108 protein-coding genes, 1 tRNA gene, 1 riboswitch and 1 other annotated feature (1 of these 111 only partly in view) are annotated in these 115343 nt (G+C 38.6%); of the genes, 93 read left to right on the top strand and 16 right to left on the bottom strand.

What is annotated here, in order from left to right; genetic code table 11:
- From KQI83_RS16410 to KQI83_RS16390, 5 genes are all read left to right on the top strand, one after another.
- Window positions 1-148, top strand: partial view of an extracellular solute-binding protein gene (locus KQI83_RS16410; RefSeq protein WP_216560334.1) — the end only. The gene continues 1121 nt to the left of window position 1, outside the view; the window shows 148 of its 1269 coding nt (coding positions 1122-1269); the start codon falls outside the window, past its left edge; its stop codon occupies window positions 146-148.
- A 16-nt stretch (window positions 149-164) separates the two neighbouring features.
- Complete coding sequence (locus KQI83_RS16405) at window positions 165-1052, top strand: carbohydrate ABC transporter permease (protein WP_216560331.1); 888 nt, start codon at window positions 165-167, stop codon at window positions 1050-1052.
- Window positions 1049-1894: a sugar ABC transporter permease gene (locus KQI83_RS16400; protein ID WP_216560328.1), complete on the top strand. Its 846-nt coding sequence runs from the start codon at window positions 1049-1051 to the stop codon at window positions 1892-1894. Before KQI83_RS16405 ends, KQI83_RS16400 begins: the two co-directional genes overlap by 4 nt.
- Window positions 1895-1906: 12 nt before the next feature.
- Window positions 1907-3634 carry a glycoside hydrolase family 13 protein gene (locus KQI83_RS16395; protein ID WP_216560325.1) on the top strand — a complete coding sequence of 576 codons (1728 nt, stop codon included), beginning with the start codon at window positions 1907-1909 and terminating at the stop codon, window positions 3632-3634.
- A gap of 177 nt (window positions 3635-3811) precedes the next feature.
- Window positions 3812-4771, top strand: coding sequence for an L-lactate dehydrogenase (locus KQI83_RS16390; RefSeq protein WP_216560322.1), 960 nt, complete (start codon window positions 3812-3814; stop codon window positions 4769-4771).
- Here KQI83_RS16390 and KQI83_RS16385 read toward each other — a convergent pair whose 3' ends face one another.
- Complete coding sequence (locus KQI83_RS16385) at window positions 4772-6067, bottom strand: MATE family efflux transporter (protein ID WP_216560319.1); 1296 nt, start codon at window positions 6065-6067, stop codon at window positions 4772-4774.
- A 114-nt stretch (window positions 6068-6181) separates the two neighbouring features.
- On the opposite strand from KQI83_RS16385, the gene KQI83_RS16380 reads away from it, so the two are divergent.
- On the top strand, window positions 6182-6937 hold the full coding sequence (locus tag KQI83_RS16380; RefSeq protein WP_216560316.1) for a MerR family transcriptional regulator: 756 nt from the start codon (window positions 6182-6184) through the stop codon (window positions 6935-6937).
- Here the strand turns inward: KQI83_RS16380 and KQI83_RS16375 are convergent.
- Entirely contained in the window at window positions 6931-7635 is a 705-nt protein-coding gene (locus tag KQI83_RS16375) for a FadR/GntR family transcriptional regulator (RefSeq protein ID WP_216560313.1), read from the bottom strand. The genes KQI83_RS16380 and KQI83_RS16375 overlap by 7 nt on opposite strands.
- Before the next feature lie 238 nt (window positions 7636-7873).
- Between KQI83_RS16375 and KQI83_RS16370 the strand changes: the two genes are divergently transcribed.
- The 4 genes from KQI83_RS16370 to KQI83_RS16355 all read left to right on the top strand — a co-directional run bounded on the left by KQI83_RS16370 (window position 7874) and on the right by KQI83_RS16355 (window position 12763).
- A complete protein-coding gene (locus KQI83_RS16370) occupies window positions 7874-8860 on the top strand; it encodes a DUF5692 family protein (protein WP_216560310.1) in 987 nt (328 codons plus the stop codon).
- Window positions 8861-8972: 112 nt separating this feature from the next.
- Window positions 8973-9644: a hydrogenase nickel incorporation protein HypB gene (hypB, locus tag KQI83_RS16365; RefSeq protein ID WP_216560307.1), complete on the top strand. Its 672-nt coding sequence runs from the start codon at window positions 8973-8975 to the stop codon at window positions 9642-9644.
- 20 nt (window positions 9645-9664) lie between these two features.
- Window positions 9665-12406, top strand: a complete 2742-nt coding sequence (locus tag KQI83_RS16360) for an FAD-dependent oxidoreductase (RefSeq protein ID WP_253295683.1) — start codon at window positions 9665-9667, stop codon at window positions 12404-12406.
- 15 nt (window positions 12407-12421) lie between these two features.
- Window positions 12422-12763 (top strand): hydrogenase maturation nickel metallochaperone HypA/HybF, encoded by a 342-nt coding sequence (locus KQI83_RS16355; protein ID WP_216560304.1) that lies wholly within the window; start codon window positions 12422-12424, stop codon window positions 12761-12763.
- Here KQI83_RS16355 and KQI83_RS16350 read toward each other — a convergent pair.
- The 8 genes from KQI83_RS16350 to ymfI form a co-directional block, all read right to left on the bottom strand.
- Window positions 12760-13674 (bottom strand): glycosyltransferase family 2 protein, encoded by a 915-nt coding sequence (locus KQI83_RS16350; RefSeq protein WP_216560300.1) that lies wholly within the window; start codon window positions 13672-13674, stop codon window positions 12760-12762. The two genes, KQI83_RS16355 and KQI83_RS16350, sit on opposite strands and share 4 nt — an antisense overlap.
- Window positions 13667-14077, bottom strand: coding sequence for a GtrA family protein (locus tag KQI83_RS16345; RefSeq protein WP_216560297.1), 411 nt, complete (start codon window positions 14075-14077; stop codon window positions 13667-13669). Before KQI83_RS16345 ends, KQI83_RS16350 begins: the two co-directional genes overlap by 8 nt.
- On the bottom strand, window positions 14074-16542 hold the full coding sequence (locus KQI83_RS16340) for a YfhO family protein (RefSeq protein ID WP_216560294.1): 2469 nt from the start codon (window positions 16540-16542) through the stop codon (window positions 14074-14076). Before KQI83_RS16340 ends, KQI83_RS16345 begins: the two co-directional genes overlap by 4 nt.
- 334 nt (window positions 16543-16876) lie before the next feature.
- Entirely contained in the window at window positions 16877-17380 is a 504-nt protein-coding gene (greA, locus tag KQI83_RS16335; RefSeq protein ID WP_216560291.1) for a transcription elongation factor GreA, read from the bottom strand.
- A gap of 12 nt (window positions 17381-17392) precedes the next feature.
- Window positions 17393-17719, bottom strand: coding sequence for a metal-sensing transcriptional repressor (locus KQI83_RS16330; protein ID WP_216560285.1), 327 nt, complete (start codon window positions 17717-17719; stop codon window positions 17393-17395).
- A gap of 109 nt (window positions 17720-17828) precedes the next feature.
- Window positions 17829-18179: a helix-turn-helix domain-containing protein gene (locus KQI83_RS16325; protein ID WP_216560282.1), complete on the bottom strand. Its 351-nt coding sequence runs from the start codon at window positions 18177-18179 to the stop codon at window positions 17829-17831.
- 108 nt (window positions 18180-18287) lie between these two features.
- Window positions 18288-18644: a helix-turn-helix domain-containing protein gene (locus KQI83_RS16320; RefSeq protein WP_216560279.1), complete on the bottom strand. Its 357-nt coding sequence runs from the start codon at window positions 18642-18644 to the stop codon at window positions 18288-18290.
- 226 nt (window positions 18645-18870) lie between these two features.
- Window positions 18871-19605: an elongation factor P 5-aminopentanone reductase gene (gene ymfI / locus KQI83_RS16315; protein ID WP_216560276.1), complete on the bottom strand. Its 735-nt coding sequence runs from the start codon at window positions 19603-19605 to the stop codon at window positions 18871-18873.
- Between the two features lie 173 nt (window positions 19606-19778).
- Here ymfI and hpf point away from each other — a divergent pair, with 173 nt between their 5' ends.
- From hpf to KQI83_RS16280, 7 genes are all read left to right on the top strand, one after another.
- Window positions 19779-20306: a ribosome hibernation-promoting factor, HPF/YfiA family gene (gene hpf, locus KQI83_RS16310; protein WP_216560273.1), complete on the top strand. Its 528-nt coding sequence runs from the start codon at window positions 19779-19781 to the stop codon at window positions 20304-20306.
- A gap of 181 nt (window positions 20307-20487) precedes the next feature.
- On the top strand, window positions 20488-21540 hold the full coding sequence (locus KQI83_RS16305) for a D-alanine--D-alanine ligase family protein (RefSeq protein WP_216560270.1): 1053 nt from the start codon (window positions 20488-20490) through the stop codon (window positions 21538-21540).
- Between the two features lie 33 nt (window positions 21541-21573).
- Window positions 21574-22962 (top strand): UDP-N-acetylmuramoyl-tripeptide--D-alanyl-D-alanine ligase, encoded by a 1389-nt coding sequence (locus tag KQI83_RS16300; RefSeq protein WP_216560267.1) that lies wholly within the window; start codon window positions 21574-21576, stop codon window positions 22960-22962.
- A gap of 123 nt (window positions 22963-23085) precedes the next feature.
- Window positions 23086-24111, top strand: coding sequence for a branched-chain amino acid aminotransferase (locus KQI83_RS16295; protein ID WP_216560264.1), 1026 nt, complete (start codon window positions 23086-23088; stop codon window positions 24109-24111).
- Window positions 24112-24254: 143 nt separating this feature from the next.
- Window positions 24255-24584, top strand: a complete 330-nt coding sequence (locus KQI83_RS16290; RefSeq protein WP_216560261.1) for a hypothetical protein — start codon at window positions 24255-24257, stop codon at window positions 24582-24584.
- A 6-nt stretch (window positions 24585-24590) separates the two neighbouring features.
- Window positions 24591-24785, top strand: coding sequence for a helix-turn-helix transcriptional regulator (locus KQI83_RS16285; RefSeq protein ID WP_216560258.1), 195 nt, complete (start codon window positions 24591-24593; stop codon window positions 24783-24785).
- 223 nt (window positions 24786-25008) lie between these two features.
- Complete coding sequence (locus tag KQI83_RS16280; protein ID WP_216560254.1) at window positions 25009-26421, top strand: IS1182 family transposase; 1413 nt, start codon at window positions 25009-25011, stop codon at window positions 26419-26421.
- A 144-nt stretch (window positions 26422-26565) separates the two neighbouring features.
- Here the strand turns inward: KQI83_RS16280 and KQI83_RS16275 are convergent, their stop codons facing one another.
- Window positions 26566-27303, bottom strand: a complete 738-nt coding sequence (locus KQI83_RS16275; RefSeq protein WP_216560251.1) for a lysophospholipid acyltransferase family protein — start codon at window positions 27301-27303, stop codon at window positions 26566-26568.
- 116 nt (window positions 27304-27419) lie between these two features.
- On the opposite strand from KQI83_RS16275, the gene KQI83_RS16270 reads away from it, so the two are divergent.
- From KQI83_RS16270 to KQI83_RS16110, 33 genes are all read left to right on the top strand, one after another.
- Window positions 27420-27845, top strand: a complete 426-nt coding sequence (locus KQI83_RS16270; RefSeq protein WP_216560248.1) for a protease complex subunit PrcB family protein — start codon at window positions 27420-27422, stop codon at window positions 27843-27845.
- Window positions 27846-27897: 52 nt separating this feature from the next.
- Window positions 27898-28274 (top strand) — a binding site (T-box leader).
- Window positions 28275-28561: 287 nt separating this feature from the next.
- Entirely contained in the window at window positions 28562-29974 is a 1413-nt protein-coding gene (gene trpE, locus KQI83_RS16265) for an anthranilate synthase component I (protein WP_216560244.1), read from the top strand.
- Between the two features lie 11 nt (window positions 29975-29985).
- The gene (locus tag KQI83_RS16260; protein WP_216560242.1) at window positions 29986-30555 is read left to right on the top strand and encodes an anthranilate synthase component II; all 570 of its coding nucleotides are present in this window, start codon (window positions 29986-29988) and stop codon (window positions 30553-30555) included.
- A gap of 17 nt (window positions 30556-30572) precedes the next feature.
- The gene (gene trpC / locus KQI83_RS16255; protein ID WP_216560239.1) at window positions 30573-31367 is read left to right on the top strand and encodes an indole-3-glycerol phosphate synthase TrpC; all 795 of its coding nucleotides are present in this window, start codon (window positions 30573-30575) and stop codon (window positions 31365-31367) included.
- The gene (locus KQI83_RS16250; RefSeq protein WP_216560236.1) at window positions 31352-32017 is read left to right on the top strand and encodes a phosphoribosylanthranilate isomerase; all 666 of its coding nucleotides are present in this window, start codon (window positions 31352-31354) and stop codon (window positions 32015-32017) included. Before trpC ends, KQI83_RS16250 begins: the two co-directional genes overlap by 16 nt.
- Before the next feature lie 22 nt (window positions 32018-32039).
- Window positions 32040-33233, top strand: coding sequence for a tryptophan synthase subunit beta (gene trpB, locus KQI83_RS16245; protein ID WP_216560233.1), 1194 nt, complete (start codon window positions 32040-32042; stop codon window positions 33231-33233).
- 27 nt (window positions 33234-33260) lie between these two features.
- The gene (gene trpA / locus KQI83_RS16240) at window positions 33261-34058 is read left to right on the top strand and encodes a tryptophan synthase subunit alpha (protein WP_216560230.1); all 798 of its coding nucleotides are present in this window, start codon (window positions 33261-33263) and stop codon (window positions 34056-34058) included.
- Window positions 34059-34084: 26 nt separating this feature from the next.
- Window positions 34085-35098 (top strand): anthranilate phosphoribosyltransferase, encoded by a 1014-nt coding sequence (trpD, locus tag KQI83_RS16235; protein ID WP_216560227.1) that lies wholly within the window; start codon window positions 34085-34087, stop codon window positions 35096-35098.
- A 163-nt stretch (window positions 35099-35261) separates the two neighbouring features.
- The gene (locus tag KQI83_RS16230) at window positions 35262-35558 is read left to right on the top strand and encodes a TIGR04197 family type VII secretion effector (RefSeq protein WP_216560223.1); all 297 of its coding nucleotides are present in this window, start codon (window positions 35262-35264) and stop codon (window positions 35556-35558) included.
- 17 nt (window positions 35559-35575) lie between these two features.
- Window positions 35576-35806 (top strand): hypothetical protein, encoded by a 231-nt coding sequence (locus tag KQI83_RS16225; protein WP_216560219.1) that lies wholly within the window; start codon window positions 35576-35578, stop codon window positions 35804-35806.
- Window positions 35803-36903 (top strand): leucine-rich repeat domain-containing protein, encoded by a 1101-nt coding sequence (locus KQI83_RS16220; protein WP_216560216.1) that lies wholly within the window; start codon window positions 35803-35805, stop codon window positions 36901-36903. Before KQI83_RS16225 ends, KQI83_RS16220 begins: the two co-directional genes overlap by 4 nt.
- 89 nt (window positions 36904-36992) lie before the next feature.
- The gene (locus KQI83_RS16215; RefSeq protein WP_216560213.1) at window positions 36993-37301 is read left to right on the top strand and encodes a hypothetical protein; all 309 of its coding nucleotides are present in this window, start codon (window positions 36993-36995) and stop codon (window positions 37299-37301) included.
- A gap of 168 nt (window positions 37302-37469) precedes the next feature.
- Window positions 37470-37766: a hypothetical protein gene (locus tag KQI83_RS16210; RefSeq protein WP_216560210.1), complete on the top strand. Its 297-nt coding sequence runs from the start codon at window positions 37470-37472 to the stop codon at window positions 37764-37766.
- 402 nt (window positions 37767-38168) lie between these two features.
- Complete coding sequence (locus KQI83_RS16205; protein WP_216560207.1) at window positions 38169-38972, top strand: hypothetical protein; 804 nt, start codon at window positions 38169-38171, stop codon at window positions 38970-38972.
- Between the two features lie 19 nt (window positions 38973-38991).
- A complete protein-coding gene (locus KQI83_RS16200; RefSeq protein WP_216560204.1) occupies window positions 38992-39147 on the top strand; it encodes a hypothetical protein in 156 nt (51 codons plus the stop codon).
- A gap of 31 nt (window positions 39148-39178) precedes the next feature.
- On the top strand, window positions 39179-40330 hold the full coding sequence (locus KQI83_RS16195; RefSeq protein ID WP_216560201.1) for a hypothetical protein: 1152 nt from the start codon (window positions 39179-39181) through the stop codon (window positions 40328-40330).
- A 52-nt stretch (window positions 40331-40382) separates the two neighbouring features.
- Complete coding sequence (locus KQI83_RS16190) at window positions 40383-41762, top strand: hypothetical protein (RefSeq protein WP_216560198.1); 1380 nt, start codon at window positions 40383-40385, stop codon at window positions 41760-41762.
- A gap of 89 nt (window positions 41763-41851) precedes the next feature.
- Complete coding sequence (locus KQI83_RS16185; protein WP_216560195.1) at window positions 41852-43057, top strand: class I SAM-dependent rRNA methyltransferase; 1206 nt, start codon at window positions 41852-41854, stop codon at window positions 43055-43057.
- A 2-nt stretch (window positions 43058-43059) separates the two neighbouring features.
- Window positions 43060-44886 carry an ABC-F family ATP-binding cassette domain-containing protein gene (locus KQI83_RS16180; RefSeq protein ID WP_216560190.1) on the top strand — a complete coding sequence of 609 codons (1827 nt, stop codon included), beginning with the start codon at window positions 43060-43062 and terminating at the stop codon, window positions 44884-44886.
- Window positions 44887-44913: 27 nt separating this feature from the next.
- Entirely contained in the window at window positions 44914-45591 is a 678-nt protein-coding gene (locus tag KQI83_RS16175) for a hypothetical protein (RefSeq protein ID WP_216560186.1), read from the top strand.
- An 11-nt stretch (window positions 45592-45602) separates the two neighbouring features.
- Window positions 45603-46085 (top strand): Cys-tRNA(Pro) deacylase, encoded by a 483-nt coding sequence (gene ybaK, locus KQI83_RS16170; protein ID WP_216560183.1) that lies wholly within the window; start codon window positions 45603-45605, stop codon window positions 46083-46085.
- A 117-nt stretch (window positions 46086-46202) separates the two neighbouring features.
- The gene (locus KQI83_RS16165) at window positions 46203-47096 is read left to right on the top strand and encodes a DegV family protein (protein ID WP_253295682.1); all 894 of its coding nucleotides are present in this window, start codon (window positions 46203-46205) and stop codon (window positions 47094-47096) included.
- Between the two features lie 13 nt (window positions 47097-47109).
- The gene (trkA, locus tag KQI83_RS16160) at window positions 47110-48465 is read left to right on the top strand and encodes a Trk system potassium transporter TrkA (RefSeq protein ID WP_216560173.1); all 1356 of its coding nucleotides are present in this window, start codon (window positions 47110-47112) and stop codon (window positions 48463-48465) included.
- A 24-nt stretch (window positions 48466-48489) separates the two neighbouring features.
- Window positions 48490-49929: a TrkH family potassium uptake protein gene (locus tag KQI83_RS16155; protein ID WP_216560170.1), complete on the top strand. Its 1440-nt coding sequence runs from the start codon at window positions 48490-48492 to the stop codon at window positions 49927-49929.
- Window positions 49930-49945: 16 nt separating this feature from the next.
- Complete coding sequence (locus tag KQI83_RS16150) at window positions 49946-50176, top strand: hypothetical protein (RefSeq protein ID WP_216560167.1); 231 nt, start codon at window positions 49946-49948, stop codon at window positions 50174-50176.
- A 10-nt stretch (window positions 50177-50186) separates the two neighbouring features.
- Window positions 50187-50456: a TM1266 family iron-only hydrogenase system putative regulator gene (locus KQI83_RS16145; RefSeq protein WP_216560164.1), complete on the top strand. Its 270-nt coding sequence runs from the start codon at window positions 50187-50189 to the stop codon at window positions 50454-50456.
- On the top strand, window positions 50443-51651 hold the full coding sequence (gene hydF, locus KQI83_RS16140; RefSeq protein ID WP_216560160.1) for a [FeFe] hydrogenase H-cluster maturation GTPase HydF: 1209 nt from the start codon (window positions 50443-50445) through the stop codon (window positions 51649-51651). Before KQI83_RS16145 ends, hydF begins: the two co-directional genes overlap by 14 nt.
- Window positions 51652-51658: 7 nt before the next feature.
- A complete protein-coding gene (locus tag KQI83_RS16135; RefSeq protein ID WP_216560158.1) occupies window positions 51659-52960 on the top strand; it encodes a lyase family protein in 1302 nt (433 codons plus the stop codon).
- A gap of 73 nt (window positions 52961-53033) precedes the next feature.
- Window positions 53034-54695, top strand: coding sequence for a SulP family inorganic anion transporter (locus KQI83_RS16130; protein WP_216560156.1), 1662 nt, complete (start codon window positions 53034-53036; stop codon window positions 54693-54695).
- A 64-nt stretch (window positions 54696-54759) separates the two neighbouring features.
- Window positions 54760-55467, top strand: a complete 708-nt coding sequence (gene vanR, locus KQI83_RS16125; RefSeq protein WP_216560154.1) for a VanR-ABDEGLN family response regulator transcription factor — start codon at window positions 54760-54762, stop codon at window positions 55465-55467.
- Window positions 55457-56548 (top strand): sensor histidine kinase, encoded by a 1092-nt coding sequence (locus KQI83_RS17250; RefSeq protein WP_334300149.1) that lies wholly within the window; start codon window positions 55457-55459, stop codon window positions 56546-56548. Before vanR ends, KQI83_RS17250 begins: the two co-directional genes overlap by 11 nt.
- A 113-nt stretch (window positions 56549-56661) precedes the next feature.
- The gene (locus tag KQI83_RS16115; protein WP_216560152.1) at window positions 56662-57513 is read left to right on the top strand and encodes a C39 family peptidase; all 852 of its coding nucleotides are present in this window, start codon (window positions 56662-56664) and stop codon (window positions 57511-57513) included.
- 81 nt (window positions 57514-57594) lie between these two features.
- Window positions 57595-58239 carry an HAD family hydrolase gene (locus tag KQI83_RS16110; RefSeq protein WP_216560150.1) on the top strand — a complete coding sequence of 215 codons (645 nt, stop codon included), beginning with the start codon at window positions 57595-57597 and terminating at the stop codon, window positions 58237-58239.
- An 88-nt stretch (window positions 58240-58327) separates the two neighbouring features.
- Here KQI83_RS16110 and KQI83_RS16105 read toward each other — a convergent pair whose 3' ends face one another.
- On the bottom strand, window positions 58328-59932 hold the full coding sequence (locus KQI83_RS16105) for a CTP synthase (protein ID WP_216560148.1): 1605 nt from the start codon (window positions 59930-59932) through the stop codon (window positions 58328-58330).
- Window positions 59933-60176: 244 nt separating this feature from the next.
- Between KQI83_RS16105 and ftsH the strand changes: the two genes are divergently transcribed.
- From ftsH to KQI83_RS16045, 12 genes are all read left to right on the top strand, one after another.
- Window positions 60177-62438, top strand: coding sequence for an ATP-dependent zinc metalloprotease FtsH (gene ftsH, locus KQI83_RS16100; protein WP_216560146.1), 2262 nt, complete (start codon window positions 60177-60179; stop codon window positions 62436-62438).
- Complete coding sequence (gene uvrC / locus KQI83_RS16095; protein WP_216560144.1) at window positions 62438-64306, top strand: excinuclease ABC subunit UvrC; 1869 nt, start codon at window positions 62438-62440, stop codon at window positions 64304-64306. Before ftsH ends, uvrC begins: the two co-directional genes overlap by 1 nt.
- Window positions 64307-64381: 75 nt before the next feature.
- Entirely contained in the window at window positions 64382-65329 is a 948-nt protein-coding gene (gene hprK, locus KQI83_RS16090) for an HPr(Ser) kinase/phosphatase (RefSeq protein ID WP_216560142.1), read from the top strand.
- 28 nt (window positions 65330-65357) lie between these two features.
- Window positions 65358-66752 carry an aminopeptidase gene (locus KQI83_RS16085; protein ID WP_216560140.1) on the top strand — a complete coding sequence of 465 codons (1395 nt, stop codon included), beginning with the start codon at window positions 65358-65360 and terminating at the stop codon, window positions 66750-66752.
- Between the two features lies 1 nt (window position 66753).
- The gene (gene murB / locus KQI83_RS16080; RefSeq protein ID WP_216560138.1) at window positions 66754-67662 is read left to right on the top strand and encodes a UDP-N-acetylmuramate dehydrogenase; all 909 of its coding nucleotides are present in this window, start codon (window positions 66754-66756) and stop codon (window positions 67660-67662) included.
- Window positions 67663-67675: 13 nt separating this feature from the next.
- Window positions 67676-68551, top strand: a complete 876-nt coding sequence (gene rapZ / locus KQI83_RS16075) for an RNase adapter RapZ (RefSeq protein WP_216560135.1) — start codon at window positions 67676-67678, stop codon at window positions 68549-68551.
- Window positions 68552-68553: 2 nt separating this feature from the next.
- Window positions 68554-69498 carry a DNA-binding protein WhiA gene (whiA, locus tag KQI83_RS16070; protein WP_216560133.1) on the top strand — a complete coding sequence of 315 codons (945 nt, stop codon included), beginning with the start codon at window positions 68554-68556 and terminating at the stop codon, window positions 69496-69498.
- A gap of 19 nt (window positions 69499-69517) precedes the next feature.
- On the top strand, window positions 69518-70468 hold the full coding sequence (locus KQI83_RS16065) for a diacylglycerol/lipid kinase family protein (protein WP_216560130.1): 951 nt from the start codon (window positions 69518-69520) through the stop codon (window positions 70466-70468).
- A 134-nt stretch (window positions 70469-70602) separates the two neighbouring features.
- Window positions 70603-71469 carry a class II fructose-1,6-bisphosphate aldolase gene (fba, locus tag KQI83_RS16060; RefSeq protein WP_216560127.1) on the top strand — a complete coding sequence of 289 codons (867 nt, stop codon included), beginning with the start codon at window positions 70603-70605 and terminating at the stop codon, window positions 71467-71469.
- 300 nt (window positions 71470-71769) lie between these two features.
- Window positions 71770-73884 (top strand): glutamine synthetase III family protein, encoded by a 2115-nt coding sequence (locus KQI83_RS16055; RefSeq protein WP_216560125.1) that lies wholly within the window; start codon window positions 71770-71772, stop codon window positions 73882-73884.
- Window positions 73885-74204: 320 nt separating this feature from the next.
- Complete coding sequence (locus tag KQI83_RS16050; RefSeq protein WP_216560123.1) at window positions 74205-75956, top strand: ammonium transporter; 1752 nt, start codon at window positions 74205-74207, stop codon at window positions 75954-75956.
- 227 nt (window positions 75957-76183) lie between these two features.
- On the top strand, window positions 76184-77227 hold the full coding sequence (locus KQI83_RS16045; protein WP_216560121.1) for a response regulator: 1044 nt from the start codon (window positions 76184-76186) through the stop codon (window positions 77225-77227).
- Between the two features lie 46 nt (window positions 77228-77273).
- Here the strand turns inward: KQI83_RS16045 and KQI83_RS16040 are convergent, their stop codons facing one another.
- Window positions 77274-79958, bottom strand: coding sequence for a transglycosylase domain-containing protein (locus KQI83_RS16040; RefSeq protein WP_216560118.1), 2685 nt, complete (start codon window positions 79956-79958; stop codon window positions 77274-77276).
- A 153-nt stretch (window positions 79959-80111) separates the two neighbouring features.
- On the opposite strand from KQI83_RS16040, the gene KQI83_RS16035 reads away from it, so the two are divergent.
- From KQI83_RS16035 to KQI83_RS16015, 5 genes are all read left to right on the top strand, one after another.
- Window positions 80112-80765, top strand: coding sequence for a YigZ family protein (locus tag KQI83_RS16035; RefSeq protein WP_216560115.1), 654 nt, complete (start codon window positions 80112-80114; stop codon window positions 80763-80765).
- A gap of 66 nt (window positions 80766-80831) precedes the next feature.
- Window positions 80832-80903 (top strand) — tRNA-Gln (locus KQI83_RS16030).
- Between the two features lie 97 nt (window positions 80904-81000).
- Window positions 81001-81711: an acyl-[acyl-carrier-protein] thioesterase gene (locus KQI83_RS16025; RefSeq protein WP_216560111.1), complete on the top strand. Its 711-nt coding sequence runs from the start codon at window positions 81001-81003 to the stop codon at window positions 81709-81711.
- Entirely contained in the window at window positions 81708-82544 is an 837-nt protein-coding gene (locus KQI83_RS16020) for a CvfB family protein (protein ID WP_253295681.1), read from the top strand. Before KQI83_RS16025 ends, KQI83_RS16020 begins: the two co-directional genes overlap by 4 nt.
- An 8-nt stretch (window positions 82545-82552) precedes the next feature.
- A complete protein-coding gene (locus KQI83_RS16015; RefSeq protein ID WP_216560109.1) occupies window positions 82553-83476 on the top strand; it encodes a CPBP family intramembrane glutamic endopeptidase in 924 nt (307 codons plus the stop codon).
- Between the two features lie 57 nt (window positions 83477-83533).
- On the opposite strand, the gene KQI83_RS16010 is transcribed toward KQI83_RS16015, so the two are convergent.
- A complete protein-coding gene (locus tag KQI83_RS16010) occupies window positions 83534-83710 on the bottom strand; it encodes a YjfB family protein (RefSeq protein ID WP_216560107.1) in 177 nt (58 codons plus the stop codon).
- 115 nt (window positions 83711-83825) lie between these two features.
- Between KQI83_RS16010 and trxB the strand changes: the two genes are divergently transcribed.
- The 21 genes from trxB to KQI83_RS15905 all read left to right on the top strand — a co-directional run bounded on the left by trxB (window position 83826) and on the right by KQI83_RS15905 (window position 110633).
- Entirely contained in the window at window positions 83826-84740 is a 915-nt protein-coding gene (gene trxB / locus KQI83_RS16005; RefSeq protein ID WP_216560105.1) for a thioredoxin-disulfide reductase, read from the top strand.
- A gap of 135 nt (window positions 84741-84875) precedes the next feature.
- Window positions 84876-86069 carry a C40 family peptidase gene (locus tag KQI83_RS16000; RefSeq protein ID WP_216560103.1) on the top strand — a complete coding sequence of 398 codons (1194 nt, stop codon included), beginning with the start codon at window positions 84876-84878 and terminating at the stop codon, window positions 86067-86069.
- A gap of 706 nt (window positions 86070-86775) precedes the next feature.
- Window positions 86776-87450, top strand: a complete 675-nt coding sequence (locus KQI83_RS15995) for a WecB/TagA/CpsF family glycosyltransferase (protein ID WP_216560101.1) — start codon at window positions 86776-86778, stop codon at window positions 87448-87450.
- Between the two features lie 10 nt (window positions 87451-87460).
- Window positions 87461-88342, top strand: a complete 882-nt coding sequence (locus KQI83_RS15990) for a YitT family protein (protein ID WP_216560099.1) — start codon at window positions 87461-87463, stop codon at window positions 88340-88342.
- 241 nt (window positions 88343-88583) lie between these two features.
- On the top strand, window positions 88584-89672 hold the full coding sequence (locus tag KQI83_RS15985; RefSeq protein WP_216560097.1) for a PucR family transcriptional regulator: 1089 nt from the start codon (window positions 88584-88586) through the stop codon (window positions 89670-89672).
- A 26-nt stretch (window positions 89673-89698) separates the two neighbouring features.
- On the top strand, window positions 89699-90382 hold the full coding sequence (gene ftsE, locus KQI83_RS15980; RefSeq protein ID WP_216560095.1) for a cell division ATP-binding protein FtsE: 684 nt from the start codon (window positions 89699-89701) through the stop codon (window positions 90380-90382).
- A complete protein-coding gene (ftsX, locus tag KQI83_RS15975; protein ID WP_216560093.1) occupies window positions 90372-91280 on the top strand; it encodes a permease-like cell division protein FtsX in 909 nt (302 codons plus the stop codon). Before ftsE ends, ftsX begins: the two co-directional genes overlap by 11 nt.
- Window positions 91281-91435: 155 nt before the next feature.
- A complete protein-coding gene (locus KQI83_RS15970; RefSeq protein WP_216560087.1) occupies window positions 91436-92728 on the top strand; it encodes a murein hydrolase activator EnvC family protein in 1293 nt (430 codons plus the stop codon).
- Window positions 92729-92754: 26 nt separating this feature from the next.
- Window positions 92755-94023 (top strand): S41 family peptidase, encoded by a 1269-nt coding sequence (locus KQI83_RS15965; RefSeq protein WP_216560083.1) that lies wholly within the window; start codon window positions 92755-92757, stop codon window positions 94021-94023.
- Window positions 94024-94588: 565 nt separating this feature from the next.
- Window positions 94589-96304 carry a carbon starvation CstA family protein gene (locus tag KQI83_RS15960; protein ID WP_216560081.1) on the top strand — a complete coding sequence of 572 codons (1716 nt, stop codon included), beginning with the start codon at window positions 94589-94591 and terminating at the stop codon, window positions 96302-96304.
- A gap of 248 nt (window positions 96305-96552) precedes the next feature.
- The gene (locus KQI83_RS15955; protein ID WP_216560079.1) at window positions 96553-98076 is read left to right on the top strand and encodes a methyl-accepting chemotaxis protein; all 1524 of its coding nucleotides are present in this window, start codon (window positions 96553-96555) and stop codon (window positions 98074-98076) included.
- 42 nt (window positions 98077-98118) lie between these two features.
- A riboswitch (TPP riboswitch) is annotated at window positions 98119-98218 on the top strand.
- Between the two features lie 163 nt (window positions 98219-98381).
- Window positions 98382-99686: a phosphomethylpyrimidine synthase ThiC gene (thiC, locus tag KQI83_RS15950; protein ID WP_216560077.1), complete on the top strand. Its 1305-nt coding sequence runs from the start codon at window positions 98382-98384 to the stop codon at window positions 99684-99686.
- A 91-nt stretch (window positions 99687-99777) separates the two neighbouring features.
- Window positions 99778-100275: an energy coupling factor transporter S component ThiW gene (gene thiW / locus KQI83_RS15945; protein ID WP_216560074.1), complete on the top strand. Its 498-nt coding sequence runs from the start codon at window positions 99778-99780 to the stop codon at window positions 100273-100275.
- 115 nt (window positions 100276-100390) lie between these two features.
- Window positions 100391-101170: a hydroxyethylthiazole kinase gene (locus tag KQI83_RS15940; RefSeq protein ID WP_216560071.1), complete on the top strand. Its 780-nt coding sequence runs from the start codon at window positions 100391-100393 to the stop codon at window positions 101168-101170.
- A complete protein-coding gene (thiE, locus tag KQI83_RS15935) occupies window positions 101167-101766 on the top strand; it encodes a thiamine phosphate synthase (RefSeq protein ID WP_216560069.1) in 600 nt (199 codons plus the stop codon). Before KQI83_RS15940 ends, thiE begins: the two co-directional genes overlap by 4 nt.
- A 15-nt stretch (window positions 101767-101781) precedes the next feature.
- On the top strand, window positions 101782-102585 hold the full coding sequence (gene thiD / locus KQI83_RS15930) for a bifunctional hydroxymethylpyrimidine kinase/phosphomethylpyrimidine kinase (protein WP_216560067.1): 804 nt from the start codon (window positions 101782-101784) through the stop codon (window positions 102583-102585).
- A 63-nt stretch (window positions 102586-102648) separates the two neighbouring features.
- Window positions 102649-103203, top strand: a complete 555-nt coding sequence (locus KQI83_RS15925; RefSeq protein ID WP_216560063.1) for a hypothetical protein — start codon at window positions 102649-102651, stop codon at window positions 103201-103203.
- Between the two features lie 131 nt (window positions 103204-103334).
- On the top strand, window positions 103335-107987 hold the full coding sequence (locus KQI83_RS15920; protein ID WP_216560061.1) for a S8 family serine peptidase: 4653 nt from the start codon (window positions 103335-103337) through the stop codon (window positions 107985-107987).
- A gap of 18 nt (window positions 107988-108005) precedes the next feature.
- Window positions 108006-109160 carry a cohesin domain-containing protein gene (locus KQI83_RS15915; protein ID WP_216560059.1) on the top strand — a complete coding sequence of 385 codons (1155 nt, stop codon included), beginning with the start codon at window positions 108006-108008 and terminating at the stop codon, window positions 109158-109160.
- Between the two features lie 187 nt (window positions 109161-109347).
- Window positions 109348-110172 carry an RsiV family protein gene (locus KQI83_RS15910; RefSeq protein WP_216560057.1) on the top strand — a complete coding sequence of 275 codons (825 nt, stop codon included), beginning with the start codon at window positions 109348-109350 and terminating at the stop codon, window positions 110170-110172.
- Window positions 110154-110633, top strand: a complete 480-nt coding sequence (locus tag KQI83_RS15905) for an NUDIX hydrolase (protein ID WP_216560055.1) — start codon at window positions 110154-110156, stop codon at window positions 110631-110633. Before KQI83_RS15910 ends, KQI83_RS15905 begins: the two co-directional genes overlap by 19 nt.
- Here the strand turns inward: KQI83_RS15905 and KQI83_RS15900 are convergent.
- Window positions 110630-111130, bottom strand: coding sequence for a DNA-deoxyinosine glycosylase (locus KQI83_RS15900; protein ID WP_216560053.1), 501 nt, complete (start codon window positions 111128-111130; stop codon window positions 110630-110632). The genes KQI83_RS15905 and KQI83_RS15900 overlap by 4 nt on opposite strands.
- Before the next feature lie 119 nt (window positions 111131-111249).
- Between KQI83_RS15900 and KQI83_RS15895 the strand changes: the two genes are divergently transcribed.
- From KQI83_RS15895 to KQI83_RS15875, 5 genes are all read left to right on the top strand, one after another.
- The gene (locus KQI83_RS15895) at window positions 111250-111489 is read left to right on the top strand and encodes a purine biosynthesis protein PurH (protein WP_216560051.1); all 240 of its coding nucleotides are present in this window, start codon (window positions 111250-111252) and stop codon (window positions 111487-111489) included.
- 111 nt (window positions 111490-111600) lie between these two features.
- Window positions 111601-112194 (top strand): hypothetical protein, encoded by a 594-nt coding sequence (locus KQI83_RS15890; RefSeq protein ID WP_216560049.1) that lies wholly within the window; start codon window positions 111601-111603, stop codon window positions 112192-112194.
- Window positions 112157-112960: an exonuclease domain-containing protein gene (locus tag KQI83_RS15885; protein ID WP_216560047.1), complete on the top strand. Its 804-nt coding sequence runs from the start codon at window positions 112157-112159 to the stop codon at window positions 112958-112960. The genes KQI83_RS15890 and KQI83_RS15885 overlap by 38 nt, the downstream gene beginning before the upstream one ends.
- A 59-nt stretch (window positions 112961-113019) precedes the next feature.
- Entirely contained in the window at window positions 113020-113379 is a 360-nt protein-coding gene (locus tag KQI83_RS15880; RefSeq protein ID WP_216560045.1) for a YccF domain-containing protein, read from the top strand.
- A 43-nt stretch (window positions 113380-113422) separates the two neighbouring features.
- Window positions 113423-113947, top strand: coding sequence for a nitroreductase (locus KQI83_RS15875; protein ID WP_216560043.1), 525 nt, complete (start codon window positions 113423-113425; stop codon window positions 113945-113947).
- Between the two features lie 107 nt (window positions 113948-114054).
- Here the strand turns inward: KQI83_RS15875 and KQI83_RS15870 are convergent, their stop codons facing one another.
- On the bottom strand, window positions 114055-115245 hold the full coding sequence (locus KQI83_RS15870) for a M23 family metallopeptidase (protein WP_216560041.1): 1191 nt from the start codon (window positions 115243-115245) through the stop codon (window positions 114055-114057).
- Window positions 115246-115343 lie beyond the last annotated feature (98 nt).

Genomic DNA, 115343 nt, shown 5'->3' with positions numbered 1-115343 from the left:
GCCAATGCCGAATATTCCACAGATGAGTGTAATGTGGGGACCGGCAGAATCATTACTTGCAGCAGTAAATAAGTCAGGTGATGATGTAGAAAAGGCAGCGGAGCAGTACCAGAAGGAGGCAGAATCTGCGATTGCAGATATGCAGTAAAGGAATGATGTAACAGATGAAAAGAAAGAAGAAAGCAGCATGGCTGTATTTGACACCAGCACTAATTTTAATTGGGCTTATCATTGTATTTCCGATTTTGTATACCGGATATATTTCTCTCACCAATATGAACTTGTTTCATTGGAATAATTACAGCTTTGTGGGATTGGAAAATTATAAAAGAGCATTTGCAAAGGCTGATTCCGGCTTTTTGGCGGCCATAGGAGTAACCCTCCTGTGGACGCTGGTAAACATGGTGTTGCAGGTGGTAATTGCCTACTTTATAGCACTTGGTCTGAATGTAAAAGGATTGAAAGCAAATCGCGTATACAAGACTTTGTTGATGTTTCCATGGGCAATGCCAGCCTATGTATCCATTTTGCTATGGCGAGTTTGCATGTATAATACAGAGTTTGGACTTTTGAATCAGATTTTGGAAAAACTGGGATTGGAAAAGTTGAACTATTTATCTTCTAATGTTCCGGCATTCGTTTCTTGTACCATATTAAATTTGTGGATGGCACTGCCTTTTATGATTATGATGATTGATGGTGCATTACAGAGTGTGGATAGAAGTTTTTATGAGAGTGCAAGATTAGATGGAGCAGGATTTTGGAAGCGAAATATATACATTACCATTCCATGTATTAAACCGATTTTAGCCCCGGCAGTAGTGATGACAACATTTACGACATTTAAGCAGTTTGATATTGTATATTTGCTCACGATGCAAAAGGGAGCACTGTCAGGAGCATCCTTACAGACGATTATTACATATGCACATCAAAATGCATTTGTATCTAACAATTACGGATTGTCTTCAGCAGTATCTATGTTGATATTTGTGCTGATTATTATTTTTTCCTTGTATACAAATAGAGGACTGAAGGAGGAGAACCAATGAAGCAGAAAAAAGTAAAAAATACCTTGAAGCTTACCGTACTGAATGTCATTTTTATTCTTATCTGCCTGATTTGTCTGGTGCCGATTCTTTATGCCCTTTCTTTGTCCTTTAGTGGAAGTAGTAGTGCATTGTCTTCGGACTTTCATTTAATACCGCAGGATTTTACATGGAAAAATTATCAGGCAGTTTTTACAGAAAAACCATTTTTAATATGGTTAAAAAATTCTGTGATTTTAAGTATCGGAACCATGGTAATTGCTATGGGATTTGCAGTGACAGCAGCATATGCAGTTTCACGTTATCGATTTAAGGGAAGACATGGGTTAATGATGACATTGTTAATGTTAAATGCATTTCCACAGATATTGTCCATGTTTGCAATCTTTCGACTATTTAAGACTATGAATTTGTTAAACTCCAGAACCGGGTTGATATTGGTATATGCAGGCTCTATGTGTATTTTTGCCATATGGAATATGAAAGGATACTTTGATACTATTCCGGAAGAAATTGAAGAGGCAGCGAAAATAGATGGTGCCGGAGATGCTCGCATTATGGCAAAAATCGTACTTCCTCTGGCAAGACCTGCAATTATCGTAACAGCCGTTATGGTATTGATTTTCGTATGGAATGAATATTTATTTGCGACAACTTTTATGTTGAAGGAAGAAAGTTATACGTTGGCAGGAGGCTTGTATCAGCTTCAGGCAAGCGATTATAGCAGGAGCTGGCCATTATTTACGGCAGCAGCCGTTATGGTATCGGTGCCAATTTTGATTATTTTCTTCTGTATACAAAAATATATGGTATCAGGGCTTACCGCAGGTGGTGTAAAAGGCTAACAAGGAGGAATTATGCAGTTACAGGCAGTTTTACATGTCCCATTGTCAAACTATGCCTTTGCAGCGAATGAGAAGTGTTTAGTAATACGACTTAGAACCGCAAAGGATGATATAGAAACATGTTGGTTGTACTATGGAGATCGGGTATGCGAAAAAGACCCGATTGATGTGACAAAAATAAAAATGAAAAAAATTGCTTCCGATGAGTTGTTTGATTACTATGAAGCAGTGATAGAAGATAACTATACCAGAGTGTGTTACTACTTTGGATTAGAAGATGGAAAAAACCACATTTTTTACAGTGGATATGGGTTTAGTGAAGAAATGAAATGCTCCAGGACCCAGTATTTTCAGTTTCCCTATATCCGAAGAGAGGATATTCCTAAGATCCCGGATTGGGCGAAAGAAATGGTGATGTATCATATTTTTCCAGACAGCTTTGCAACAGAAAAAAATGCCATATCAGGAAAGGAACGTTGCATTGAAAAAGAGGGAAAGGTTTATAAAAGCCATCAAGGTGGAACGTTGAAAGGAATATTGGATTCTGTGGATTATATAGCAGAACTTGGAGTAAATTGTGTATATCTCAATCCGATTTTTGCAGCAGAGTCTTATCATAAATATGATACAATTGATTATTTTCGGATAGACCCATGTTTTGGAACATTGGAAGAGTTTAAGGAATTAGTGAAAACATTTCATGAAAAGGGAATTCGCATTATATTAGATGGTGTATTTAACCACTGTGGAGCTGGATTTTTTGCCTTTCAGGATGTGTTAGAAAATGGAATAAATTCACCCTACAAAGACTGGTTTTATCAAATGGAATTTCCGGTACATTTTGAAAGACCACTGAATTATGAAGCATTTGCCTATGTAAAGGAAATGCCAAAGCTTAATACAGGAAATCCACAAGTGGTAGAGTATTTCAAAAAAGTTGGTACCTGGTGGATAAAGGAGACAGGAATTGACGGTTGGAGACTGGACGTGGCAAATGAAATTAACCATGATTTTTGGCGAGAATTTCGGAAGGCAGTTCGTGAAGTGAAGCCGGATGCCATATTGATTGGAGAAATTTGGGAAGATTCTGAGGTGTGGTTACTGGGAGATCAATTTGATTCTACTATGAACTATACATTTTCCTATATTTGTCGTGAATTTTTTGCAGAACACAGTATTTCCCTAAGAGAGTTTGATGAAAAAATCAATCGAATGATTTTGCGTTATTCCATGCCGGTTAGTTTGGCGCAGATGAATTTTTTAGATACGCATGATGTACCAAGATTTTTATCGTATTGCAAAAATGGAGAGAGGGATTTGAGACAGGCAGTGTTTTTTATGATGATGTGTGTGGGAATTCCTTCTGTATTTTATGGTGATGAACAGTTGATTACCGGAGTAACAGAACCGGAGTATCGAAAGCCTATGCCATGGGAAAATAGGAATCTGTCTATGGAAGCATTTTTTAAAAAATGGATTAAGATACGAAGAAAATTCCCGGCGTTACAAGAAGGTAGTTATGAGACAGCAGTGGTAGAAGAAAAAAGTGGAATTTATGGATTTTACCGTAGTACAAAGGGGCAACGGCTATTGGTTATTATAAATACCGGTATCAGACCTCAGACCATAACATTACCGGAAAAGTTTCAAACATATTTAGATATTGAGACAGGAATAAAATGTGAAAAAAAAGAAATAATAATACCAGAAGGTACGGGAAAAGTATTTGAGGCTATTTAGAAAGCCCTTGACAGAAAAAAGAAACGTGCCTATAATGAGTATGTTTTAGCGAAGGTGCTTTATTTGTGCCTTCGCTTTTTTTCAATAGGAAATTGCGTCCTATTGTATAAAAAGCGCTCCACTAAGGAAACGCAGTATAAGTGTAATACAGTAAAAAAGCAGAAAGGGATTGGTATTATGAAAATCACAAAAAGAAAAGTTGCAATTGTTGGATGTGGGTTGGTAGGAAGCAGCACGGCATTTAGTCTCGTTACTCAGGGTGTATGCGATGAAGTAATGATGATTGATATAAATAAAGAACGAGCATACGGTGAGATGTTGGATTTAAAGGATAGCATTGAATATCTGAATCGTAATGTAATGGTTTGCACAGGAGATTATAAGGACTGTGGAGATATGGATATTGTAGTGATTACAGCGGGGGCACCACCAAAACAGGGACAGACCAGACTGGATACACTGGAATTATCAGCAAAGATTTGCAAGTCCATTGTAGAGCCCATTATGGAAAGCGGATTTGATGGTATCTTTATTGTAATTTCTAATCCGGTAGATATGATTGCACATTATGTTTATAAGTTATCAGGACTTCCGAAAAATCAGGTAATTGGAACAGGAACTGCTATTGACTCCGCAAGACTGCAAAATTACATTGCGCAGTTGGTAAATGTAGATCCAAGAAGTGTACATGCTTATTCTATGGGAGAACATGGAGATTCTCAGATGGTGCCATGGTCGACGGTAACCGTAGGAGGCAAGCCTTTCTATGATGTAATTGCGGATAATAAAGAAACGATTGGTGAGGTAGATTTAGACGATTTGGTCTATAAGACATCCCAAAAAGGTTGGGAGATTCTAAATCGAAAGGGAACTACTTACTATGGAATTGCAACTGCCTGTGTAGGTGTGATTAAGGCAATCTTAAATGATGAAAACTGCATTATTCCGGTATCGACACTGTTGGAAGGAGAATATGGAGAAACAGACGTATATGCCGGAGTACCGGTGGTTTTAAATCGAAGTGGCGCATATGATGTATTAGAGATTCATATGACTCCGGGAGAACTGGCAAGATTCAAAGAATCTACCAGTGTCATCCGAGAGTATACAAAGAAAATTATGGAGTATGATATCTAATCAGGCATTTGCAGATAATTCTTTTTGGGTATGCAGGCGGAATACAATTCCTACAATTACCAGTATCAGCTGAACGGTAGGCATGGTATACCATACCCCATTTAAGCCAAGGAAAAGTGGCAACACAAAAATAAAGGTTATGGTAAGAACAACTTCACCGTACACCATAATGGAAGATAAGGTAGTGCGGTTGGTTGCATAAAGGTAAGAAACGGTACTTTTCGTAAAACCATACATGAGCATAACGATACCAAAGGCAGGTGCTGCCTGTGCGATGACCATTGCCGTTGCTTTAGAGGTTCCGTAAATTACAGGAATAACATCTCGAAACAGGTAAATAAAGGTACCGCCTACAATACCGAAAGAAAATGCCAATAGGAATGTCCAACGGGCATAAGTACGCAGGGAACGATAATCTTTCTTTCCACAGTCATAACTTAATAGTGGCTGGCTTCCGTCACTGATGCCCTGAATTACCAGTTCCAAAAAGGAAAGGACATAAGCAAGTACGGCATAGGCACTGACAGCTTCTGTTCCGCCATATTTTAAAGTTTGCAGATTCATAAACAGAATGGTCACTGCCGGCAGATAAGTAAGCCCAAATGGGGAAATTCCGATTTTTATAATAGATTTCCAATAATGGTCCGGCTTCAAATAGGAAAGAGGAATTCGGTGTTCCTTTTTCAAGTGGAAATATAGGCAAAATAAAAGTGTTACCAATTGTCCGCATACAGTTGCAACAGCAGCACCTTTAAGTCCAAGTCTCAGTTGGAAAATAAAGAGCCAGTCCAGAAAAATATTTGTGCAACATCCGGCAGTCATGGCAAACATGGCAAAAAAGGAAGCACCCAGATTACGCATAATCGGAAGTGTTCCGGTAGCAAATACCTGAATGAAGCAGCCTGCAAGACAATAGTGAAGGTAATCCATACCAAAGGTAAGGACTTCGCCATCCGCACCAAGTAATTTCAAAAGCGGTTCTCCGAAAAAGAACAAAATTCCAAACAGCATAAGTCCTGCAAGAAGAAGCATGGTAATTCCGGTACCTTCTGCTTTTTTTGCATTCTCATCTTTTCCGGCACCAAGATTTAAGGACATCAGCACAGAGGTTCCCATACCGATTCCGGTTCCAAGAGCAGCCATCGGGGCAATAAGCGGCCATACGATATTAATGGCAGCAAGTCCATTATCTCCGATTGCATTTCCAACGAAAATCCCATCTATTACAGAGTAAATTCCGGTTAACAGAAAAGAACACATAGAGGGAAAAATATATTGTAAAAATTTTTTCTTCATAAAACTACCTCCTAACATGCAAGGACTATTGTAAAGGTTAAAGTTGCTTGAATGTCAAGAAAAGAGTATGATAAATAATAGAAAATAAAAAAGAGCAGATAAAAAGGAGAAGAGATGAAGGAATATTATAATATAAAAGAGGTGGCACGATTGTTGCAAATACCAACATCCACCTTACGCTATTGGGATGATGAAGGAGTTATCCATGCAGAACGAGATGGAGAAAATAATTATCGGAAATTCTCATTATCCAATATTATAGAGTTAAGTATGGTTTCCTTTTATCGTAATATTGGGATTCCTATTCGAGATTTGAAACAGATTCTTAAATCGGAAAGAGAATTGCAAAGAAATCTGTTAGACCAGGAAGAAAAGAGAATTGAGCTTCAGATACAAAATATGTATCGACAGCAGGAACGAATCAGGAAACAAAAGAGATTGTTACAGGAAGTAGAAAAGCTAAATCAGAAAACGATAGGAAAAGGGAAGCCTGCATTTCAAAAGGTAGTTGCCTTTGAACGGGAAAATCCCAGACACTGGCAATACATGGTAGAAGAACCGGAGCGATTTATGTTGTTTTTAGATGGAAAGTGCTTAGAAAATGTAGAATATGCAGTTGGCATGAACAAAGAGGAGAACAGCGAAAATCAGCAAGTTTTGTGGACAAGAGCAGAGGAAGAACCATATATGGAAAGTTTGTTAATCGTTGAAAATCAGGATGAAAAAAATAACAATGTGGCACAACTATTAGAAGTGCTACAAGGAAAGGGCAATCATCCGAAAGTGGCAATTGCCCAATATTTAAGTTCCGAATGGGAGAAAAAGGGAATAGATTACTATAAAGTATGGTTTGAAGCAAAAAATCAATAATAAATATTCAGCCGTCCCGAAATACTTTCTTCCATGGAGTGCGCAATCCAGTCAGAAACACCTTCCACATCCCGATTTCTCAGATAGTTCCAATGCCGATAGGTATTTTCATATAGGAGGCGAATACCGTGTAGAGAGCAAAAACGTCTCCATAATTCCAGAACAGGAACCTTAAAAGAATGAAAAATCAAAGGAATCAAACTGTTTCCGGAAAGGATAGCCAGTGTATGTTGAAAAGAAAAGGCAGCATTGGCAGCCTCATCATAGGTTTCTGCACTGAGAATCAGCTTTACTTTTTCATGCAGTAAATCCAGATCTTCCGCAGAAGCACGTTCAATACAAAGGCGGGAAGCCAGCGTGTCAAGGGCGACCCGCACCTCTAAAATAGAACGGATTTCATCGTCCTTTAATCTTCCACCATTATAATTCATAATAGAAATCAGTGTTTCAATATTTCCGTTTTTTCGATAATCCGCAACAAAGGTACCGACACGGGGACGAATGATTAAAAATCCTTTTCGTTCCAAGTCGGCAATCCCACTGTTTACAACAGCACGGCTCACCTGCATAGCCTGAGCCAGTTCTCTTTCCGGTGGCAGTTTTTCTCCAATTTTCAAATTACCGGATAAAATCATGTGCTCTAATTGCTGAACAAAAAGTTCACGCAAGGAGGGCGCACTTATTTTTGTAAATTCCATAATTTAATAAGACCTCCATGACTGTGGTATGACCACATACCAGACTTGTAATTATGTATATTATATTGTAAAAACAACCTAAAATCAAGAGTAAAATACGGCAAATATATAGAATATATACAAAAAATGTTGACTTTTAGTACTAAGATGTTAAAATGATGATAAAAGTAACTCTGTTAATAATTTATTGGTATTACCAATAAAAACGAAGGAAAAAGGAAAAGGAGAGAGTAGAGTTATGTTTAGTTTTAATTATGACGCAGGTGCATCCGCAGTCACAGTTTGGCTTGTTTGGATTGCCGTATTTGTATCACTATTTGTTTTAAATGAAATATCAAGACGTAATAAGTATTGTGGTTTTGCATGTTTCATCGTGTTACCTGTTGTATTGTCTATTTTATGGTTCACCGCATTAGGCGATACCGCATATCATGACTGGTTCCATTTAGCAAAGGTATATTCCGCAACCGCAGGATGTATTGGTTTCTGGTGTATTCGTTTTGTGGGCGGAAAACGTTCTGACGGTACCCGGTGGAGACTGGCTGATAACAAAATAGCCCTTTGTTTCCCACCATTGATTCTTGCAATTAATATTTGTGAAGCAGTTGCAAGAGACTTCCAGGTTGGAAATCTTTACAATGGTGTATTGACCAGAGTAGAAGAGAACAATCAGGTTCAGAACTTAATCGGTGGTTCCTGGAACTATATGAATGGAATTGCCGGAATCTTAAATATCCTTACCATTACAGGATGGCTTGGCATCTGCATCCGTAAGAAAACAGATAAGGATAAGAGTCAGGATATGTTATGGCCGGATATGTTATGGTTTTGGATTGTAGCATATGATATTTGGAATTTTGCATATACCTACAACTGTTTGCCGGATCATGCATGGTACTGTGGATTCGCATTATTATTAGCACCAACTGTATGTGCATTTACAGTAGGAAAAGGTGCATGGTTACAGCACAGAGCACACACCCTTGCATTATGGTGTATGTTCGCGCAGACATTCCCATCTTTTATTGATGAAGGAAAATTTGCAGTACAGTCTACACACAATGAAACAGCATTGTTTGTAGTAAGTCTTTTAGCATTAATTGCAAACGTACTTGTATTCGTATACATGGTTTATAAGGTAGTAAAAGCAAAGAGATTACCATATGGTAAAGATTTGTATACAGACTTAGCAAAGTATAAAGAAGTAAAAGAACTTGCAGAATAAGTAATACATAACAAGTAAACAAATAAGATGAAAAGAGGGAGTGCATCATGGAAAGGCGTAAGCTAGTGTTGCACTCCCTTTCTTCTACCATGATATATAAAGGAGAATGCGTATGAGCGAATTTAGAATTTTGGAAATTAAACAAAGTGTTTTTGCAGATAACGATAAGCAGGCAGAGGAATTAAGAAAGGAATTGAAAAAAGAAAAAACCTTCTTACTGAACTTAATGTCCTCTCCCGGTTCCGGTAAGACTACCACATTAACAAAAACCATAGCAGCATTAAAGGATGAAATGAAAATCGGTGTTATGGAGGCAGATATTGATTCTGATGTAGATGCGCATACCATTTCAGAAACCGGTGCAAAAGTAATTCAGCTTCATACCGGTGGAATGTGCCATTTGGATGCAGACATGACAAAGCAGGGAATTTTAGGACTTGGAACGGAAGAAATTGATCTTGCAATTTTAGAAAATGTAGGAAATCTGGTCTGTCCCGCTGAATTTGATACGGGTTCCTCAAAAAACGCGATGATATTAAGTGTACCGGAAGGTGATGACAAACCTTTGAAATATCCATTGATGTTTACCATTTGTGATGTTTTGCTGGTAAATAAAATTGATGTAATGGAATATTTTGATTTCGACTTAAAAGCCTGTGAAGAACGTGCGAAAAAATTAAATCCAAACATCAAGGTAATTCCGATTTCTGCAAAAACAGGAGAAGGAATCGAAGAGTGGGCACAATGGCTCCGGGAACAAGTAAAAGAATGGAAGGAAGATTAAGAGCGTAAAGGAGGAATAGAATGAAAGACTTAACCAAAATGTATTTTCCGGATTGGTATAAATGCGAATATAAACAAAAAGTATTAGATCTGGCAAATCATATCGGAAGAAAAAAGCCGGGTTCTAAGGGAGCATATCAATGGGATGATCCGGAATATGTTATCTTAGAAGCAGGTGTAGATGATGAAATGGCAGAAGTAGGTATGGGACTTGGAATCAGCAAGAAGCGTACCGTAAAAGAAATTGCAGCCATTGTAAATAAACCGGAAGATTATTGTTTCGAGCAGTTGAAAAAGTTAGCAGTCTATGGAGTCTGTTTCTGGAACACCATTGACGGTGAAGAGGTATTCTGGGCAGAGACATGGATTCCGGGTACTATGGAGATGATTGTAAATAATTCCGAAAACTGTAAGAAATATCCAATCATCGGCTATGCAATGGAAGCATACGGACGTGTGCGTGGACCAAAGAGTTCCGGTGCATTTCCACCGGGAGTAGGTTTGATGCGTGTTATTCCAATCGAAACTGCTATTGAAGGAAATACACGCAGAGCTTCTTATGAAGAAGTTTCTAAGTATTTAAATGAAAATGACATTTTTACCGTAACCGATTGTTCCTGTCGTACTGACCGTGAATTAATGGGAGAAGGCTGTGGACATTTGAAGGAAGATATGTGTATTCAGATGGGACATGCAGCAGAATACTACATAAAAACCGGAAGAGGTCGTCAGATTACCAGAGAAGAAGCGTTTGAAATCATTAAAAGAGCAGAAGAAAACGGTTTGATGCACCAGATTCCAAATATTGATGGTTCCGGAAAAACACATGCAATCTGTAACTGCTGTGGTTGTGGATGTCTGTCTCTTCGTACCGCAGAAATGTTTAAAAACAATGATATGGTACGTTCCAACTATGTAGCAAGAGTTGATAAAGAAAAATGTGTAGCATGTGGACAGTGTGTAGAAAACTGCCCGGTAAATGCATTGAAATTAGGACAGAAGTTATGTTCTTCTAAACCGGTAACAGAAAATATTACTACCAAAGTAACCCCAAGAGATACTGTATGGACAGAAGAACATTGGAATCCGGATTATCGTATCAATCGTGAAGATGTAGTAGAAACCGGTACAGCACCATGTAAAACAAACTGTCCGGCACATATCGGTGTTCAGGGATACATTAAGTTAGCATCTCAGGGAAAATACAAAGAAGCATTGGAATTAATCAAGTATGAAAATCCATTGCCGGCAGTCTGCGGACGTATTTGTAATCGTCGTTGTGAAGACGCATGTACCAGAGGGGATGTAGATGAACCAATCGCAATTGATGAAATTAAGAAGTTTATTGCACAGCAGGAGTTAGACCCACAGAACCGCATTATTCCGAAAAAACGTCATAATTACAGCGACAAAAAAGTTGCCATTATCGGAGCAGGTCCGGCAGGTCTTTCCTGTGCTTACTATTTGGCATTAGACGGTTACAGTATCACTGTTTTTGAAAAAGAGCAAAAACTTGGCGGTATGCTTACCATGGGAATTCCGGCTTTCCGTTTGGAAAAAGATGTAGTTCAGGCTGAAATTGATATTATCAAGGCAATGGGCGTAGAGTTTAAGACAGGCGTAGAAGTTGGGAAAGACGTTACTTTAGAAGAACTTCGTGCACAGGGATATAAGGCATTTTATATGGCAATCGGTGCACAGGGCGGCAGAAAAGTTGGGATTGAAGGAGAAGATTCCCAAGGCGTTATGAGCGGAATTGAATTCCTTCGCATGATAAATCAGGATGAAAACAAGAAGGTTCAGGGCAAAGTAGTTGTAGTAGGTGGAGGAAACGTTGCAATTGACGTATCCCGTACTGCGGTGCGTGCCGGAGCAGAGACTGTAATGCAGTGTTGTCTGGAAAGTCGTCAGCAGATGCCGGCTGCTTTAGAAGAAATTGAAGAAGCAGAAGAAGAAAACATTGTAATTAATAACGGATGGGGACCAAAACGTATTCTTTCCGAAAACGGTAAGGTAACCGGAATTGAATTTAAAAAATGTGTTTCTGTATTTGATGAAAACGGAAGATTCAATCCACAGTATGATGAAAATGATGTGATGGTTGTAGCGGCAGATTGTGTACTTCTCTCCATTGGACAGTCTATCCAGTGGGGTGGATTATTAGAAGGAACCAAGGCAGTTACCAGACCAAACGGAACCATTGAAGCAGATGGATTCACTTATCAGACCGCAGAACCGGATATTTTTGCAGGCGGAGATGCTTATAGTGGACCAAGATTTGCCATTGATGCCATTGCAGCAGGAAAACAGGCAGCAATTTCCATTCACCGTTTTGTACAGCCGGGACAGAGTCTTGTATATGGCCGTGACCGTCGTCAGTACAAAGAACTGGACAAAGAGGCAGCGGTATTAGAAGGATTTGATAATACGCCACGTCAGCGTCCGGAGCAGGTAAAGAGCAATCAGAAGGCAGCAGAATCCTTCCGCGACCTGAGAGGTACTTTTACAGAAGAGCAGATGAAAAAAGAAACAGAACGTTGTCTGGGCTGCGGAGCAACGGTTGTAGACGATTACATGTGTGTAGGTTGCGGACAGTGTACTACAAAGTGTAAATTCGATGCAATTCATCTGGAACGTGTTTACGATGGACAGGGAGTACAGTTCTTAGATATGAAACCGGTAATCGTAAAACAGATGGTAAAACGTCAGGGTAAAATAGCAATCAAGAAAGTAAAGAAGGTATTTTCCAAAGAAGAAGCATAAAGGCAGGTGAACCCAATGCATGAACTTGGAGTAGTTATAGAAGTAGTAAATGTAGTAGAAAAGTTTGCCAGGGAAAATGAGGTAGAAGAAATTGATACCGTGGTACTTCAGATTGGCGAACTGTCCTCCATGATTCCAAAATATATTCGGGAGGTCTATCCGGCAGCAGTTGACGGAACCCTCCTAGAGGGTTCCAAGCTGGAAATTGAAATACTAACAGCGAATGGCAGATGCCAGGCATGTGGAACAGTTTTTCCTCTGGTAAAAAACGAAGGAGTTTGTCCCACATGTGGTAGTAGCGATTGCGAAATGTTGTGCGGAAGAGAGTTTTATATCAAAGAGATTCGGTGTTTCTAGTTAGAAGAGCTTTCTTCCCGTACAATATAAATAGGTCGCTTTTTATTTTCCAGATAATCTTTGGAAAGGTATTCCCCAAGGATAAATACCATAAGCATCTGAAGGCTGCTTAGAAATACCACAATAGCAGTTACAATCAGCCAGGTTCTCGGATGAAAAATAGCAGTCACTCCAAGACAGGCAGAAATCAATAAAAACAACAATCCAAGAATTCCGGATAGTTTTAACGGAGCGGTGGAAAAGGAAAGGATTCCGTCAAAGGCGTAAGAAAACAGGCTTTTGATGTTCCATTTTGTTTTTCCGGCCGCTCTTTCTACGTTATGAAATTCCAACCATTTTGTTTCAAAACCAACAAAGGAAAAGATTCCCTTGGTATAGCGGTTATATTCTTTCATTTCCAAAATGGCATTTGTCATTTTTCGGTTCATCATACGGAAGTCGCCCGCACCATCGCTCATATTCATATGAGTAAGTTTTTGAATAACACGATAAAAACTTTTCGATAAAAAGCTGCGTAAAACACCGTCTCCTTCTCTTCCTACACGTTTTCCGGCACAACAGTCATAGCCCTCTTGAGAAACAGCATGGTACATATCCGGCAACAGTTTCGGAGGATGTTGTAAGTCTGCATCCATGAGAACACAGTAATCACCGGTTGCTTCAGTAAGACCTGCATACATAGCAGCTTCTTTTCCAAAGTTTCTGGAAAAAGAAATATATTTGCAGTGTGCATCCTGATAGGATAAAAGGCGGAGAATGTCTAAGGTATGGTCACGACTTCCGTCATCAATAAAAACAAACTCATAAGAAGCATCAGAAATGGTGTTTACCACTTTACGGGTTTCCTGATAGAAGTCGGGAAGTACCTCTTCCTCATTAAAACAAGGGACAATAATACTGATTTTATTCATGGTGTAGGGCTCCTTTCACGAAAATATGACATTTACAAATCACATAATTTCCAATAACAGTTACAACGCTTACAGTTAATTTTGAAAACATTGGTGCAAAGTGTAACTGCTGAATCAGGCAAAACAGCAGAAAATTTTCTAATAATAACGTAAGAAAACGCATGGAGACAAAAGAGAGTGCCTCCTGCAATATGCCATTCTCAGAATGAAATACCATGTTACGATTAACGACATAAGCAAAAGCAACTGCAAAAATCCATGCAATCGTGTTAGCCACCAGATAGTTCCAATGAAAATACAATAGTGCTATGTAGACAATGTAGTTGACAGCAGTGGTAGCAGCTCCGGTAATTCCATAGCGGAGAAGCTCTAAAAAAGAATCTTTTTTCAAAAAATATTTCATAATGTATTCCTCTTTTCTTTTGCAAAAGTGATAAAAAATAGTAAGATACTTAAAATGCTTATAAAAATGCCAATTCGTTTCCAGGGTGGGGCGAAAAGGAGTGTGATGTGATGACTTCCCTTTGCCAATGGGAATCCCACAAACCCTTCGTTGACATTATGGACAGCAACCTGCTTTCCGTCCACATATGCCTGATAGCCGGTGCGATAAGGAAGAGAGGTTACAAAGTATCCATCTTTTTCTAAAGTTGCAGTTCCTTTTAAAATGGCATTCCCTATTCGGGAGTCAGCAGAAAAAGGAGTAATACTGCCATTTCCAATAGCATCTGGGTCAGCCACAAATACATGGATATTGGAAATAGAAAAACTTCCTTTAGAATAAGTGACTTTTAGTTTTTTTAATCCATCTGCTTTGGACAAAATATAAGTAAAACGATGGTTGTCATTGGGATAAGGAGCAGAATTTCCCGATAACTTATTTCGAGTGCCATTAATATCCATGGTGATTTCATTTCCTTTTGGAGATTCCACATCAAAGGAAAGAATTAATATCTTGTTTTGGTAGGCAGAATCCACAGGGATTGTCACCGAAGACTCTTTTTTAAAAGAAAAGGAATAAGTATCTTCCCAGGTCTGTCCTAAGGCAGTAATACCGCCAGAGATGTCAGGTTCGCCGAGGGAGTCAGAGCCTTTCGGAACAGAGTCTTTCGGGACAATGGTATCATTTGTCAAAGCCATTAAGTTATAAGGAAAAGTTAGTTGCTGGTAACTGTCATTGCTCATCAAAGCAGTACTGGTATAAGCAATGGGAAGTACGTTTTTATTTTCCCCAATCACTGCATCTGCATTGGAAAAAATCTTTTCATAACCAATAGGCAGATAATCGGACTTGGTCTGGACATAGCGAATCCCCATGAGATAAGAAAAAAAAGGATTCGCATCCGTCATTAATGCTACACGATTTCGAATACGGATGGGGTTGTTGACCGCGTTGTAAAAATAATCGGCATAGGTGCGGTTTGTTACCGAAGAGTACAGATTAGTACTTCCCATATCATCGGTAGCCGTCAGGTTCACGGTTGCAAAAGGGGTAGTCAGATAATTAAAACGATAATTCACGTCCAAATGTAAGTCTGCCAGCGTTTCCTTAGAAACAAGTTCCTGACGGTTGTCCTTTGCTGCGATGTAAGTCTCACTTTTATTAACGGTAAGAAATACCAAAATAGGAAAAACAGCAAACAGCAAATAGCAGAAAATGGATGCCTTTGGTGCGTGTCGTTGAAATAGATAACAGACCAAAAATCCCACAGACATAATAAAAAAGTCTAAAACCACAACCTTTGGATAGGAATGGAAGAAAACAGGAATCAGACAGCAACTAAGTAACAACAGATTGTGTTTGATTTTCTTCTCATATAATTCCTCAAGAGTATGTACACAAAGGAAAAGAAGTAGCGGAACCAGAGGAATCAACACTTTATAGCGAATATACAAAAATCCACTTAAGGTATATGGAATGATATTGAGAATCAGACATAAAAGTAATACAATCCCAAGGACGCGTGTGGACTTGCGGCGAATACTTAAAAATAGTGTGTACAAACAAATCAGTGTAAGACCACAGCTATATCCACTATAAAGCAGAGAGTTCATGGAAAGGTTACCGGAGAAAAGCTCCATCAATGTAACACCATTGCCGGAACCGCTGCGATTGGATAAAAGGTCAATTCCGGTAGGCAGGAGCAAAACAGCAGCCATACCAATGGATAAAAGAACAGAGCCGCAAAATTCCATAAACTGTTTCAAAAAAGTTTTGCTTTTCCATGGCTTTCCGCAGCGAGAATAGCAGTACAAAAAGTACAACAGGCATACAAACAAGGCAGAAACGGAAAAGTAAAAGCTATGTAGATATAATAAAAATAACGAAAAAATCAATAAGATATGTTTTCCTTTTTCAATCATACGGTCAATTCCAAGCAAAGCCAGAAACAAAAAGGGAAGATAATTAACAAACATAATCTGGTGATGTGCCTGATAGGTAAATCCGCCACAGCTAAAGAGCAGTGCACCGAGAAAAGCAAAAAAAGGTGCAAATACATGGCGTTTGAGCCAAATATAGCAAAGGTTGATGGCAACAATCATTTCCAAAACAGCATAAGAAGAAATGATGTATTTCATGGAAATGTCAGGGAATAAAAAGGACAGTAAAACATCCGGGCGCAAAAGCCCATAATAAGAAATGTCATAAATACTACTGCCGCTGCCCAGGAGCGTATAATCCGGCAGAATACGTCCTGTTTTATAGAAAATCTGGCGAAATTGTTCAGCCAGAGCTACATGTTGACTAAACCAGTCACCTTCGGAACCGTAAATGCAACCAAAGGGAACGGTAAGAAGTAACAGAATTGTAAAAATAATTGTTAGTACCAAGGGATAAAAGCCTTTGGTATGAACGAACTTTTTCATAAGTATCTCCTCCAAGGATAGATTTATCAGCAGTTAGGAGTATAGCAGTTATTTCTTAAAAACTTGTATAAGGAAATCTAAAGAATTCTTAAGAAAGAGAAAAAAATTTTTTAAATATGTTATATTTAGAATATTAGAATTGGAATTAGAAAATAGAATTTAATCATATGCGGCATGACTTGCACGCAAAAGAGCCTACTCAGCGGGCACTTTGTTTTATGCAATAGGAAATTGTGTCCTACTGCATAAAAAAATGCTCCGCGAAGGATGGACACCTCGCGGAGATAAAATTAGTTGTTGTTCTATTTAGTCATTGTTCTACCGACAGTAAAGATTAATACCCACGAATCGCGTCGTGGCTATCGTCTGTAGTATTTTCAATTTTGCGAATAACAATGTAGTAGCTGTAACTGTCATTTACCGCAACCTCTACACGATCCCCTACTTTTTTTCCTAAAATCGCTTTCCCGATAGGAGATTCCGTACTGATAAGGTGTTTCATGGAGTTGCCGCGAATGGAAGTAACCAGACGAAATACCTGTTCCTCGTCATCCTCTTCAAAATAGACAGTTACGGTATTATTAATGCCAACTTCATCTTCCTTAGAAACATCAGAGACAATTTCCGCCGTTTTTAACATTCGTTCCAAATAGCGAATACGACTTTCGTTTTTATTTTTGTCCTTTTTGGCAGCGTGGTATTCAAAGTTTTCACTTAAATCACCGTGGGCGCGTGCCTCCTTGACTGCTTCAATGGCTTCCTTACGAACCACCAGTTTACGATGTTCAATTTCTTCCTGAATTTTTTTGACGTCACTTTCGGTTAATTGTTCCCTCATAATAGACTCCTTTTATTTTACAAATTTTTCAATAGCATCTTTTAAATCTTCTAAAGCTTTTTTATCATCGTGTTCTACTGCATCTACAATACAGTGTGAGATGTGGTCTTCTAAAATAATTTTTCCGATATTATTGATAGCAGAGCGAACTGCGGCAATTTGAATCAAAACCTCACTACAGTCCCTGCCGTCTTCAACCATGCGTTTTACTGCCTCCATGTGCCCGATAGCACGAGACATGCGGTTTAGAACCATCTGGGTATTTTCGTGTGGGTGTGAATGGGTATGAGTGTGAGTATGCTCATGCTGCGAAGCCTGTTCTGTTTTTTTATCTGCCATAAGAAACCTCCGTATCAAAATATAAATTTTGGGAAATTTACAATTCGTTTATAAAATATGCATTTTATTATACACAAAAAAAGCCAAAAAGGCAAACAATCAAACAATATCATTTGGAAGGTTTGAGAGATTTATCATCTACTTTCTGGTAAAACATTGCCTGTTCAATTAAAAGTTCCTGACGTTCCGGAAGAAGTGCACGATACAGACGAATCAGAGTTCCTTCTGCGCTGTTTAGAGATGACGGAATAGGCTTTTTCTCGTCCGTAAGACCTAAAAGATAATCCGTGGTGACATCAAAATAATGAGCAAGACGAATCAAGGTATGAAAGTCCGGCTCACGGTGATTATTTACATAACCATTTAAAGTGGTGGCAGCAATATGAAGTTCTGTGGAAAGTTGTTTTTGCGTAATATTGTTTTCCTCTATGAGATTTTCAAGGCGGACACTGAAATTCATAAAACGACCTCTCTTTTGCAATATTTAGATAGCTGTATTTTACTAAAAGTATTGCCTAAAAAAAGAGAAAATACGCATAACGAGTACGAAAATACGCAATATGAAAGATTATTTTTTCTTTGAAGAGGAATCTAAATCCTGATTGTAGTAAATATGAGCCTGTTTTAACAGGTAACCTTGCTCTTTAGGGTTCAGTGCACGATAAATGCTGACTAAGTCGCCTTCGTTCTCATCATAGTCATCCGGAGTAGAAGAAAGGGAACGCAGGTTGGTAATGCCTAAAAGATAATCCGTAGAAACCTCAAAATAGTCTGCCAGCTCAATTAATGTGCTAAAATCAGGTTCACGATTTCTGCGCAGATAACCATTCAAGGTAGAAGCTGCAATATGTAAATCGCTGGCTAATTGTTTTTGACTAATATTTCGTTCTTCCAATAAATTTTCTAAGCGGGTGCCAAAATTCATATAATACCCCTTTCGCATCCTTTGTTTAGTATCGTAGGCTTAGAGATATTTTACTTGGAAAATTATGACATTCCATGAAAATGCGCAAAATGCATATGGGATTCACGAACGCGAACTATAAGAAACCTGTTTTGCGCATTTCACTCCTTATGGCAGTGCCTCATAAATGCTCATGGAAGCATGGCATTTTCATCGTTACCTGTGGAAATAAAACGGCAGGCAAAAATTATTGCCAGCCGCCGTCTAAAGTAAGAATCTGCCCGGTGAGATAAGAGGTAGAAGTAAGTAAAGAAAAGGCGAGATTAGCCACTTCTTCCGGGGTACCAAAACGTCCTGCGGGGATTTCGTCACAAAGTGCAGCACGTTCTTCCTGGGAAAAACATTGGTTCATTCTGGTATCAATAGCTCCGCAGGCAATGGCATTGACTGCAATACCACTGGGGGCTAATTCCTTGGCAAGTGCTTTGGTTAGAGAATTTACACCGCCTTTAGAAGCAGAGTAGGCAACCTCACAGGAAGCACCGACTGTTCCCCAGACAGAAGAAATATTTAAGATATGACCGGATTTTGCATGTACCATATCCGGAATAGTGTGTTTGCAACAGCAAAAAACAGAAGTGAGATTGGTCTGGATGACCCGATTCCACTCCTCCAGTGTCATATCCGAAAGGAGTCCGATGTGAGAAATTCCTGCATTATTAATAAGAGCAGTAATCGGTCCCAGTTCCTGATGAATCTGTTGGATGGCAGATGCAATAAAGGCTTCTTTGCCCACATCCCCGATAAGTGTTAAACAGGGAATATGAAATTGTTCTCGTAATTCCCAAGCCAGTGATTCTAATTCCTCCTTGGAAGAGTTACAATTTATGGCAAGTGACCAGCCTTCGGAGGCCAGTTTTTTTGCAATGGCACGTCCGATTCCATGGGAAGCACCGGTAATAAAAGCAATTTGTTGTTTCATAAAACACCTCGTAATATATGATAATCAATGGTTATAGTATTTGTGAAAAAACCTCAGATAAAAAAAGAATATCATAAAAAGAAAAAAAAGGAAATGTTGTATTCATTTTAGAAATATGCTATAATAAATTCAGACAATAACATGTCGAATAAACGGTAAAGGGGTTGGGCATCATGCGTATAACCATCAGCGGAAGAAACATTGAAATTACACCAGGCTTAAGAGAAGCGGTGGAGGAGAAGTTATCAAAACTGGAGCGTTATTTTACTCCTGAAACAGACGTCATTGTAACCTTGAGTGTAGAAAAAGAACGCCAGAAGATTGAAGTTACCATTCCGGTAAAAGGAAATATTATTCGTTCCGAGCAGGTAAGCAATGATATGTATGTTTCCATTGACCTTGTAGAAGAGGTAATTGAGAGACAGCTGAAAAAATATAAGAATAAGATTGTAGATCAGAAGCAGGCAGCAGCGAACTTCCAGAAAGAGTACATCGAGAAGGAAGTTGAAGATGATGACGAGATTAAGATTATCCGTAGCAAACGTTTTGGTATGAAACCGATGTATCCGGAAGATGCTTGTGTACAGATGGAATTATTAGGACATAACTTCTTTGTATTCCAGAATGCAGAAACAGATGAAGTAAACGTAGTATACAAGAGAAAAGGAAATACCTACGGACTGATTGAACCGGAATTTTAAAGTGAATATGGAATCATTAAGGGATATCGCAACAGCGGTATCCCTTTTGCAGTTCTAAGAAGAAAGTAAATAAAAAGTGTTGTACTGTTGTAAAAAGTGCTGAAATCTTTTCTAAGTTCTTGTCACACTACATAAAATGGTATAATATGAACACGATTATATAAACCTAGGAGGTTCTAAAATGGATATAGTAGTATTAGCTGGAGGCTTAAGTACAGAAAGAGATGTCTCTTTTGTGACAGGAAATATGGTAAGTAAAGCATTGAGAAAAAATGGACATAGAGTCATTTTACTGGATGTTTTTATGGGATATAGTGACAAGGCAGAAGATTTGAATGGAATTTTTGGACGTTCCGAAGAGGTAAGCGTAGAAGTAACAGGAATTCCAACCACAGCACCGGATTTAGAGATGGTAAAGAAGAGTAGAAAAGACCAGTCCGACTGCTTTTTCGGTCCAAATGTAATTGATCTTTGCCGTATGGCAGATATTGTATTCATGGCATTACATGGAGAAAACGGAGAAAACGGTAAGATTCAGGCAGCATTTGATTTATTTGGAATTAAATATACAGGAACAGGATATTTAAGCAGTGCGCTTGCCATGGATAAGGGACTTTCCAAGCGTCTGTTTCAGGCAAATGGAATTCCGACACCGGCAGGTATTTCTATGAAAAAAGAAAATTGCGAGCGTGATTTCAAAAAGACCGGATTGACTCTGCCTTGCGTTGTAAAACCATGTTGCGGCGGTTCCAGTATCGGAGTGTCGATTGTACGAACAGAAGAAGAGTACAATCAGGCATTGGAAGAAGCTTTCCATTGGGAAGAGGAAGTAGTCATTGAAGATTATGTAGAAGGAAGAGAGTTTTCCGTTGGCGTTATTGATTTTAAAGCACTTCCGATTATTGAGATAGCACCAATTCAGGGATTTTATGATTATAAGAATAAATACGCAGCAGGTAGTGCAGTAGAGACTTGTCCGGCAGAACTTCCGGAAGAAGTTACCAAGGAAATGCAGCATTATGCAGAAGAAGTGGCAAAAGTATTGGGATTAAATACTTATTCCCGTATGGACTTTTTATTAAATAAGGAAAATAAAATGTTCTGTTTAGAGGCAAACACCCTTCCGGGAATGACACCAACCAGTTTGCTGCCACAGGAGGCACAGGCTGTAGGGGTAGGATTTGAAGAACTTTGTGAGAAGTTAATTGAGATTTCCCTTAAGAAATATAAATAATTGACACAGTCAATAAGAGTAAGAGGTAGCGTTATGAAAAACATGACATTGGAAAATATCGCAAAGGCGTGTGGCGGAACCTATATGGGAAGTGAAGAAGAACGCAAGACAGAGATAAAGGGAGCCGTAACCGATAGCCGTCAGGTGGAAGAGGGATATCTGTTCATTCCCATAAAAGGTGCAAGGGTAGATGGACATGACTTTATTCCAAAGGTAATGGAACAAGGTGCAGCAGCCACTTTATCCGAAAAAGAATTAACAGATTGCAAGAAACCGTATATTTTGGTGAAGTCCAGCGAACAGGCGTTAAAAGATATTGCAGAGTTTTATCGGGAACAGCTTACTATCCCAATCGTTGGAATTACCGGAAGTGTGGGAAAAACCAGCACCAAGGAAATGATTGCCTCTGTGTTATCACAGAAGTTTAAGGTATTAAAGACTGCCGGAAACTTTAATAATGAAATCGGATTACCATTGACCTTGCTTCGGATTCGTGAAGAACACGAAGTAGCAGTTGTGGAAATGGGAATTTCTGATTTCGGTGAAATGCATCGTCTGGCAAAGATGGCAAAACCGGACGTTTGTGTTATGACGAATATCGGAATCTGCCATTTAGAGAACTTGAAAACCCGAGATGGCATTTTAAAAGCCAAAAGTGAAATTTTTGATTTCTTAAAACCAGGCGGACATATTATATTGAATGGCTGCGATGATAAATTATCTACTATTGAACAGGTAAAGGGCGTAGCTCCGGTGTTTTATGCAATCGATGGAGAAGCGCAGAAAGACAAAGTAGACATTGTTGCTTCTCAGATAGAAAATTTAGGATTAAAGGGAATGAATACCAAGATTCATACTCCACAGGGAGACATTGCAGTGCATATTCCAATCCCGGGAAGGCATAATATCTATAATGTCATGGCTGCAACCGGTGTAGGAATGGCATTGGGACTTACCTTAGCAGAAATCAAAGCCGGAATTGAGAGTGTGGAAACCATTGGCGGAAGAACCAATCTCTTAGATATCAATGGCATGGTGGTAATTGATGACTGTTATAATGCCAATCCGGTATCTATGCGGGCATCCATTGATGTGTTGAAAAACGGACTTGCAAGAAAGATTGCGGTACTTGGTGATATGGGAGAACTTGGAGAAAATGAAAAACAGCTTCACTATGAAGTAGGACAGTATGTGGCAGAAAATGAGATTGATGTACTGTTTTGCGCAGGAATACTTTCCGAAGAAATGGCAAAGGGCGCACAGGAAAAGGGCGGCTGCAAGGTATTTTATTTTAAAACCAGAGAGGAAATGTTGCCGGAATTATTGACTTACTTGGCACCGGAAGATACGGTTTTAGTGAAAGCGTCTCATTTTATGGAATATCCAAAGATTGTAGAAGCAATTAAAAATTGTAAAAAATAAGAAATTAATACTAGACAAATGCGCTTTAGAGGAATAAAATAAGATAAACGAATGGTACGATAGAAAACTATAACTCTAGGTTATAGCATCTATTATATGAGGAAATGAATGGAGGATGCTATTATGGAAAAAAAGGATTTGGACTGGTCTAATCTTGGATTTGGTTACATGAAGACTGACAAGAGATATGTATCATATTATAAAGATGGTGCATGGGATGACGGAGCGTTGATTGAAGACGCAAACATTGTATTGAATGAATGTGCAGGAGTATTCCAGTATGCACAGACTGTATTCGAAGGATTAAAGGCATATACCACAGAGGATGGTCATATTGTTACTTTCCGTCCGGACTTAAATGCAAGCCGTCTTGCTGATTCTGCAAGAAGACTGGAAATGCCGGTATTTCCGGAGGAACGTTTTGTGGAAGCTGTTCAGAAGGTGGTTGAAGCCAATGCAGCATATGTTCCACCATATGGTTCTGGAGCAACTTTGTATATTCGTCCTTATATGATGGGAACAAACTCTGTAATCGGAGTAAAACCAGCAACAGAATATCAGTTTAGAATTTTTGTTACTCCGGTTGGACCATACTTCAAGGGTGGCGCAAAGCCAATTACAATTCGTGTAAGTGATTTTGACCGTGCAGCACCACACGGAACAGGTAACATCAAGGCCGGATTGAACTATGCAATGAGCCTTCATGCAATTGTTACAGCACATGAAGATGGATTTGATGAGAACATGTACTTAGATCCGGGAACCAGAACTAAGGTAGAAGAAACAGGTGGAGCAAACTTCATTTTCATTACCAAAGATGGAAAGTTAGTTACACCAAAGTCTGATTCTATTTTACCATCTATTACACGTCGTTCTATTATGTATGTTGCAGAACATTACTTGGGAATGGAAGTAGAACACAGAGAAGTATACTTTGATGAAGTAAAAGATTTTGCAGAAGCAGGACTTTGCGGAACCGCAGCAGTTATTTCTCCTATCGGTAAAATTGTAGACCATGGTAAGGAAATCCTTATCCCAAGTGGAATGGATGACATGGGACCAATCACCAAGAAGTTATATGATACTTTAACAGGAATCCAGATGGGACATATTGAAGCTCCAGAAGGATGGATTAAGAAAATTCTGTAATAGGGATTATATAAAATTATATATGTCTTTTTGACTATCTTTTTAAATGTCCGTAAAGCCTTATTTTATAGGCTCTACGGACATTTTGCTTTTGTGGTAAACCTCATAGAACGAATTTTGTATTAAAGATGGAGGTGTAAAACATGAAAAAAATGGACGAAATGGATAGAAATATTCAGTTACACTCAATAGAACCAGCTTATAAGGTGGCTATATTATGCTTGTGTGCATGGACATTATTCAATAGTTATCAAACCCTTATCAATGGCGCAAAGTATGAACCATTTTCTAGCTTTATTTTATGCTTAACAGTATGCGTACAATCATTCTCACAAATTGCAATGAAACAGAAAATGGTTGCTGGCGATGAAGAATATAAAGAGCCAAACAGACTAGTGCAAACAATCATTGTCAGCCTTGCTATTGTCGCTGTTATTTTATCTATCGGTACTTATTTTATTTTGAAGGTGTAGTATTATATGAAAAATATTATAAAACAGTTAAGAAAAGAAGCTGGATTACGTCAAGAAGATATGGCAAAACAATTAGCAGTAAGCCGACAAACAATTATTGCTATTGAGAATGACAAATACAATCCTACACTAGAACTGGCTATGAAAATGGCTAAACTGCTAAATCTTCATGTTGATGAAATTTTCTTTTTAGATGAATGAAAAGAACAAAATTAGATATAAAATTTCTTATTGAAAAGCAGCGTTTTATAAAGATATAAAAAACTCCGTAGATGAAGTTCTACGGAGTTTCAGACTGTAGACAAAGTCCTCGGCTTTTCGCCGAGGATTTTTCTGTATTAAAGAGGTTAAAAGTCAGTATTTTCAAGACTTTTCAGCCTCTTTTTGGTATAATAAAAGTATCAAAAAAAGGTGGTATTCTTCTATGATGACACAAGAAACAGAAAAAGTAAGAAAGCAAATACAGATTGTATGTATTGATGATCTTGTTCCGAAGGATCATCTTCTACGGCTTATTGATAGAGCGATTGATTGGACATTCATCTATGATCTCGTCCGTGATACTTATTCTGACGGAATGGGTAGACCAAGTATTGATCCCGTTACACTTATTAAGATACCTCTTATTCAATATCTGTATGGAATCAAAAGCATGCGGCAGACAATCAAGGAGATTGAAGTAAACATGGCTTACCGTTGGTTCCTTGGACTTGAACTTTATGATCCAGTCCCTCATTTTTCTACTTTCGGGAAAAACTATACTCGTCGTTTTAAAAATACCGACTTATTCGAGCAGATTTTCCAGCGTATCCTTGAAGAGTGTTATCGTTTTAAACTGGTTGATCCGACAGAGATTTTTGTTGATGCAACGCATGTGAAAGCACGGGCAAACAACAGAAAGATGCAGAAACGAATCGCAAAACAGGAAGCTTTATTTTATGCCGACATGCTGCGTCAGGACATTAACGCAGACAGAGAAGCTCACGGAAAGAAACCGTTGAAAGATAAAGATGATCACAACAAACCTGGTTCCGGTGGCAACGACAAGTTTGAAGATTATACGGATGATGTTCCAGCAGATGAAAAAACAATTAAATGCAGCACTACAGATCCTGAAAGCGGCTGGTTTCGAAAAGGCGAGCACAAGCATGTGTTTGCTTATGGGATTGAAACAGCATGCGATAAAAATGGATGGATTATTGATTTTACAGTAAACCCTGGTAAAGAGCATGACAGTCGAACATTTAAAGGTCTTTACGATAAGCTTGCAGATGTCGGCATGAAATACTGTATCGTTGATGCTGGATATAAAACTCCTGCAATAGCAAAACTGCTTTTGGATGATGGAGTAAAGCCAGTCTTTCCTTACAAGCATCCCATGACAAAGGATGGCTTTTTCAGAAAATCTGAGTATGTATACGATGAGTATAATGATGCTTATATTTGTCCGGGAAATCACTTTCTGTATTACAGTACAACGAACAGGGACGGATACCGTGAATACAAAAGCTGTGGGCACATTTGTGAAAAGTGCGAGTATCTTTCGCAGTGTACAGAAAGTAGGAACCATGTAAAAGTTGTTACGAGACATGTATGGGAAGAATACATGGAAACATGCGAAGATATCCGGCATACAGAAGGGATGAAGGAACTATACTCACACAGAAAAGAAACGATTGAAAGAATCTTTGGAACGGCAAAGGAAAACCACGGATTTCGATATACGCAGATGTATGGCAACGTGCGGATGGTAATGAAAGTCGCGCTTACGTTTGCGTGCATGAATTTAAAAAAGCTTGCAAAATGTAAGAAGGAATGGGGATTACGGATGGCATAATCCAAGGGGAAAATTCCTCTTTTCAACACAAATTTCATAGATACTAAGAAAAAGACTCCGAGAAACGTAAGTTTCTCGGAGCACTTTGTCTACAGTCTGAAACTCCGTAGATGAAGTTCTACGGAGTTTTTGTATATCATCATATTATAACAAAGCACTGTGTGTTTCTAACATTGCCTCAATCTTCTTCTGGGTATAAGCACCAAGGAATTTCTTTTCTTCCTTGCTTAAATCCTTTATGTAGATAGGTTCACCATACTGAACGATAACATGACATTTTTTTACTCGTGGCAAGTGATTTTCCAGAATTTCACCGGTATTAGAAATTGCAATCGGAACAATGGGGCATCCTGATTTTTCTGCCATTTTCATGCTTCCCTCTTTAAAAGGAGCCATGCCTTGTTCTGGGTGTTTATTTCTAGTACCTTCCGGAAAGATGCACATGGAAATACCATGTTTAATCTGGTCGATTCCCGTTAGAACCATTTTTAATCCAGCTTTAATATCTGTTCGGTCTAAGAACAGGCAATACAATCGTTTCATCCAAATGTTAAGCCCAGGAACTTTTTGGAGCATATCCTTGGAAACATAACCGGTTAGTCCGGGACACATGGAATAAGTAATAATAATATCAAAGTAACTTTGGTGATTTGGAATATAAAGAACAGCTGTGTCCTTTGGAATATTTTCCTTTCCGATAACAGTGATTTTTGTTCCGGCAATAAAAAGAATCACCTTAAATGCCCATTGCACAATGCGAAGACTGCTGATGTCTGCTGCATATGGATTGAACCTTTTGATAATCCATTCCACAATCTGAATTGGAATAGAAACGATTAGGAATAAAATAACAAAAAGTAAGATTAAAATTAAACGTATCATAATAGAATCCTTTTCGTATGTTTTTTCTTTTATTATACAAAGGTATGGAAGGAAATACAATCATAAAAATATGGTTCAGTCATATAATAGTAGAAAAATGACGAAGAGGGAACCAAATGAGAGAAAATAGCATCATAAGAAACGTGCTATTGTTTGTGGGACTTGTGTTCATTTTAGGGGCATTTTGTGGATGTGGAATGGGAAAGACCAAGGTAAAAAAGGTACGCGATGTGGAATTTACCGTAATTGAGCAGTCTGAAATTCCAAAAGAGCTGTTAAATACCATGGAAGAGAAGAAAAAGGAAGGATTTAAATTGACCTATACGGATGAGAAAAACTTATATTTGGCAGTAGGGTACGGAGAACAGAAGACCGGTGGTTACAGTATCTCTGTAGATGAGTGTTTTTTAGCAAAAAATGCAATCTATTTTGGAACTACGTTGACAGGACCACAAAAGGGAGAGCGAATTAACGAGGTATCTTCTTACCCTTATATCGTGGTAAAAATGGAAAACATCGAAGAACCGGTAGTATTTGAATAAAAGTAGTTGACATTGCCACGTTACTATGGTAAACTAAAAAACAATTAAAGAAACAAAATCAATGAGCAAGAAGAGTACCATAGAAATGGTCTTTACAGAGAGTCGGCATTTGGTGGAAGTCGATAAGAAAGTTTTATGGGAATGGGTTTGTGAGATGCAAAGCGAACTAACAGTAGCGGATGCCGTGTCCTCACGTTACAGAGGTAAGATATCATAGTGTATCGGATTGAGATTATAGAATTGGTGGCGGATATTTCTAATTTGAAATATCCCTTTTTTTATGCAAGGAAATGATTTTCCTGTGATATAAAGACGTACACGATTACAACGATAACTTGAGAAACTTCCAAAGTGTGTTTCTTATAGTTACAGAAAATCACCGATTATATAATGAAGCAGGGTGGCACCACGACGAATATCGTCCCTGGTAGGAGCAGAAATGTTCTTACCGGGGATTTTTTTTACGCGAGTAGCGATGAAAATGCTGTGCTTGCACAGGCATTTGAGGAGCACCGCGATAACTTGAGAAACTCGCAAAGAGTGTTTCTCATAGTTTATAATAGGAAATTACGTCTTATTGCATAAAAAACGCTCCGCTAAGGAAGCATATCCATACCTGGCGGAGATGAAATGAGTCATAAAAGACATCGCCGGGGCACGAAAGAGTCCGACGAGCAGAATCTTTATTAAGAAAATAGATGAAGGAGAAAGTGAATATGAAACGTATATTGAGAGTGTATAAAAAAACGGTAAGTATTGTAAATGAAACAGCAATCGGAATGTATGAAAAGATGGCAGGCGAGGGAAAAGGATTTCTGCTGGAAAGTTATGATAAAAATTATGACCGTTATACCATATTTGGAGCGAATCCAAAAGAAATATTGACTTCCAGAGGAAATGCTCTGGTAATTCAAAGAGCAGGACAGGAAGAAGTCAGAACAGGAAATCCATTGGAGTTATTAAAAGAGTATTATAACGAGTTTGATATCCGAAAGGATGTAGACGGACTTTCCTTTAACGGTGGATTGGTTGGAAATCTGGGTTATGATTTTGTGCGGTATTCAGAAGAACTTCCGGATAACAATCCGGATGAGATAGGGATTGAAACCGTACAGATGATGTTGATGACCAAGTTTATTGTAGTAGATCATGTGGCAGAAACATTGACAGCGGTGGTATTAGAAGAAGACAACGAGAAAGGAAAAGAACGTGCTAAAAGGCTAACCGAAGAAATGATTGCAGAAGTACAGGCTGCAAAAAATGAGCCAGAGGCAGAGCGGAAATTTGTTCACGACGGAAAAATCATTAAAAAGTCCGATACTCTAGAGCAATATAGCAAAAAGGTAGAAAAGATAAAAGAATATATTCGTGAAGGACATATTTTCCAGACAGTTCTGTCTCAGCGTTGGACCATTGAGACCGGACAGAAAGGATTTGAACTTTATAAAGAATTAAGAGAGTTAAATCCTTCCCCGTACCTTTATTACTTTAATTATGGAGACTTTGAAGTGATCGGAAGTTCCCCGGAAATGATTGTAAAGCAGCAAGGTGGCAGAGTATTTACCTGTCCGATTGCAGGAACCAGAAAGCGTGGAAAGACTCCGGAGGAAGATGCATTATTAAAGGCAGACCTTTTAGGAGATGAAAAAGAACGTGCAGAACATGTAATGTTGGTAGATCTTGCAAGAAACGATATGGGAAGAATCGCAGAATTCGGAACCGTAAAGGTAACGCAGTTTATGGAGGTGCAGAATTATTCCCATGTAATGCACATCGTATCTATGGTAGAAGGACGAAAAAAAGGAGAATATCATCCATTTGACTTAGCGGCATCCTTTTTACCGGCAGGAACCTTAAGCGGAGCACCTAAGATTCGAGCCATGGAAATCATTGATGAATTAGAAGAAAGCCGCAGAGGACTTTATGGTGGAGCTACCGGATATGTAGACTTTGGCGGAGATATGGATTTTTGCATTACCATACGAACCATGGTGAAAAAAGGAAACAAAGTGTATTTGCAGGCAGGAGCCGGAATCGTAGCAGATTCAAAACCGGAAATGGAATATCAGGAGTGTTGCAACAAGGTAATGGCATTGGCGAAGACATTGGTGGAAGAAGAACATCTGTAAGGAGGAAAAACATGATACTTTTAATTGATAATTACGATTCCTTTACCTACAACTTATATCAGTATATGGGGATTTTTACAGAGGATATCAAAGTAGTGCGTAACGATAAAATTACAATTCAAGAGATAAAAGAAATACAGCCGGAGAAAATCGTATTGTCTCCCGGACCGAAAAGTCCAAAAGAAGCAGGTATTTGCATGGGAGTGGTAAAAGAGTTTTATGACAAGATTCCAATACTTGGTATCTGCCTGGGACATCAGTGTATCGGAGAAGCATTAGGCGGAACTGTTTCCTATGCGAAAAAGTTATATCACGGAAAACAGTCCCTGATACAGCACACAGGAGAAAGCATTTTTACAGGAATTGATTCTCCGGTAAAAATAGCAAGATATCATTCTCTGGCAGTACAAAAAGAGGGATTACCAAGTTGCTTAAAAGTTTTGGCAGAAACGGAAGATGGAGAGATTATGGCAATGCGCCACAAAGACTATCCGGTAGTGGGATTACAGTTTCATCCGGAATCCATCTATACGGAACACGGAAAGCGTATGATTGATAATTTTGTAAACGGCGTGATATAGAAAAGAGGTGTAAAAACTTGATATTGGATGAAATTGTAGCAGATAAGAAAAAACGACTACCCCAGCATAAGGCAAACATCAGTGAGCAAAAGATGCGGGAAATGGCAGAAGAAATGATAAAGAAGCGGCCGGTGGAAAAGAAAGGGAAAAATGCATTTTATGAGGCACTTGCCAAGACTGGGATTTCCATTATCGGAGAATTTAAAAAGGCATCTCCAAGTCTTGGAACAATAGAAAGCAAGATTAACCTGATAGATAGAATCGAGGAGTATAACGCTTCTGTAGATGCGATTTCCTGTTTGACAGAGGAAGATCATTTTCATGGAAGTGTGGATTATTTAAAAGAGATTCGCAAAATGTCTCCGCTGCCGATTATCCGAAAAGATTTTATGATAGAAGAATATCAGTTTTATGAAGCTAAGGTAATTGGTGCAGATGCTATTCTTCTCATTGCAGCTATTTTAGATGACGCACAGTTAAAGGACTTTTATAATCTGGCAACAGAACTTGGGCTGGATGCTTTGGTAGAAACTCACGATGAACGGGAAATGGAACGTGCGTTAAAATTGGATGCAGAAATCATCGGAGTAAATAACAGGGATTTGCGAGATTTTACCATTCGTTTAGATACCACCAGACGATTATCTAAGATGGTACCGCAAGATAAGATTTTTGTAGCAGAAAGCGGTATTGTAACAGACGATGATGTGCGATTTTTAAAGGAAAGCAGGGTAGATGCATTCCTGATTGGAAGAGCATTTATGGAAGCGGAAAATCCAAGAGAGCTGGCACTGCGATGGAAGAAAGGGTGATAGTAGTGAAAAAGCCCCAGATAAAGATATGCGGACTGACCAGAGTGGAAGATGCAAAGGCTTTAAATGAAGCAAAGGCAGATTATGCAGGATTTGTTTTTTATGAAAAAAGTAAACGAAATGTCAGTATAAAAGAGGCAGAAGAAATTGGAAGTTATTTAAATGATAAGATAAAAAAAGTAGCAGTTACCGTAAGTCCTGATGTAAAACTGCTAGAACAGATAGAACAGACGGGATTTCATATTTTACAGGTGCATGGGGAATTAAAAAAAGAAGTGTTAGAAAAGAGTCATATACCCATCTGGCGAGCCTGTAACCTTAAAAAATCTCAAGACATGGAAGAGTTAGAATACCATGAGAAAATCACAGGTTATGTGATAGATGCAGGGACAGCGGGCAGTGGTGAAACCTTTGCATGGGAGGAACATCAAGAAGAACTGTCAAAAATGCGAGAAACTGTATTTGCCGGAAAGCAATTCATCCTAGCAGGTGGATTACATGCCGGGAATGTAAAAAAAGGAATAGAACTATTTTCCCCGAATGTGGTAGATGTAAGCTCCGGCGTGGAAGGAAAACAAGAACAGTCCGGTAAGGACAAAACATTGATTTTAGAATTTGTAAAAAAGGTAAGGGAAGAATCCCTGGTGTAGATAACACAGAATGGAGGACAACATGGAAAGAAAACAGGAAAGATATTATGGAGAATTTGGTGGACAGTATGTATCAGAATCATTGATGAATACATTGGATGAATTAGATAAGGCATACGAAGAAGCCATACATGACGAGGAATTTTTAAAGCAGTATCATTACTATTTAAAACAGTATGTGGGAAGAGAAAATCCGCTGTATTATGCAGAAAAACTGAGTAAAGTATACGGCACAAAGATTTACTTAAAACGTGAGGACTTAAATCACACCGGAGCACACAAAATCAACAATGTAATCGGTCAGATTCTTTTGGCAAAACGTATGGGAAAGACAAAAGTAATTGCAGAAACCGGAGCAGGACAACATGGTGTGGCAACTGCAACCGGAGCAGCATTGTTTGGTATGGAGTGTACGGTATACATGGGAGCAGAAGACATCAAACGTCAGGAATTAAACGTATTTCGTATGGAAATGTTAGGAGCTAAGGTGGTTTCCGTTACTTCCGGAAGCAATACCTTAAAAGATGCCACTAATGAGGCAATTCGTACCTGGGCAAAAACAGCAGAAGATACATTTTATATCATCGGTTCTGCAGTAGGTCCATATCCTTATCCGAAAATGGTAAAAGAGTTCCAAAGCGTTATCAGTCGAGAAAGTAAAAAGCAGATATTAGAAGCAGAAGGAAGACTGCCGGATGTGGTAATGGCATGTGTCGGTGGTGGTTCTAATTCCATCGGAATGTTTGCAGACTTTATCGAAGAACCATCCGTAAAACTCATTGGAGTAGAAGCTGCCGGACTTGGTGTAGAAACAGGAAAACATGCAAGTGCCATGGCTCTTGGAAAACCGGGAACACTTCATGGAATGCGTTCTTACTTATTGCAGGATGAGGATGGAAACATTGAGCTGGCACATTCTATTTCCGCAGGATTGGATTATCCGGGAGTAGGACCGGAACATGCATACTTAAGAGATACCGGAAGAGCAGAATATGTTGCCATCACAGACAAGGAAGCCATGGATGCGTTACAGGAATTGTGTAGATTAGAGGGAATTATTCCTGCCATTGAAAGTGCTCATGCCATTGCCTATGCGAAAAAGCAGGCAAAGAAAATGAAACCGGATGACATTATGATTGTTTGCCTGTCAGGACGAGGAGACAAAGACGTGCATACCGTAGCAGATTATATGGCTGGTAAGGGATATTTGAATTAGAGAGTGAAATAGGAGAGGAAAAGAACGATGGAAAGTAGAATTGAACAGAGAATGCAGCAACTTCAGGAAAAAGGAGAAAAAGCATTTATTACCTATATGACCGCAGGACTTCCAAGTATGGAAGGATGCAAGGAGTTGATAAAAGCACAGGAACAGGCAGGTACCGATGTATTGGAATTGGGAATCCCATTTTCTGACCCGGTGGCAGATGGTCCGGTTATTCAGGACGCTTCTTACAAGTCCATTCAGCTTGGTACCAATCTGAAAAAAGTGTTTGCCCTAATGAAAGAGGTGCGCGCAGAAGGCGTAGAACTTCCGATTATTTTTATGATGTATTATAATACCGCGCTCTATTTTGGACTGGAAGACTTTGTAGAAGAGTGTATCAAAAGTGGGGTAGATGGATTGATTATTCCTGACTTACCATTAGAAGAACAAGGAGAGTTGCAGCAGTTTTTGCAAAAAGAAGGTGCACCGATTTTAATTGAACTGGTGTCTCCGGTATCCGCAGACCGAATACCAACGATTTTGGAAGGAGCAAGAGGATTTGTATATTGTGTTTCCGGTATGGGAGTTACCGGTCAAAGTGGAAACTTTCACAAGCAGATTTTAAATTACCTTGCCAGTGTGAAAAAAGTGTCTAAGATTCCGGTAATGATGGGATTTGGTATTGAAGAGGCAAAAGATGTAGCTCCGATGAAAGAGGTTATAGATGGAGCAATCGTAGGTTCTCATTTTATTAAGTTATTAGAAGCAAACGACTATGCACCAAAAGCAGCGGCAGAATATTGTAGTAGATTTAAGAAGGAATTAAATCAGTTATAGAGGATAAATACGGAGGATAATTAAAAATGAAAGAAGCAATTCAAAAGGTTGTAGACAGACAGGATTTAACAGAAGAAGAAGCAAAAAGAGTCATGAATATTATGTTGAGCGGCGAAGCAACACAGGCACAGATTGGTTCTTTTTTAACCGCAATGCGTATGAAAGGGGAAACCTTAGAAGAACTTACCGGATTTGCAGCAGTTTTAAAAGAAAAGGCAGAACATATTGCACCCAAAACCGCAAAATATGTGGATTTAGTCGGAACAGGTGGAGACAGAACCTTTACCTTTAATGTATCCACAACTTCTGCTTTTGTGGCAGCAGGTGCAGGACTTCCCATTGCAAAACATGGAAACCGTTCCATCTCCAGTAAAAGCGGCGCAGGAGATGTGTTAGAAGCATTAGGTGTCAACATTATGGCAGAACCGGAAGTGGTAACCAAGTGCGTGGAAGAAGCAGGAATCGGATTCATGTTTGCCCAGAGCTTTAACAAATCCATGAAGTATGTAGGTCAGGCAAGAAAAGAAATGGGAATTCGTACCGTATTTAATATTTTAGGACCACTTGCCAATCCTTCCGATGCAAAGTGCATGGTAGTGGGGGTATATGATTCTGCCATGACAGATATGGTGGCAAAAGCCATGAGCCGATTAGGAGTAGAAAATGGATTCGTAGTAAGCGGCGAAGACCATATGGATGAGTTTACCATTACCGGAAAAACAACCGTTTCCGAAATCAAGAACGGAGAGGTAAGCACCTACGAAGTAACACCGGAACAGTTCGGCTTAAAGAGAGCAACTTTAGAAGAATTGCAGGGGGGAGACGGCGAACAGAATGCTAAGATTACCACTGCTATTTTAAAGGGAGAAGAACAGGGAGCGAAGCGAGAAATCGTATTGTTAAATGCCGGAGCAACCTTGTATGCCGGAGGTATAGCAGATAGTATTGAAGATGGTATCAAAAAGGCAGCAGAATCCATTGATTCCGGAAAAGCGTATGAAGTATTAGAAAAATTAGTAAAGATGTCAAATCAGAAATAAATAAAAGAAGAAGTCTCTCTCATAAACGAGCATAAATGTTTTATGAGAGAGATTATCATAATATTAGTTGTAAAGTTTTTGAGTAAAATTGACATGATATCAGAGTTTTGTTAAACTGGTTAGAGAAAAGCTTGGGAGCATGATAAAGAGAGGGGATATAAGTATGTCTAATGAAGAAATCAAAATAAATCATGCGGCAGTAGAAGCCGGTATTGCAACCATTTCAGGTGCAGTTCACTACTTTCAATCAGTAACATTGAATCCATCAGATACACAAACTACAATTACAGCTAATGCAAAAGCACAACAGGTTTACGCAAAATCGCAACAAGTCTTACAACGTATGCAAAGTGCGATGGTACAGGAGACTCATAATATAGAGAGCCTGGGTGTAACTTTTCAGCAATACGATGAGCAGTTAAAAGAGATATGGAATAATAAAGTTGCAACTTCAAAATAGAAAACAGGGAGTAGAGAGTGGAAAAGATTAATATATTAAATAACATTAGCAACAATGAGGAAAATATGTTAGTGCAATTAGCAAAAGCGATAAAAGAAGAATTTCCACCAGATGGATTGACACTGGAAATAGTGTTGACAAGACCGGAGGAGGTTTATCAATTTGGAGAAAAGTTACCTAAAGACGTGAGAAAACTATATAGGAATATTGTTGAAAATAAAATTAATGAAATGAGTGAGATGGAATGAAAAAGAAATTAATTATAGGTGGTTGGGTAATCGTTATTTTCTTATTTGGAGTTACGGTGATTCGTCCCATGATATTGGATCATATGAGAAAAGTAAAATTTGAAGACGAAAAAATGGGATTTGTGATAAGAAGTTCATCGGAAGAAAAATCAGAGGAAAAATTTCGAGAGAATAATTTAGAAGAGGTAACTTATTTAAATATTATGTATCCCGGCTGGTATGATACTTTGGTAGATATAGAAAAATGTAAAAAGTTAAAAACGCTAGAAATTGGTCATTGGGAGTATGCAGGCGGAAAAGATATGAGCGATGAAGGTTGGATTCGGCAGATGGAAGAAGAATTGGATGGTATCACAAAAAGCTGTTCCGAAATAAATTCTTTGATGCTTGTAGGTTCTGAAGGACATTTTGAACTGAATGATTTAAAATTCTTGAAGAATGCAAAAAAATTAGAGGATTTAACACTGTTTTATCAGCCGGCAAAGGATTATTCGGCTATTTTAGAAATACCACATTTAAAGAGTTTGTTTTTTAAAGGGTGTAATATAGCAGAAATGGATATGTTACAGGATCTTACTGAATTGAAAAGTTTATGGATAAAGGAATGTGATGTTTCAAAGGCAGGGCAGATTGTAAATCTGAAATCTCTGGAAGATTTAGACCTTGAGAACACACCACTTGCTGGAAATGCAGAAGAGCTAGGCATTATATTTGCAAACTGTCCTAATATAGAAACGCTGAATTTGTCTGTAAAAGAGGGAAAATTAAGTGATTTGAATTTCTTAGAGAATGCAGAAAATTTAAAGGAACTTATATTAACCAATCAATCACTTACGGATTATTCGTTAATAGCAAAATGCTGCAAATTAAAGAATTTATCATTAGGAGGATGTGAGATTTCAGACTTAAGTATACTGAACGGTCTGGATAATCTGGAGAGACTGGGACTGAGAGGAACAAATGTATCGGAAGCAAAGGATATTTTAAAGTTAAAGAATCTAAAGTATTTATATATTACAGATACCCCGCTAGCAGAGAATGAAGAACAGATAGAGCTTATTGAAAAGCAATTTCCGGGAATTGAAATTTATAAGTAAAAGAGAGAAAACTAAAAAGCAAGATATAAGACATATAAAAAGAGGGAAGTAAATAGTTTTCCAATTGTAATAGCAGTAGGAGTAAAATTATGAAAAAGAGAATTGGTATCGGAGGCGTTATTCTTCTTTTAGTAGTGGGAGTAGTTATTGCGGGTGTCATATTAAGGAATAATTCACAAAAGATTATATTTCAGGATGATGTGATGGCGACATTAATAGCGGAATCTGTGGGAGTAGAATCTGTGGATAAACTTCAAGTAGAGGATTTAGAAAAAGTTGAAATGCTTAATATAGGGTATACAGGGTATTATGATACTTTGTTGGATATAGTAAAGTGCGTTAAATTAGAGAGATTAGTTATAGGAGAACCAGAATATGCATTTTGCCACTATTATTGAAGAGGAAAAGAGATTCCAGAATTAGAGAGCAAGGAAAGAATTGAGCAGATAGAGTCGGAATTGGGAATGATTTTAAAAAAATGTCCCAATCTAAAGATTTTATATATTTCTAATAAAAGTAGAAATTTTGAACTGAATAACTTAGATTTTCTGAAAGAAGGACAAGAAATGATATCACTTAATATTGAGTATCAATCAGTAATGGATTATTCGATTATATCAAAGTGTGTGAGGGTGAAAACGTTATCATTATATGGAAGTGATATAACAAAATTAGATATGATAACAGAGCTTTCTGAATTAAATTATTTGAATATAGGAAAGACTAATGTTTCGCAAGCAGAGGATATATTAAAACTTAAAAATTTGAAATATTTAAATATTACAGACACACCGCTTGCAGAGAATGCGGAGCAGTTAGAACTTATTCAAAAGCAATTTCCGGAAATCGAGATTCAGAAGTAAAAGAGAGGTAATCAAAATGCAGGATATAAGACATATAAAAAGAGGGAAGTAAATAGTTTTCCAATTGTAATAGCAGTAATAAGCAGCAATATAAATCTTCTCATGCAGCGGAGGTTTATAGTGAATTTGATTGCTGTGTAAATTTTGTGGATTTTAATTTGCAAGAAAATGACAGCCATGTATTTTATCCGTATGTAGGGAACACAACAGAACAAAAAATAGTTTTAATAAATAAGTATCTGGGCGCAGTTGAATCGACGTATTTAACGCAAGAGATAATATTAAAAAATCCACAGAGTGTATGGAAATTTAAACGTGAAATGGAAGAAGAGGCGGAATTGATTTACCAATATAATCGGATAATTTCAAATGATATAAGAGAATAAGAGAAAGAAGGTAAAAATGAAAAGGAAAATAAGTATAGGTTTTGGAGTGAGTCTTGTTTTGCTAATTGGTATACTGATTGGCAAAGAAACTTTGTTAGGAGATTTGAAAGAAAATTTGCTTGATAATAATTCAAAGGTTACATTTGAGGATGATGAGATGGCAAAAGTAATAGCTGAATTTGCGGGAGTGAACGTGAGTAAGATTAGGGAGGAAGATTTAGAAAAGGTAGAGGTATTGAATATTGGTTATACTGGTTATTATGATACCTTAGTTGATATTGAAAAATGTCCTAATTTAAAAAGGTTAATGGTGGGTTATTCAGAAGAGGCTTTTGATAAATATCCGTTTAAAAGCAAACCAATACCAAAACCGGAAACAGAAGAGAAAATTTATCAGATAGAAAATGAACTGGAAGGTATTTTAGAAAAATGTCCTAATTTAACAACGATATATCTATCAAATGAAAAAGGAAATTGTGAATTAAAGGATTTAGAGTTTTTAAAAAAAGGAAAAAATCTTGAAGTGATTAATCTTTTTTATCAATCAGAAATTGATTATTCGGCTATTTCGGAGTGTACCAAATTACAGTGCCTGACATTGTTTTATTGTGATGTTTCAGATTTAGAAATGATAGGTAAGTTAGAAAAATTGGAATGTATGGATTTGCGTGGAACTAATGTTTCGGAAGCAACAGATATATTGAAGTTGAAAAAGCTTAGTTTTTTTATGATTACAGATACCCCTCTCGCAGAAAACGAGGAACAATTGGAGCTTATTCAAAATAAGTTTCCTGAATTAGAGATAGAGAAAGATTATTAGTGACTCAGGAAGTTTTGTAATGGATGAAGGAAAAGGGCAACTTATCGGCAGTGTATGTGAAAGACTGTCTAAGAAAGTTGATGAAAAGAGAGAAAAGGAGGTTTTAGGTATGGTTGTTGGTTATGTCTCAGTTGTAGGAGATGCAGAATATGATTGGTTGTATAATTACTTATAAAAAAATGCGATAAAGGAATAGGCGGGAAGTGATGAGAAAGAAAATTATAGTTGGGTTGATAGTAACGATAACATTGGTTGCAGCGGCCATAATTGCCCTGCCAATCATTCGAGACAACGCACGAAAGGTTACATTTGCGGATGAACGAATGGGTAATAGAATAGTTTCATATGCAGGAATGAGTGAAGAGGATTTTCGTGAAGAGGATTTGGATAAGGTGGAGTGGTTTAAAACCGGATATACAGGACAATACAGCACGTTAGTGGATATAGAAAAGTGTCAGCAATTAAAAATTCTAGAAATTGGTAGAACTTTCAGTTTGTATCCAGAGGAGCATGGATATAAGGAACATGATTTAGAACCAGAAAGTGAAGAGAGAATCCAGCAGATAAAGAAAGAATTGGGAAGTATATTAAAAAATTGTCCCAAATTAGAGAGGTTGAGTTTGGATGGTCAGAAAAAGTATTTTGAATTAGGTGATGTGTCTTTCCTCAAGAATGGGAAAAGATTGAAGAGTCTTGCGTTTCGGTGTCAGCCAGAGTTGGATTATTCCACACTTTCGGAATGCTCCAATTTGCGTACCTTGATTTTCCAAGGGTGTGAGATGTCGGAGTTAGATATGTTGAGTCATTTTAATAAATTGGAGCATCTGGAGGTAATACAGAGTGAAGTTTCAGAAGCAGGAGACATATTAAAATTGCAATCATTGATAGAATTAGTTTTTGCAGATACTGCCCTTGCGGGAAATGAAGAACAATTAGAAAAAATTTTTGAAAATTGTCCCAATATAAAAAAGTTAACGTTGGTATATGGAAAAAGAAGTGAGGGATTAAATAATTTGGAGTTTTTGAAAAAGGCAGATAAACTGGAAGAACTTACTCTTGTAGGACAGCCGGAAATGGATTATTCTGCAATTTCAGAATGTTATCAATTAAAGAGATTAGGATTGTTGGAATGTAATATTTCTGATTTTAGTATACTAAATGGGTTGGAAAATTTAGAGAGTTTAAATTTGACAGCAACGGATATTTCGGAGGCTAAGGATTTATTAAATCTGAAGAATCTGAAAGAACTAGATATTATTGGTACTCCACTTGCAGAGAATGAGGAACAGCTAGAACTGATTTATCAGAAATTTTCAGATATTGACATTTGTCAGGAAATGAGTGATTTGGGTGATTAAAAATTGAAAAGCAATTTCCGTGAATAGAGATTCAAGAATAGAGAGAAAAGTAATGAAAGAGAAAAAAAGAAAAAACACTTGGGTAGTAATTATATTATTAATAGCGTTAGTATTTATGACCCCAACATTATTGGAACATGCCAGAAGAATGAAAGTGGAAAATGAATGGGGTGGCAGAAAACTACTTATGTATGATGGGGTAGGAGTAGAAAAAATTCGTATCAATGATTTGGAACAAGATGAATGTTTAGAAAACTTATATACGGAAGAGCAGATGATAGAACTTTCAAGGGCATTCATGAGTGGAGCCTCGAAACAAGACATGGATGCAGTTTGGGAGGCTGAAAATCATGATATTTGTTTTGAACGAATATTCCCTGTTTCCCCTCAGGGAGAACAAACTGTTAATATAGAAGAAGTAGAAAAAATTCTGAGTAAGGATTCTAAGAAAATTACCAGTGAAGAATATGATGTACTTACCTTAGCATATTTGTTGGCAAAAGAGGATGATTTGGATGCTTTTTTTCTGAATATGTTGAAAGGGAGAACAGATTATAATCAGTCCTGGTATGCATCATCAATGTATTATAAGGTCTATTCCCAGTGGGAGATAGACCATGAAAAAGTGAGACAAATAGGAGAAAGAGTTGCATGCTATGAAAAAGGATTGTTGCGACTAATTTGGGAATACCAAACAGAAGGAGAGGAAGATAACTTAAAAGATATTAGAATAAAATGTAAAGCACAGAGGAAAAATGTTTTACAACGTATGACGCTTTTAGATGTTGTAAATCAAATGGGAGTATTTGCTGGAGAATATAAAGCAAATACACCAATATTAACCGTTAAGAAGACTGAAAATAGAGAATTATTACTAGAACTTAGTGAGGGAGAAGCTGTTAGTGGCATAAAACCTGCAGATTCTACATTAAGACAATCAACAGTTATAGTCAGTCCTACGCAAATAGGGGTGTTTGTTGATGATTGGCAGATTGATTATTCTGAAGATGTGCTCGATGGTTATCTTGGCAGTAATACGGCAAAAAAGTATGAAAAATCAAAGAATTTGGAGTTGATTGAAAAACAATGTAATGATATGGAAATTGCAATGTTGTACAGTAATTATGATTGTTGCGTGAACTATGTGGATTATAATTTGGCAGAAAATAGTACGCATATGTTCTATCCGTATGAGGGCGAGCAAACGGAATCTAAAATAAGGCGGATGAATAATAGTAATAAAAATAATCAAACAGAAGATTATGGACGAGAAGAATTGGCTGAGCTCTTAAGAAAGGAATTTCCAATGGAGGGTTTGAGTGTAGAGATTGTTTTGTCAAGACCAGATGATGTTATTAAATTTGTAAAAGGGTTATCTGGAAGGTCAGAGGATATTTATTTTGATATAATTGGGAATAAAATAAAAGAATAACTGGAAATACATAACGAAAAACTATAAAAATTCAATTGCCTGTGTTATACTTATACTCAAATAGCAGAATGCAAAGAAAGAGGTTAAGTATGGCACAGGCAGTTGTTACATTGAAAAAAGGCGAAGGGCGCACCCTAAAGTCTGGCGGTGCATGGATATATGACAATGAAATAGATTCTATTATGGGAAGTTTTGAAAACGGAGACATTGTAATCGTACATGATTTTGACGGTTATCCTATGGGAAAAGGGTTCATTAATATCAATTCCAAAATCCGTATTCGTATGATGACACGAAAAAAAGAACAGGAGATTGACGCAGCATTTATCAAAATGCGTGTAAAAAATGCCTGGGAATATCGGAAAAAGACCGTGGATATCAGTTCCTGTCGTGTGATTTTCGGAGAGGCAGATTGGCTTCCGGGACTTGTGGTAGACAAGTTTGAGGATGTATTGGTTATGCAGTCTTTAGCACTTGGCATTGACAGATTCAAAGAAGAAATTGCAAAAGATTTAATAGAATGTATGGCTGAGGACGGAATTACCATCCGAGGTGTATATGAGCGAAGCGATGCAAAAGTGCGAAAACAGGAAGGAATGGAACTGGTAAAGGGATTCATCGGAGAACCTTTCGATACCAAAGTACAGATTGTTGAAAACGGTGTAAAGTATTATGTAGATGTAAAAGACGGACAAAAGACCGGATTCTTTTTGGACCAAAAATATAACAGACAGGCAATCCAGCGATTGTGTAAAGGTGCGAAAGTATTAGACTGCTTTACCCATACCGGTTCTTTTGCACTGAATGCAGGAATTGCAGGGGCAGCAAGTGTACTTGGTGTAGATGCATCTCAGCTTGCAGTAGATCAGGCAACAGAAAATGCTGCATTAAATGGCTTGGAGAAAACAGTACGCTTTGAGTGCCATGATGTGTTTGAACTACTTCCGGAACTGGAACAAAAGGGAGAGAAGTTTGATGTGGTAATCTTAGACCCGCCGGCATTTACCAAGTCCAGAAATTCCATCAAAAATGCAGTAAAAGGATATCGTGAGATTAACTTGCGTGGAATGAAATTGGTGCGTGACGGAGGATATCTTGCTACTTGTTCCTGTTCTCATTTCATGGATTATGAATTGTTTACCAAGACGCTTCATCAGGCAGCAGCCAATGTACATAAACGTTTACGTCAGGTAGAATTCCGCACCCAGGCACCGGATCATCCAATTCTTTGGGCCGGTGAGGAAGCGTCTTATTATTTGAAGTTTTACATCTTTCAGGTGTGTGAGGAGAAATAAGCATGAATATATTAACAGCAGAACATCTGACAAAAGCATATACAGCGGAAAGAACCTTGCTGTCAGACGCGGCTTTTAGTCTTCAGGAAGGAGAAAAAGTTGGCGTTATTGGCGTGAATGGGATGGGCAAATCCACACTGTTAAAGATATTGGCAGGAGTAGAAGAACCGGATGAAGGAACCGTCATCATGGGAAATCATGTGAAAATGGCATATTTGGAACAGACCCCGGTATTTGAAGATACCCTGACCATTTTAAAGGCAGCATTGCGAGGATTAGACCAGCAGGACATGGTACTAGAAAGTGAAGCAAAGTCCATGTTGTATCAGCTTGGTTTTACGGATGTGGAGCAGACAGTAAAACACTTATCCGGTGGGCAGAAGAAGCGAATTGCCTTGGTAAACACAGTATTGCAACCGGTAGAAATCCTGATTTTGGACGAGCCGACGAACCACTTGGATAACGAAATGTCTCAGTGGTTAGAAGACTTTCTGGTAAAATTCAAAGGTGCAGTTGTCATGGTAACTCATGATCGTTATTTTTTAGACAGAGTGGTAGACAGAATTGTAGAAGTAGAATACGGAAATATTTACAGTTATCCGGGAAGCTACGCAGATTATGTGGGGCTGAAAATGCAGCGTCAGAATATGGAATTGGCAAGTGAGCGGAAACGGAAAAGTATTCTGAAGAAAGAGCTGGCATGGCTGGCAAGAGGAGCAAGAGCCCGTTCCACCAAGCAAAAAGCTCACATTCAGCGGATAGAGGATATGTTGGCGGCAGATGGACCGATAGAAGAAACCAGTATAGAAATGACTTCTTTAGCCTCCCGCATGGGGAAGAAAACCATAGAAATCAATGGACTTTGCAAGTCATATGGAGAACGAAAACTCATTGATGATTTTACCTATATCTTTTTGAAAAACGATAGAATCGGAATTGTGGGACCAAATGGTTGCGGAAAATCCACCTTGTTAAAAATGATATTAGGACAGGTGATGCCGGATGCAGGAACCATTGAAATCGGAGAAACCATAAAGATAGGATATTTTTCACAGGATAATTCCCACATGGATGAATCTGTGAAAGCTATTGAATATGTAAAAGAAGTGGCGGAATTTATTCAGACACCGGATGGGAAAATCAGTGCATCTGCATTAATGGAGCGGTTCTTGTTTGATGGCACTATGCAATGGACACCCATCGGAAAACTTTCCGGTGGAGAACGCAGAAGGTTGTATCTGATGCGAATTTTGATGGGTGCACCCAATGTATTGATTTTGGACGAGCCTACCAATGATTTGGATATTAAAACCCTGACTATATTAGAGGATTACTTAGATTCCTTTGACGGAATTGTAATTACCGTATCCCATGACCGTTATTTCCTGGAACGCTTGGTAAAGCGTATCTTTGCTTTTGAAGAAAATGGTCATTTGCAGCAGTACGAAGGCGGGTATCTGGATTACATCCGTGCAAGAAAAGAGAGACAGGAAAAGAGCGGTATCGGAAACGGAACGGTTGCAACAACCAAGAAGACAGAAGGAAAAACCTCTCAGGAGGACAAGGCAAAACCGAATTATTCACCGAAAAAGTTAAAGTTTTCCTATAAAGAACAGCGGGAATATGAGACAATAGACGAAGACATTGCAAAATTGGAAGAAAAGGTAGAAAAATTAGAAGAAGAAATACAAAAAAATGCCACCAATAGCGTGAAATTAAGAGAATTGCTGGAAGACAAAGGAAAAGCAGAAATGCAATTAGAAGAAAAAATGGAACGCTGGGTATATTTAAATGATTTGGCAGAACAGATACAGGCACAGGGAAAATAAAAAATACCAATAGAAGTGAGGAAAACAATGGATACGAAATTTCAAAAAAAGCATGAATCTGACATGACAGCAAAAGAAAAAAGGGAGTTAGAACGAGAAAAATTAGCATCCATGCATGGCAAGGAGAAAATAGAGTATATATTATCCTATTACAAGTTTCATATCGGAGTAGTGATTTTACTGATTCTTCTTGCGGTAGGTGTCACCCAGTGGATAGATGATTTTAAAGATGAAAATTATATCTATGCAACTGTGATTAATGCACCCAAAGAGAGCAAAGACATTATGAAGGATTTCCGAAAAAGTATCGGAGATGAAGAAGAGCATCATAAGTATGTGTTAGATACCGATGTATTTCTTACACGGCAAAAACCAGATCAGGAACCGAGTTTGGATTATACCGCACAAATGAAACTGTCTACACAGGTGGGTTCAGCAAGTCTTGATTTAATGATTTGTCCGAAAACGGTCTATGATATGTATACAGGAGAGGATATGTTATACAACATATCCGACCTTATGGGAGAAGATTTTGTGGAAGAACATAAGGATATTTGTACGTCAGATGCCATTATGGTACAGGACAATGAAGTGCTGAACCAATATAACCTTTTATTGGGAAATGAAGACATGTATTTGATTGTATTTCAATATAGCGAACATCCGGAAATTGACAAAGAATTTGTGGAATTTCTGATGAAATAGGAAGTGAGACAATGGCAAAGAAGAAAGAAATTAAAACCAATGCGATGCGCATTTTGGATAAGAACAAGATAAAATATGAAGTGTTGCAGTACGAATGTGATGAATTTATCGATGGGATTCACACAGCGGAAAAGACAGGAGCACCCATTGAACAGTCCTTTAAAACCTTAGTGCTTCAGGGAAAAAGTAAGCAGTATTATGTATTTGTTTTGCCTATTGCAGAAGAAATAGATTTAAAACATGCAGCACGATTGGTAGAAGAAAAATCCGTAGAAATGATCCATGTAAAGGACATTACGGATATTACCGGATATGTCCGAGGTGGATGCAGTCCATTGGGAATGAAAAAGAATTATCCGGTAATACTGCAAGAAGATGCCTGCAAGTATGATAAAATGTATATTAGCGGTGGAAGAATCGGAACTACCTTGTGTCTGAACCCACAGGATTTAATTCAGGTAACCGGAGCGAAAACAGGCAACTTTTTAGTATAATAGTAAAAACAAGGCATAAAAGCCTTTTCTTTTTCAGAAAATGGTATTATAATAGCGGGCAGGGAGCATAGGCTCCCTTACTTGCGTTTGTTAAGTAAAACAGAAATGAGGAAATATATGGCATATCAGATTATTACGGATGGTTCTTGTGATTTAGGAGCCGATATCCCAAAAGAAAAAGGAATCAGAGTAGTACCTTTTTATGTAACATTTGATGGAGTGAATTATAAAAAGGAAATAGAAGAAGTGGGCGTAAGAACCTTCTATCAGGAAATGGTGGACCACCCGAAAGTATTTCCCAAGTCATCGTTACCGTCAGTTCAGGATTATGCAGAAGTTTTTGAAGAGTATGCAAAAAAGGGACTGGATATGATTTGTCTTTGTATTACCACGAAGTTTAGTGGTTCTTACAATTCTGCCAAAACAGCGGCAGATATGATAAAAGACAATTATCAGGATATTCGTATTGAAGTAGTAGATACCACAGTAAACACCGTATTACAGGGATTGCTTGTGCTGGAAGTGGCGAGAATGCAGGAAAATGGTTTGACTTTTGAAGAAACCATAGCACAAATTGAACGCATTAAGTCTACCGGAAGAATTATATTTACTGTAGGAAATTATGAATATCTGATTCATGGTGGAAGAATCGGAAAAGTTATGGGAACAGCCGCTTCCACATTAGGAATTAAGCCGTTAATTATGTTACGGGAGGGAGAGATTTTTCCTACCGGAATTACCAGAAATCGGAACAAAGGAAAAAAGCGTCTGATTGAGCAGGCAAAAGACCATTTTGAGAAAATAGGAAAATCCCCGGATGATTATCAGATTGTGGTGGGATATGGATATGAACGTGAAGAAGCAGTAGAGTTTCGTGATGCATTACTTGCATCCATGAAGACGTATTCTAATATAAAAGATATAGATATTTTCCAAATCGGAGCAACCATTGGTGTGCATACCGGACCATATCCCATTGGTCTTGGTTTGATTCAAAAATACGATAGATAATAGTGGAGGAGTTATGCAGATTATTATAGTGGGTTGTGGAAATGTAGGAACAACATTGACAGAACAATTAAGCAAAGAAGGTCATAACATTACCGTGGTAGATACCAACGCTGCCAAGGTGGAGAATGTGGCAAATCGTTATGATGTAATGGGAATTGTAGGAAATGGAGCAAGTTTCCTGATACAAAAAGAGGCAGGTATTGATGCAGCAGATTTGATGATAGCAGTAACAACTTCTGACGAATTAAATCTTCTGTGTTGTCTGATTGCAAAAAAAGCAGGTGGATGCCATACCATTGCCAGAGTGCGTAATCCAATTTACAATAAAGAAATTGCATTCATTAAGGAAGAATTGGGACTGTCCATGGTTATTAATCCGGAACAGGCAGCGGCCAACGAAATTGCAAGACTGTTAAAGTTCCCATCTGCCATTAAAGTAGATACCTTTGCCAAGGGAAAAGTAGAATTGTTAAAATGCAAATTATGCGAAAATTCTATTTTAGCAGGACGCCCATTAACAGATATATCAGCAAAACTTCACTGTGATGTACTGATATGTACCGTAGAACGTGGAGAAAAAGTATTTATTCCGTCCGGAAATTTTGAATTACAGGCAAAGGATGTTATTTCGGTAGTTGCTTCGCCAAAGAAGGCAAACGAATTTTTTAAGAAAATCGGAATGACCACCAACCGTATTAAAAACTGTATGGTTATCGGTGGAGGTGAGACCACATATTACCTTGCACAGCAGCTTCTTCCTATGGGAATTGAAGTAAAAATTGTGGAACAAAACAAAGCAAGATGTAATGAATTAAGTGAGCTTTTGCCACAGGCGATGATTATTTGCGGAGACGGAACGGAGCGTAGTCTGCTTCACGAAGAAGGAATCGAAAAGACACAGGCATTTGTTTCCTGGACAAACTTTGACGAAGAAAATATTATGTTGACTCTTTTTGCAAAAAGTATTTCTAAAGCAAAGAATGTAACAAAGGTTCATCGAATCGAGTATGACGAGATTATTGAAAACCTTGACTTGGGAAGTGTGCTATATCCGAAAAATATTACTGCTGAGTATATTATTCAGTATGTGCGAGCAATGCAAAATTCCATCGGAAGTAACATTGAAACATTATATCAGTTGATTGAAAACAAAGTAGAAGCATTAGAGTTTCGTGTACATGACCAGTCAGAGCTGATAGGAATTCCATTGAAAGAGTTACGATTGAAAGATGATTTATTGTTGGCATGTATCAATCGTCGTGGAAGAATTATTACTCCGGGTGGACAAGATACCATTGAAATAGGGGATACCGTTATCGTAGTAACAACAAATCGTGGATTCCATGATTTGAAGGATATTCTAAAATAGGCAAGGAAGGAATGGAGTAGAGGAATGCATTATTCAATTATTAGGTATATTCTTTGCTGGGTGTTAGAATTTCAGGCATTGTTTTTGGCATTGCCTTGTATTGTTGCAGCCTGTTATGGTGAGAAACAGGGATGGATGTTTCTTTTTGTGGCAGTGGGATGTTTTGCGATAGGTGCGTTAGGCAGGTTGAAAAAAGCCAAAAGTGACGTTTTTTATGCACGAGAGGGATTCGTAACAGTTTCTTTAAGCTGGATTATTATGAGTCTTACCGGTGCATTACCGTTTTTTCTTACCGGTGAGTTTGATACCTATACCGATGCATTGTTTGAAACAATTTCCGGTTTCACTACCACCGGAGCCAGTATATTAAGTGATGTAGAAGCATTGTCCCGTTGTACCATGTTCTGGAGATGTTTTACACACTGGATTGGCGGTATGGGTGTATTGGTACTGATATTAGCAGTACTGCCTTTGGCAGGTGGCTATAACATGTACCTGATGCGGGCAGAAAGTCCGGGACCTACCGTTGGAAAATTAGTACCGAGAGTGCGTCACACGGCAAGAATCCTGTATGAAATGTATGTATTAATGACAATCGTGGAAATCATCACATTGTTATTGGCAGGGATGCCGCTGTATGACTCTATCACATTGTCATTTGGTACTGCCGGTACCGGAGGCTTTGGACTGTTAAATACCGGAGCCGCGGAATACACTGCAACCGTGCAGATTATACTTACTGTATTTATGATATTATTCGGAATTAACTTTAACGTCTACTTCCTGATTCGGGAGCGAAAAGGGCTGGCAGCGTTAAAATACGAAGAAATGCGGTACTACTTAGGTGTTATTGCAGTAGCAATACTTCTAATTACCGTGAATGTAAGAGAGTTTTTCACAACCATTGGAGAGACCGTGCGTCATGTGGCGTTTCAGGTTGCATCCATTATTACCACTACGGGATTTTCTACTACGGATTTTAATAAGTGGCCGGAGTTTTCTAAGTTTATATTGGTAATATTGATGTTTGTAGGAGCGTGTGCAGGAAGTACCGGAGGCGGAATTAAAATATCCCGTGTGATGATTATGGCAAAGCTTGCGAAAAATGAGTTTTCTCATTTAATTCATCCGAAGCGGGTGCGCCAGATTTCCTTGGAAAAACATGTGGTAAATAAGGAAACACTACGTTCTATTTCTGTATTTTTTATTGCATATACATTCATTTATGCAACATCGGTGTTGCTGATTTCGTTGGATAATTTGGACTTTACCACGAATTTTACAGCAGTAGCGGCAACCTTAAATAATATTGGTCCGGGACTTAGAATGGTAGGACCAACGTCTAACTTTTCCGTATATTCAGATCCGGCAAAGTATGTTTTGATGTTTGATATGCTTGCAGGACGTTTGGAATTGTTCCCAATGTTATTATTATTTGCACCATCAACCTGGAAACGCAATTAAAAAGGAAGTGTTACATATGCGTCAGATGGAATTTAAAATGGAACGAACAGGATTGCTAAAAGAAGGGGATGTTTTACCTATTACAGAGGGAAAACTCCCTACTTCTTATTATTATACTTTAGGTAAGGCGTATGCCATGTCGGCAAACTATACCTTTAGTGAGCGTTTGAAATCAAGAGAAGGAAAAGTAGTAAAAGTACATGAGACACCGAAAGGGTTCTTTGTGACGGTGGAATTTGATGAATAGGAAGGCATATATGGAGTCAAGAGTTGCAATTATCGGAATTATTGTAGAAGAAGCAACTTCCGTAGATGAATTGAACCGTATTTTACATGAATATGGGGAGTACATTATTGGAAGAATGGGAATTCCGTATCAAAAAAAGGGAATCAATATTATTAGTATTGCAGTGGATGCACCGCAGGATGTAATCAGTGCGCTGGCAGGAAAACTTGGAAAGTTGCCGGGAGTTAGCAGTAAAGCGGTATATTCCCCGCGAAAGGAGAAAAGCAATGGGATTAAATAGTACACCTTCTGCGGAAAGGGTACATATTGGCTTTTTCGGAAGAAGAAATGCAGGAAAATCCAGCGTGGTGAATGCAGTCACCGGACAAGAACTGGCAGTAGTTTCGGAAGTAAAAGGAACAACTACAGACCCGGTACAAAAGGCAATGGAATTACTTCCTATGGGACCGGTGGTAATTATTGATACACCGGGAATTGATGATGAAGGAACGCTGGGAGAACAGCGAGTACGAAAGACCAAACAGATTTTAAATAAAACAGATGTAGCAGTTTTGGTGGTAGATAAAACCGTAGGGATTACAGGGGTAGAAGAGGAACTACTTCACATTTTCCAAGAAAAAAAGATTCCCTATGTAGTTGCCTTTAATAAGCAGGATTTGCCACAAGGTAGTGTTCCTAATGAGAAATACGCAATTGCAGTTAGTGCCAAAACAGGGTTTCAGGTAGCAGAATTAAAGGAAAAAATTGCAGGACTTACTATCACAGAAGAACCCAAATTAAAGATTGTGGGAGATATTATCAAACCTTCCGATTTTGTAGTGCTGGTCGTACCAATTGACAAGGCGGCACCAAAAGGAAGACTGATATTACCACAACAGCAGACGATTCGGGATATTTTAGAGTCCGATGCTACCGCTATTGTGGTGAAGGAATACGAACTGCGTGAGACGTTAGAGCAGTTGGGGAAAAAGCCGTCATTGGTAATTACAGACAGTCAGGTTTTTGCAAAGGTTAGCGCAGATACGCCAAGAGATATTCCACTTACCTCTTTTTCTATTTTATTTGCAAGATATAAAGGAAATCTTCAGACAGCAGTACAGGGAGCGGCAACAATAGAGAGCTTAAGAGACGGCGATAAAGTACTGATATCAGAGGGGTGTACCCATCATCGCCAATGTGATGACATTGGTTCGGTAAAGATTCCAAGATGGTTAAAAAATTATACAGGAAAAGAACTTCAAATTGAATTGAGCTCGGGAACAGAATTTCCGGAAGATTTATCCCAATATAAGTTGATTATTCATTGTGGTGGTTGCATGTTAAACGAGCGAGAAATGAAATATCGTCAGAAATGTGCAGGAGACCAGAATGTGCCCATTACCAATTATGGAATTGCCATTGCTTATATGCAGGGGATTTTAAGGCGCAGCGTTGAAATGTTTCCGCATATTTTAGCAGAGCTGCCAGAGGAGTAGAAGTCAGATGGAAAAATTATATGGAGAACAGACCAAACTGGCAGAGGAGAACTTTCGACTGGAATGGAAAAAAGTAAATACGGGCTTGATTTATGCCATGATACAGGTGAAGAAAGCAGTGGCAGTCACATATCAGAAGCTGCTTTCAGAGAAAAAAGAATTATATGAAGCAATGGAAAAATCCTGCGACTTATTGCTGCGTGGAATAGAAAAGAACAATATAGAAGGAATGCCAGTGGAAAAAGTCTTTGTGACAGATGCGTTGCAAGGTGGTGCAGGAACTTCTACTCATATGAATGTGAATGAGGTTTTGGCGAGTTTCACCCAAAAGGAACTGAAAAATAAGCAACAAGTACATCCGTTAGATGATATGAATCGCGGACAGTCAACGAATGATGTATATCCCACTGCCCTTCGTATTGCAGCAATTCAGCGATTACGGGAATTAAGCGAAGAATGTGCAAAGCTTCAGACTGCCTTACAGGAAAAGGAAAATCAATACGATGGTATTAAGAAGCTTGGACGCACAGAGTTGATGGATGCAGTTCCCATCACACTGGGAAATGAATTTGGAGCCTATGCGCAGGCAGTTGCCAGAGACCGTTGGCGGCTTTATAAAGTAGAAGAACGTCTGCGCCAGACCAATTTAGGCGGAACAGCGGTAGGAACCGGAATAGGAAACAGTCATAAATATCAGGCATTGGTAATCGAAAACTTGCGGGATATTACCGGGATTGGATTGGCGAGGGCAGAATATCCTATGGATATGACACAGAATCAGGATGTATTTGTGGAAGTATCCGGACTTTTAAAGGCACTGGCAGTGAATCTTACCAAGATAGCCAATGATTTTCGACTTATGAACAGTGGACCGGATGGTGGATTTGGAGAAATCCGTCTGGCAAAAATGCAGGCAGGAAGTACCATTATGCCGGGAAAAGTAAATCCGGTTATGGCGGAAATGACCATGCAGGTTTCCATGAAGGTAATGGCAAATGATACGGCAATTACCATGGCAGCCGCCCATGGAGAATTTGAATTAAATGCCTTTTTGCCATTAATAGCAGATTGCCTGTTAGAAAGTCTGGAATTATTAACAGGAACTGTAAGACTGTTTCGGGAAAAATGTGTAAAAACATTAGAAGCAAGAGAAGAACAGTGTAAAAAACAATTAGAAAATTCCCATGCATTTGCAATGGAATATATAGAAAAACTGGGCTACGATAAAGTGGCAGAGCTGGTAGAGACTTCTGGCAGTGATGTGGAAGTCTTGCGGAAAAAACTGGAAGAGAAGGATAAGGAAAAATAAAAAGTTGTAATCGGGAGGAAAAAAGGAAGCGGAAGGGGTTCCGCATAAAACACAGAGGAGAAAAAGAAAAGTTATGGAAAAATTAGTACCAAAGCTGTTTACAACCATGAAAAATTACAGCAAAGAACAATTTGTCAAAGATGTGATTGCAGGAATTATTGTGGCAATTATCGCATTGCCACTGTCAATCGCATTAGCATTAGCATCCGGTGTGACACCGGAAAAGGGAATTTACACTGCAATTACAGCAGGCTTTGTGATTTCCTTTCTGGGAGGTTCCCGCGTACAGATTGCAGGACCAACAGCAGCATTTGCAACCATTGTAGCAGGAATCGTAGCCAGAAATGGTATGGAAGGACTGATTGTTGCAACCATTATGGCAGGAATTATTTTGATTCTTATGGGATTATTACGTCTTGGAAATCTGATTAAGTTTATTCCTTATACGATTACAACAGGATTTACCAGCGGAATTGCTATTACCATTTTAGTAGGACAGATTAAGGACTTTCTAGGGCTTACCGTAGTGACAAAGCAACCATTAATTGCTACTACCGATAAATTAAAAGCAGTATTTCGTTTTATTGATACATTTAACTGGCAGGCATTTTTAGTAGGAATGGTATGTTTGGTAATTTTAATCTTTTGGCCATATTTACCGGGAATTTGCAAGAAGATTCCACCGTCACTTATTGCAGTTTTAGTAGGAATCGGAATGGTAAGCGGATTAGGAATGAAAGTAAATACCATCGGAGATTTGTATGAGATTTCCAGTGACCTTCCAAAGTTTGCTTTTCCAAGTTTCTCTTTTGGCATGGTGCAGGATTTATTACCGGATGCATTTACCATTGCAATTCTTGCAGCCATTGAATCTTTGTTATCTTGTGTAGTGGCAGATAGTATGGTAAATGGGCGACATCGTTCTAATATGGAATTGATTGCACAGGGAGCCGGAAATATTACTTCTGCATTATTTGGTGGAATTCCGGCAACAGGAGCAATCGCAAGAACCGCAGCCAATGTAAAAAATGGCGGACGTACTCCGGTTGCGGGAATGGTACATGCAGTTACGTTACTGTTAATCTTAGTTGTATTAATGCCTTATGCAGCATTGATTCCAATGCCTGCCATTGCGGCAATCTTATTTATGGTAGCTTATAATATGAGTGAATGGAGAAAATTCCTTCATTTGTTAAAAACTTCACCAAAGAGTGACATTATCGTATTAGTTTCCACATTTGTATTAACCGTTGTATTTGACTTAGTAGTAGCAATCGAAGTAGGAATTGTATTGGCAGCCATGTTGTTTATGAAGCGCATGAGCGAAGAAACAGAAGTAGAAGGATGGAAATATGTAGATGAAGAGGATGATAATGACCCGGATAGTATTTCCTTAAGAGTTGTGCCAAAGGGAACCATTGTATATGAAATCAGCGGGCCATTATTCTTCGGCGCAGCAGATAAAATCCTGAAAATTTCCTTAGAAGAGGCAGATAAGTGTCTGGTACTTCGTATGAGAAGCGTAAATGCCATTGATGCAACTGCAATGCATTCTTTAGAGGAATTGTATAAGCAATGTGTAAGAAAAAATATTACCTTGGTATTTTCACATGTGAATGAGCAACCAATGAAAGTAATGGAAAAAGACCAGTTTGTAGAACAGGTAGGAAGAGAAAACTTCTGTGTACATATCGATGATGCCTTAGAGCGTGCAAAACAGGTATGCGAAAACTAAAAAATAAGTAAGGTGAACAAAAGCAAAGAAAGCAAATAGAAGGAAGCAAAAGGGGAAGGTTATCATGCAAAGACACATTTTGGTGGTGGATGATGAAAAAGAAGTGGCAGATTTGTTAGAACTGTATCTTTCTAACGAAGGGTATGCAGTACACAAATTTTACAATGGAACAGAAGCACTGGAATGTGTCAAACATCAGGAATTAGAACTGGCATTGCTAGATATCATGCTACCGGATGTGGATGGATTTAAACTGTGCAGAGAAATCCGAAAAGAACATTTTTTCCCGATTATCATGTTGACTGCCAAGGTAGAAGATGTAGATAAAATCAATGGATTGATGCAGGGGGCAGACGATTATATTACCAAGCCATTTAATCCCTTAGAGGTAGTGGCAAGGGTGAAAACCCAGTTGCGTAGGTATTGCAATTATAATCCATTGGGTGAAAAAATGTCAGCATCCAGACCACAGGAAGAATTGGATATTCGAGGACTGATTATCAATAAAAATACACATGAATGTAGCTTATATGGAAAGAAAATTGAATTGACTCCAAGAGAATTTTCCATTCTCTGGTACTTAGGAAAAAGACAGGGAGAAGTAGTTCCTTCAGAAGAATTATTTGAAGCAGTGTGGAAGGAAAAATATCTGGATAATAACAATACCGTGATGGCACATGTAGGGCGGTTGCGGGAAAAGTTACAGGATTCCTATCAAAATCATAAATTTATAAAAACAGTCTGGGGGGTAGGATATACCATTGAAAAGTAAAGCAGATATCAAAGGGGCAATTCTTAGTCGTTTCTTTGGAAAAATGCTCCGAGCCGGAATAATTTATATGATTCTTCTGGTGGTAGGACTATTTTGGGCAAAATCCGTATTAGAAAGTCGTACATGGCACACAGGGGATATGTTTTACTGGCAATTTCATTGGATACAGGACAACCAGATTCTTTTTGTGATATTGCTCTTTCTAGCCGGAATTTTACTTTTGGGCGGGTTTTATTGGATTCGTTTACTGAATTGTTTTCAGGAAGTAATGGATGCAATGGAGCAGATTCCGGAAGGAAAAGAACCCATACGTCTGCGGAGAGATTTGTTAGAAGCAGAGTATTATATGAATGAGATTATGGCAGATATTAAGCGAAATGAGCAGTTGGCAAAGGAAGCGGAACAGCGAAAAAATGACCTGGTAGTCTATCTTGCCCATGATTTAAAGACACCACTGACTTCTGTAATCGGTTATTTAACATTACTGAAGGAAGAACGGCAAATTTCACCGGAGTTGCAGGAAAAGTATTTAGCAATATCCTTAGATAAGGCAGAGCGATTAGAAGAGTTAATTAATGAATTCTTTGAAATTACACGATTTAATCTGACCCATATCGAGTTGGAAAAGTCCAGTATTTCTCTGAAAATGATGTTAGAACAGATTGTATATGAATTTGAGCCCATGTTTTCGGAAAAACAGTTGACGTGTGAGCTGCAAGTAGAACCGGAAGACTTAAAACTACTGTGTGATGGTGATAAGATGCAGCGTGTCTTTGACAACTTGTTGCGGAATGCAGTGTTTTACTGTTACGAGAAAAGCACAATTTATATAATTGCAAGAAAACAAAAAGATACCATACGAGTACAAATAGAAAATCAGGGAACAGAGATTCCAAAGGAAAAATTAGAACGCATCTTTGAACAGTTTTTTCGACTGGATAGTGCCAGAAGCAGTCGAGGTGGCGGAGCAGGACTGGGACTTGCCATTGCAAAAGAGATTGTAGAACTGCATCAGGGAAAGATTTGGGCAGAAAGTGCAGGAGAAAAAACAAGATTTGTGATAGAATTTCCAATAGAATAAATCTTCATAAAATTTTAAGAAATATGCGAGAAAAAGCGCAAAAACCAAAATACTTCTTTTCTTATAATAGAATCCAGAAAAAGAGATTTTAGAAAAAGAAAGGAAGTATTTTTATGTCAACAGGAAATCGTGCCTATCCCACTTCCAGAGGTTCAGCCATAATTAGAAAAAGAAGAAGGCGCAGACAACGGATTCGGAGATTAAAAAAATTTTTGGCAGTGCTGGTGGGAATATTTTTAATTTATAAAGGAGTTAGCATTTTCGGAGCAGATATCATAGAAAAAGTGATGGGGAAGATAAAAGGAGAGGACTTACGGGTAGAGAGATTTATAGAAAAACAAGAAAACAGTAATAGTCAGGAGTATCCGCAAGAATTGTTAGAACTTTTAGAAAAAAATCCGGAGACCTATGATTTTGTAACAAGCTATCCTGATAGGAGTAAGTATCAAGGGAAGGTGATTGATGTCAGCGACGAAGTGAAAGAGGGACAGGTTCCTCTATTTTTGCAGTGGGACAGACGATGGGGATATGATGGCTATGGAAGTGAAATGATTGCGCTGGCAGGATGTGGACCTACCTGTATGTCAATGGCTTATACCTATCTTACGGGCGAAACGGATATGAACCCAAGAGAGATGGCAGAATTTGCAGAGGAAAATAATTATAATACAGAGGCTGGGACAAGCTGGAACTTTTTTACGGATGGCGCGGAGCAGTTAGGATTAAAAGGGGCAGAAATTGGGCTTGATGAAGCAAAAATGAAAGAAGTGTTGGATGAAGGAAAAGTGATTATTTGTAGTATGCGGCCGGGAGATTTTACTACCACAGGACATTTCATCTTGATTCGAGGATATGACGCAAAAGGATTTTTGGTAAATGATCCAAATAGTGAAGAAAACAGTGGAAAACATTGGAGCTATGACAGATTACAGCCACAAATAAAATGTCTGTGGTCAATAGAATAGGATTTCCGGTCTAGACCTGAGTGGACTGTCGTGCTAAAATAGTCCTAAAAAGAAACGAATGAAGATAAAAAGGAGACAGCAATGCAGTATCAGGCAGTAATTTTTGATTTTGACTATACATTGGGAGATTCTACCGAAGGGATTGTAGTAAGCGCAAATGATGCATTAGAAAAAATGGGATATCCAATGGCAAATCGGGAGGCAATCCGAAAAACCATTGGTTTGTCATTGCCGGAAACCTATCAGGCATTAACCGGTGACAAAGAGCCGGAAAAGGGAGAAACATTTCGGCGGTATTTTGTAGAAAAAGCAGACGAGGTTATGACAGAAAACTCAGAGTTATATCCAGATGCAAGAAATATTTTAGCGTATTTGAGGGAAAATGGAGTGCGTGTTGCAGTAGTCACAACCAAGTTTGATTATCGAATTGAGGGAATATTGAAAAAATGTCAGGCAACAGAGTATGTGTCTAAGATTGTGGGTGGCAATAATGTGTCCAATCCAAAGCCTGACCCGGAGGGAACCTTAAAAGTATTAGCGGATTGGGGACTTGCAAAAAAGGAAGTCCTTTATGTGGGAGACAGTTTGGTAGATGCAAAAACAGCACAAAGTGCAGGAGTTCCCTTTGCGGCAGTTACAACCGGAACTACCACAAAAGAAGATTTTTTGCCATATGAAAAAGTAGGAGTGTTTGCGAATTTAACAGAACTTATGACTGTATTATAGAAGAAGTAAAAGCATCAAAGGAGTATAGAAAAAGCACATGATGATTTGTGGTAATTACAATCATCATGTGCTTTTTAAAATATATGAATTATCTCTTAGTCTTAACAGAGGCCTCTACAAATCCTTTGAATAATGGATGAGGACGGTTTGGTCTGGACTTTAATTCCGGATGAGCCTGAGTTGCAATGAACCAAGGATGATCTGGAATTTCAATCATTTCTACGATTCTTCCATCAGGAGAAAGGCCACATAATTTTAATCCGTTTTCGGTAAGGGCTGCACGGTAATCATTGTTAAATTCATAACGATGGCGATGACGCTCTTCAATGTTTTCAGAACCGTATACCTGATATGCCTTGGAGGTCTTGTCCAGTACACAAGGATAAGAACCAAGACGTAAGGTACCACCGATATCTTCTACGCCGTTCTGGTCCGGCATAAGAGCGATAACAGGATGAGTGGTCTGTGGGTCTAACTCAATACTGTGTGCATCGTTAAATTTGCATACATGTCTGGCATATTCAATAATGGCAACCTGCATACCAAGGCAAAGACCAAGGTATGGAACTTTATGTTCACGGGCATATTTTGCAGCGGTAATCATACCTTCTACACCACGGTCACCAAAACCGCCGGGAACAATAATACCCTGTGCAGTACCTAATACTTCATCTACATTGTATTCGTTTAATAATTCAGAATCTACCCATTTAATATTTACAGTAGCGCGTTCTGCAATACCACCGTGTTTCAAAGCTTCTACAACGGAAATATAAGCATCGTGAAGCTGTGTATATTTTCCGACTAAAGCAATTTCTACTTCCTGAGTTGGGTGACGTAATGCATCTACCATTTCGGTCCAGTCGCTTAAGTCCGGTTCCGGACAATCTAAATGGAGACAGTCACAGGCAACCTGAGCCAAATGTTCTTTTTCCATAGCAAGTGGTGCTTCATATAAATATTCCACATCCAGATTCTGAAGTACGTTCTGATTTGGTACATTACAAAACAGTGCAATCTTATCTTTTAATCCCTGATCTAATGGCTGTTCAGAACGGCAGACAATAATATCCGGCTGAATTCCCATTCCCTGTAATTCCTTAACACTTGCCTGAGTAGGCTTTGTTTTCATTTCTCCGGAAGCATGAAGGTACGGAATCAAAGTAACGTGAATTAAAATTGCATTTTCATGTCCTACTTCATGCTGGAACTGACGAATGGATTCTAAGAAAGGCTGGCTTTCGATATCTCCAACAGTTCCACCCACTTCAATAATGGCAATCTGGGTTTCTTTTGTTGTAAAGTCACGATAAAAACGACTCTTGATTTCATTGGTGATATGAGGAATTACCTGAACAGTTCCTCCGCCATAATCGCCACGGCGTTCCTTCTGAAGTACAGACCAGTATACTTTACCGGTAGTTACGTTAGAATTTTTATTCAGGCTTTCATCAATAAAACGTTCATAATGTCCTAAGTCCAAGTCAGTTTCTGCGCCGTCATCGGTAACGAAAACTTCTCCATGTTGAATCGGGTTCATAGTTCCGGGGTCAATATTGATGTATGGGTCAAATTTTTGCATAGTGACCTTGAATCCACGGGCTTTTAACAGACGACCTAAGGAAGCAGCGGTAATTCCCTTACCGAGTCCAGATACAACACCACCGGTGACAAAGACGTATTTTACGGGCATAGGTAGTTCCTCCTTTATATATATGTGTATAATTTTGTACTCAATAACCCATATATTATACTACCATGTTTTCAAGAATGCTAGAACTTTTTAAAAAAACTTTTTATAAGAAAAAAAGAAGTTTAGAAAAACTTAATAAATATGAAGAAAAGTTTAGGAAGAATATATTGATTTTCCTAGAGAATAAACATATAATAATAAGCGTATCGCCGATAGAAGATGCGGTATGTTTAGGAGGAAATAAATGGAGAACAAAGGAAATAATAACAATAATGGCGGTGGGAATAATAATGGCAAAGGCGGTAATAACAAGAATGGAATGACAATTTTAATCTTTTGTCTGACCGCATTGCTGGTATTGTTCTTTGTAAGCATGTTGAATAGCTGCGTGAATAAGGCATTGAATCAGGAAATTTCATATTCCAAGTTTTTGGAAAAAGTAGAAAATGATGAAGTGAAGAGCGTTGTTTTTGATAATGGAAAGATTCAGATAGAAACAACCGATAATGGAAATAAAAGTGCTCTTCCGAAAATTACTTATTACACAGCGCAGTTAAATGATGATAGTTTGATACCATTGTTAAAAAAACACAATGTAGATATGTCAGGAACCATAGAAGATGTATCTTCTGCAATCCTTTGGAACATATTAAGTTATATTATTCCATTGGCATTGGTTTGGGTACTGCTGTACTTCTTAATTTTCCGCAAGATGGGAAGCGGCGGAATGATGGGTGTAGGAAAGACTACAGCCAAAGTTTATGTAGAAAAGTCCACGGGAGTTACCTTCAAAGATGTAGCCGGACAGGACGAAGCAAAGGAATCCCTGCAAGAAGTTGTTGACTTTTTGCATAATCCGAAGAAATATACCGATATTGGAGCAAAGCTTCCGAAGGGTGCATTGCTTGTAGGACCTCCGGGAACAGGTAAGACTTTGTTGGCAAAGGCAGTAGCCGGAGAGGCAAAGGTACCGTTTTTCTCATTGGCAGGTTCAGACTTTGTAGAAATGTTTGTAGGTGTGGGTGCATCCCGTGTAAGAGATTTGTTCAAGGAAGCACAAAAGCAGGCACCATGTATCATATTTATTGATGAAATTGATGCAATCGGTAAGAGTCGAGACAGCCGATACGGTGGAAACGATGAACGTGAGCAGACTTTGAATCAGTTGTTGGCAGAAATGGATGGATTTGATACCTCTAAGGGACTTTTGATTTTGGCAGCAACGAACAGACCGGAAGTTTTGGATAAGGCTTTATTAAGACCGGGACGTTTTGACCGTAGAATTATTGTAGATAAGCCGGATTTGAAGGGAAGAGTAGAGACGCTGAAAGTACATGCCAAGAATGTACTGATGGATGACAGCGTGGACTTAGAGGCAATCGCATTGGCAACCTCCGGTGCAGTTGGTTCCGATTTGGCAAATATGATTAATGAAGCTGCAATTAATGCAGTAAAAAATGGAAGAAAATATGTAACTCAGGCAGATTTATTTGAATCTGTAGAAGTGGTTATTGCAGGTAAAGAGAAGAAAGACCGTATCATGGGACCAAAAGAAAAGAAAATGGTTGCATACCATGAAGTGGGTCATGCCTTGGTAACTGCATTACAAAAGGATGCAGAGCCGGTACAGAAGATTACCATTGTACCAAGAACCATGGGCGCATTGGGATACACAATGCAGGTACCGGAAGAAGAAAAATACCTGATGACTAAGAATGAGTTGATTGCCCATCTGGTTACTTATATGGGTGGTCGTGCCGCAGAAGAGATTGTATTTGATTCGGTAACAACCGGTGCATCTAATGATATTGAACAGGCAACTAAAATGGCACGAGCTATGGTGACTCAGTATGGTATGTCAGAGAAGTTCGGATTGATGGGATTAGTAACGGTTGAAAATCAATACTTAGACGGACGTGCAAGTCTCAATTGTGGAGAAGAAACAGCCGCTCAGATTGATCAGGAAGTCATGAAGATTTTGAAAGAAAGCTATGACGAAGCAAAGAGACTTTTGACAGAGAATAGGGATATTTTAGATGAGGTTTCAGATTATCTGTATCAGCACGAGACGATTACAGGTAAGGAATTTATGCAGATTTTCCGCAGAATGAAGGGAATTCCGGAGCCGGAAGAAAAGACTGAAGCAGAAAAAGCAGCAGAGCAATTCCAGGCAGAGGAAAAACAGGCAGAAGAAAAGCAGGCAGAACAAAAACAAACAGAGAAAAAGCCGGAAGAAAACAAAGAGGAAGTTTCGGTAGAAAAAGAGGAATCTGCAAAACCGGAAGAGAAGCCGGAAGAAAAACCAGAAGTGGTAGAAGTAGCAGAACCGGAAGAGAAAGCTGAGACAACAGAAGAAAAGCCGGAAAAACAGCAGGTAGAAGCAAAAACAGAAGAAAAACCGGTTCAGACAATAGAAAAACAGCCGGAACAAAAAGCTGCATTTGTTTCACCAAAACCAAAGGAAGATGAAGATTATCTGGATAAATTATTAAAAGGAATGAAATAATGTTTGATATTCAAGAAGAATTGAAGAAACTCCCACAGAAACCGGGAGTGTATATCATGCATGATGCAGACGATACGATTATCTATGTGGGGAAGGCAATCAGCCTTCGCAATCGTGTCCGTCAGTATTTTCGCCCAAGTCATGACGAAGGAATTCGAAAAGACCAGATGGTGAAGCAGATTGCAAGATTTGAATACATTATTACCGATTCAGAACTGGAAGCCTTGATATTAGAATGTAATCTAATCAAGGAACATCGACCAAAATATAATACGATGTTACGGGATGATAAGTCGTATCCTTATATTAGAGTGACTCTGGGAGAAGCTTTTCCCAGAGTCCTCTTTTCACGTCAGATGAAAAAAGACAAATCTCGTTATTTTGGTCCCTATACCAGTGCCGGAGCAGTAAAAGATACCATAGAGTTATTAAGAAAAATCTACCAGTTGCGTACTTGTAATCGTACACTTCCAAGAGATACCGGCAAGGACAGACCATGCCTGAATTATCATATTCATCAGTGTATGGCACCTTGTCAAGGCTATATCAGTCAGGAAGAGTATCGCAAGCGAATCGATAAGGCAATCGAATTTTTAAACGGAAACTATCAGCCGGTATTAAAAGAATTAGAAGAAAAGATGCAACAGGCATCGGAAAATCTGGAATTTGAAAAAGCAATCGAATACCGAGAACTTTTGAATAGTGTAAAACAGGTAGCACAAAAGCAGAAAATCACCAACTCAGACGGAGAAGATAAGGATGTTATTGCCATAGCATCAGATAGAGAAGATGCAGTGGTGCAGGTATTTTTTGTGCGGGATGGAAAACTAATCGGAAGAGATCATTTTCATGTACGAGTAGGAAGTGATGATACAAAAAGTCAGGTATTAGCAGAGTTTATCAAACAGTTTTATGCAGGAACACCTTTTATTCCAAAAGAAATTATGCTACCGGAAGAAATAGAAGAAGCAGATGTTATCAGTCAATGGCTTACAGAAAAGCGAGGACAAAAGGTTTATATCCGTGTACCGAAAAAAGGCAACAAGGAAAAACTGGTAGAACTGGCAGCGAAAAATGCGGCAATGGTATTGAGTCAGGATAAGGAAAAAATCAAGCGTGAAGAAGGCAGAACCATTGGAGCATTGAAGGAGATCGCGGGACTTTTGGAGATGGAACATTTAAGCCGTATTGAAGCATTTGATATTTCCAATATTAATGGATTTGAGACAGTAGGTTCCATGATTGTCTATGAAAAAGGAAAGCCCAAGCGAAGTGATTATCGTAAGTTTAAGTTGAAAACCATTACAGGACCGGATGATTATGGTTCCATGTATGAAGTGCTTACCCGAAGATTTACACATGGTATGCGGGAACGAGCAGAACGCAAAGAGCAAAACTTAGAGCAAGAATATGGAAGTTTTACCAAATTCCCGGATTTGATTATGATGGATGGTGGAAAAGGTCAGGTAAATGTGGCGTTAAAAGTACTGGATGAATTAAAACTGAACGTTCCGGTATGTGGTATGGTAAAGGATGATAATCATAGAACACGCGGGTTATACTATAATAATCAGGAAATTCCTATCGAAAAAAGCAGCGAAGGATTCAAACTGATAACCAGAGTGCAGGACGAAGCCCATCGATTTGCCATTGAATACCACAGATCATTGCGTAGTAAAGAGCAGGTACACTCCGTATTGGATGATATTCCGGGAATTGGACCGGCCAGAAGAAAGGCATTAATGCGCCGCTTCTTATCACTGAATGCCATTCGTGAGGCAGATATAGAAACACTGGCACAAGTAGATGCCATGAATGAACAGTCAGCACGGGCAGTTTATGAATTTTTCCATCCCTCAGATAGTTGAAGAAGTGGGGCTTCTATGCTAAAATAAGGAAAGTATATAACAAAAACTGGAAACGTTCCAGGAAGGAGAAAAAGTATGACAGGTGTAAGTATAAAAAAAATCATTGATAAAATGAAATTAAAGGTTTTAAATCCAGAGGTAGATGTAAAGTCAAGATATGTTACAGTTGCAGATGTAAACCGTCCGGCATTACAGCTTACCGGATATTTTGAACATTTTGAAAAAGATAGAGTAGAAATTATCGGTATGGTAGAATACACTTACCTGCAAAAATTAGAAGAAAATGAAAAACTCGATATATATAAAAAGTTTTTCTCCTATGACATTCCTTGTGTTATATTTTCCCGAAACTTACAGCCGGATGAGGACTTATTGCGAATTGCCACAGAGAATAACACACCGGTGTTGTCTACGGATTACGCAACTTCTTCCTTTGTAGCAGAGCTGATTTATTACTTAAAGGAAGAACTTGCACCTTGTATTTCCATCCACGGTGTATTGGTAGACGTATACGGCGAAGGTCTTTTGATTACAGGAGAAAGCGGAATCGGAAAGAGTGAAGCTGCACTGGAATTAATAAAAAGAGGACATCGTCTGGTAAGTGATGATGTAGTAGAAATTCGTAAAATTAATGAGCATACCTTAGTGGGAACTGCACCGGATATTACCCGTTACTTTATTGAGTTACGAGGAATCGGAATTATTGATGTAAAGACCTTGTTTGGTGTAGAGTGTGTAAAGGAAAAACAAAACATTGACTTGGTAATCAAGCTGGAAGACTGGAAAAAAGAAAATGAATATGACCGTCTGGGATTAGAGGAAGAATATACAGAATTTTTAGGTAATAAAGTTGTATGTCATTCTCTGCCGATTCGTCCGGGAAGAAATCTTGCGGTTATTTGTGAATCTGCCGCAGTTAATCACAGACAAAAGAAGATGGGATATAATGCCGCACAGGAATTATATCGCCGTGTTCAGGCAAATCTGCAAAAAAACAGTGACGATGACGAGAATGAAGAATAAGATATAGACAGAAGAGAGGAACTAAAAAATGGAAAGAAAAAATGCATGGGAAAAGTATCCGGAAGGAAAAAGAGAAGAAGTATTTACTTTTGCGGAAGGATACAGAAAATTTATATCTGATTGCAAAACAGAAAGAGAATGCGTAAGAGAATTAATTGCGCAGGCACAGCAGGCGGGATTTGAAAATCTGGATGATGTAATTGCAGCAGGAAAGACATTAAAAACCGGAGATAAAGTATATGCACAAAATATGGGAAAGACCCTGGCATTGTTTGTGATTGGAAAACAGCCATTAGAAAAGGGAATGAACATTTTAGGAGCACATATTGACTCCCCAAGACTAGATTTAAAACAAAATCCATTATATGAAGATACTGATATGGCATTATTAGATACCCACTATTATGGTGGAGTAAAGAAATATCAGTGGGTAACACTTCCATTAGCATTACACGGTGTAGTAGTAAAAAAAGATGGAACAGTTATCAATGTAAGCATCGGTGAAAAGGAAGATGATCCGGTATTTGGTATCAGCGATTTGTTGATTCATCTTGCAGGAGAGCAGATGGAGAAAAAGGCTGCCAAAGTAATAGAAGGGGAACAGCTTGACGTATTAGTGGGAAGCATTCCGTTCTTAAATGAAAAAGACAAAGAAAAGAGCAAAGATGCAGTAAAGGCAAATGTATTAAATATCTTAAAAGAGCAATATAATATAGAAGAAGATGATTTCCTGTCAGCAGAAATCGAAGTAGTACCGGCAGGAAAAGCAAGAGATTACGGATTTGACCGTAGTATGATTATGGGATACGGACACGACGACAGAGTTTGTGCATACCCATCCTTTGTAGCAACTGTAGAGGCAGGAACCTGTGAAAAAACAAGCGTGTGCCTTTTAGTAGACAAGGAAGAAATCGGAAGCGTAGGAGCTACCGGTATGCAGTCTAAGTTCTTTACTTACGCTGTGGCAGAAATTATGGAAGCAATGGGCGGATACAGCCAAATCGCATTTAATCGTGCCATGACAAACTCAAAGGTACTTTCTTCTGACGTAAGTGCAGCATATGACCCATTATATGCATCTGTAATGGAGAAAAAGAATGCAGCTTATTTCGGAAAAGGATTGGTATTCAACAAATATACCGGTTCCAGAGGAAAAGGCGGTTCTAACGATGCAAATCCGGAATACATGGCAGAATTACGAAAAATCATGGATGAAAATAATGTGGCATTCCAGACATCAGAACTTGGAAAAGTAGATCAGGGTGGCGGCGGAACAATCGCATACATTCTGGCAAACTATAACATGTCCGTCATTGACAGTGGAGTAGCAGTATTGAACATGCATGCACCGTGGGAAATTATTAGTAAAGTAGATATTTATGAAGCAAAACGTGGTTATACAGCATTTTTGAAAGAGGCATAAAGTGAATCCAACATTTTTAGAAGCGTTACAAAAGATATTGGAAAAAGAACAATATAAAATAGCAGAACCAATGAGCAGTCACATTACCTTCCGTGTGGGAGGTAATGCTGACTGTTATATCAAGCCATCCATTCACCAGTTACCGGAAGTATTAAAATTGTGTAAGCAATATCAGCAGCCTTTTATGGTAATTGGAAACGGAAGCAATTTACTGGTGGGCGACAAGGGAATTCGCGGAGTAGTGATTGAACTTGGTAAGCCGGCAAGTGCGGTTCGCATAGAAGAAAATAAGGTCATAGCAGAGGCAGGAGCAATGCTGTCTGCGGTGGCAAGACAGGCTGCCAGAGAGGGACTTTCCGGAATGGAATTTGCTTCCGGAATTCCCGGAACAATCGGTGGTGCAGTTGTGATGAATGCAGGTGCTTATGGCGGAGAAATGAAAGATATCATTACTTCCGTTACTGTACTTACCCAAGAGGGAGAGCAAAAAAAGCTGTCCTTAGAGGAACTTGAGTTAGGCTACCGACACAGTTGTATTCCGGAAAAGGAATACATTGTACTGAACGCAGAATTACAGTTGTTTTTTGAAGAAAAAGAAAAAATAGAAGCCAGAATGGAAGAGTTAAAGCAGCAACGTGTTTCAAAACAGCCGTTAGAATATCCCAGTGCCGGAAGTACCTTCAAACGTCCGGAAGGATATTTTGCAGGAAAACTAATTCAGGATGCAGGACTTCGCGGCTTTCAGGTAGGCGGAGCACAGGTATCAGAAAAGCACTGTGGTTTTGTAATCAACAAAGACCATGCCACAGCCGCAGATATTGATTGTTTAATAAAAGAGGTACAGCAGAAGGTAGAACAGCAATTTGGCGTAAAACTGGAAACAGAGGTAAAGTACGTCGGTGAGTTTTAGAGGAGGAAATGCAATGAAGTTTGTAATTTTAACAGGAATGTCCGGAGCTGGAAAAAGTACTGCTTTAAAGATGCTGGAAGATATGGGATATTTTTGCGTTGACAATCTTCCGATTGCATTAATTGAAAAATTTGCAGAGCTGGCAGATATGCCGGGGTCAGAAACACAAAAAGTTGCGGTTGGAATTGATATCCGAAGCGGACAACATTTAGAGGGACTTCAAGGTGTGCTGGAAAATCTGCGTAACAATGGAAAACAATTTCAGATTCTTTATCTGGATTCCACAGACGAGGTGCTGGTAAAACGTTATAAAGAGACGCGAAGAACACATCCTTTGTCAGGCGGAGAACGTGTAGACCGTGGTATTGCAGAAGAACGTGTGCGTATGGAATTTTTGAAAAAGCAGGCAGATTATATATTAGATACCAGCAATATGCTCACAAGGGAATTGAAGACAGAACTGGAAAAGATTTTTGTGCAGAATCAAAGTTATCGCAACTTATTTATTACAATCGTTTCCTTTGGCTTTAAGTATGGAATACCAACGGATTCCGATTTAGTGTTTGATGTGCGTTTTTTGCCAAATCCTTATTATGTAGAGGGGCTTCGGGCAAAAACAGGAAATGATAAAGAGATTCAGGAATTTGTGATGAAATACAAAGAAGCCAACGAATTCCTGGACAAATTAGAGGATATGTTGCGTTTTTTGATTCCAAATTACATTGCAGAAGGAAAAACACAGTTAGTCATCAGTATCGGCTGTACCGGAGGAAAACATCGTTCCGTTACACTGGCAAATGCGTTGTATCATAGATTAGAAAATGAAAAAGAATTTGGAATTAAAATAGAACACAGAGATATTCAAAAGGATGCTTTGAGGAGGAGTTGATTATGTCTTTTTCGGGAGAAGTAAAAGAAGAATTGTCCCGTCAGTTTCAAAAAAGCAGACATTGTCAAATCGCAGAGATAGCTGCAATTTTAGCCTTTGAGGGTAGAGTAGAAGAAGATTCTGTACTGCGTGTGTATACAGAAAACATATCTTTGGCAAGAAAATATTTTATGCTGATAAAGAAAACATTTCATGCAGAAGTAAAAATTGCAGTCCGTCAAGGCGGATACCTTCACAAAAGCCGGATTTATGTGATTTCCCTGCTAAATCCAAAAGAGTCTGGCAGGGTACTTCAGGCAGTCAAGTGGCAGGATGAACAAGGGCAGGATATCCGAAGTGATGAATTGGTACATGGACTGCTGGTGCAGAATAGTTGTTGCCGGAGGGCATTTATTCGTGGGGCATTTTTAAGTGCCGGTTCCATGAGTGATCCGGAGAAGTCTTATCATTTTGAAATTGTATGTGCTACAGAAAAGAAAGCAACACAGTTAATGGAAATCATTAACAGTTTTGATATAGATGCAAAGATTGTACCGCGAAAGAAAAATTATGTGGTATATGTAAAAGAAGGTGCCCAGATAGTTGATATGCTCAATATCATGGAAGCACATGTGGCATTGATGAACTTGGAGAATGTGCGCATTTTAAAAGAGATGCGCAATTCCGTAAATCGGCAGGTAAATTGTGAAACTGCCAATATTAATAAGACCGTAAATGCTGCGGTAAAGCAGATTGAAGATATTAATTATATTCAAGAAACGGTGGGACTGGAAAGTCTACCGGCAAATCTGCAAGAAATTGCAGAAGTAAGATTAAAGTATCCGGAGGCAGCACTAAAAGAGCTTGGGACATTTCTAGAGCCGACAGTAGGAAAATCCGGAGTAAATCATCGCTTACGCAAGATATGTGAAATTGCAGAAGAGATGAGAGGAAAAGCAAAGGGATAAAAGGAGCTTGAGGGTTGGGATGAAAAAGAGAAAAAAGCTTTTATTTGTACTGAATCCATATTCAGGAAAAGGACAGATTAAAAACAAATTATTAGAAATCGTGGATATTTTTGTGAAAAACGGGTATCGTGTTACTGTTCATACCACACAATGTCCACAGGATGCAATGCATCTGGTAGAAAAGACAGCAGGAAAATATGATTTGGTAGTGTGCAGCGGCGGAGACGGTACTCTAGATGAAACCGTAACCGGAATGATGCGAAGAGAAGAAAGAGTGCCTATCGGATACATACCGGCAGGAAGCACCAATGATTTTGCAGGTTCACTGAAAATACCAAAAAGAATGGAAAAAGCAGCAGAAGTGGCAGTAGAAGGTGTGCCATTTTCCTGCGATATAGGAAGGTTTAACGGTGATTATTTTGTATACATAGCTGCCTTTGGTATTTTTACAGATGTTTCTTATGGAACCAGTCAGGAACTGAAAAATCGTATCGGTCATGCAGCATACATTATCGAAGGATTAAAACGCTTACATACCATAAAGTCCTATCATATGCGTGTAGAATATGAAGATAAAGTAATTGAGGACGATTTTATTTATGGAATGGTAAGCAATTCTACTTCTGCCGGAGGATTTAAGAATATTACAGGAAAAGATGTAAAGTTGGATGATGGTGTATTTGAAGTGACATTGATACGTATGCCGAAAAATCCGCTGGAATTAAATGAGATTATCACCTGTCTTACCAATATGAGACAAAGTACAGAATACATATACTCTTTCAAAACAGATAAAATTAAGTTTATTTCCCAAGAGGAAACCCCATGGACACTGGATGGAGAATATGGTGGAAGTCATACGGAGCTTGTGATTGAAAACGAGGAGAAAGCAGTGGAAATTATGGTAAAATCCGATGCAAAGTTTCTCCCAAAACAGCAAAAAGAGCAAGGTATTGGACAAATTGTCTAAATTTTAACAAACTTATGGATGAGATTTTGTAGTGTCACCTCTTTCTTTTTTTACAAAAATAGAGTACACTATAAACATAAAGCGGAGAATCCGCAGAGTGGTTTCAAATAATAAAATTAATGGAGGAACAGAAAATGTTAGTATCAGCAACAGAAATGTTAAAGAAAGCAAAAGCCGGCCATTATGCAGTAGGTCAGTTCAATATCAACAACTTGGAGTGGACAAAGTCTATCTTACTTACAGCACAGGAATTAAACTCCCCAGTTATTTTAGGTGTATCTGAAGGTGCTGGAAAATACATGACAGGATTTAAGACTGTTGCAGCAATGGTAAAAGCAATGGATGAAGAACTTGGAATTACAGTTCCGGTTGCATTACATTTAGATCATGGTACTTATGAAGGATGCTATAAGTGTATCAAAGCAGGATTTACTTCTATTATGTTTGATGGTTCTCATTACCCAATCGAAGAAAACATCGAAAAAACACGCGAATTAGTAGCAGTTGCTCATGGTATGGGAATGTCTATCGAAGCAGAAGTTGGTTCTATCGGTGGAGAAGAAGACGGTGTTATCGGTGCAGGTGAGTGTGCAGATCCAAACGAGTGTAAAGCAATTGCAGACCTTGGTGTGGATATGTTAGCAGCAGGTATCGGAAATATCCATGGTAAATATCCAGCAAACTGGGCAGGATTAAGCTTTGAAACATTAGATGCAGTTCAGCAGAAAACAGGTATTATGCCATTAGTTCTTCACGGTGGTACAGGAATCCCTGCTGATATGATTAAGAAAGCAATTTCTCTTGGTGTATCTAAGATTAACGTTAATACAGAATGCCAGTTAGCATTCCAGGAAGCAACTCGTAAGTACATCGAAGCTGGAAAAGACTTAGAAGGAAAAGGATTTGACCCTCGTAAGTTATTAGCTCCAGGTGCAGAAGCTATCAAAGCAACTGTAAAAGAAAAGATGGAATTATTCGGTTCTGTAGGAAAAGCAGAATAATTGCTACTTTTTAGGTAGAGAAAATACTACTTTGGTAATTTAAACAAAAAAAGAAGCAAAAATTAAGTATTTTTGTCTGAATTGAGAAAAATAAAATTTTTCTAAAGATACTATTGATTTTTTCTAAAAAGTAGAGTATCTTAATAGCAGACATAAAACAAACGTGTAGAACAAGGGTGTTCCAATAGGATTGGAATGCCCTTTTTTAATAAGTTTACATAACACGAAATAATTACTTATTATGACTTAGGGGATTGCGTTTGTGTGTTTAAGAATGAGAGAGAGAAAGGATGTAGAGAAATGAGTGAATTGATTAACGTTGCAGAGATTTTCGGTGAAAATGTATTTAACGATTCCGTAATGCAGGAGCGTTTACCGAAAAAGACTTACAAAAAATTAAAGGAAGTAATTGAAGAAGGAAAAGAATTAGATCTTGAAACAGCAGATGTAGTTGCACATGAAATGAAAGAATGGGCAATTGAAAAGGGTGCTACTCATTATACTCACTGGTTCCAGCCATTAACTGGTGTAACAGCAGAGAAACATGATTCCTTTATTACAGCTCCAATGCCAAATGGAAAGGTATTGATGAGCTTCTCCGGAAAAGAGTTAATCAAAGGAGAGCCAGATGCATCTTCTTTCCCATCCGGAGGATTAAGAGCAACTTTTGAAGCTAGAGGATATACAGCATGGGATTGTACTTCTCCAGCATTCGTAAGACAGGATGCAGCAGGTGCAACACTTTGTATTCCAACCGCTTTCTGTTCCTATACAGGAGAAGCTCTTGACCAGAAAACACCATTACTTCGTTCTATGGAAGCAATCAACGAGCAGTCCTTACGTTTATTAAGATTATTTGGAAATACAACATCTAAGAAAGTAACTCCATCTGTTGGACCAGAACAGGAATACTTTATTGTAGACAGAGAAAAATACTTACAAAGAAAAGATTTAATCTTTACAGGTCGTACCTTATTCGGAGCAATGCCACCAAAAGGACAGGAAATGGACGATCATTACTTTGGAGCAATTCGTGAACGTATTGCAGCATACATGAAGGATGTAAACGAAGAGTTATGGAAACTTGGCGTAAGTGCTAAGACACAGCATAACGAAGTTGCACCGGCACAGCACGAATTAGCACCTATTTATGCAGAAGCAAACGTAGCAGTAGACCACAACCAGTTAGTAATGGAAACTTTAAAGAAGGTAGCTGGACGTCACGGACTTCAGTGCTTGCTTCATGAAAAACCATTTGCAGGTGTAAACGGTTCCGGTAAACATAACAACTGGTCAATTACAACAGATGACGGAATCAACTTATTAGAGCCAGGTAAAACACCACATGAGAATATTCAGTTCTTATTAGTATTAACCTGTATCTTAAAAGCAGTAGATAAACATGCTTCCTTACTTCGTGCATCCGCAGCAGACGTAGGAAATGACCACAGATTAGGAGCTAACGAGGCACCACCGGCAATCCTTTCTGTATACTTAGGAGAACAGTTGGAGGATGTATTATCTCAGTTAATCAGTACTGGAGAAGCTACACACAGCTTAACAGGTAAGAAGTTAGAAACTGGTGTTAAGACTTTACCAGACTTTATGAAAGATGCTACCGATAGAAACAGAACATCACCATTTGCGTTTACCGGAAACAAATTTGAATTCCGTATGGTAGGTTCTAAAGATTCTATTGCACAGCCAAACATCGTATTAAATACAATCGTTGCAGAAGCATTTTCAGAAGCTTGCGACGTACTTGAAAAAGCAGATGATTTCGATTTAGCTGTACATGATTTGATTAAAGAATATGCTACAGAACATCAGAGAATCGTATTCAACGGTAACGGATACTCTGATGAATGGGTTGCAGAAGCCGAAAGACGTGGATTACCAAACATCAAATCCATGGTTGATGCAATTCCGGCATATATTGCAGAAGAAAATGTTGCTGCATTTGAAAAATTCCATGTATTTACAAAGACAGAGTTAGAGTCTCGTGTTGAAATCGAATATGAAACATATGCAAAGACAATCAATATCGAAGCTAAATCTATGATTGATATTGTAGGAAAACAGATTATTCCGGCAGTTATCAAATACACAACTGCACTTGCAACATCCGTAAATGCAGTAAAGGCAGCTTGCGATGCTGACGTAAGTACTCAGGTTGAATTATTAAATGAAACATCTGATTTATTAACAGATGTAAAGACTGCTCTTGCAAAATTAGTAGATGTTACTGAAAAGGGCGGAGCTATGGAAGAAGGAAAAAATCAGGCAGTATTCTACAGAGATGAGGTAAAGACAGCAATGGATGCATTAAGAGAGCCTGTTGACAAACTTGAAATGATTGTTGATAAGGAAATGTGGCCAATGCCATCTTATGGAGATTTAATCTTCGAAGTATAAGAATAAGACTGGTAACCTCCCTGAAAAGGGAGGATGCCAGGTAACCGAAGTCACCTGGCATTATTATGAAAAAGTTTATTCAAATAGTAATTTTTAATTACTGGGAATTATCATTTACTATGATTTTATTATATGGAGAAGAAATGAAGTTTCCGTGTTCGCAAGGTGAAAGATTTTTGAATGTATCATGAATAAATTGTGAACAAAAGAAAATAAAAATACGATGCTTTTTTCGAGCCACAAAGCTGTGGATAACGGGAAAAGTATCGTTTTTTTTATAAAAAAATCTATTGAAAAATAGAAAAAGAGGAGGAATTATTATGACAGAAGATGCAATTGTAAGCTTGGTAAGTGAACATACCTTTGGTATATGGTTTTTGATAGGTGCTGCACTGGTATTCTGGATGCAGGCAGGATTTGCAATGGTAGAGGCAGGATTTACCAGAGCAAAAAATACAGGAAATATTTTAATGAAAAACTTAATGGACTTTTGTATTGGTACCGTAGTGTTCATTTTAATTGGTTTTTCACTTTTGCTGGGTGAGGATTTAGTAGGATTTATTGGAAAACCGGGATTTGATATTTTTACAGCATATGCAGATTTTGATTTTTCAAATTTTGTATTTAACTTAGTATTCTGTGCAACTACAGCAACCATCGTATCCGGTGCTATGGCAGAAAGAACCAAATTTTTGTCTTACTGTATTTATTCCGGTGTTATTTCCGCACTGATTTATCCAATTGAAGCACATTGGATTTGGGGCGGAGGCTGGTTATCTCAGTTAGGCTTCCATGATTTTGCAGGTTCTTGTGCAATTCACATGGTAGGTGGTATTTCTGCACTGATTGGTGCTAAGATTCTCGGACCTCGTATTGGTAAATTTAACAGAGATAAATCCGGAAAAGTTACAAAAGTAAATGCATTTCCGGGACACAATTTACCTCTTGGATGTTTAGGATGTTTCATTCTTTGGTTTGGATGGTATGGATTCAATGGTGCTGCTTGTACCAGTATCCCACAGTTAGGATCTGTATTCCTTACAACAACAGTAGCTCCGGCAACTGCAACAGTAGTATGTATGGTATTTACATGGATTAAATATGGAAAACCGGATGTTTCTATGTGCTTGAATGCTTCTTTGGCAGGTTTGGTAGCAATTACAGCACCTTGTGATGTGACAGATTGTGTAGGAGCACTTATCATTGGTGCCGTAGCAGGTTTATTGGTAGTATTTGGTGTATGGCTGTTAGATTATAAATTACATGTAGATGACCCGGTAGGTGCCGTAGCTGTTCATATGATGAATGGTATCTGGGGAACAATTGCAGTTGGTTTGTTTGCAACTACTTCTGCTCCGGGAAATGATAGTGTAAAAGGATTATTTTATGGTGGAGGATTTCATCAGTTAGGAATTCAGTTGTTAGGATTTGTAACCGTAGCATCTTGGACAGCAATAACTATCACAATCGCATTCTTAATTATTAAGGCAACAATTGGTTTGCGTGTCAGTGAAGAAGAAGAAATCGTTGGTTTGGATGCAATGGAACATGGTATTGCATCAGCATACTCCGGATTTAGTATCATGGATGTTTCCAACACTATGACCATGGATGTAAATGAAAATACAAATCTTGGAACAGAAAGCTACGAAGATGCATCTAATGCTCAGAAGGATGCAGCTGTAAAAGTAGTTTCCGCAGTTCCAAAGGATGTAACAGGTATGTATAAGGTTGTTATTATTGCGAAATTATCACGCTATGATAAGCTGAGAAAGGCAATGAATGACTTAGGTGTAACAGGTATGACAGTAACGCAGGTTATGGGTTGTGGAATCCAGAGAGGTGCTGGTGAGAAATATCGTGGTGTTGAAATGGATGCAACCTTGTTGCCAAAGGTTAAAGTTGAAGTTATCGTAGGTAATATACCAGTAGATAAAGTAATTGAAACAGCGAAAAAGACACTCTATACCGGTCATATCGGTGATGGAAAAATATTCGTATACGATGTTGCGAAAGTTGTTAAAGTTCGTACCGGCGAAGAAGATATGCAGGCTTTGCTGGATGTGGAATAGGTATTATCTAATCCCCTTAGTTAGTATATACATCAACAGAGGGAGGGCCCGGAAGGATTTCCGGGCTTTCTTTCTATTTATAGGATGTATTATTGTAGGAAATACCGTAGTACATTAAAGTATGAAGGTATATATGATTTCCTATGGTATAAAAAAGGGGAATTACTTGCAATTTTAAAGGAAACATTATAAGATAAAAGAAAGATATGCATTATGGGGGTAAGTCTATGAAAGATAATGTATTATTTATTAATCGTAATCACATGGAAATACAAGAATTCTTAAATGCAATGCAGGATTATGATTTTGAGATTGATACAGCAGATAGCGGTTTAGAAGCTGCGATACTGTTACGAAAAAAGAATTATAAAGTTGTAATCACGGGAATGAACCTGTCTACTTATGACGGAATGAAATTACTTGCATACTTGAATGGGTACTCCCCTTATACAGCATGTATTGTTTATACTACAACGATAAAATTGGCACAGTTGCGTGTACTGGTAAATGAGAGAGATGTATTTCGTATTTTTTTGAAGCCGGTAAACTATCGTGGAGACTTTTATCATGCGATTCAAGATGGATTTGCCTATTATGATCTGCGGCAGGCAGAGCAGGAAGAACAGAAGGTTCTTGAACTGAAACAGAAGTCCATAGAAGATATAGAGACACAAGAAGCGACGGCAACAGGGGAATATGAATGGAAACAGATGGGGCAGTTTATGAGAAGGTTATTGCCTTGGAGTGTAGAGAATTTTCAGATTCCCCTTAATGAGGAACAAAAGAAATTATTTAATGTCTTTGAACAGAAAATCTTGGATTACTATTTAGAGCTGGATTATGCAGCTTGTGACAATATGGAAAAGGTATGTGGATGTATTCAAGAGGAATTTGAGACAGACGATATGGGACAGCAGGTTATTGTTAATATAAACCAAAGACCGGTAAATCCCAAAACCGGATTTTATGAACAACTTCACTTCATATTATGGATATTATTAACACAGATTGCAATGATATCCCCGAACTACACTGTTACCGTTGATATGGACTTTGAATTACCATTTCGCCCGATTATACGGATAAAGGCAAAGGTACCGGAAGAAAAAATAAAAGAATATCAAGAAAACCGTGTAGTGCAAGACGGAGTAAAGGTAGTTTCCTGTATTGTGGAAGCATTCACAGAACAATGCAATATTGAGATAACACCAGACAGGATTGTATGCCAATTACAATTAAGAACCGAAGAACGAAAAAAGACAAAACTATGAGAAAACCGCAGGAAAGAATCTATATCAGTTCTTTCCTGCGGTTTTTTTAGTTTTGACCGGTATTAATCGGTGAATTATCTAAAGAACCATCAGAACCATTACCGGTGTTATCATTGCCGGTATTATCGGTAGGCGTTTTTGTTGTATCCGTATTATTTTTGTTATCGTTGTTTCCTGTGTCATCCGTCTTTGTACTTGGTGCCTCTATAGACGGAAGCTGTGGAATTACAGAAGCAGCAGTGTGCACAGTACATTGGTTTTGTGTATCGGACAGTAAATATGGACCGTCTTCTGTATTTGGGGAACCTCCAATAATATATACACTGGTTTGGCGAGTTTCCGCCGGGCAGAACTCACTTGCCAACATACCGGAAGCAGTACAGATGGTTGCGCTGATATGGTGATCACATACCTCTGTAGGTTCGGTGCCGGCGGCAAAGTATTCGGTTTCTACCATACTTCCTCTTGGATCGCAATCACAAAGACCTTCTACTGCCAGTTTACCGGATTTTTTACAAACGGTAGCAGTTACGATACCATCAGGCTGTGTAAAGTCTTTGTATTCCAATCCTTCGTGAATACGGCTCATGACGCTTCGCCAAAGGTTTTTCGGAGAATTTGTCTGACCGGATTTACTTTGCGGGCTGTTGTCGTCGTAACCACACCATACAACACAAGTATAATAAGGTGTGAAACCGGCAAACAAAGCATCTCTGTTTTTTGTTGTAGTACCTGTTTTACCGGCAATTGCCTGTCCGGAAAAAGCAGCTCTTGAACCGGTTCCTACGGTAACAACATCCTTCATAGCATCTGTTAATAAGAAGGCAGTTGTGTCTTTTAATACGGTATGAGTTTCCGCAGTGTTATCAATTAATACATTGCCTTCGTGATCTAAGATTCGTGTATAGAATCTAGGGCGTGTATAAGTACCGCCATCTGCAATGGTAGCATATGCTGCGGTTAATTCTAAGTTTGTTACACCGTTGGTAATACCACCAAGTGCCAGAGATTGTACAATATCTTTTTGATCCAAAGTAGTAAATCCAAAGTTTTCCAGATAATCATATCCTACCTGTGGAGAAATATCCGTAAGTGTCTTTACGGTTACTACGTTGATAGACTTGGTAATGGCATAACGCAAAGTGGTAAAACCACGATAACTATTGTCATAATTTCGTAAAGATGTGCCATTAGAATAAGTAAATGGTGCATCATCCTGTACAGTGGCAAGGGTCATGCCGGCAGTATCCAGTGCAGGTGCATAGGCTGCCAATACTTTGAAAGTAGAACCGGGCTGTCTGGTGGTATCTGTAGCTCGATTCAAGGTACGGCTTCCGGTCTTATCACCACGACCACCAACAATTGCCTTTACTTCGCCGGTAGACTGATCCATAACGGTCATAGCGGTCTGTGGCTGAAGGGTAAAGATAACAGATTCGCCACCTTCCGGAATGGTATCGCCGTCCTCCATAATCTCTGCCTTGTAGGCATCAATAGCGGCTTGTGCTTCTTCCTGAGAAGAAAAGTTAATATTATAGTTAGAATCGGAACTCTGATAATAAGAGAGCATTGTCTGCTCGCTGTAATTTTTCGTTGTTCCATCGGCTTTATTTACAGTTAAACGATAAGAAAAGGAATATTCAATATCGCCGGAGTAATTATCCGGGTTATTTGCCTCTTCATCGCATATTTGCTGCATAGCCATGTTTTGTGTGGATTCAATGGTAAGTCCACTGTTATAAATTGCTTTGTATGCCTGAGTATCGGTATATCCCTTTTTCTCTACCAAATCCTGAACCACCTGATCAATTAGGGCATCTACAAAGTAGGAGTTCGGATTCGTATCTACATATTCTACATTTACCTGCTGAATACGGGAATAAACATCGTCAGCAAGTGCTTCTTCGTATTCTTTGTCGGAAATATATCCCTGTTCTTTCATATTTTTAAGAACAAGTTTACGACGTTCCGCATTTTTTTCCGGATGACTTACCGGATTATAAGCAGATGGGCTTTTGGTAATTCCGGCAATTACAGCGGATTCAGAAAGAGTAAGTTCAGAAACGTCCTTGTCAAAGTAACGGCGAGCGGCAGCTTGTACACCTAAAGTATTTTGTCCGAGGTTGATGGAATTTAAATAGTTTTCCAGTACCCATTTTTTGGATTTTACTTTTGAAAGCTGTACAGCCAGGTACTGTTCCTGAATTTTACGCTCAACTTTTTCAGACCAGGATTCGTTTGTCCAGCCATCAAATACATTGTTTTTCAAAAGCTGTTGCGTAATTGTACTTGCACCTTGGGAAAAATGTCCAGTGGTCAATCCGGTAAAACCGGCACGGATAATTCCCTTAATATCAATACCATTGTGTTCATAGAAACGTTCATCTTCGATAGCAACGAAAGCGTGTTGAAGATCTATAGGGATTTCATCCAGTGTAACGTATACACGGTTAGAACCAGAAGCAACAAGGGTTGCGGTTTGATTTCCCTGATCATCCAATACAACAGAGAGGTATCCGGTTGGCGTTGGGTCGATATCATTAATGTCGGGAGCATCATCAATAATGCCCTTTAGAATGCCCACACCTGCACAACCACCGATTACAATCGCTGCTAAAAAGCAAACAAGTAATGCTTTACAGAATATTACGGTGAATTTCTTGCGTATCAAGGTTCCGGTGGACGTAATACGCTTGTCCTTCCGGGAAGCACCTTTTTTTCCATAATTCATAGTAAGCCTCCTTTATATATCTTCACTATTATAGCAAAAAAGACTTACGAAATAAAGCAAAAAATCCTTAAGATTCCCAGAAGAGAATTGCGTCAAAATAGATAATATGGTACACTAAAAAGCAAATAAAAGAAGAAATACGGAGAAACAAAGATGAAAAACAAGCCTTACAAGACCTTATATGAAGGCGGCGTAGGAGAAATTGTCGAAAAGAAATCACGATTTATTGCAACAGTTGCAAAAATAGAGAACGAAGAAGAAGCATTAGCGTTTATCGCTAAGATGAAAAAGCAGTATTGGGATGCCAGACACAATTGTTATGCATTTGTTGCCGGAAAAAATCAGGAACTGCAAAGGTGCAGTGATGACGGTGAACCAAACGGAACAGCAGGCAGACCTATGCTGGAAGTTTTATTGCGCGAGGATATTCACAATATTGCGGTAGTGGTGACACGTTATTTTGGCGGAACGCTTCTTGGAACCGGCGGATTGGTACGGGCTTATCAAAAGTCAGTACAGGAGGGATTAAAAAACAGCATTATTATAGAAAGAATGCAGGGACAGAGTTTGGAAATCCATACAGATTATAATGGCATTGGAAAAGTACAATACATTCTTGCTCAAGAGGAAGTTCCTGTAATAGATACCGAATATACGGATAAAGTAGTGGTAAAGTTAATTGTACCAGGTGGGAAAAAGGAAAAATTACAAGAAGCAGTAACAGAAGGAACCAATGGAAATGCTGTGTATCAGTGGGGCGAACAAGTTGAATTTGCATCAATTGAAGGAAAAATAAAAATTTTTTAAAAAATTTGAAAAAAAGGCTTGCATTTTAAAAATATCTCATGTATAATACAACATGTTGAAAAACATTGGCCCATCGCCAAACGGTAAGGCAACGGACTCTGACTCCGTCATTTCAAGGTTCGAATCCTTGTGGGCCAGCTAGAAACCATCACAGCATGTGATGGTTTTTTTATGTAATAGGAAAGTGCGGTCTATTGAATAAAAATGCTCTCATTAGGAAAGGAATGAAAAGAACGTGTATAGTTTTGAAAGCAGAATACGATATAGTGAAGTGGACAAGGAAGGCAGAATTACCTTGAATTCAATTTTGGATTATTTTCAGGATTGCAGTTGTTTTCATTCTGATGATATTGGGGTGGGAATAAATTATTTAATGGAACAAGGATTGGCATGGGTATTATCTTCCTGGCAGATTGAAATAAAAAGGTATCCTATGTATGGCGAAAATGTTAAAATAAGTACATGGCCATATGATTTTAAGGGATTTTTCGGATTCCGTAATTTTACCATGGAAACGCCGGAGGGAGAAATGCTGGCATATGCAAATTCTATCTGGACATTATTAGACCTTAAGAAAGGTCGTCCGACCAGATTAACGCCGGAGCTTATTGAAGCATATAAGTTAGAACCACAACTGCCTATGAAGTGTGAATCCAGAAAGATTCAGCTGCCGGAAGGAATGCAGGCAAAGGAAGCTTTTCCGGTGCACAAGTATCATATTGATACCAATCAGCATGTAAATAACGGACGTTATGTTGGAATGGCACAAGAATATTTGCAGGAAGAAAAGCAGGTATGGAAAATGCGCGCAGAATATAGAAAAGCAGCAATTTATGGAGATACCATATATCCTTATGTGAAAGAACAGGAAAAAGTAACAGTTGTAAATTTGGCAGATGGAGAAGGCAATCCATATGCAATCATAGAATTGGAGGTCAGTGAATGATCCGATTAGGAGAAAAACAGAAATTAACAGTAGTAAAAAGAGTAGAATTTGGTGTGTATTTGGCAGAAGATGCCGGTGCAGAGGAAAGAGTTCTGCTTCCGGGAAAACGTGTGCCGGAACAGACAAAAGAAGGAGACGAGATAGAGGTATTTATCTATAAAGACTCAAAGGACCGTATCATTGCTACTACAGCAGAACCGAAGTTGAAAATGGGAGAATACACGCCCCTTAGAGTGGTGTCTGTGCAAAAGATAGGAGCATTTTTGGATTGGGGTTTGGAAAAAGATCTGTTTCTTCCATATAAAGAGCAGACTGCAAAAGTACATGAGGGAGACGAAGTATTAGTTCGCCTCTATATTGATAAGAGCAAACGTCTTTGCGCAAGCATGCGTGGATTGTATGAACTGCTTTCCACAGATTCTCCTTATGAAGCAGGAGAAACAATTCATGGAAGAGTCTATGAGTTTAGTAATAATTTTGGAGCATTCGTGGCAGTGGATGATAAATATTCTGCATTGATTCCAAGACATGAAGATCACAGCAACCTTAGAATTGGCGAAGTGATAGAAGCCAAAATTGTAGAGGTAAAACCAGATGGTAAATTAACACTTACCATGCGTGACAAAGCATATATTCAAATGGAAGAAGATGCACAACAGGTCTTAAAGCTGTTAGAACAGTATGCAGGAGTGCTGCCATTTACGGATAAGGCATCTCCGGAAGTGATTATGCGTGAAACCAAAATGAGTAAAAATGCATTTAAACGTGCAGTCGGTCACTTATATAAGGAACGTAAGATAGAAATTAAAGAACATTGCATCAGAAAGAAATAGGAGGGAATATGACAGATAATAAGGGAGCGAATCGCTTGTATTTAGTGATTGTAGCATTATATGTTATAGCAAGTTTGCTATTTGCAAAAGTTATACCATTTGAATTGCCAACATATGCGGGAATTATTGTAAGTCAGTTGATTGTTGTAGTCCCTGCTGTGTTGTATTGTATCATTAGAAAAATATCGATAAAAGAGTTGTTTCCATATAGGAAAATTAGTCTTTCTACAGCAGTATTAGTAGTTGTTTCTACTTATTTAATGTATCCATTAATGATTGTGTTAAATATGATAACATTATTATTTACAAAATCAGGAACAGCATCTATGCAGTCGGAAATGTCACAGTTCCCGTTGATAGTTTCTACAGTATTAGTAGCATTAGTGCCGGCATGTGTAGAAGAATTTGTGTTTCGCGGGGTGCTGTTTCAGACTTATCGAAGAAAAAGAGTATTTTCGGCAATTTTATTAAGTGCCCTGCTATTTGGATGCATGCATATGAATGTAAATCAATTTGCCTATACATTTGTCATGGGAATTTATATGGCATTTTTAGTTGAAGGAACAGGAAGCATGTTTAGTTCTATGCTGGCACACTTTACGTTAAATTTTACCGGAGTGTTTTTGAGTTGGTTAATAGGAAAAAGAACCGGTGCCTTTGATAAGACAGGAGACATGTCACAGGTAGGTAATTTTTTAGATTATGGAAATGATACAGTAATCATGTTACTGTTTGGAATACTCATTTGGTTTATTATTGCCATCGGAACAACAGCAGGTGCCATTGCAATTTATCTTCAGATTTGTAAAATGAATGGACGTAGAGAGCATATAAAAACGATTTTCCGAAAACAATCTACAGAAAAATTGATTACGATTCCATTAATATTGGCGATAGCAATTACCATAGCAATTATGGTGTTAGTTTTTTAACAGAAAAAGGTACATTTGTAAAAACACAAATGTACCTTTCCTTCCATTTAATTATGCTTAAATGGAAATGTCAATATTTGCACCGAGATGTGGGTTTACAGACTGTTCCATCATTTTTATCATGGAGTCTCCCATAACCTCTACAGTGTCTAACTGTTTGCCAAGCATGAGAACACCAACATCATTTTGAAGTTGAGTTGTGCTTAAGGCAGTTGATAAAGAAGCAATATCCATAGGAACCGCCACCTTTCTGTTAGATTTCTGTATTTACAGTATGGCACGAAAACGGCGTAAAAGCAATATAAAAGAAATAAAAAAAAGAATGGAAATAAATGACAGGAGGAAACATATGATTTACGATGTTATTATTTTAGGAAGTGGTCCGGCAGGACTGAGCGCAGCTATTTATGCACAAAGAGCACGTTTGAATACGCTGGTAATCGAGGAAAAGCCATTAAGTGGCGGACAGATATTAGATACCTATGAAGTGGATAATTATCCTGGATTGCAGGGAATCGGTGGATTTGAACTTGGCATGAAGTTTCGGGAACATGCAGACACCCTGGGCGTAACATTCCATACTGCACAGGTGCAAAAAGTTCAGGCAGCGGGAAATTTAAAAGAAGTCGTAACAGAAAAGGAAACATTTCAAACGAAAAGTGTAATTGTTGCAACAGGAGCAACTCACAGAAAACTGGGAGTGCAGGGAGAAGAAGAACTGGTAGGTGCGGGAGTTTCTTATTGCGCCACCTGTGATGGAGCGTTTTTCAAAGGAAAAACTGTGGCAGTAGTTGGCGGAGGCGATGTGGCGTTAGAAGATGCATTGTTCTTGGCAAGAGGTTGTGAGAAGATTTATCTTATTCACAGAAGGGATGAATTCAGAGGTGCCAAGGTTTTACAAGAACAGGTGCAAAAAACAGAAAATATTACAGTTCTCTGGAATAGTGAGGTAAAAGAGATTCAAGGAGAGAATAAAGTAGAAAAAATTCTGTTACACAATAATATAGAAGAAACAGATACAACATTAGAAGTGCAGGGTATCTTTATTGCAGTGGGAATCCAGCCAAACAATGATGCGGTAAAGGAAGTTGTTGCAGTAGATGAACAAGGTTATGTAAAGGCATTAGAAGATACGGTAACCAGTGAACCGGGAATCTTTGCAGCAGGGGATGTTCGTACAAAGCAGCTTCGACAGGTAATTACAGCAGCGGCAGACGGAGCCAATGCAGTTACATCCGTAGAAAGATATTTGTTGACGATGTAGTAACAATTTGTAACAACTTTGTAAAAAATAAGTTGACATAAACATGCCACTTTGCTATAATGGTCTTTGTAATAAATTTGTAATAAATGTACGAAAAAGGTACATAGCATAAAATGAATTATTTTGGAGGGTAACATGAATAGAAACAGAATCAGAACAGCAGCATGTTGTTTAACAGCTACCGTAGTATTATCTAGTAGTTCTTTTGCTGTTAATGCAGCACCGGCAGCAGGTGCAGGAAACTTAGTTTCTACTGCATTAGCTTCAGAAACATCAAATGATAGTACAAGTGCTTCAGCCAATGCAGGTATTTCACAGGAACTTGCACAGTCTTTGACACAGAAGACAACAGTTGATACAGCGATTCAGGTAGTTCAGAATGAAACTCCTGTTGTAAAATCTGAATATGATGATATTGCAGTTGCACAAGTTGATAATTATGTAAATGTTCGTTCTACTCCAAGTGAAGATGGCGAGGTAGTAGGTAAATTATATAATAATTCTGCAGCAACCGTTTTGGCAACAGAGGGTGATTGGTATCAGATTCACTCCGGTAATGTAGAAGGATACATCAAAGCAGAGTTCCTTGTTGTAGGTAATGCAGATTTAGCTAAAGCAGTTGGAACAAGAGTTGCCAAGGTAAATACTCAGACATTGAATGTTAGAGTGGATGCCAGCACGGATTCCGGAATTTTAGGACAGGTACCAGATGGAGAAGAACTTACCGTTGTTGATGAAATTGATGGATGGACTAAGGTTTCTATCGAAGAAGGAGACGGTTGGGTAGCAAATGAATTTGTAGAGACAAGCACTCATTATACGACAGCAGAATCTAAGGAAGAAGAAGAAGCAAGACTGAAGAAAGAAGAAGAAGAGAGAAAGGCAGCAGAAGAAGCTGCAAGAAAAGCTTCTGAGAAGTCTTCACAGAAGTCAAACAGCAGTTCTTCTAACTCCGGAAGCAGCCGTAGCTACAATCCACCAAGTGGCGGAAATGGACAGGCAGTAGCAGATTATGCATGTCAGTTTATTGGTAATCCATATGTATATGGTGGTACAAGTTTAACAAACGGAGCTGACTGTTCTGGATTTGTAATGAGCGTATATGCACAGTTTGGTATTGGTTTACCACATTCCTCTAGCGGAATGAGAAGTGTTGGATATGAAGTAAGTCAGGATGCTATGCAGCCGGGAGATATCGTATGTTATAGTGGACATGTTGGTATCTATGTTGGCGGTGGTACAATTGTAAATGCAAGTACAGAAGCAACTGGTATCAAGTATACAAACGCTTATTACAGAAGCATTATTACTGTTAGAAGAATTTTCTAGGAATTAAATAAACGTAAATATAGACAACAAAGATGTTCTTTTTTATGGAGTACCATAGAAGAGAGCATCTTTTTTCATGTAATAGGAAATCGCGTCCTATTACATGAAAAACGCTCCACTAAGGAAGCACACCTGGCAGGAAAAAAAGTGCTGTAATAGGAAATTTATTTCATAGGAAAATAGTTCTAGGAGCAAGCAGAAAAATGCCAATATATTGTCAGAATTGTTACACAGTTTATATATTTGCAAGAAAAAAGTCTTTTATGCACTTTGTAAGAAAAAGGAAAAAATTACTTGACGGATGAAAACTGCACAAAGCGTTTTTGAGTTGTCAAGAAATGTGGAAAAAAGTATAAAAAAGTGGAAAAAGTTATCCACATGAAAAGAGGCGAAAAAATCGAAAAAAGTGAGTTATACACGAAGTTATACACATTATCCACATTAAAAACGGAAAAAAAAGTGGTTTACATAGTAAAAAAAGGAACATTCGTTTTGTGAAGTTATGATAAAGTTGATAAAAAAATAAAAAAAGCAGAAAAACAGTTGACATTTGAAAAGACAAAAAAAACAAGTATATGTCCGAAAATGTCAGTCTATTGTGAGAAATTATCTGCAAAAGCCATGGTTGAAAAATTTTCGGCTATTTGGTATACTTCTAAAGTGAATTTGTGTACGGATAATAAAATCGAGAAAAGATAGGTGTTATATGATAAAGAAAATCGAGATTCTTGGTATGAATCTGGACAACTATACCGTACGAGAAGCCATGCTTCAAGTAGAGGTGTATCTGACCAATGATACAATGAATACAATTGAAAATATTTCCATGGAGATGCTGGTGAAGGCTCAAAACGATGAAGTGCTGAAAGAATGCATTGAACAATTGGATTTAGCAATTATCAGTGAAAAGGAAATATTGAAGGCGGCAGGTGTTATGTCTGCACAACGAATGCGTGAAACAGCAGACAATGAATTTGCCAGAGAATTTATGAAACGTATTGTACGAAACAATAAAACCGTGTACCTGTTAGGTAATACCAGTGAACAAATTGAAAAATTACAGGAATTTTTAGCAGAAAAATATCCAAAACTAAAAGTAAGTGGCTCGTATGCGCTTGAAGAATGTACCGGTGATTTTGACAATATTATCAATGAAATTAATATTGCAGAAACAGATGTAATTTTTTCTGTATTACCAACGCCACAGCAAGAATATTTTCTAAAAGATAATGTGGGAAAATTCAATGCGAAGATTTGGTATGGACTTGGGGTGAATTATGCACGCAAGCGAGGGGTATCAGAAGTGGCAGAATTTGCAAAGAAACTAGTACACAAGGGAATGCTTCATAGTATGCTGTCACGATATAATAAGGATGAATGAGGAATTTGAAATGGACAGTATTGTAAGTAACAAAAAAGGCTTGATAGAAGCATATCTTAAGATTATTATTGGAACAGGAATCATGGGAGTTGCCATTAAGTGTATCTACGATCCCATTAGTCTGGTTACCGGAGGATTTACGGGAGCAGCGATTGTTCTGAAGAATTTGACAGCCGGAGTTATCCATGGTGGTATTCCGTTGTGGTTTAGTAACCTGGTATTAAACATTCCGATTTTCCTAATCGGTTGGTGGATGAAAGGGAAAAAATATGTAGGCAGAACAGCCATTGCCACTGGTTTATTATCAGCATGGCTTTACATTATACCGGAAGTGGATTTGGTAAATGGTGATTACATTTTAGCATCTATTTTCGGTGGAGTAATTACCGGTATCGGTCTGGGAATTATTTTTATGGCAAATGCAACTACCGGTGGAACGGATATGGTGGCGGCATTGATACAGGTGAAATTAAAGCATTATTCCATAGCCCAGATATTGCAGATTTTGGATGGTGTGATTGTGTTAGTGGGATTTTATGTATTTGGATTGCAACCTACCTTGTATGCAATCGTTGCAATTTTTATCGTGTCCAAAGTAACAGACACCATGTTAGAAGGTATGAAGTTTTCCAAGGCAGCCTATATTATTACGGATAAGTACGAAGAGATTGCACAGACGATTATGACGGAATTAGACCGTGGGGTTACCGGACTGCGAGCCAAAGGCATGTATTCCGGTGAGGATAAGTGTATGTTATATTGTGTAGTATCTAAGAAGCAAATTGTATCTTTAAAGGAATTAGTTACAAAAATAGACCGTAATGCCTTTGTAATTGTAGGCGATGTGCGAGAGGTTTTAGGCGAAGGATTTATTGAATACAAGGGAAATTAGTCCCTTTTGTGAACTATGCATAGGATAAAAACACCTATTTTTCAAAAAAAAGTTGAGGAAATGCATAAAAAATGTGTATTTCCTCTTTATTTTTTTGTGCTTTTGCATTAAAATACAGATTAGAGTATTTTGTTCTCCTCACGGATAAAAAAGAAAATTTGTGAAAGTTGCATATGAAAATGTGCACAATAATAGAGGAACAGACAAAAGAAGTGTAAGGAAAAGAAAAGGAGTGAAGCAAATGATTTCAAGTCAGATACTTCAGAATACCATTGACGGATTAAAAGGAATCACTCGAATGGATTTATGTATTATTGATACGGAAGGAAAGGTGTTAGCGACCACATTCCCGGATGGGGAAAATTATGTGACAGCGGCAATGGCATTTGTGGAATCACCAGCGGACAGTCAGGTGGTACAGGGATGTCAGTTTTTCAAAGTGTTTGATGAGCACCAGTTAGAGTATGTATTGCTTGCCAATGGAGATAGTGAAGATGTATATATGGTAGGAAAAATTGCAAGCTTTCAGATACAGAATCTTTTAGTTGCTTATAAAGAACGTTTTGATAAGGACAATTTTGTAAAGAACTTGCTGTTGGACAATCTGCTGTTGGTAGATATTTACAATCGTGCCAAAAAGCTTCATATTGACACTGAGGCAAGAAGAGTGGTATTTATAGTAGAGACAAACCGTGAAAAAGACGGAAATGAATTAGAAAAAGTAAGAAGTCTTTTTGGCGGTAAATCTAAGGATTTCATTACTGCTGTGGATGAAAAGAATATTATTGTAGTAAAAGAAGTGTTAGAAAACGAAGGCTACAATGAGTTAAATAAAACTGCCGAGGTGATTTTGAATCTGTTCCGTACCAATGAGGAACATGAAGTTCATATCGCATATGGTACCATTGTAAATGAGATTAAGGAAGTGTCTCGTTCTTATAAAGAAGCGCGCATGGCATTGGATGTAGGAAAGATTTTCTTTGAAGATCGTTATGTGATTGCATATTCTACACTGGGGATTGGACGTTTGATTTATCAGTTACCAATTCCGCTTTGTAAGATGTTCATCAAGGAAATTTTTGATGGAAAATCTCCGGATGAGTTTGATGAAGAGACCTTGACTACAATTAATAAATTCTTTGAAAACAGTTTAAATGTTTCAGAAACATCCAGACAGTTGTATATTCATAGAAATACTTTGGTATATCGATTGGATAAACTGCAAAAAAGTACCGGATTGGATCTGAGAGTATTTGAAGATGCCATTACATTTAAGATTGCATTAATGGTAGTAAAATACATGAAGTATATGGAGTCGTTGGATTATTAATTGTAAAGTATTTTTAGGAGGCTTACATGATAACACTGGAAAATGTCAGTAAGGCATATTCAGCGGGAATTCCTGCATTGAATGATGTCAGTCTGCATATAGAACAGGGCGAATTTGTTTTCGTGGTGGGAGACAGTGGCTCTGGAAAATCGACTTTAATAAAATTATTGTTAAAGGAATTAGAACCTACAGAAGGTAGTATCTATATTAATAATCAGAAACTTGGCAAAATCCGTCATCGGGATGTTCCAAAGTTTCGGAGAAATGTAGGCGTAGTGTTTCAGGATTTCCGTCTGTTAAAGGATCGAAATGTTTATGAAAATGTAGCGTTTGCACAACGAGTAATCGGTACTCCTACTAAGGTGATGAAGCGAAAGGTACCGGCTATGCTTTCTATGGTTGGACTGGCAGCCAAGTATAAGTCATTCCCAAAACAGATTTCAGGTGGAGAGCAGCAGCGTGTAGCGATTGCAAGAGCGTTGGTAAACGAGCCGAAGATTTTATTGGCAGATGAACCAACCGGTAATCTGGATGCCGGAAATGCATGGGAAATCATGAAACTGTTAGAGGAAATCAACCAACGTGGTACAACTGTTTTAGTGGTTACACATAATCTGGAAATTGTAAAAGCAATGAAAAAGAGAGTAATTACAATGAAGAAAGGCGTCGTCGTCAGCGATGAACGAATGGGTGACGGGGATGAGAGTTAGTACATTTGCATATACGTTAAAACAGGGTATCAAAAATATTTGGAGAAACAAAATGTTTTCTCTGGCATCTATTGCCACCATGTCCGCATGTATCTTTTTATTTGGATTATTCTACTCTATTGTTGTGAATTTTCAAAGTGTTGTAAAAGAAGTAGAGTCTGGTGTGGCAGTTACGGTATTTTTTAACGAAGGAATTGATCAGACACAGATAGATACCATCGGAAATGAAATTGATAAACGTGTAGAAGTATCAAAGAAGAAATTTGTCAGTGCAGATGAAGCATGGGCAGAATATCAGAAACAGTATTTTGAAGGAAATGAAGAGATGGCACAGGGATTTGTCAATGACAATCCTTTGGCAAATTCAGCCCATTATGAGATTTATATGAACGACATTTCCATGCAGCAGTCATTAGTTACCTACTTAGAATCTTTGGATGGAGTGCGAGATGTAAAGAGCTCTGATGTGGCAGCCAATACATTATCCGATTTTAATCGTTTGCTGGGATATATTTCAGCGGGAATCATATTGATTTTGTTATGTGTAGCCGTATTCCTGATTAGTAACACGGTTACCGTAGGTATTGCTGTGCGTCGAGAAGAAATTGCGATTATGAAGCTGATAGGTGCAACAGATTACTTTGTAAGAGCACCGTTTATTGTAGAAGGAATTTTAATAGGACTTATCGGTTCTGCATTACCCCTTGGAGTCTTGTACCTGATGTATCGAAATATTATTGTATACATTGGAGAAAAATTCCACTGGCTTAGCAACATTATGAACTTCCTTCCGGTAGATACGGTATTTTCTACATTGTTGCCGGTTGGATTGCTTTTAGGTGTAGGTATTGGATTTTTAGGAAGCCGTTTTACAATAAGAAAACATCTGAAGGTGTAAGAAGGAAAGAGACTCGGCGGTGGATAACTGCCGAGTTGTTTTTGTTTACGCGAGTAGCAATGAAAATGCTGTGCTTGCACAGGTATTTGAAGAGCACCGCAATAACTTGAGAAACTCACAAGCATGTTTTTCATAGTTTGAACAAGGAGTGCTGTATGAAAAGAAGAAGGAAAAAATGGACGCATGTAACATTGCTGGCAATGGGCATGGCAGCTTTAATGGCATTTTCCGGGATTGGGAATGTAACGGCAAAGGGATTGTCGGAGGCACAAAAGGAAAAAGAGCAGTTAGAGCAGGAATTAAAAGAAGCACAAGAGATGATTGATAATCTAAATGATTCTAAGGAAGATATGGAATCGGCAGTAAAAGAATTGGATACAAAGCTTCAAAATATTTCCAAACAGATATCTGATTTAGAAAATCAATTGACAGAAAAACAGGCATCCGTAGATGAGACACAGGCAGAACTTGCAGCAGCAGAAGAAGACCGACAGAAGCAGTATGAAGATATGAAATTGCGCATACAGTTTATGTACGAGAATCAAAGTACATCTGCGTTGGAAAAACTTTTGACAGCGGGAAGTATTGCAGAATTTTTAAATAGTGCAGAATATATTGCTCAGATTTCACAATATGATCGCAATATGCTGGTAAAATATGAAGAGACAGTGGAGAACATTGCCAAAATGGAAGAAACACTGAAAACGGAAATCAGCGAATTAGAAGCGATGAAGGAAAAGGTGGAACAAGAGCAGAAAGCAGTGGCAGCCTTAGTGCAGGAAAAGGAAGAAAAGCTTGCAGAGACAGAAGGTCAGATTGTAGATGCACAAAAGGTAGCAGAAGCCTATGAGGCAGAAATTGATGCACAGAATGAAATCATAGCCCAGATTCAGCAGGCAGAAGAAGAAAGACGAAAAAAGGAAGAAGAACAGAACAGGGATAACGGAAACAACACGAATAATGATAACAACGTCGGGAACAATACGGGAGATAATACCGGTGATACTGGCGGAAATAATAACAATGACAACGGTGGCGGAAATTCAGACCAGCCAAGCGTATCAGCGTTTACCTGGCCTTGTCCGTCATCCAGAAGAGTTACCAGTGATTATGGACCAAGGCAATCGCCGACAGCAGGTGCCTCCAGTTATCATAAAGGAATTGATATAGGAGCGTCCTATGGGGCGGATATTGTTGCAGCAGCAGATGGAACGGTAGTATTTGCCGGATATTCAAACTCTGCCGGTAATTATGTAACAGTCAGTCATGGGGGTGGCTTGTACACCGTTTATATGCATTGTTCTTCTTTGAACGTGTCCAAGGGACAGTCTGTTTCAAGAGGGCAGGTAATTGCAAAAGTAGGAAGTACAGGAATTTCTACCGGAAATCATTTGCATTTTGGCGTAAGCTTGAATGGAAGCTATGTGAATCCGTGGAATTATTTATAAAAAGTTAAAAAGGAAAGAGGAGACGTATGGACACACAAAATTTTCAACCAGAGTCAGACAAGTCACAGTTTCGTAAAGGAATTGCAGTAGGTATTTTAATAACACTTGTGCTGGTAGTTATTGCAGCAGGCGTGTTGCGCGTAGCAGGAAAAAAACATGTATTACCGGAAAAAGGAACTGCAACAAATACGACAGAAAGTATGGATGAAAGTACACAGGATGTTATATCCAGTGATGCTGTGCAGGAAAAAGCAGGAGAACTTGCAGACATTTTAGATCAATATTATTACGAAGATATTGATGAAAATGCATTAGTAGAAGGCATGTATGCAGGTATGGTAGGCGGGATTGGAGATCCATATACCTGTTATTATACAGCAGAAGAATACAAATCATTAAATGAGACTACAAGCGGTTCTTATTACGGAATCGGTGCGGTTTTAACACAGAATGCCGAGACAAAGACAGTAACGATTCTTCATGTATATCCGGGAACCCCGGCAGAAGAAGCAGGAGTAAAGGATGGAGATGTTATTGTAAAAGTAGATGATGTAGATGGAAATAGCATGGAATTATCTGAGTTGGTAAAACATATCAAAGGTGAGGAAGGAACCACCGTACATCTGCAATTAATGCGAGAAGATAGTGAGGATTATGTGGAAGTAGATGTAGAACGCCGACAGATTGATATTCCAACCGTACAGTATCAGATGTTACAGGGAAATATCGGGCTGATACAGATATCTGAATTTTCCGATAACACACCGGAACAGTTTGATGCGGCAATTAAAGATTTACAGAGTCAGGGCATGGTGTCTATGATTGTAGACTTGCGTGATAATCCGGGAGGCGTATTGCAGTCAGTATGCACGATGTTAGATGAGATTTTGCCAAAGGGAACATTAGTATATACAGAAGATAAGTACGGAAATCGAACAGATTATGATTCTGACGAGTCTTGTCTGGATATTCCGATGGCAGTTTTGATTAATGGAAACAGTGCCAGTGCATCAGAGATTTTTGCAGGTGCAATCAAAGATTACGAGTATGGAACACTTATAGGAACAACATCATTTGGAAAAGGAATTGTACAGAGTATTATTCCGTTGGATGATGGAAGTGCAATTAAGGTTACCATGGCAAAATACTTTACTCCAAAGGGAAATTATATCCATGGAAAGGGAATTGATCCGGATATTGAATTAGAATATGAATATCAGGGAGATGCCTCTGCAACCTATGATCCAATGCAGGATAATCAGGTATTAAAGGCAATTGAGGTATTAACAAAATAATAGAAAAGCATAAAGATGTTAAAAAACATCAATACACGGTTAAAAAATATCAATTGACTTTTCTGGGATACAGTGTTATATTTTTTGTCAAACAGAAAGTCAAATGCAATGAACAGGCATACGAACCTTAAAATTTTTCTTACAGAGAGCTGTCGGATGGTGCAAGACAGTAGAGAACTTTTGGCGACATCCCCTGCAAGCAGTACGCTGAAACGGTAAATGACAGATAAAAAACATCAATTAAGTACCGGATTAAGCTTCACCGGATTCCCACCGTTATACGGGAGCCTATTGAAACGCACATAGTGTTGGAGATGGGGCAGAGAGGTCAGAAAACTGGCAAGCAAAGTGGTAACGCGGAAGAGATAATAGAGCTTTCGTCTTTGGTAATGATACTGAAGGCGAGAGCTTTTTTTGCGCACCTCGCGGAAAAGAAATTAGTCGTAAACGACACCGCTCGGGCGCGAAAGAGTCCGGCGGGCGGACTCTTTGTTCTAGTTTCATATCGTCCACGATGTCTGAGGAATGCAAAAGATTTTCTGAAAAACAAAAGGAGTGAACTATTATGAATGGTTTAGTAATTATTTTAATCGGAGTAATTGCGTTAGGCGCAGGCTACATATTGTACGGACGTTGGCTGGCTAACAAATGGGGAATCGACCCAAAGGCAGAGACTCCGGCTGTAAAGTATGAAGACGGAGAGGATTATGTACCATCCTCTAAGTTTACAGTATTTTCACATCAGTTTTCATCCATCGCCGGTGCAGGCCCTGTTACCGGTCCAATCCTTGCATCTGTATTCGGATGGGTACCGGTTTTGTTATGGTTGATTATCGGTGGTTTGTTCTTCGGAGCTGTACAGGATTTCGGAGCTTTATATGCATCTGTAAAGAACGAAGGAAAATCCATGGGTATGTTAATTGAAAAATATATCGGAAAAACAGGAAGAAAATTATTCATGTTATTCTGCTGGCTCTTTACTTTATTAGTAATCGCAGCATTTACCGATATGGTAGCAGGAACATTTAATGCATTCCCGGTAGATGCAACAACAGGAAAAGCTGTTTCTAAGGCAGTATTTGCAAATGGAGCAGCAGCATCTGTTTCTATGTTATTTATTTTAGTTGCAGTTATCATGGGATTGATTTTGAAAAAAGTTACGAACATGAATGAAGTTGTAAAAGGCGTACTTGCAGTAGTTCTTATTGTTGCAATGTTCGCAGTTGGTATGAAACTTCCTCTTTATGCAGACAAAACAGTATGGATTTATGTTATCATGGCATATTTGTTCTTAGCATCTGTACTTCCAATGTGGTTACTGATGCAGCCAAGAGATTACATGACAACTTATATGTTACTTGGTATGATTATTGGAGCAGTTGTTGGTGTATTAGTTGCACATCCGGCTATGAACTTAAATGCATTTAACGGATTTACCTTAGTAGCAGCAGACGGAACAAAATCTTATTTGTTCCCAACCTTATTTGTAACCATTGCTTGTGGTGCTGTTTCCGGTTTCCACAGCTTAGTATCTTCCGGAACATCTTCTAAGACAATCCGAAACGAAAAGGATATGCCAATGGTTGGATACGGAGCAATGATCGTAGAATCCTTACTTGGAATCGTTGCATTAGTTGTTGTGGGAGCAGTAGCAGTAAATGGAACAAAACCGGACGGAACACCATTTGCAATCTTCTCCGCAGGTGTTGCAGGATTCTTAGAAAAACTGGGATTGCCGGTAGAAGTTGCAACTGTATTTATGACAATGTGTGTATCTGCATTAGCATTAACTTCTTTGGACTCCGTTGCAAGAATCGGTAGAATGTCCTTCCAGGAATTATTCTATGAAGATACCACAGACCCGGCACAGATGGGGGCTGTTCGTAGAGTATTGACAAATAAATATTTTGCAACAGTAATTACCTTATTCTTCGGATGGTTATTGTGCCTTGGTGGATACAACAATGTATGGCCGTTATTCGGTTCTGCAAACCAGTTACTTGCAGCATTAGTATTGATTGCATTAGCTGTATTCTTAAAAACAACAGGACGTACCGGTTGGACATTATATATCCCAATGTTTGCAATGCTTGCTGTTACATTTACAGCATTGGTTCAGAAAACTATCGCATTGGTTCAGAACGTAGTAAATGGTAATGCAACTTTCTTAGTAGATGGTTTACAGTTGATTATAGCAATATTACTGATGGTACTTGGTGTATTAGTTGCTGCAAGCTGTTTCCAGAAATTATTTAAGAAAAAAGAAGAACAGACAGCATAGTTTAAAATTTGCATAAGAAAGAGAAGTGTTTCCAAATTTTAGGAAATGCTTCTTTTTTCTATATAAAAGAAGAAAAAATTGTGATATAATGAACAAAAGAGAGTCAGAGGGAACTTGTTCACTCTTGACGAACGGCGAAATTATTGAGTGATGAAATCACGATATACTGTCTCATGAAGTATTATACAAAATCAATATAATGTGCACAGTGAACACAGCAGGTATACAAGGAAGTATAAGGAGAAAAAATGAAAGAACAAACAGGAACCGGAAAAAAAGTAAGACAATTCGGCAGCAAGGAAGCACAGAATAGTAAAGTAAACCGTTTTTTGTCCATTGGAATGACGGTATTTTATCTAATGGTACTGGCAAATGTATTTATTGCATTTCAAACAGGAGTACGAGCAGCTGGATATACAGCAATGATTGCAATTTTGGTAACCATCTTAAGTATAATAAACTGGGTGGTATATATCAGAAAACCTTCCGGTAAGCTATTGAAAAATGTAGCAATGATAGGTTTGTGTATTGTAGATTTTTTAATTACCTATGCATTTGACAGCCAGTATCTGAAATACATGGTATTAATTCCGTTTATCGGTGTGATACTTTATTATCAGGAAAAGATAATGTTCAAGTATTCCATTGCCATGTGTGTGATTAACACCGTTAGTACTGTAAATTATATTATGAATAACGACCTTACAGGTGCAGAAAAAATAGAAAATGTTATGTGCCTGCTTACCGTTGTGATTTTCATGGGAATAGCTACATATACAACATATATAGGACATCGATTTAATCATGATACTCTTTATAATCTTCGAGATGAACGAGTTGCGCAGGATCAAATGATGGAAAATGTTTTGAATACCGCAGATAGAGTGAGAACAGAGGCGTTGAAGGCAAGTGAAGTAGTAGATAGTTTGGATAGTTCCACAGATATTGTAAATACAGCCGTTTCAGAGATTTCCCAGAGTACATTGAATACAGCGGAAAATATTCAGGAACAGACCATTATGACTCAGGCAATCCAGAATGCCATAGATAAGACCATAGAGTGTTCCGACCGTATGGTAGAAGTGGCAGCAGCTTCCAGTGAAGCAGTGACTGAGAATTTAGCGGTTATGCAGAATATCAGACAGCAGTCCAAAAATATTGCAGATACCAATAAAAATGTGGCAGAGGCAATGGCGAGATTGCAAGAAAAGACAGAACAGGTACGAAATATTGCAGATGTGATTTTCAATATTTCCAGTCAGACCAATCTGTTGGCTTTGAATGCTTCTATTGAGAGTGCCCGTGCCGGAGAGGCAGGAAGAGGATTCGCAGTAGTTGCAGATCAGATTCGAAATCTTGCAGAAGAGACAAGAAAAGAAACAGAGAATATTGCCACTATATTAGAGGAATTAAATAACAACGCTTCAGAAGCAAAAGAAGCAGTGGATAATTCCGCCACAGCTACCGATTATCAAGATCAGTTGATTGAAAGCGCATCTGCCGGATTTGAAAATATTAACAGCAATTCCGATAAGTTGACAGCAGATATTAAGGAAGTAGAAAAAATGTTGGCAGATTTATCTGCATCCAATGGTAATATTGTTAATAGTGTTACCCAGTTATCTGCAACAACAGAAGAGGTAACTGCAAGCTCACAACAGGCACAGGAAATCAGTGGTCAGAATAAAGAAGATGCAGACAAGGCAAAGAGTGCATTAGACAATGTGATAGAGATATCCCATGAGCTGGATCGCTATATGAACAGATATTGACAAACCTTGTAAAATGGGCTACTATAACCAAGAACAATTATATATAAAACGCAGAGGGACCGAATATTGGTTGAGAAGGTTAAAACCTGACTCTTGGAACCTGTCAGTTAATACTGTCGTAGGGAGCGGAAGAAAAAGAAAAGCAGAGACTTTACCGTGAACCACAGCGGTAAAGTCTTTTTATGTAATAGGAAATTACGTCCTATTACATAAAAAACGCTCCGCTATAAATGACACCGCTCGGGCGGGAAAGAGTCCGACAAGCGGACTCTCTGTTCTATATCATAGGAAAAGGAGAAGAGAATATGAGTACATATGCAACACAAATGGAGGCGGCACGCAAAGGGATTGTAACAGAGGAATTAAAAAAAGTAGCAGAAAAAGAGCGCATGACGGTGGAGGAGTTAATGCCGTTAGTAGCTGCCGGAAAAGTAGTTATCTGCGCAAATAAGCATCACAAATGTATCGACCCGGAAGGGGTAGGTTCTATGTTAAGAACTAAAATCAATGTAAATCTTGGAATATCCAAGGATTGTAAAGACTATGACGTAGAGATGGAAAAAGTAATGGCGGCAGTCAATATGGGGGCACATGCCATTATGGATTTATCTTCTCATGGAAATACCATTCCATTCCGTAGAAAATTAACCGCAGAATGTCCGGCAATGATAGGAACTGTTCCGGTATATGATTCTGTAATTCATTATCAGAGAGATCTTGCAACCTTAACTGCAAAGGATTTTATTGACGTGGTACGTCTTCATGCAGAAGATGGTGTAGACTTTGTAACACTTCATTGCGGAATTACCAGAAAGACCATTGAACAGATTAAAAAACATAAACGTAAAATGAATATTGTATCCCGTGGAGGTTCCCTGGTATTTGCCTGGATGTGCATGACCGGAGAAGAAAATCCATTTTATGAGCATTATGATGAAATTTTGGAAATCTGTAGAGAACATGATGTTACCATTTCTTTGGGGGATGCCTGTCGTCCGGGATGTTTAGCAGATGCATCCGATGTATGTCAGATTGAAGAGTTGGTGCGTTTAGGGGAATTAACAAAACGTGCCTGGGACAGAGATGTACAGGTTATGGTAGAAGGTCCGGGACATATGCCAATGGATCAGATTGCAGCAAATATGAAAATACAACAGACCATTTGTATGGGAGCACCATTCTATGTATTAGGACCATTAGTAACAGATATTGCACCGGGATATGATCATATTACATCTGCTATTGGTGGAGCAATTGCAGCCCAGAATGGAGCAGCATTTCTTTGCTATGTAACTCCGGCAGAGCATTTGGCGCTTCCAAACGTAGAAGATGTAAAACAGGGAATTATTGCATCTAAAATTGCAGCGCATGCAGCAGATATTGCAAAGGGTGTGCGTGGAGCAAGAGAAATAGATGATAAGATGGCAGATGCACGCCGCGTATTGGATTGGGATGCACAATGGGAATGTGCCATTGATCCGGAAACCGCGAAAAAGATTCGTGATGACCGAAAGCCAGAGCATGAAGATACCTGTTCTATGTGTGGAAAGTTCTGTGCAGTTCGTAGCATGAACAAAGCATTAGCAGGAGAATATATTGACATTCTGTAACTATTTTAAAAGAAGGAAAAGTACATAGGATTTTTCAGATAAAAGCAGAATCGTTACAAGTAGTTGAGATATTTTAGATAGGAGACATTTCATGAAAATAAATATAAAAAAGCTGGCACTGGCAGGAATGATGACTGCATTAGGGGTAGCCTTATCGGCATTTTCCATTCCGGTGGGAGCTTCTAAGTGTTTTCCCATACAGCATTTGTTAAATGTACTGGCAGGGGTATTTTTAGGACCAAGCTATGCACTTGGATTTTCCTTTTGTACAGCCTTGATTCGCAATCTTATCGGAACCGGAAGTCTATTGGCGTTTCCGGGAAGTATGGTAGGAGCTTTTTGTTGTGGAATGATTTACAAATATACCAAAAAAATTCCGTTGGCATTGATTGGTGAGGTAGTGGGCACCGGAGTAATCGGTGGCATGCTTTGTTATCCGGTAGCAAAATTTCTGTTAGGAAATGGAGAGGCAGCCTTATTTACTTATGTGTTGCCGTTTTTAATCAGTACCATAGGTGGAAGCCTAATTGCAGCAGTATTATTAGGAGTTCTATATAAGTCAAAGGTAATTTATCGTTTACAGCAGTAGCAATGAAAATCCTGTGCTTGCATAAGAATCTGAGAAGCACCGGGATAACTTGAAAAACTGGCAAAGCGTGTTTATCATAGTTTACAGGGAATGATGAAAAAGAAAAGAGGAGCCTATGGAGCCGGAAGAAATACAGGAGATTTTTCAAAAAATCAGGGAAAAGCAACCGTTGATACATATGATACCCAATGCAGTGTCAGCCACTCTTTGCGCAGATGGGCTGTCTGCGTTGGGGGCAAGACCGCTTATGGCAGTAGCTCCACAGGAAATGCAGGAAATTGTAAAACAGGCAGACGGAATAGTGATAAATTTAGGGCAACCAACACCGGAAAAAAGAGAGGCTGCCCGATTGGTATTAGAGACTGTAGTTCAGGAAGAAAAGCCCGTGGTTTTAGACCCGGTAGGCTGTGGAGCATCTGTTTTTCGCTTGAAGATGGTGCAGGAACTGTTAGAGATTCCATGGAAGGGTATTATTAAAGGGAATCAATCAGAAGTATACAGTATACAACAAAATCTTCTAACGCAGGAAGGAATTGATTCCAGAGAGGACAGAACGCTGTCAGCCATGACAAAGGAAGGAAGGGTACTTCTGGTAAGCGGAGTGGCTGATCGGATTTTGTGGAAGGGTGGCAGTAAGACACTTCAGAAAAAGGAGCAGCGGGTATATAATATAGTAGGAACAGGTTGTTTGTTAGGTGCTATAACCGGAGCTTGTTACAGCATAACCAAGGAACCAAAACAGGCAGCAGAGGCAGCCGCATTGGGTATGGCGTATGCACTGGAGCAGGCAGATAAGGCAGTAGGTTATGGTCAGGCAAAAGTAGTCTTATTAGATGCACTGACACAGTTAGAAGAAGCAAGATTTTTGAATTGGATGAGAGGAAAAGAACAATGAAACGTTGGTTATATTTAATTGCAGATTTTTCCTATGGTGAGGAAAAAATCGAAGCGGCATTAAAAGCAGGGATAGATTACATTCAGTTGCGGGAAAAAAATATTTCTTCTGCGGAATATTTGAAACGTGCAAAAATTATACGAAAAATGACAGAAAAGTATCCTACGAAGTTTATCGTAAATGATCGCTTGGACATTGCCATGTTAAGTGATGCCGATGGAGTACATTTGGGACAGTCTGATGTTCCGGTAGCGGATGCCAGAGGAATTTTAGGGAAAAATAAAGTCATTGGTGCTACTGCAAAGACAGTGGAACAGGCAGTACGGGCACAAGAGGCAGGAGCGGACTACTTAGGAAGCGGAGCTTGGTTTTTTACCTCCACCAAAAAGGATGCAGTTCCAATCGCAGAAGAAACGTATCGGGATATTTTAAAAGCCGTTACCATTCCAAATGTGGCAGTAGGCGGAATTACCGCACAAAACTGTGAAAAGCCATTAAGCTGTGGCGCAAACGGGCTTGCCATTTCTGCCGGAATTTTGGGCGCAGAAGATGTAGCAGCAGAAGTAAAGAAACTTCAGAAGATATTAGCAGAGTAGAATGGAGGCATATCCATGAGAACAGTGCTTACCATAGCAGGAAGTGATTGTAGCGGTGGAGCGGGAATACAGGCAGACTTAAAGACCATTACCGTACATGGATTATACGGTGAAAGTGTTATCACAGCACTTACGGCGCAAAATACCATGGGAGTATCGGATGTTATGCCGGTACCGCCCACATTTTTAGAAAAGCAGTTAGAAAGCGTATTTTCCGATATTGTGCCGGATGCGGTAAAAGTCGGAATGATATGCAATGCAGAACAGATAGAGGTTATTGTGTCCTGTTTAAAAAAATATCGTCCAAAACATATTGTGATAGATACCGTTATGGTTTCCACCAGTGGAAGAAATCTCATGGAGCCGGAAGCCATTACCACATATAGAGAAAAGTTATTGCCTTATGGGGAGATTTATACCCCAAATATTCCGGAAACAGAACTGCTAACAGGACAAAAAATAAAAACAAAAGAAGAACGTGTGATAGCGGCAAAATTATTATCAGAACAGTATCCGGGAGCAGTTTTAATCAAAGGCGGACATGATGAAAAACAGGCAGATGATCTATTATATAAGAAGAAACAGGCAGTCTGGTTTCCGCAGGAGCATATAGAAAACGGAAATACTCATGGGACCGGATGCACCTTGTCATCTGCAATTGCCTGTGGATTGGCACAAGGACTTGGGATGGAAGAAAGTGTAAAAAATGCCAAGGCATATATAACAGGAGCCATTGGTGATGGAATGAATTTAGGAAAGGGAAATGGCCCATTAAATCACATGTATGTCATTTCTAAAATTATAAATGGTACAAATTAGCCATTGCAAAAAGAAAAGCTGAGTGCTAAAATACAAGTAAATTTTTATGGGGAGAGCTGAGAGATGAAAGAAAGTTCTTGGATATTGTATTCTGAAAATGCAAGAGTGGCGACGGATGCTGAAAAAGTACCGGAAGAACCACAACAGGAAGAGAAGAATACAGAGAAAGTAGTACGAGTAAGCATACAAATAGAAGCCGGAAGTGACAAGGAAGACGTGATAGAACGGATTTCTAAGGAGGCACTGGATGGCACCGAGTTGGATATTCAAAATAAAGATATAGCACAAGATATGTTTACCGCCAATCTTTTGGAAAATAAAATAGAAGCAGTGCAAGCTGTTTCAGGGGTAAAAAGTGTTACATTAGTAGAAGCAGATCAGCTTACAGAAGAAACAGAGCAGTCCGTGGATTTAGAGGAAACGGAAGAAGAAACGCAGCAACAGGTGAATCAGGAGCGTACCCCCAAAGAGGTACCCAAGGGGCAGAATACTCAGGTGATTCAAAAGGAAGAAGAAAATAATATAGAGATTTCAAAAGACTCAATCATAGGTTTGATAGTCGTAGTTTTAGTTCTGGTGCTTCTTGTGGGAAGAAAATTACATAAGAGATTCAGATAAAGGCGTCTGTAGAAGCAGAGGCCTTTTTGTGACATAAGCACGTTGATTTACTAAAGCGAAAAAGCATTAAAGCAGATCAATAATATACAACCGTATATTTTATTGATAGATAAAAACAGGGAGGAAGAAGCATGAAACAGAGAAACTGGAAAAAAGTCTTGTTATCATGGGTGCTAGTTCTGGCAATGTCCTTGGGAATGACCGGAAATGTATTTGCAGCCGGTACAGGACAAAGTGATACGGAAGATTCCGTATGGACGGAGGAGGAGCCGGCAGACAGCCAAAGTATGGCAGATGCAGAGAGCGCACCTGAGAAAACAGAAGAAATTCCACAGGACGAAACCGTTCGTGTATTAATCGTAATGGATGGAAAATCTGCAATAGAAAAAGGATATTCTACAGATGCCATTGCACAAGATAAAAGTGCAATGAAATATGCAGATAAACTAGAAAAAAAACAGGAAGAGATTACAGAAAAAATCTCTGAAGAAGCATTAAACGGTGAAGCATTAGGCGTTCGTTATAATTTTACATTATTAGCAAATGCAGTATCAGCGGACGTGGCTTACGGTGATGTAGAAAAAATTCAGGCAGTAGAGGGCGTAGAAGGCGTTTATGTAGTGCCGAAGTATGATGTGGCTGCATCGGATGCAGCAAGCCCAAATACCGTTACAGCAGGTGAAATGGTAGGAAGCTATGATACCTGGGCAGCAGGTTATACAGGTGCAGGACAGCGTATTGCAGTTATTGATACCGGATTAGATACCGACCATCCTTCTTTTGACGGTGGAGCATTTGATTATGGCTTAGCTGAGACAGCTCAAAAGGAAGGCGAAAGCGTATCTGATTATAATCTGTTAGGAAAAACAGAAATTTCTTCTGTATTAGGCAGATTAAATGCAACAGCAAGAAAATCAGACATCACAGCAGACAAGTTGTTCTTAAGTGATAAAGTACCATTTGCATTTAACTATGTAGATAAGGACTTAGATGTAACACATGACAATGATACTCAGGGAGATCATGGTACTCATGTTTCCGGTATTTCTACCGCAAACGTATATGTACCGGATGGAACAGGATATAAGAAACAGGCAAGCGGAGTTGTAGGTATTGCACCGGATGCACAGCTTTTTGTTATGAAAGTATTCGGAAAAAACGGTGGTGCATATCCGGATGACTATATGGCTGCAATTGAAGATGCAATTTTATTAGATGCAGATGCAGTAAACTTAAGCCTTGGTTCTTCTTCCGCAGGAGAAAGCAAAGAGTATGCAGCAGGAGAACAGTACATTAATGAGATTTTTAATGGATTGGCAAATACAGATACCGTAGTAAGTATTTCCGCAGGTAACTCCAGTTACTGGTCAGAAAACAGTACCTACGGAGCAAACCTTACCAGCGATGTAAATCTTGATACTGCCGGTTCTCCGGGATCTTATACCAATGCATTTACCGTAGCAAGTGCTAATAACTCAGGATATACCGGTTATTGCGTACAGGCAGGTGATGCAAATGTATTTTATGCAGATGCAGCATCCAATGAATTCCGTACATTGGATACTACAGGAAAAGGCACTTCATATGAGTATGTATTTTTAGATGGATATGGAGAGACAAGTGACTATGATGGCGTAGATGTATCAGGCAAAATCGTAGTAGTAAGCCGTGGTAGCGTTTCCTTTGCGGACAAGCATACCAATGCAGAAAATGCGGGAGCCGCAGGTGTGTTAGTTTACAATAATCAGCCGGGTACTATTTCCATGAGTTTGTCAGGTTCTACAGCAACAATTCCATGTGCATCTATTCGTCAGGCAGATGGAGCAGCAATCAAAGCAGCTACAACTGCAACTGTAAAAGACGGAGTTTATACCGGAACCCTGAAAGTATTTAGTTCCGTAAGTACAGACCATAATGCACCGGATGGATATACCATGAGTGATTTCTCCTCTTGGGGTGTTTCAGGAGATTTGTCACTGAAACCGGAAATCACAGCACCGGGTGGAAATATTTATTCTACATTGACCAACGGTCAGTATGGACAGATGAGTGGTACCTCTATGGCAGCCCCAAGTGTTGCAGGTATGAGTGCTTTGGCAGCAGAGTACATTAAAGAAAACAATCTTTGTGAAAAAACAGGATTAAGTGTAAGAACTTTAACACAATCCTTACTTATGAGTACAGCAACTCCGTTGACAGAAGAAGATGGAGAAGAGTATTCCCCAAGAAGTCAGGGAGCAGGTCTTGCTAATATTGAAAAAGCAACCACTTCCCCGGCATACATTTTAATGGATAAAAACGGAGCAGACGGAAAAGTAAAAGCAGAACTTGGGGATGACCCAAATAGAAATGGTGTATACAGCTTTGATTTTACCGTTTATAATATGTCAGATAAAATGCAGTATTATACGGTAGATAGTTCTGTTTTGACAGAAGAAGTAATTGAAGATGACTATTTCTTAGGAACTTCTCATAAATTAAATCCAGAAGTAGAAATTTCCGGATTAGAGAAAAAATATGATTTAAATGGTGATGGAAAAGTAACAGAAGCAGATGCACAGGTATTATTGCAGAGCGTAAACGGTTCTGTAAATTCTGCAAAAGCAGCTTCCGATATTTTTGATTTAAATAATGATGGTGTGGTAAATACCGCAGATGTTTATGATTTCTTATTAGAGATTAGAGGAACAACTTCTAATCTGAACTTAAATGAAACTGTTGTTGCAGTAAATGACAGTAAGAAATTGTCTGTAACCGTGAAACTTTCCGATGCAGACAAAGAATATTTGAACAGTAATTTTGAAAATGGTATGTATGTTGATGGATTTATTTACCTGAACGGTGAAGTACAGTTATCCGTACCAATGTTAGCATTCTACGGAAACTGGGCAGATGCATCCATGTATGAACCATATAATTATCTTGAAGCAGTAAACGGTGGAGAAGAAGGACAGACTTATACAGGAATCGAAAGAACAAACTACATGACTTATAAGTTTAACGGTGATTCTTCTAACTACTATTATAAATCCAATATGTATGCAAAGGATGATGCATATTTGCCAGAAAGAAATGCAATTTCTTCTGTAAATGGTGATAGCATTGGTTCTATTACATACAGCTTAATTCGAAATGCTTCTAATGTAACTGCTACGATTACCAATGCAGATACCGGAGAAGTATATTACAAAGTAGATAAGGGAGCAGTAGACGCAGCATTCTATTCAGCAAGCAGTGCAGAATGGAAGAGTACTTCCGCAAGTGTTGGATTGAACTGGGCAGTAACAGATGCAAGCGGAGCAGCATTGCCGGAAGGAACAAAGGTAAATATTGCAGTTACTGCATTACCATCTTATTATGACAATTGGACAGGTGAAGGTGTTCCTGGTAAGGGTGTTAGCCTGAACTTCCCAATGACAATTGATAATACAGCACCGGAAGAAGTAAGTGCGGAAACAAGTGCTGATAAGAAATCTATGGATGTTACTGTAAAAGATAATAATTATGTGGCAGCAGTAGCAGTTTATGGAAGAGATAAAACAACCGTATTAAATACATATGCAGTAAATCAGACACAGCAGGGTGCAGAATCTGTAGTACATATTGAAATTCCGGAAAAAGTATTCTATGTAGCAATCGTAGACTATGCTGGAAATACAGCAATGTATCGTGTAAATAACAGTGGAGTGGAAGATACTTCCGTTACAACAGGTGTTACCTTAAATCAGAATTCTATCGAACTGATTAAGGGAGATACAGAAAAATTAGTAGCAAACGTAGCACCGGAAAGCATTTTGGATGATACAGTAACATGGATTTCTGATAATGAAGCAGTAGCAAAAGTAGATGCAAACGGTATTGTAACTGCGGTTGGAGTAGGAAGTGCCAATATTACAGCAACCACAAACGCAAAGAATGCGTCCGGAGTAGCAGAAATAAAGAGCTGTGCAGTAACAGTAAGAGAATTATCAGTAGACTTAAATAGTATTATCTGGGATGAGAATGGCGCAGTACACTGGGCGAAGTTTAACAGCAGTAATCCGGCAGACTGGTCTGACATCGGAGCAGGAACACAGGGAAATACCTACATGGCAGCAACTGTAGTAGGGGATAAGATTTTAGCAGCTACACAGGATGATTCCAAGGCATCCACATTGTATATGGTAGATCCAAGCAATGGATATGCAGCAACCCCAGTAGGAAGTGCACAGACATGGTGTACTGATATGGCATATGGTAAAGCCAGTGGTTATGTAGCAGCAACCTATGCAGGTTATATCATGGTAATTGATGCAGCAGGTAACTACATAGGAGCGTTGAACTTATCCAGTAAATTAAATGGAAGTGCATTAGTAGGAATCACATATGTAACCAGTCAAAGTGGAACAGATTACTTCTATGCAATTGACCAGTCAGGAAATATTTACATATTTACTTTAGATGCAGCATTAAACGATATTCGATTTGAAAAGATTGATTCTGTAAATATCGATACAAAGGGTGAATATTACTTTAGTTCCTTATACTATGATGAAGCAACAGATTACCTGTTCTTATCTCTGTTTGATGGGTCACAGGCACTGTATGCAATCAATGGTAATACCTTTAAGTGTAGCAAGTTAGGCGAGTTCCCATCCTCAGTATGGCCAATTTGTGGTTTATATAAGAGTGAGGATTTAGGAGCAGGTACCACAAGTGCAGCAGAGTTGAAAGATGTACCGACAGTACCTATGACATTGACACAGGAACCATTGCCGGTGTTAGATACAAGAGCCAATAAATAGAGAAAGGATGACAGATAGATGAAACGAATAAAAGGAATCGTATGTGGACTTCTGTTAGTCCTGATGTTACATGTGAATACCATGCCATTATTTGCGGCATCAGAAGTAACTACAACAATAGCAGATATTTTTACAACCAATATAACAACTTCCGGCAGTCAGGTAACACTGGCTGTTGGGGTGAAAAAAGATGCCGGAGTTACCAGTGGAAAAATTGTTGTTTCTTATGATGAGAGTATGATGACAGTTTCTTCTGCAAAGGGAAACAATATCTGGGAAATGGAAGACATCAATACAATAGCAACAAAGGATAATAAAAAAGCAGTTTCTTATGCATGGGTAGATTCTGACCTGAAAAATGCAGAAGGAACCATGTTGACAATAACATTCCAGAGTACGGCTGCTGGAGCAGGAAAAGAAGTAGCTGTACAGACAGATGTTGTAGAGCTGTATCAGGGAGATAACGTAGTATCTGTACCAACCAAAACAGTAACAGATACCGTAAAATTACCGGCAGATACTACCACAACGGTACCGGAAAAAACAATTATTGACCAGATTAAAAATGCACAGCCGGGAGAAACCATTACCATTCCGGTACATGATGGAAATACCGTTATTTCAAAAGCCATTATGGAAGCAGCGCAGGGAAGAGATGTGTACCTGAGATTCCAGATGGACAATGGAGTTGTTTGGCTGGTTCACGGAACAGACATTAAAACACCAAAGGATATTGATTTGGGTATTAAATTAAACACAAACAATATTCCACAAAAGGCAATCAATGCGATTGGTGATGACAAAGCGAAATATCAAATGCAGTTTACATTGTCCTATGAAGGAGAATTCGGAACAACAATAACCGTAATTATTCCATTAGGTGATGCAGCTGTAGGATATTTTGCTAATCTGTATTACTATAATCCAACAACCGGAGAACTGGAATTTGTAGAGTCCTGCAAAGTTGGAGCAGATGGAAATGCCATTTTCCATTTAACACATGCATCTGATTATGTAGTTGTAGTCAGCGAAAATGACGGTGCAAAACTTGCAGCCAAAACACAGGCGAAAAAGACAGGCGATGAAACCAATGTAGCAGGTTATGTATTGTTACTTGGAGCTGCAGCAGTTGTATTAGCAGAAGCTGCAAGAAAAAAAGTAAAACATGCCTAAATAAAGGGCAGTAAGTAAAAGGATTATTCGATAAAAACATACATCGGATAATCCTTTTAATGTAATAGGAAATTAAGAGTTCAACGAGTGAACTCTTTTTTCAAATAAGGGTTGCGAAGAAAGGGGGATTTGCGTTACAATAGGCAAATAGAACAAAAGCAGAGAATAATAAAAAGGGGATTTGGAAATGAAGCAGAGAATGATGGCCCTTCTTTTAGTAATTTGTCTTTTATGTACTGCTTGTGCAGGAACAGATAAAAAGAACACAGAAACAGAGACACCACAAGGACAGGACGAAGAACAACAAGAGGGACAAGCAGGGGCAGTACCGGAGATTTCCTATACGGATTATTCTCAGAAATGTGTAGATGAAGATACAGGTACCGTGGTATTAAAAATAGAAGAAAATTGTCCGGTGGTTACATTGCCGGGAAATGAAGATGCGCAAAATTTCATGAACCGTGCCTTTGAACAGCAACATACCAAAAATGAAATAAAACAGGAAAGTTGCTTTAGCAAGGCAGACGATGCCTTTTCCGGTTTGACAGAAGAAGAACAAGGGCAATGGAGCAATTATCGTTATAGTTATATGTATGAAACAATGTATGCTTCAAAGAATATACTTAGCCTAAAAGCTTCTCAAGTAGAAGAAATGGGAGAAGAACAGCCCTATCAGGATGTGGTAGCATATACCTTTTATGTACCGGAAGGAAAATTGCTTACCTTGTCAGATGTATTTTCAGATGAAAAGGCAGTAAGAGAAATTGCAGCACAGTATATACAGGAAAAAGTCAATTCTCCGGAATATGCAAAATATTTATTGGAGGATTACGAGAGTTATGTTTACGATATATTGACCGAAGATGATTTTTACTTTAATGAGCAGGGAATGGTAATTATCTGTAACCCCAATCTGCTAACAGAGTATGTAGCCGGTGTAATAGAGATTACGGTTCCGTATGAGGCATTAAAAGATGTAATGGATGAAAAAATATGGAAAGAATACCAATAACAACATTATGTTATGTGGAGAAAGACGGAAAGTATCTGATGCTCCACAGAGTGAAAAAGAAAGTAGATGTAAATAAGGATAAATGGATAGGCATCGGAGGACACTTTGAACAGGGAGAAAGTCCGGAGGAATGTTTGTTGCGCGAGGCAAAGGAAGAAACAGGGCTAACTCTTACAAGGTGGCGTTTCCGGGGAATCGTAACCTTTCTGGCAGAAGGATGGGAAACGGAATATATGTGTCTGTATACCGCAGATGGAGTTGAGGGAACCTTGCAAGAATGTGAAGAAGGAACCTTGGAGTGGGTGCCCAAGGAAGAACTTGCTTCATTGAACTTGTGGGAAGGTGATAAGATTTTCTTAAGGCTTTTGGCAGAGGAACATCCATTTTTCTCATTGAAATTACAGTACAAGGGAGACACACTTTTAGAAGCAGTGCTGGATGGAATACCAATGGAGCTTTAGAGATAAGGCAGGAGTGCATCTTCCCAACAGGTAGTGAGTTTCTCTAAGGACCAGGCAGCATTGGCAGGGCTGGTAGAAGGAAGTTTTTCAATAGGACGATTGGTCTTTGCAAAAGTGTATTTGTTATAAAGTTCACAAGCTTTGGCTCCGTTGCCAAAGATAACATCAATGTTAGCGTTTTTAAGTAAAAATTCAATGTCGGATGGCACAACATTGCGAATGCTACTGTCAGAAGAACCAATGATTTCACAGCTTTTAATCACATCCCAGATGGCAATGTGATGGGTAAGGAGCAGTTCTTTTTTCTCGGAAACGGAAGAAGGAACTGCTTCATGTGTAATATGCGCTAAAACCTTCCAAAAGCGGTTCTGGGGATGTCCGTAGTAGAAGTGTTGTTCCCGTGACTTGACAGAAGGGAGCGTACCTAAGATGAGAATCTTAGAGTCTTTGTTGAAAACAGGGTCAAATTCGTGTGTGATTTGTTGATAATCAGCCATGATAACTCCTTTATATGTTAAAATCTACTCTTCATTGAGTATACCACAATTCTAAAAAACAAGTAGAGTATTTTCAAAAAAGAGTGTACAATAGGAAAGAATGAAAGTGAGGAAATGAGATGGAAGAATTTTTAATAAAAAATACAACAAGACAGCAACGGGAACAGATTGTAAAGGATTCCCTTGGATATTGTGACTTAGGATGTGACGAAGGTGGCGGAGCTTACGGTTATGATATGTATCAGCCTTATATTGATGGAGAAAAAGAGCTTTCAGAAATCACACAGGAATTTCGGGCATCTTATATGAAGGATATGGAACGAGAAGAACGTGGTGGCTGTGGATATGGAAGATTTTAGCATATTCGCTTAATGAATGACCTTCAACAGACGATATATTTTATATCATAGAAAATGAAATGAGCTGTAAGTGATATGGCTTAGAATATATCGGGGAATGGAGGAAACAAGATGAACATTCAGGCATCACAGATTATGAAAAATGTATTTGGTAAAGGTGAAAAAGATAAGATAAGTAGTATTTTTGACAAATTGTCAGGAACAGTAAATCCTGCAACAGATACACAATCACAGAGTGATAGTTTTAATATAGAATCGGTAATGTTGGGATATTTAGATCCAACAGAAGGGTTAAGTGAGGAAGAAAAGCAGGCATATGAGGCAAAAATTATGCAAAAACTGCGTTCCGGAAAAAAACTTACTTCCGAAGAAATGAATTACCTTCGTGTAAAAAATCCGCAATTATATGCCCAGGCAGCGAGAGTGCAGGCAATGCGGGAAAATCTGAAAAAGCAGTTGGAAAATTGTCGCTCTAAAGAAGAAGTGGAAAAAGTATATGGGAATAGTGTTTCTATGGTAGGTAAGGATGATCCTATGAAAGAGGCAATCGTGGCAGCTTATGATGATGTTATGAAAGAGTTTAAGAAGACAGATAAATATCAGGCGTTGCCACAAAAGGAGGAAGATGCCGATGAGAAAGCGGTTAAGAGTGAGAAAGGAATCATAGATGGCAATTGTAAGAAACAAGGGAAGAAGACGGATTGAGTATGTGAAAGATTATGTTGTGTTTGATATTGAAACAACAGGTTTTCGTCCCGGACTGGATGAGATTATAGAAATATCGGCAGTAAAAGTAAAAGACAATCAGGTGGTAGAGGATTATTCCACTCTGGTGAGACCCTCTATTCGGATTCCTGCATCTGCAACCAGAGTCAATGGAATTACCAATCAGATGGTAAGCGATGCACCGGAAATCAAAGAAGCAATGGCAGGTTTTATAGAGTTTATAGGTGATGAAATATTAGTAGGACATAATATTCACAGCTTTGATACGAATTTTATCTATGATGCAGCCATGGAGGCATTTCAAGAGGGCATTTATAACGATTACATAGATACACTGTATATGGCAAAAAGTTGTCTCCCGCAATTAAGTCATCATAAGCTGGGAGATATTTCAGAGTATTTCGGTATCAGTACCGAAGGCGCGCACCGGGCACTGAATGACTGTATCATGAATCAAAAGTGCTATGAGAAAATGGGACCGTTATTAGAAGGTCAGGTGCAACAGCCGCTTATAAAAACCCCAAGACGAAAAAAGGAGTCTGCGAGAAGCACAGAGGGCAGACAACAATTGAAAGAGAAAAAGATAGAATCAAAAGGAACAGACTTGTCAGCAGAACAGTTGTGGGCAGTATTGGAGAATTCCTGTCCGGAATGTGGCGGAAAGTTGTCAAAGCGCAAAGGTCGATACGGTGAATTTTTTGGATGCGAGAACTATCCGATGTGTCGGTATACCAGAAAAGGATAGCATGAATAGGAAAGCGAATAGAAAAAGCGAATAATAAAAAGACAGGGAGATGATAGAATATGGGCTGTTTAGGTAACGTATTATGGTTTATTTTCGGAGGTGCGGTTAGTGGACTGAGCTGGTGCCTTGCAGGATGCCTTTGGTGTATTACAATCGTGGGTATACCGGTGGGGGTGCAGTGTTTTAAAATTGCAGGTTTAACATTTTTCCCATTTGGAAAAGAAGTAGAATACGGTGGAGGAGTAGGTTCATTGCTGCTAAATATTATTTGGCTGATTGTATCCGGCTTCGTATTAGCAGTGGAGCATTTGTTTTGGGGAATCGTACTTTGTATAACTATAGTGGGAATACCATTTGGATTGCAGCAGTTTAAATTAGCAAAGCTGGCATTGATGCCTTTCGGAGCAGAAGTGCGGTAGAAATAATATCATATTTTATTGGCAGAAATCAGGAGGAAGAAAAATGAGTGAAGTAATGCAGAACATGATAACAAGAAGAAGTATTCGAAGTTATAAACCGGATATGGTACCCGAAGAGGTTATCAATCGAATTGTAGAAGCAGGAACTTATGCCGCAACCGGAATGGGAAAGCAGTCTCCAATCATCATTGCAGTAACAAACAAGGAGTTACGAGATAAGTTGTCTAAAAAGAATGCAGAGATTATGGGACATCCAGATATGGACCCATTTTATGGTGCACCGGTGGTATTGATTGTACTTGCTAACAAGGAAAGACCAACCTATCTGTATGATGGAAGTCTTGTAATGGGTAACTTGATGTTGGCAGCACATGACGAAGGACTTGGAAGCTGTTGGATTCATCGTGCAAAGGAAGAATTTGAAAGTCCATTTGGAAAAGAAATTTTAAAGTCACTTGGTATTGAAGGAGATTACGAAGGAATCGGACATTGTGTCATCGGTTATACCAATGGAGAAGAACCAAAGGCAGCACCAAGAAAAGAAAATTATGTTTATTACATAAAATAAAAAAGGGTAGAGAGATAATTAGAAAGTGAAAAAATCAAACTGGTTGGAGAAGTATGAAAATGAGGTGAAGAGAATTTTTTAAAGGTTGAAAATGGGAGAAGGTACAGTTAGTTTTTGTGTGCCTTCTTCCATTCTTTTACAGCAGGATCTCTCATTTCGGTGATTCTATGCCACTCTTTTGTTTTCTCATCTTTTACCGTCTCACTTTGATTCTGGTACAAGAAACGTGTTAGTTCGTAACAGCTAACCCAGATTTCATTATTCCCCTCTTTTTGAGATTCATCAAAGATAAGCTGTAATCCGAAGTGGAGGTGGGGAATATCAATATTATTTACATTTTCTTTCGTGCTGTATCCGGTATGTCCGAGATATCCGATGACATCTCCGGCAGTCACAACGCTACCTTCTGTCAGAGATTTGCAATAAGGAAAATTCTGACGTAAGTGAGCATAATAGTAATAGCGTTTTCTGTCAAAACTGCGGATACCCAGTCTCCAGCCCCCGTACTGATTCCAGCCGATGGCTTCCACATAGCCTGATTCCACGGCAATAATAGGTGTTCCGGTCTGACCCACCATGTCATGTCCCAGATGCTGCCTCTTATAGCCATAGGAGCGGGAAACGCCAAAGTCATCATAGTCAGAGTAAGGAAAGTTTTTGGCAAGTGGAAGGAATCCTTTCAAGCCATATTTCTTTTTCCATACAATGTGGGAATCTTTTTTCGCGGAAATTTTCTTTTTTGCAGCAGTAGCCTTGGAAGAAACAGCATCATCCTCAGAAACTGTATTATCAGAAGGAGTTTCTGAGGTGTCCGGAACTTCATATTCCCCTACCAATCCACCTAATACTGCGTCATATGCTTCATAGTAGTACGAATAGTATTTTAAATCTTTGGTAAGTGATTCTAAAGTAGTTTCTTTTGCAAGCAATTTCTTTGCAATAAAAGATATATCACCAGAACGATAGTGGCTAAAGTCTCCACCATTTTTGCACGCCTGGTAGGCAAGGAGAGAAATCCAGTCCAAGTGTGTTTCCTGACCGTAAGTAGTTACATCATATTCATAAGCATCTTGCATCGCTTCTTTTGTCACTTTAAAATCTACCCATTTAATGTAATCCTTGTTTTCTGAATTAGAAGAAATATTTTCCTCTTCCGAAATTAATCGATACACTTCATTAGAAGACGTAGATAAAATATCAGAAGCATCCTTTGTGTGGTGCCCTGTATATGCTCCAAAAAGCAGGATAAATAAAAAGAGTTCTATTAAAATAAGTTGTTGCATTTTGGATAATTTCATAAAAAGCCTCGTACATGGAATCTGTTTATTTTATGAAAAAGTAAGAAAATATATGAAAAAAAGTAGTAAGTCTCAAGTGGGAATGCTACAATAAGAAG

The sequence above is a fragment of the Roseburia sp. MSJ-14 genome (assembly GCF_018918225.1).
GTDB lineage: Bacteria > Bacillota > Clostridia > Lachnospirales > Lachnospiraceae > Petralouisia.
The sequence above is the reverse complement of the archived record's forward strand: the minus strand, read 5'-3'. Positions and strand labels throughout refer to the sequence as shown.

Coding starts and splice junctions, on each gene's coding strand:
- KQI83_RS16400 (WP_216560328.1), top strand. CDS start 1,049: ATGAAGCAGAAAAAAGTAAAAAATACCTTGAAGCTTACCGTACTGAAT.
- KQI83_RS16355 (WP_216560304.1), top strand. CDS start 12,422: ATGCATGAACTTGGAGTAGTTATAGAAGTAGTAAATGTAGTAGAAAAG.
- KQI83_RS16010 (WP_216560107.1), bottom strand. CDS start 83,710: ATGGATATTGCTTCTTTATCAACTGCCTTAAGCACAACTCAACTTCAA.
- KQI83_RS16270 (WP_216560248.1), top strand. CDS start 27,420: ATGAGAGAAAATAGCATCATAAGAAACGTGCTATTGTTTGTGGGACTT.
- KQI83_RS16055 (WP_216560125.1), top strand. CDS start 71,770: ATGAGTGAATTGATTAACGTTGCAGAGATTTTCGGTGAAAATGTATTT.
- KQI83_RS16395 (WP_216560325.1), top strand. CDS start 1,907: ATGCAGTTACAGGCAGTTTTACATGTCCCATTGTCAAACTATGCCTTT.
- KQI83_RS15920 (WP_216560061.1), top strand. CDS start 103,335: ATGAAACAGAGAAACTGGAAAAAAGTCTTGTTATCATGGGTGCTAGTT.
- KQI83_RS15955 (WP_216560079.1), top strand. CDS start 96,553: ATGAAAGAACAAACAGGAACCGGAAAAAAAGTAAGACAATTCGGCAGC.
- fba (WP_216560127.1), top strand. CDS start 70,603: ATGTTAGTATCAGCAACAGAAATGTTAAAGAAAGCAAAAGCCGGCCAT.
- KQI83_RS16040 (WP_216560118.1), bottom strand. CDS start 79,958: ATGAATTATGGAAAAAAAGGTGCTTCCCGGAAGGACAAGCGTATTACG.
- KQI83_RS16230 (WP_216560223.1), top strand. CDS start 35,262: ATGTCTAATGAAGAAATCAAAATAAATCATGCGGCAGTAGAAGCCGGT.
- ftsE (WP_216560095.1), top strand. CDS start 89,699: ATGATAACACTGGAAAATGTCAGTAAGGCATATTCAGCGGGAATTCCT.
- KQI83_RS16200 (WP_216560204.1), top strand. CDS start 38,992: ATGGATGAAGGAAAAGGGCAACTTATCGGCAGTGTATGTGAAAGACTG.
- KQI83_RS16290 (WP_216560261.1), top strand. CDS start 24,255: ATGAAAAAAATGGACGAAATGGATAGAAATATTCAGTTACACTCAATA.
- thiE (WP_216560069.1), top strand. CDS start 101,167: ATGAAACGTTGGTTATATTTAATTGCAGATTTTTCCTATGGTGAGGAA.
- trpE (WP_216560244.1), top strand. CDS start 28,562: ATGAAACGTATATTGAGAGTGTATAAAAAAACGGTAAGTATTGTAAAT.
- ftsX (WP_216560093.1), top strand. CDS start 90,372: ATGAGAGTTAGTACATTTGCATATACGTTAAAACAGGGTATCAAAAAT.
- hprK (WP_216560142.1), top strand. CDS start 64,382: ATGACAGGTGTAAGTATAAAAAAAATCATTGATAAAATGAAATTAAAG.
- KQI83_RS16275 (WP_216560251.1), bottom strand. CDS start 27,303: ATGATACGTTTAATTTTAATCTTACTTTTTGTTATTTTATTCCTAATC.
- KQI83_RS16145 (WP_216560164.1), top strand. CDS start 50,187: ATGGAGTCAAGAGTTGCAATTATCGGAATTATTGTAGAAGAAGCAACT.
- KQI83_RS15880 (WP_216560045.1), top strand. CDS start 113,020: ATGGGCTGTTTAGGTAACGTATTATGGTTTATTTTCGGAGGTGCGGTT.
- KQI83_RS15875 (WP_216560043.1), top strand. CDS start 113,423: ATGAGTGAAGTAATGCAGAACATGATAACAAGAAGAAGTATTCGAAGT.
- KQI83_RS15965 (WP_216560083.1), top strand. CDS start 92,755: ATGGACACACAAAATTTTCAACCAGAGTCAGACAAGTCACAGTTTCGT.
- KQI83_RS16150 (WP_216560167.1), top strand. CDS start 49,946: ATGCGTCAGATGGAATTTAAAATGGAACGAACAGGATTGCTAAAAGAA.
- KQI83_RS16285 (WP_216560258.1), top strand. CDS start 24,591: ATGAAAAATATTATAAAACAGTTAAGAAAAGAAGCTGGATTACGTCAA.
- KQI83_RS15970 (WP_216560087.1), top strand. CDS start 91,436: ATGAAAAGAAGAAGGAAAAAATGGACGCATGTAACATTGCTGGCAATG.
- KQI83_RS16325 (WP_216560282.1), bottom strand. CDS start 18,179: ATGAATTTCAGTGTCCGCCTTGAAAATCTCATAGAGGAAAACAATATT.
- KQI83_RS16390 (WP_216560322.1), top strand. CDS start 3,812: ATGAAAATCACAAAAAGAAAAGTTGCAATTGTTGGATGTGGGTTGGTA.
- KQI83_RS15895 (WP_216560051.1), top strand. CDS start 111,250: ATGGAAGAATTTTTAATAAAAAATACAACAAGACAGCAACGGGAACAG.
- hydF (WP_216560160.1), top strand. CDS start 50,443: ATGGGATTAAATAGTACACCTTCTGCGGAAAGGGTACATATTGGCTTT.
- KQI83_RS16105 (WP_216560148.1), bottom strand. CDS start 59,932: ATGCCCGTAAAATACGTCTTTGTCACCGGTGGTGTTGTATCTGGACTC.
- greA (WP_216560291.1), bottom strand. CDS start 17,380: ATGAGGGAACAATTAACCGAAAGTGACGTCAAAAAAATTCAGGAAGAA.
- KQI83_RS16035 (WP_216560115.1), top strand. CDS start 80,112: ATGAAAAACAAGCCTTACAAGACCTTATATGAAGGCGGCGTAGGAGAA.
- KQI83_RS15885 (WP_216560047.1), top strand. CDS start 112,157: ATGGCAATTGTAAGAAACAAGGGAAGAAGACGGATTGAGTATGTGAAA.
- KQI83_RS16260 (WP_216560242.1), top strand. CDS start 29,986: ATGATACTTTTAATTGATAATTACGATTCCTTTACCTACAACTTATAT.
- KQI83_RS16330 (WP_216560285.1), bottom strand. CDS start 17,719: ATGGCAGATAAAAAAACAGAACAGGCTTCGCAGCATGAGCATACTCAC.
- uvrC (WP_216560144.1), top strand. CDS start 62,438: ATGTTTGATATTCAAGAAGAATTGAAGAAACTCCCACAGAAACCGGGA.
- KQI83_RS16215 (WP_216560213.1), top strand. CDS start 36,993: ATGAAAAAGAGAATTGGTATCGGAGGCGTTATTCTTCTTTTAGTAGTG.
- KQI83_RS16405 (WP_216560331.1), top strand. CDS start 165: ATGAAAAGAAAGAAGAAAGCAGCATGGCTGTATTTGACACCAGCACTA.
- KQI83_RS16085 (WP_216560140.1), top strand. CDS start 65,358: ATGGAAAGAAAAAATGCATGGGAAAAGTATCCGGAAGGAAAAAGAGAA.
- thiW (WP_216560074.1), top strand. CDS start 99,778: ATGAAAATAAATATAAAAAAGCTGGCACTGGCAGGAATGATGACTGCA.
- KQI83_RS15870 (WP_216560041.1), bottom strand. CDS start 115,245: ATGAAATTATCCAAAATGCAACAACTTATTTTAATAGAACTCTTTTTA.
- KQI83_RS15900 (WP_216560053.1), bottom strand. CDS start 111,130: ATGGCTGATTATCAACAAATCACACACGAATTTGACCCTGTTTTCAAC.
- KQI83_RS16065 (WP_216560130.1), top strand. CDS start 69,518: ATGAAAAAGAGAAAAAAGCTTTTATTTGTACTGAATCCATATTCAGGA.
- KQI83_RS16205 (WP_216560207.1), top strand. CDS start 38,169: ATGAAAAGGAAAATAAGTATAGGTTTTGGAGTGAGTCTTGTTTTGCTA.
- KQI83_RS15960 (WP_216560081.1), top strand. CDS start 94,589: ATGAATGGTTTAGTAATTATTTTAATCGGAGTAATTGCGTTAGGCGCA.
- thiD (WP_216560067.1), top strand. CDS start 101,782: ATGAGAACAGTGCTTACCATAGCAGGAAGTGATTGTAGCGGTGGAGCG.
- KQI83_RS16220 (WP_216560216.1), top strand. CDS start 35,803: ATGAAAAAGAAATTAATTATAGGTGGTTGGGTAATCGTTATTTTCTTA.
- hpf (WP_216560273.1), top strand. CDS start 19,779: ATGCGTATAACCATCAGCGGAAGAAACATTGAAATTACACCAGGCTTA.
- KQI83_RS16385 (WP_216560319.1), bottom strand. CDS start 6,067: ATGAAGAAAAAATTTTTACAATATATTTTTCCCTCTATGTGTTCTTTT.
- KQI83_RS15985 (WP_216560097.1), top strand. CDS start 88,584: ATGATTTCAAGTCAGATACTTCAGAATACCATTGACGGATTAAAAGGA.
- KQI83_RS15925 (WP_216560063.1), top strand. CDS start 102,649: ATGAAAGAAAGTTCTTGGATATTGTATTCTGAAAATGCAAGAGTGGCG.
- KQI83_RS16305 (WP_216560270.1), top strand. CDS start 20,488: ATGGATATAGTAGTATTAGCTGGAGGCTTAAGTACAGAAAGAGATGTC.
- KQI83_RS16300 (WP_216560267.1), top strand. CDS start 21,574: ATGAAAAACATGACATTGGAAAATATCGCAAAGGCGTGTGGCGGAACC.
- KQI83_RS16020 (WP_253295681.1), top strand. CDS start 81,708: ATGATCCGATTAGGAGAAAAACAGAAATTAACAGTAGTAAAAAGAGTA.
- rapZ (WP_216560135.1), top strand. CDS start 67,676: ATGAAGTTTGTAATTTTAACAGGAATGTCCGGAGCTGGAAAAAGTACT.
- KQI83_RS16135 (WP_216560158.1), top strand. CDS start 51,659: ATGGAAAAATTATATGGAGAACAGACCAAACTGGCAGAGGAGAACTTT.
- trpA (WP_216560230.1), top strand. CDS start 33,261: ATGGAAAGTAGAATTGAACAGAGAATGCAGCAACTTCAGGAAAAAGGA.
- KQI83_RS15995 (WP_216560101.1), top strand. CDS start 86,776: ATGATAAAGAAAATCGAGATTCTTGGTATGAATCTGGACAACTATACC.
- KQI83_RS16130 (WP_216560156.1), top strand. CDS start 53,034: ATGGAAAAATTAGTACCAAAGCTGTTTACAACCATGAAAAATTACAGC.
- KQI83_RS16180 (WP_216560190.1), top strand. CDS start 43,060: ATGAATATATTAACAGCAGAACATCTGACAAAAGCATATACAGCGGAA.
- KQI83_RS16155 (WP_216560170.1), top strand. CDS start 48,490: ATGCATTATTCAATTATTAGGTATATTCTTTGCTGGGTGTTAGAATTT.
- KQI83_RS16115 (WP_216560152.1), top strand. CDS start 56,662: ATGTCAACAGGAAATCGTGCCTATCCCACTTCCAGAGGTTCAGCCATA.
- KQI83_RS15915 (WP_216560059.1), top strand. CDS start 108,006: ATGAAACGAATAAAAGGAATCGTATGTGGACTTCTGTTAGTCCTGATG.
- trpD (WP_216560227.1), top strand. CDS start 34,085: ATGAAAGAAGCAATTCAAAAGGTTGTAGACAGACAGGATTTAACAGAA.
- trpB (WP_216560233.1), top strand. CDS start 32,040: ATGGAAAGAAAACAGGAAAGATATTATGGAGAATTTGGTGGACAGTAT.
- KQI83_RS16340 (WP_216560294.1), bottom strand. CDS start 16,542: ATGAAAAAGTTCGTTCATACCAAAGGCTTTTATCCCTTGGTACTAACA.
- KQI83_RS15890 (WP_216560049.1), top strand. CDS start 111,601: ATGAACATTCAGGCATCACAGATTATGAAAAATGTATTTGGTAAAGGT.
- KQI83_RS16320 (WP_216560279.1), bottom strand. CDS start 18,644: ATGAATTTTGGCACCCGCTTAGAAAATTTATTGGAAGAACGAAATATT.
- KQI83_RS16250 (WP_216560236.1), top strand. CDS start 31,352: ATGGAAGAAAGGGTGATAGTAGTGAAAAAGCCCCAGATAAAGATATGC.
- KQI83_RS16360 (WP_253295683.1), top strand. CDS start 9,665: ATGAAAGACTTAACCAAAATGTATTTTCCGGATTGGTATAAATGCGAA.
- ybaK (WP_216560183.1), top strand. CDS start 45,603: ATGGCAAAGAAGAAAGAAATTAAAACCAATGCGATGCGCATTTTGGAT.
- KQI83_RS16210 (WP_216560210.1), top strand. CDS start 37,470: ATGATATCACTTAATATTGAGTATCAATCAGTAATGGATTATTCGATT.
- ftsH (WP_216560146.1), top strand. CDS start 60,177: ATGGAGAACAAAGGAAATAATAACAATAATGGCGGTGGGAATAATAAT.
- KQI83_RS15940 (WP_216560071.1), top strand. CDS start 100,391: ATGGAGCCGGAAGAAATACAGGAGATTTTTCAAAAAATCAGGGAAAAG.
- KQI83_RS16375 (WP_216560313.1), bottom strand. CDS start 7,635: ATGGAATTTACAAAAATAAGTGCGCCCTCCTTGCGTGAACTTTTTGTT.
- KQI83_RS16345 (WP_216560297.1), bottom strand. CDS start 14,077: ATGAAATATTTTTTGAAAAAAGATTCTTTTTTAGAGCTTCTCCGCTAT.
- KQI83_RS16175 (WP_216560186.1), top strand. CDS start 44,914: ATGGATACGAAATTTCAAAAAAAGCATGAATCTGACATGACAGCAAAA.
- thiC (WP_216560077.1), top strand. CDS start 98,382: ATGAGTACATATGCAACACAAATGGAGGCGGCACGCAAAGGGATTGTA.
- KQI83_RS15905 (WP_216560055.1), top strand. CDS start 110,154: ATGGAAAGAATACCAATAACAACATTATGTTATGTGGAGAAAGACGGA.
- KQI83_RS16195 (WP_216560201.1), top strand. CDS start 39,179: ATGAGAAAGAAAATTATAGTTGGGTTGATAGTAACGATAACATTGGTT.
- KQI83_RS16380 (WP_216560316.1), top strand. CDS start 6,182: ATGAAGGAATATTATAATATAAAAGAGGTGGCACGATTGTTGCAAATA.
- KQI83_RS16280 (WP_216560254.1), top strand. CDS start 25,009: ATGATGACACAAGAAACAGAAAAAGTAAGAAAGCAAATACAGATTGTA.
- hypB (WP_216560307.1), top strand. CDS start 8,973: ATGAGCGAATTTAGAATTTTGGAAATTAAACAAAGTGTTTTTGCAGAT.
- KQI83_RS16000 (WP_216560103.1), top strand. CDS start 84,876: ATGAATAGAAACAGAATCAGAACAGCAGCATGTTGTTTAACAGCTACC.
- KQI83_RS16350 (WP_216560300.1), bottom strand. CDS start 13,674: ATGAATAAAATCAGTATTATTGTCCCTTGTTTTAATGAGGAAGAGGTA.
- KQI83_RS16015 (WP_216560109.1), top strand. CDS start 82,553: ATGACAGATAATAAGGGAGCGAATCGCTTGTATTTAGTGATTGTAGCA.
- KQI83_RS16370 (WP_216560310.1), top strand. CDS start 7,874: ATGTTTAGTTTTAATTATGACGCAGGTGCATCCGCAGTCACAGTTTGG.
- KQI83_RS15990 (WP_216560099.1), top strand. CDS start 87,461: ATGGACAGTATTGTAAGTAACAAAAAAGGCTTGATAGAAGCATATCTT.
- KQI83_RS16165 (WP_253295682.1), top strand. CDS start 46,203: ATGGCATATCAGATTATTACGGATGGTTCTTGTGATTTAGGAGCCGAT.
- vanR (WP_216560154.1), top strand. CDS start 54,760: ATGCAAAGACACATTTTGGTGGTGGATGATGAAAAAGAAGTGGCAGAT.
- KQI83_RS16295 (WP_216560264.1), top strand. CDS start 23,086: ATGGAAAAAAAGGATTTGGACTGGTCTAATCTTGGATTTGGTTACATG.
- KQI83_RS16050 (WP_216560123.1), top strand. CDS start 74,205: ATGACAGAAGATGCAATTGTAAGCTTGGTAAGTGAACATACCTTTGGT.
- whiA (WP_216560133.1), top strand. CDS start 68,554: ATGTCTTTTTCGGGAGAAGTAAAAGAAGAATTGTCCCGTCAGTTTCAA.
- KQI83_RS16185 (WP_216560195.1), top strand. CDS start 41,852: ATGGCACAGGCAGTTGTTACATTGAAAAAAGGCGAAGGGCGCACCCTA.
- trkA (WP_216560173.1), top strand. CDS start 47,110: ATGCAGATTATTATAGTGGGTTGTGGAAATGTAGGAACAACATTGACA.
- ymfI (WP_216560276.1), bottom strand. CDS start 19,605: ATGAAACAACAAATTGCTTTTATTACCGGTGCTTCCCATGGAATCGGA.
- trxB (WP_216560105.1), top strand. CDS start 83,826: ATGATTTACGATGTTATTATTTTAGGAAGTGGTCCGGCAGGACTGAGC.
- KQI83_RS15910 (WP_216560057.1), top strand. CDS start 109,348: ATGAAGCAGAGAATGATGGCCCTTCTTTTAGTAATTTGTCTTTTATGT.
- KQI83_RS16190 (WP_216560198.1), top strand. CDS start 40,383: ATGAAAGAGAAAAAAAGAAAAAACACTTGGGTAGTAATTATATTATTA.
- KQI83_RS16045 (WP_216560121.1), top strand. CDS start 76,184: ATGAAAGATAATGTATTATTTATTAATCGTAATCACATGGAAATACAA.
- KQI83_RS16110 (WP_216560150.1), top strand. CDS start 57,595: ATGCAGTATCAGGCAGTAATTTTTGATTTTGACTATACATTGGGAGAT.